At 62.8% G+C, this 114237-nt stretch carries 101 protein-coding genes, 4 pseudogenes and 1 riboswitch (2 of these 106 only partly in view); of the genes and pseudogenes, 58 read left to right on the top strand and 47 right to left on the bottom strand.

Annotated elements, in window-relative coordinates; translation table 11 throughout:
- Positions 1 to 647 carry the 3' portion of an NAD-dependent DNA ligase LigB gene (gene ligB, locus LOY34_RS02085; RefSeq protein WP_195885517.1) on the top strand. It extends 1033 nt beyond the left edge of the window, so 647 of the gene's 1680 nt are visible here — the last part of the coding sequence; its start codon lies beyond the left edge, outside the window; its stop codon occupies positions 645 to 647.
- A gap of 59 nt (positions 648 to 706) precedes the next feature.
- Complete coding sequence (locus LOY34_RS02080) at positions 707 to 1102, top strand: DUF1090 domain-containing protein (RefSeq protein WP_045193820.1); 396 nt, start codon at positions 707 to 709, stop codon at positions 1100 to 1102.
- Positions 1103 to 1148: 46 nt separating this feature from the next.
- On the opposite strand, the gene LOY34_RS02075 is transcribed toward LOY34_RS02080, so the two are convergent.
- On the bottom strand, positions 1149 to 1595 hold the full coding sequence (locus LOY34_RS02075; RefSeq protein ID WP_093387186.1) for a cytochrome c: 447 nt from the start codon (positions 1593 to 1595) through the stop codon (positions 1149 to 1151).
- Between the two features lie 130 nt (positions 1596 to 1725).
- On the opposite strand from LOY34_RS02075, the gene LOY34_RS02070 reads away from it, so the two are divergent.
- Positions 1726 to 2877 carry a murein transglycosylase A gene (locus LOY34_RS02070; RefSeq protein ID WP_195885516.1) on the top strand — a complete coding sequence of 384 codons (1152 nt, stop codon included), beginning with the start codon at positions 1726 to 1728 and terminating at the stop codon, positions 2875 to 2877.
- A gap of 6 nt (positions 2878 to 2883) precedes the next feature.
- Here the strand turns inward: LOY34_RS02070 and LOY34_RS02065 are convergent, their stop codons facing one another.
- Together LOY34_RS02065 and LOY34_RS02060 are read right to left on the bottom strand one after the other, a co-directional pair.
- The gene (locus LOY34_RS02065) at positions 2884 to 3270 is read right to left on the bottom strand and encodes an MAPEG family protein (RefSeq protein WP_093376890.1); all 387 of its coding nucleotides are present in this window, start codon (positions 3268 to 3270) and stop codon (positions 2884 to 2886) included.
- A gap of 25 nt (positions 3271 to 3295) precedes the next feature.
- Positions 3296 to 4129 carry an EamA family transporter gene (locus tag LOY34_RS02060; RefSeq protein WP_195885515.1) on the bottom strand — a complete coding sequence of 278 codons (834 nt, stop codon included), beginning with the start codon at positions 4127 to 4129 and terminating at the stop codon, positions 3296 to 3298.
- A 200-nt stretch (positions 4130 to 4329) separates the two neighbouring features.
- Between LOY34_RS02060 and LOY34_RS02055 the strand changes: the two genes are divergently transcribed.
- Positions 4330 to 5565: a sodium:proton antiporter gene (locus LOY34_RS02055; protein WP_045193825.1), complete on the top strand. Its 1236-nt coding sequence runs from the start codon at positions 4330 to 4332 to the stop codon at positions 5563 to 5565.
- 66 nt (positions 5566 to 5631) lie between these two features.
- On the opposite strand, the gene LOY34_RS02050 is transcribed toward LOY34_RS02055, so the two are convergent.
- Positions 5632 to 6030, bottom strand: a complete 399-nt coding sequence (locus LOY34_RS02050) for an acyl-CoA thioesterase (protein ID WP_195885514.1) — start codon at positions 6028 to 6030, stop codon at positions 5632 to 5634.
- Positions 6031 to 6212: 182 nt separating this feature from the next.
- Positions 6213 to 6317, top strand: a riboswitch (S-adenosyl-L-homocysteine riboswitch).
- A gap of 21 nt (positions 6318 to 6338) precedes the next feature.
- Between LOY34_RS02050 and ahcY the strand changes: the two genes are divergently transcribed.
- From ahcY to LOY34_RS02025, 5 genes are all read left to right on the top strand, one after another.
- The gene (gene ahcY, locus LOY34_RS02045) at positions 6339 to 7748 is read left to right on the top strand and encodes an adenosylhomocysteinase (RefSeq protein WP_045193826.1); all 1410 of its coding nucleotides are present in this window, start codon (positions 6339 to 6341) and stop codon (positions 7746 to 7748) included.
- 93 nt (positions 7749 to 7841) lie between these two features.
- A complete protein-coding gene (gene metF, locus LOY34_RS02040; protein WP_045193827.1) occupies positions 7842 to 8687 on the top strand; it encodes a methylenetetrahydrofolate reductase [NAD(P)H] in 846 nt (281 codons plus the stop codon).
- Positions 8688 to 8796: 109 nt separating this feature from the next.
- Positions 8797 to 9879, top strand: coding sequence for a hypothetical protein (locus tag LOY34_RS02035; RefSeq protein ID WP_195885513.1), 1083 nt, complete (start codon positions 8797 to 8799; stop codon positions 9877 to 9879).
- A gap of 65 nt (positions 9880 to 9944) precedes the next feature.
- Positions 9945 to 10730: an ABC transporter substrate-binding protein gene (locus LOY34_RS02030; protein WP_093376907.1), complete on the top strand. Its 786-nt coding sequence runs from the start codon at positions 9945 to 9947 to the stop codon at positions 10728 to 10730.
- 221 nt (positions 10731 to 10951) lie between these two features.
- Positions 10952 to 12835 carry a DEAD/DEAH box helicase gene (locus LOY34_RS02025; protein WP_045193831.1) on the top strand — a complete coding sequence of 628 codons (1884 nt, stop codon included), beginning with the start codon at positions 10952 to 10954 and terminating at the stop codon, positions 12833 to 12835.
- A gap of 64 nt (positions 12836 to 12899) precedes the next feature.
- Here LOY34_RS02025 and LOY34_RS02020 read toward each other — a convergent pair whose 3' ends face one another.
- From LOY34_RS02020 to LOY34_RS02010, 3 genes are all read right to left on the bottom strand, one after another.
- On the bottom strand, positions 12900 to 13478 hold the full coding sequence (locus tag LOY34_RS02020) for a YceI family protein (protein ID WP_093376912.1): 579 nt from the start codon (positions 13476 to 13478) through the stop codon (positions 12900 to 12902).
- A gap of 34 nt (positions 13479 to 13512) precedes the next feature.
- A complete protein-coding gene (locus LOY34_RS02015) occupies positions 13513 to 14064 on the bottom strand; it encodes a cytochrome b (RefSeq protein WP_045193834.1) in 552 nt (183 codons plus the stop codon).
- 262 nt (positions 14065 to 14326) lie between these two features.
- Complete coding sequence (locus LOY34_RS02010; protein ID WP_195885512.1) at positions 14327 to 16183, bottom strand: flavin monoamine oxidase family protein; 1857 nt, start codon at positions 16181 to 16183, stop codon at positions 14327 to 14329.
- Positions 16184 to 16373: 190 nt separating this feature from the next.
- Between LOY34_RS02010 and LOY34_RS02005 the strand changes: the two genes are divergently transcribed.
- Together LOY34_RS02005 and LOY34_RS02000 are read left to right on the top strand one after the other, a co-directional pair.
- A complete protein-coding gene (locus tag LOY34_RS02005; protein ID WP_045193839.1) occupies positions 16374 to 17780 on the top strand; it encodes an adenosylmethionine--8-amino-7-oxononanoate transaminase in 1407 nt (468 codons plus the stop codon).
- A 99-nt stretch (positions 17781 to 17879) separates the two neighbouring features.
- The gene (locus LOY34_RS02000; protein WP_195885511.1) at positions 17880 to 18599 is read left to right on the top strand and encodes a 16S rRNA (uracil(1498)-N(3))-methyltransferase; all 720 of its coding nucleotides are present in this window, start codon (positions 17880 to 17882) and stop codon (positions 18597 to 18599) included.
- On the opposite strand, the gene LOY34_RS01995 is transcribed toward LOY34_RS02000, so the two are convergent.
- The 9 genes and pseudogenes from LOY34_RS01995 to LOY34_RS01960 all read right to left on the bottom strand — a co-directional run bounded on the left by LOY34_RS01995 (position 18596) and on the right by LOY34_RS01960 (position 28814).
- Positions 18596 to 19213, bottom strand: coding sequence for a PAQR family membrane homeostasis protein TrhA (locus LOY34_RS01995; protein ID WP_045193841.1), 618 nt, complete (start codon positions 19211 to 19213; stop codon positions 18596 to 18598). The genes LOY34_RS02000 and LOY34_RS01995 overlap by 4 nt on opposite strands.
- 55 nt (positions 19214 to 19268) lie before the next feature.
- Positions 19269 to 19736, bottom strand: a complete 468-nt coding sequence (locus tag LOY34_RS01990) for a chemotaxis protein CheW (RefSeq protein WP_093376918.1) — start codon at positions 19734 to 19736, stop codon at positions 19269 to 19271.
- A pseudogene (locus LOY34_RS27405) lies at positions 19729 to 20115 on the bottom strand (PleD family two-component system response regulator); the annotation flags it as partial. The pseudogene LOY34_RS27405 and the gene LOY34_RS01990, both read right to left, overlap by 8 nt.
- 129 nt (positions 20116 to 20244) lie before the next feature.
- Positions 20245 to 24027 (bottom strand): annotated as a pseudogene (locus LOY34_RS01985) (Hpt domain-containing protein); the annotation flags it as partial.
- A gap of 1039 nt (positions 24028 to 25066) precedes the next feature.
- Entirely contained in the window at positions 25067 to 27112 is a 2046-nt protein-coding gene (locus LOY34_RS01980) for a methyl-accepting chemotaxis protein (RefSeq protein WP_195885509.1), read from the bottom strand.
- A 15-nt stretch (positions 27113 to 27127) separates the two neighbouring features.
- Positions 27128 to 27682 (bottom strand): chemotaxis protein CheW, encoded by a 555-nt coding sequence (locus LOY34_RS01975; protein WP_082075373.1) that lies wholly within the window; start codon positions 27680 to 27682, stop codon positions 27128 to 27130.
- Positions 27679 to 28044, bottom strand: a complete 366-nt coding sequence (pilH, locus tag LOY34_RS01970; protein ID WP_045193983.1) for a twitching motility response regulator PilH — start codon at positions 28042 to 28044, stop codon at positions 27679 to 27681. The genes LOY34_RS01975 and pilH overlap by 4 nt, the downstream gene beginning before the upstream one ends.
- A gap of 43 nt (positions 28045 to 28087) precedes the next feature.
- Positions 28088 to 28498 carry a twitching motility response regulator PilG gene (gene pilG, locus LOY34_RS01965; protein WP_045193849.1) on the bottom strand — a complete coding sequence of 137 codons (411 nt, stop codon included), beginning with the start codon at positions 28496 to 28498 and terminating at the stop codon, positions 28088 to 28090.
- A gap of 37 nt (positions 28499 to 28535) precedes the next feature.
- The gene (locus LOY34_RS01960) at positions 28536 to 28814 is read right to left on the bottom strand and encodes a hypothetical protein (RefSeq protein ID WP_258664222.1); all 279 of its coding nucleotides are present in this window, start codon (positions 28812 to 28814) and stop codon (positions 28536 to 28538) included.
- Between LOY34_RS01960 and gshB the strand changes: the two genes are divergently transcribed.
- The 16 genes from gshB (at position 28813) to LOY34_RS01880 (ending at position 44469) form a co-directional block, all read left to right on the top strand.
- On the top strand, positions 28813 to 29766 hold the full coding sequence (gene gshB, locus LOY34_RS01955; protein ID WP_195885507.1) for a glutathione synthase: 954 nt from the start codon (positions 28813 to 28815) through the stop codon (positions 29764 to 29766). The two genes, LOY34_RS01960 and gshB, sit on opposite strands and share 2 nt — an antisense overlap.
- Positions 29767 to 29875: 109 nt before the next feature.
- Positions 29876 to 30781: an energy transducer TonB gene (locus tag LOY34_RS01950; RefSeq protein WP_038997538.1), complete on the top strand. Its 906-nt coding sequence runs from the start codon at positions 29876 to 29878 to the stop codon at positions 30779 to 30781.
- Between the two features lie 140 nt (positions 30782 to 30921).
- On the top strand, positions 30922 to 31416 hold the full coding sequence (locus LOY34_RS01945; protein WP_195885506.1) for a hypothetical protein: 495 nt from the start codon (positions 30922 to 30924) through the stop codon (positions 31414 to 31416).
- Positions 31417 to 31577: 161 nt separating this feature from the next.
- Entirely contained in the window at positions 31578 to 32561 is a 984-nt protein-coding gene (locus LOY34_RS01940; RefSeq protein WP_093376935.1) for an ankyrin repeat domain-containing protein, read from the top strand.
- Between the two features lie 71 nt (positions 32562 to 32632).
- The gene (locus LOY34_RS01935) at positions 32633 to 33202 is read left to right on the top strand and encodes a YqgE/AlgH family protein (RefSeq protein WP_045193852.1); all 570 of its coding nucleotides are present in this window, start codon (positions 32633 to 32635) and stop codon (positions 33200 to 33202) included.
- Positions 33202 to 33633, top strand: coding sequence for a Holliday junction resolvase RuvX (gene ruvX, locus LOY34_RS01930; RefSeq protein WP_093376944.1), 432 nt, complete (start codon positions 33202 to 33204; stop codon positions 33631 to 33633). Before LOY34_RS01935 ends, ruvX begins: the two co-directional genes overlap by 1 nt.
- A 62-nt stretch (positions 33634 to 33695) precedes the next feature.
- Positions 33696 to 34214: a bifunctional pyr operon transcriptional regulator/uracil phosphoribosyltransferase PyrR gene (gene pyrR, locus LOY34_RS01925; protein WP_010221492.1), complete on the top strand. Its 519-nt coding sequence runs from the start codon at positions 33696 to 33698 to the stop codon at positions 34212 to 34214.
- A 12-nt stretch (positions 34215 to 34226) separates the two neighbouring features.
- Positions 34227 to 35231, top strand: a complete 1005-nt coding sequence (locus LOY34_RS01920; RefSeq protein ID WP_010221491.1) for an aspartate carbamoyltransferase catalytic subunit — start codon at positions 34227 to 34229, stop codon at positions 35229 to 35231.
- Complete coding sequence (locus tag LOY34_RS01915) at positions 35228 to 36499, top strand: dihydroorotase (protein WP_195885505.1); 1272 nt, start codon at positions 35228 to 35230, stop codon at positions 36497 to 36499. Before LOY34_RS01920 ends, LOY34_RS01915 begins: the two co-directional genes overlap by 4 nt.
- A 177-nt stretch (positions 36500 to 36676) precedes the next feature.
- Positions 36677 to 37207, top strand: a complete 531-nt coding sequence (gene hslV, locus LOY34_RS01910; protein ID WP_028945572.1) for an ATP-dependent protease subunit HslV — start codon at positions 36677 to 36679, stop codon at positions 37205 to 37207.
- 77 nt (positions 37208 to 37284) lie between these two features.
- Positions 37285 to 38622, top strand: coding sequence for an ATP-dependent protease ATPase subunit HslU (hslU, locus tag LOY34_RS01905; protein ID WP_045193855.1), 1338 nt, complete (start codon positions 37285 to 37287; stop codon positions 38620 to 38622).
- 97 nt (positions 38623 to 38719) lie between these two features.
- Positions 38720 to 39097, top strand: coding sequence for a gamma-butyrobetaine hydroxylase-like domain-containing protein (locus LOY34_RS01900; protein ID WP_045193856.1), 378 nt, complete (start codon positions 38720 to 38722; stop codon positions 39095 to 39097).
- A 350-nt stretch (positions 39098 to 39447) separates the two neighbouring features.
- The gene (gene phaC, locus LOY34_RS01895) at positions 39448 to 41127 is read left to right on the top strand and encodes a class II poly(R)-hydroxyalkanoic acid synthase (protein WP_195885504.1); all 1680 of its coding nucleotides are present in this window, start codon (positions 39448 to 39450) and stop codon (positions 41125 to 41127) included.
- A gap of 60 nt (positions 41128 to 41187) precedes the next feature.
- Positions 41188 to 42039 carry a poly(3-hydroxyalkanoate) depolymerase gene (phaZ, locus tag LOY34_RS01890; RefSeq protein ID WP_045193860.1) on the top strand — a complete coding sequence of 284 codons (852 nt, stop codon included), beginning with the start codon at positions 41188 to 41190 and terminating at the stop codon, positions 42037 to 42039.
- A 119-nt stretch (positions 42040 to 42158) separates the two neighbouring features.
- Positions 42159 to 43841, top strand: a complete 1683-nt coding sequence (gene phaC / locus LOY34_RS01885) for a class II poly(R)-hydroxyalkanoic acid synthase (protein ID WP_045193862.1) — start codon at positions 42159 to 42161, stop codon at positions 43839 to 43841.
- Positions 43842 to 43854: 13 nt separating this feature from the next.
- The gene (locus tag LOY34_RS01880) at positions 43855 to 44469 is read left to right on the top strand and encodes a TetR/AcrR family transcriptional regulator (protein WP_045193863.1); all 615 of its coding nucleotides are present in this window, start codon (positions 43855 to 43857) and stop codon (positions 44467 to 44469) included.
- Positions 44470 to 44586: 117 nt separating this feature from the next.
- On the opposite strand, the gene LOY34_RS01875 is transcribed toward LOY34_RS01880, so the two are convergent.
- From LOY34_RS01875 to LOY34_RS01865, 3 genes are all read right to left on the bottom strand, one after another.
- Positions 44587 to 45387 (bottom strand): phasin family protein, encoded by an 801-nt coding sequence (locus LOY34_RS01875; RefSeq protein ID WP_195885503.1) that lies wholly within the window; start codon positions 45385 to 45387, stop codon positions 44587 to 44589.
- Positions 45388 to 45397: 10 nt separating this feature from the next.
- Positions 45398 to 45817, bottom strand: coding sequence for a phasin family protein (locus LOY34_RS01870; protein ID WP_045193865.1), 420 nt, complete (start codon positions 45815 to 45817; stop codon positions 45398 to 45400).
- A gap of 227 nt (positions 45818 to 46044) precedes the next feature.
- Positions 46045 to 46320 (bottom strand): polyhydroxyalkanoic acid system family protein, encoded by a 276-nt coding sequence (locus tag LOY34_RS01865; RefSeq protein WP_045193867.1) that lies wholly within the window; start codon positions 46318 to 46320, stop codon positions 46045 to 46047.
- A 124-nt stretch (positions 46321 to 46444) separates the two neighbouring features.
- On the opposite strand from LOY34_RS01865, the gene ubiE reads away from it, so the two are divergent.
- From ubiE to LOY34_RS27395, 11 genes and pseudogenes are all read left to right on the top strand, one after another.
- Positions 46445 to 47215, top strand: coding sequence for a bifunctional demethylmenaquinone methyltransferase/2-methoxy-6-polyprenyl-1,4-benzoquinol methylase UbiE (gene ubiE / locus LOY34_RS01860; RefSeq protein ID WP_045193869.1), 771 nt, complete (start codon positions 46445 to 46447; stop codon positions 47213 to 47215).
- Complete coding sequence (locus LOY34_RS01855; protein ID WP_123564872.1) at positions 47215 to 47838, top strand: SCP2 domain-containing protein; 624 nt, start codon at positions 47215 to 47217, stop codon at positions 47836 to 47838. Before ubiE ends, LOY34_RS01855 begins: the two co-directional genes overlap by 1 nt.
- Positions 47835 to 49442 carry a ubiquinone biosynthesis regulatory protein kinase UbiB gene (ubiB, locus tag LOY34_RS01850; RefSeq protein ID WP_045193871.1) on the top strand — a complete coding sequence of 536 codons (1608 nt, stop codon included), beginning with the start codon at positions 47835 to 47837 and terminating at the stop codon, positions 49440 to 49442. Before LOY34_RS01855 ends, ubiB begins: the two co-directional genes overlap by 4 nt.
- Before the next feature lie 72 nt (positions 49443 to 49514).
- Complete coding sequence (hisI, locus tag LOY34_RS01845) at positions 49515 to 49907, top strand: phosphoribosyl-AMP cyclohydrolase (RefSeq protein WP_038997556.1); 393 nt, start codon at positions 49515 to 49517, stop codon at positions 49905 to 49907.
- A gap of 1 nt (position 49908) precedes the next feature.
- Positions 49909 to 50244, top strand: coding sequence for a phosphoribosyl-ATP diphosphatase (locus LOY34_RS01840; protein WP_010222337.1), 336 nt, complete (start codon positions 49909 to 49911; stop codon positions 50242 to 50244).
- Between the two features lie 25 nt (positions 50245 to 50269).
- Positions 50270 to 50539 carry a twin-arginine translocase TatA/TatE family subunit gene (locus tag LOY34_RS01835; RefSeq protein ID WP_045193875.1) on the top strand — a complete coding sequence of 90 codons (270 nt, stop codon included), beginning with the start codon at positions 50270 to 50272 and terminating at the stop codon, positions 50537 to 50539.
- 3 nt (positions 50540 to 50542) lie between these two features.
- Positions 50543 to 50890 carry a Sec-independent protein translocase protein TatB gene (gene tatB, locus LOY34_RS01830; protein ID WP_195885502.1) on the top strand — a complete coding sequence of 116 codons (348 nt, stop codon included), beginning with the start codon at positions 50543 to 50545 and terminating at the stop codon, positions 50888 to 50890.
- Positions 50887 to 51678 (top strand): twin-arginine translocase subunit TatC, encoded by a 792-nt coding sequence (gene tatC, locus LOY34_RS01825; protein WP_045193879.1) that lies wholly within the window; start codon positions 50887 to 50889, stop codon positions 51676 to 51678. Before tatB ends, tatC begins: the two co-directional genes overlap by 4 nt.
- Entirely contained in the window at positions 51675 to 52382 is a 708-nt protein-coding gene (locus LOY34_RS01820; protein WP_093376985.1) for a 16S rRNA (uracil(1498)-N(3))-methyltransferase, read from the top strand. The genes tatC and LOY34_RS01820 overlap by 4 nt, the downstream gene beginning before the upstream one ends.
- A gap of 24 nt (positions 52383 to 52406) precedes the next feature.
- Positions 52407 to 53522 (top strand): annotated as a pseudogene (locus tag LOY34_RS27400) (methyl-accepting chemotaxis protein); the annotation flags it as partial.
- Entirely contained in the window at positions 53505 to 54377 is an 873-nt protein-coding gene (locus LOY34_RS27395; protein WP_374045263.1) for a methyl-accepting chemotaxis protein, read from the top strand. The pseudogene LOY34_RS27400 and the gene LOY34_RS27395, both read left to right, overlap by 18 nt.
- Before the next feature lie 63 nt (positions 54378 to 54440).
- Here LOY34_RS27395 and LOY34_RS01810 read toward each other — a convergent pair whose 3' ends face one another.
- The 14 genes from LOY34_RS01810 to hutC all read right to left on the bottom strand — a co-directional run bounded on the left by LOY34_RS01810 (position 54441) and on the right by hutC (position 71773).
- Complete coding sequence (locus LOY34_RS01810) at positions 54441 to 55175, bottom strand: amino acid ABC transporter ATP-binding protein (protein ID WP_038999651.1); 735 nt, start codon at positions 55173 to 55175, stop codon at positions 54441 to 54443.
- A complete protein-coding gene (locus LOY34_RS01805; RefSeq protein WP_045193883.1) occupies positions 55168 to 56130 on the bottom strand; it encodes an amino acid ABC transporter permease in 963 nt (320 codons plus the stop codon). Before LOY34_RS01805 ends, LOY34_RS01810 begins: the two co-directional genes overlap by 8 nt.
- 76 nt (positions 56131 to 56206) lie before the next feature.
- Positions 56207 to 57007: a transporter substrate-binding domain-containing protein gene (locus tag LOY34_RS01800; protein ID WP_176794300.1), complete on the bottom strand. Its 801-nt coding sequence runs from the start codon at positions 57005 to 57007 to the stop codon at positions 56207 to 56209.
- Between the two features lie 251 nt (positions 57008 to 57258).
- Complete coding sequence (gene mdoH, locus LOY34_RS01795; RefSeq protein ID WP_045193885.1) at positions 57259 to 59832, bottom strand: glucans biosynthesis glucosyltransferase MdoH; 2574 nt, start codon at positions 59830 to 59832, stop codon at positions 57259 to 57261.
- Positions 59825 to 61540, bottom strand: coding sequence for a glucan biosynthesis protein G (locus LOY34_RS01790; RefSeq protein WP_045193985.1), 1716 nt, complete (start codon positions 61538 to 61540; stop codon positions 59825 to 59827). Before LOY34_RS01790 ends, mdoH begins: the two co-directional genes overlap by 8 nt.
- A 261-nt stretch (positions 61541 to 61801) precedes the next feature.
- On the bottom strand, positions 61802 to 62239 hold the full coding sequence (dtd, locus tag LOY34_RS01785) for a D-aminoacyl-tRNA deacylase (protein WP_045193886.1): 438 nt from the start codon (positions 62237 to 62239) through the stop codon (positions 61802 to 61804).
- The gene (gene pip, locus LOY34_RS01780; RefSeq protein ID WP_045193887.1) at positions 62236 to 63207 is read right to left on the bottom strand and encodes a prolyl aminopeptidase; all 972 of its coding nucleotides are present in this window, start codon (positions 63205 to 63207) and stop codon (positions 62236 to 62238) included. Before pip ends, dtd begins: the two co-directional genes overlap by 4 nt.
- A gap of 160 nt (positions 63208 to 63367) precedes the next feature.
- Positions 63368 to 64171 carry an N-formylglutamate deformylase gene (hutG, locus tag LOY34_RS01775; RefSeq protein ID WP_195885501.1) on the bottom strand — a complete coding sequence of 268 codons (804 nt, stop codon included), beginning with the start codon at positions 64169 to 64171 and terminating at the stop codon, positions 63368 to 63370.
- 10 nt (positions 64172 to 64181) lie between these two features.
- Positions 64182 to 65387, bottom strand: coding sequence for an imidazolonepropionase (gene hutI / locus LOY34_RS01770; protein ID WP_258664217.1), 1206 nt, complete (start codon positions 65385 to 65387; stop codon positions 64182 to 64184).
- 15 nt (positions 65388 to 65402) lie between these two features.
- The gene (locus LOY34_RS01765) at positions 65403 to 66806 is read right to left on the bottom strand and encodes an amino acid permease (RefSeq protein WP_093377005.1); all 1404 of its coding nucleotides are present in this window, start codon (positions 66804 to 66806) and stop codon (positions 65403 to 65405) included.
- Positions 66807 to 66918: 112 nt separating this feature from the next.
- A complete protein-coding gene (gene hutH, locus LOY34_RS01760) occupies positions 66919 to 68451 on the bottom strand; it encodes a histidine ammonia-lyase (RefSeq protein ID WP_195885499.1) in 1533 nt (510 codons plus the stop codon).
- Positions 68452 to 68518: 67 nt separating this feature from the next.
- Positions 68519 to 70198 (bottom strand): urocanate hydratase, encoded by a 1680-nt coding sequence (gene hutU / locus LOY34_RS01755; protein ID WP_045193892.1) that lies wholly within the window; start codon positions 70196 to 70198, stop codon positions 68519 to 68521.
- Positions 70199 to 70496: 298 nt separating this feature from the next.
- A complete protein-coding gene (locus LOY34_RS01750; RefSeq protein WP_195885498.1) occupies positions 70497 to 71066 on the bottom strand; it encodes a HutD family protein in 570 nt (189 codons plus the stop codon).
- Positions 71063 to 71773 (bottom strand): histidine utilization repressor, encoded by a 711-nt coding sequence (gene hutC, locus LOY34_RS01745; protein ID WP_195885943.1) that lies wholly within the window; start codon positions 71771 to 71773, stop codon positions 71063 to 71065. Before hutC ends, LOY34_RS01750 begins: the two co-directional genes overlap by 4 nt.
- A gap of 143 nt (positions 71774 to 71916) precedes the next feature.
- On the opposite strand from hutC, the gene LOY34_RS01740 reads away from it, so the two are divergent.
- The gene (locus LOY34_RS01740; RefSeq protein WP_195885497.1) at positions 71917 to 73281 is read left to right on the top strand and encodes a formimidoylglutamate deiminase; all 1365 of its coding nucleotides are present in this window, start codon (positions 71917 to 71919) and stop codon (positions 73279 to 73281) included.
- Positions 73282 to 73345: 64 nt separating this feature from the next.
- On the opposite strand, the gene LOY34_RS01735 is transcribed toward LOY34_RS01740, so the two are convergent.
- Both LOY34_RS01735 and LOY34_RS01730 read right to left on the bottom strand, forming a co-directional pair.
- On the bottom strand, positions 73346 to 73921 hold the full coding sequence (locus tag LOY34_RS01735; protein WP_045193896.1) for a lipocalin family protein: 576 nt from the start codon (positions 73919 to 73921) through the stop codon (positions 73346 to 73348).
- Positions 73918 to 74172: an outer membrane protein assembly factor BamE gene (locus LOY34_RS01730; protein WP_010222308.1), complete on the bottom strand. Its 255-nt coding sequence runs from the start codon at positions 74170 to 74172 to the stop codon at positions 73918 to 73920. Before LOY34_RS01730 ends, LOY34_RS01735 begins: the two co-directional genes overlap by 4 nt.
- Before the next feature lie 234 nt (positions 74173 to 74406).
- Between LOY34_RS01730 and LOY34_RS27390 the strand changes: the two are divergent.
- A pseudogene (locus LOY34_RS27390) lies at positions 74407 to 75444 on the top strand (cache domain-containing protein); the annotation flags it as partial.
- Positions 75445 to 75468: 24 nt separating this feature from the next.
- Positions 75469 to 76299, top strand: coding sequence for a methyl-accepting chemotaxis protein (locus tag LOY34_RS27385; protein ID WP_404944412.1), 831 nt, complete (start codon positions 75469 to 75471; stop codon positions 76297 to 76299).
- Between the two features lie 53 nt (positions 76300 to 76352).
- On the opposite strand, the gene LOY34_RS01720 is transcribed toward LOY34_RS27385, so the two are convergent.
- The 3 genes from LOY34_RS01720 to LOY34_RS01710 all read right to left on the bottom strand — a co-directional run bounded on the left by LOY34_RS01720 (position 76353) and on the right by LOY34_RS01710 (position 80556).
- A complete protein-coding gene (locus tag LOY34_RS01720; protein ID WP_045193897.1) occupies positions 76353 to 76949 on the bottom strand; it encodes a DUF924 family protein in 597 nt (198 codons plus the stop codon).
- 3 nt (positions 76950 to 76952) lie between these two features.
- A complete protein-coding gene (locus LOY34_RS01715) occupies positions 76953 to 77963 on the bottom strand; it encodes a class 1 fructose-bisphosphatase (RefSeq protein ID WP_045193898.1) in 1011 nt (336 codons plus the stop codon).
- 142 nt (positions 77964 to 78105) lie between these two features.
- On the bottom strand, positions 78106 to 80556 hold the full coding sequence (locus LOY34_RS01710; protein WP_045193899.1) for a glycogen/starch/alpha-glucan phosphorylase: 2451 nt from the start codon (positions 80554 to 80556) through the stop codon (positions 78106 to 78108).
- Between the two features lie 199 nt (positions 80557 to 80755).
- Between LOY34_RS01710 and LOY34_RS01705 the strand changes: the two genes are divergently transcribed.
- The 3 genes from LOY34_RS01705 to LOY34_RS01695 all read left to right on the top strand — a co-directional run bounded on the left by LOY34_RS01705 (position 80756) and on the right by LOY34_RS01695 (position 82730).
- Positions 80756 to 81166, top strand: a complete 411-nt coding sequence (locus LOY34_RS01705; RefSeq protein ID WP_230090916.1) for a YkgJ family cysteine cluster protein — start codon at positions 80756 to 80758, stop codon at positions 81164 to 81166.
- A 107-nt stretch (positions 81167 to 81273) separates the two neighbouring features.
- Entirely contained in the window at positions 81274 to 81525 is a 252-nt protein-coding gene (locus tag LOY34_RS01700; RefSeq protein ID WP_123564854.1) for a helix-turn-helix transcriptional regulator, read from the top strand.
- A complete protein-coding gene (locus LOY34_RS01695; RefSeq protein WP_230090915.1) occupies positions 81522 to 82730 on the top strand; it encodes a type II toxin-antitoxin system HipA family toxin in 1209 nt (402 codons plus the stop codon). The genes LOY34_RS01700 and LOY34_RS01695 overlap by 4 nt, the downstream gene beginning before the upstream one ends.
- 75 nt (positions 82731 to 82805) lie before the next feature.
- Here LOY34_RS01695 and typA read toward each other — a convergent pair whose 3' ends face one another.
- Both typA and thiI read right to left on the bottom strand, forming a co-directional pair.
- Positions 82806 to 84626, bottom strand: a complete 1821-nt coding sequence (gene typA / locus LOY34_RS01690) for a translational GTPase TypA (RefSeq protein ID WP_045193901.1) — start codon at positions 84624 to 84626, stop codon at positions 82806 to 82808.
- Positions 84627 to 84754: 128 nt separating this feature from the next.
- Positions 84755 to 86209 (bottom strand): tRNA uracil 4-sulfurtransferase ThiI, encoded by a 1455-nt coding sequence (thiI, locus tag LOY34_RS01685; protein ID WP_258664215.1) that lies wholly within the window; start codon positions 86207 to 86209, stop codon positions 84755 to 84757.
- Positions 86210 to 86539: 330 nt separating this feature from the next.
- On the opposite strand from thiI, the gene glnA reads away from it, so the two are divergent.
- From glnA to ntrC, 4 genes are all read left to right on the top strand, one after another.
- Complete coding sequence (gene glnA, locus LOY34_RS01680) at positions 86540 to 87946, top strand: glutamate--ammonia ligase (RefSeq protein WP_038997584.1); 1407 nt, start codon at positions 86540 to 86542, stop codon at positions 87944 to 87946.
- A gap of 151 nt (positions 87947 to 88097) precedes the next feature.
- Positions 88098 to 88649, top strand: coding sequence for a chorismate mutase (locus LOY34_RS01675; protein WP_195885496.1), 552 nt, complete (start codon positions 88098 to 88100; stop codon positions 88647 to 88649).
- Between the two features lie 256 nt (positions 88650 to 88905).
- Positions 88906 to 89991 carry a nitrogen regulation protein NR(II) gene (gene glnL, locus LOY34_RS01670; RefSeq protein WP_045193903.1) on the top strand — a complete coding sequence of 362 codons (1086 nt, stop codon included), beginning with the start codon at positions 88906 to 88908 and terminating at the stop codon, positions 89989 to 89991.
- A complete protein-coding gene (ntrC, locus tag LOY34_RS01665; protein WP_195885495.1) occupies positions 89988 to 91424 on the top strand; it encodes a nitrogen regulation protein NR(I) in 1437 nt (478 codons plus the stop codon). Before glnL ends, ntrC begins: the two co-directional genes overlap by 4 nt.
- Before the next feature lie 265 nt (positions 91425 to 91689).
- On the opposite strand, the gene LOY34_RS01660 is transcribed toward ntrC, so the two are convergent.
- Positions 91690 to 92127: a hypothetical protein gene (locus LOY34_RS01660; protein WP_195885494.1), complete on the bottom strand. Its 438-nt coding sequence runs from the start codon at positions 92125 to 92127 to the stop codon at positions 91690 to 91692.
- Here LOY34_RS01660 and LOY34_RS01655 point away from each other — a divergent pair.
- Positions 92126 to 92581, top strand: a complete 456-nt coding sequence (locus LOY34_RS01655; RefSeq protein WP_195885493.1) for a tRNA (cytidine(34)-2'-O)-methyltransferase — start codon at positions 92126 to 92128, stop codon at positions 92579 to 92581. The genes LOY34_RS01660 and LOY34_RS01655 overlap by 2 nt on opposite strands.
- Positions 92582 to 92631: 50 nt before the next feature.
- Here the strand turns inward: LOY34_RS01655 and secB are convergent, their stop codons facing one another.
- The 3 genes from secB to LOY34_RS01640 are packed head-to-tail and all read right to left on the bottom strand — an operon-like array spanning position 92632 to position 93836.
- Positions 92632 to 93123 carry a protein-export chaperone SecB gene (gene secB / locus LOY34_RS01650; RefSeq protein WP_045193907.1) on the bottom strand — a complete coding sequence of 164 codons (492 nt, stop codon included), beginning with the start codon at positions 93121 to 93123 and terminating at the stop codon, positions 92632 to 92634.
- Between the two features lie 40 nt (positions 93124 to 93163).
- Positions 93164 to 93418, bottom strand: coding sequence for a glutaredoxin 3 (gene grxC / locus LOY34_RS01645; RefSeq protein ID WP_045193908.1), 255 nt, complete (start codon positions 93416 to 93418; stop codon positions 93164 to 93166).
- A gap of 1 nt (position 93419) precedes the next feature.
- Complete coding sequence (locus LOY34_RS01640) at positions 93420 to 93836, bottom strand: rhodanese-like domain-containing protein (protein WP_195885492.1); 417 nt, start codon at positions 93834 to 93836, stop codon at positions 93420 to 93422.
- A gap of 217 nt (positions 93837 to 94053) precedes the next feature.
- On the opposite strand from LOY34_RS01640, the gene gpmI reads away from it, so the two are divergent.
- The 4 genes from gpmI (at position 94054) to LOY34_RS01620 (ending at position 99239) form a co-directional block, all read left to right on the top strand.
- Positions 94054 to 95589 carry a 2,3-bisphosphoglycerate-independent phosphoglycerate mutase gene (gpmI, locus tag LOY34_RS01635; protein ID WP_195885491.1) on the top strand — a complete coding sequence of 512 codons (1536 nt, stop codon included), beginning with the start codon at positions 94054 to 94056 and terminating at the stop codon, positions 95587 to 95589.
- 152 nt (positions 95590 to 95741) lie between these two features.
- Entirely contained in the window at positions 95742 to 97028 is a 1287-nt protein-coding gene (locus LOY34_RS01630) for a murein hydrolase activator EnvC (RefSeq protein WP_213602693.1), read from the top strand.
- 87 nt (positions 97029 to 97115) lie between these two features.
- The gene (locus LOY34_RS01625) at positions 97116 to 98444 is read left to right on the top strand and encodes a S41 family peptidase (protein WP_045193911.1); all 1329 of its coding nucleotides are present in this window, start codon (positions 97116 to 97118) and stop codon (positions 98442 to 98444) included.
- 9 nt (positions 98445 to 98453) lie between these two features.
- Positions 98454 to 99239, top strand: a complete 786-nt coding sequence (locus LOY34_RS01620) for a divergent polysaccharide deacetylase family protein (protein WP_195885490.1) — start codon at positions 98454 to 98456, stop codon at positions 99237 to 99239.
- Positions 99240 to 99246: 7 nt separating this feature from the next.
- Here LOY34_RS01620 and LOY34_RS01615 read toward each other — a convergent pair whose 3' ends face one another.
- Positions 99247 to 103986: a dermonecrotic toxin domain-containing protein gene (locus LOY34_RS01615; protein ID WP_258664211.1), complete on the bottom strand. Its 4740-nt coding sequence runs from the start codon at positions 103984 to 103986 to the stop codon at positions 99247 to 99249.
- A gap of 79 nt (positions 103987 to 104065) precedes the next feature.
- Complete coding sequence (locus LOY34_RS01610; RefSeq protein ID WP_195885488.1) at positions 104066 to 104806, bottom strand: ABC transporter substrate-binding protein; 741 nt, start codon at positions 104804 to 104806, stop codon at positions 104066 to 104068.
- A 139-nt stretch (positions 104807 to 104945) separates the two neighbouring features.
- Between LOY34_RS01610 and LOY34_RS01605 the strand changes: the two genes are divergently transcribed.
- Positions 104946 to 105629, top strand: coding sequence for a hypothetical protein (locus tag LOY34_RS01605; RefSeq protein WP_195885487.1), 684 nt, complete (start codon positions 104946 to 104948; stop codon positions 105627 to 105629).
- 171 nt (positions 105630 to 105800) lie between these two features.
- Here the strand turns inward: LOY34_RS01605 and betT are convergent, their stop codons facing one another.
- Positions 105801 to 107804 carry a choline BCCT transporter BetT gene (betT, locus tag LOY34_RS01600; protein ID WP_045193915.1) on the bottom strand — a complete coding sequence of 668 codons (2004 nt, stop codon included), beginning with the start codon at positions 107802 to 107804 and terminating at the stop codon, positions 105801 to 105803.
- A 422-nt stretch (positions 107805 to 108226) separates the two neighbouring features.
- On the opposite strand from betT, the gene betI reads away from it, so the two are divergent.
- From betI to LOY34_RS01580, 4 genes are all read left to right on the top strand, one after another.
- Positions 108227 to 108892, top strand: a complete 666-nt coding sequence (gene betI, locus LOY34_RS01595) for a transcriptional regulator BetI (protein WP_093377074.1) — start codon at positions 108227 to 108229, stop codon at positions 108890 to 108892.
- 31 nt (positions 108893 to 108923) lie between these two features.
- A complete protein-coding gene (betB, locus tag LOY34_RS01590) occupies positions 108924 to 110396 on the top strand; it encodes a betaine-aldehyde dehydrogenase (RefSeq protein WP_045193917.1) in 1473 nt (490 codons plus the stop codon).
- Between the two features lie 176 nt (positions 110397 to 110572).
- A complete protein-coding gene (betA, locus tag LOY34_RS01585) occupies positions 110573 to 112264 on the top strand; it encodes a choline dehydrogenase (protein ID WP_093377077.1) in 1692 nt (563 codons plus the stop codon).
- Positions 112265 to 112506: 242 nt separating this feature from the next.
- A protein-coding gene (locus LOY34_RS01580) for a potassium/proton antiporter (protein ID WP_045193919.1) crosses the window boundary here: on the top strand, positions 112507 to 114237 show its 5' portion. It continues 12 nt past the right edge of the window; only the first 1731 of its 1743 coding nucleotides appear in the window; it begins with the start codon at positions 112507 to 112509; the stop codon falls past the right edge of the window.

The raw sequence follows: 114237 nt of genomic DNA, 5'->3' as shown, positions 1-114237 counted from the left end.
AGATCCGCCAGGTCAGCCTCGGCTCCTTCCAACGCTGGCAGCAGCTGGACATCCGCCCCGGCGACCAGGTGGCCATCAGCCTCGCCGGGCTGACCATTCCACGCCTGGATGAGGTGGTGCACCGCAGTGTTCAACGCATGGACATCGCAACCCCTGACCCTGCCCACTACCACTCACTAAGTTGCTGGCAACCCGACGATGGCTGCCGTAGCCAATTCGTCGCCCGCCTCAATTGGCTCAGCTCCAAGCAAGGCCTGAACATGCCCCGTTTGGGCCCAGGCACCTGGGAAAAACTCATCGACAGTGGCCATGTGCAAGGCCTGGGCGACTGGCTCGACCTGAAGGATGAAGACTTGCAATCGGTGCCAGGGCTTGGCGAACGCAGCCGCCAGCAGTTACTGCAAGCCTTCGACCAGGCCCGCCGGCAACCCTTTGTTCGCTGGCTCAGTGCCCTCGGCGTTCCAGCCGCGACGCCGTTGGCAGCGGGCACCACCTGGGCAGACCTGCGCCAGCGCGATGCCGGGCAATGGCTGGCCGAGCCGGGTGTTGGCCCGGGCCGCAGCGCGCAATTGCTGGCATTTTTCCGCTCACCGCAGGTGCAGATAGTGGCCGAACAATTGCGCAGACACACAATCGAGGGTTTCTAATTTTGTCGGATCAGGGCAGCATCATGGATTCTGCCAAGCCCGCGACAACGGAGCCCCTAATGAAACTGCTTTCCCCGCTTGCCCTGTTCACCGTCTGTTCACTCCTGGCCACGCCCCTGCTGGCTGCCGAACAACAGCCAGGCCTGACCGGTTGCGCAGCCAAGAAGCAAGCCATCAGCGAACAGATCGAACAGGCTCGCGCCCATGGCAACAGCAATCAGCAAGCCGGCCTGGAAAAAGCCCTCAGCGAAGTGACCGAGCATTGCACCGATGCCAGCCTGCGCAAAGAGCGCGAACAGAAAGTCCTCGATGCCCGTCACGAAGTGAACCAGCGCACCAAGGACCTGGACAAGGCCATGAAAAAAGGTGACGCCGAGAAGATCAACAAGCGCAAGGACAAGCTGGCAGAGTCCAAGCAGGAGCTGCAAGACGCGCTGAAAGAGCTGGAGAAGTAACTGACAGCGTTATTGTCGGAGCGGATTTATCCGCTCCCACAGCCACTCAGTGATTTCGAAACTCGGTATGACAGGCTTTGCACGCCGCCTCGACCTTGTCCATCGGCGCAGCCAGGTCAGCCGCCTTGAGCGGCTGGGTGCGGGTCACCGCGACCAGTTCGGCGGTACTGGCCTCCATCTGCCGAGCCAGGTCCTGGAAGCGTGCCTGCTTCTCCCAGACATCGGCGCGGGCGCTGGTATCATCCTCTTCGCGAACCTGTGGAAAGTGCTTCCAGGGCTCGCGGGACAGGTTGTCGAGCTTGACCGCGCCATCGGCGAACTTCTGCCCATCGAAGGCCAGGCGCCCACGCAGCATGCCGCCAAGGTCTTCACTGGTCTTGAGCATTTGCTTGAAGATCGTCTTGCGCTGGCCCAGTGGCGAGTTGGGATCGACCCCGCCACAGGCACTCAGGGTCAAACACGCCAGCAGTACAACAGAAAGTCGCTTGAGCATCTTGATCACTTCGGCTCACGGAAAAAGGCGGCCAGTATCCTCGCCTCACCGGCAAAGACCAATACCCTTATTAAAACTACGGTTTGCGAAAACGGCTGCAAGCCACGCCAACCGTCGAGGAACCCCGTTGATGAAACTTCCTTTGCGCCACCTCGGCTGGACCCTGTCGGTGCTGGCCCTGCTGGCCGGCTGCAACGGCAGCGCGCCGGAAAAACCCAAGCCACACCCGCTGGCTACCTACGTCGGCGCCACCTGGGAAGACCTGCCACAGGTCAGCGACAGCGACCTGGTCGCCGGTTTCGAGTCCTGGCGCAGTGCCTGCGAGCGGCTCAAGCGTGATGCGATCTGGGCCAACACCTGCAGCGCAGCGGCAGCCATTGCTGCCAGCCCGGCTGAAGTACGCAGCTTTCTTCAGGCGCAGCTGGACGTCTACAGCATGCGTTCGGCCGAGAACAACGCCAACGGCTTGATCACTGGTTACTACGAGCCGGTCTACCCCGGTAGCCTGACCCAGACCGACAGCGCCACTGTGCCGGTCTATGGCGTACCGGACGACATGATCGTGGTGGCGCTGGACAGCGTCTATCCCGAACTCAAGGGCAAGCGTCTGCGTGGCCGCCTCGAAGGCCGGGCACTCAAACCCTACGACACCGCAGAGACCATCAATGCCCAGGGCGCCAAGGCACCGGTACTGGCCTGGCTGACCGACCCGATGGACCTGCAGTTCCTGCAGATCCAGGGTTCTGGCCGCATCCAGCTGGAAGACGGCCGCCAACTGCGCATCGGCTATGCCGACCAGAATGGCCACCCCTATCGCCCGATCGGCCGCTGGCTGGTGGAACAAGGGCAATTGAAGAAAGAAGAAGTGACCATGGGCAGCATCCATGCCTGGGCCCAGAGCAATCCGGCGCGGGTTCCGGAACTGCTGGCGAGCAACCCCAGCTACGTGTTCTTCAGCACCCGCCCGGACAGCAACGAAGGCCCGCGCGGCTCGCTCAATGTGCCATTGACCGCCGGCTACAGCGTGGCCATCGACCGCAAGGTGATTCCGCTGGGCAGCCTGCTGTGGCTCTCGACCACGCGCCCTGATGGCGCGCCGGTGGTGCGTCCGGTGGCCGCCCAGGATACCGGCGGGGCGATCACCGGCGAAGTGCGCGCCGACCTGTTCTGGGGCACTGGCACTGAAGCCGGCAAACTGGCCGGCGACATGAAGCAGCAAGGCCAGATCTGGCTGCTGTGGCCCAAGGGCGCAGCCTTGCCGGCCGTGCCCCAGGTGCCGTGACGCGGCTCAGATCGAGACGAAGAAGAACGACGCGATCAGGCCCAGGCCGACGAACCACACCAGCGAACGCAGGGCGGCCCAGTCGGCCAGGTAGCAGATGATGTAGAGCAGGCGGCTGGTGATGTACAGCACCGCCAGCACGTCCTGGGTCACCTGCTCGGCGTTGCCGACGATGTCGGCGATGATCACTGCCGCGGCGAACGCCGGGAAAGCTTCGAAGCTGTTCAATTGCGCCGCGTGGGCCCTGCGCGGCAAGCCTTCGAGTTTGTCGAGGAACGCCCGCGGGTCGTGGTTCTGGCGCAGGTTGAAGCGCCCGCTGGCAACCTTGGCGATGCTGGTACAGACAATGGGCAAAAACAACGCAATCAGTACACACCAGAAGGCAACGGTCATGGCCAAGTCCTTGTCAGTAGAATTATCAGAGTTTCATGATCAGCATGCCGATCAGCACCAGGGCACAGGCTAAGAGCCTCGGCCCGCCAAAAGGTTCTTTGAGGTAGCGCATGCCGAACAGCACCACCAGAATCACGCTGACCTCGCGCAGCGCCGCCGCCTCGGCCACCGACCCCAGTTGCATGGCCCAGAGCACCAGGGCATAGCTGAACAACACGCAAAAACCCACCGCCAGGCCCAGGCGCCACTGCAGCCGCCAGAACAGTATGAACGGCGCGCGCCGGGCCACCCCTGCCAGCAGCGGAAACGGCCAGGCACTGATCAGCGTCAGCCATACAAGATAGTCCAGCGGCTGCGACCACAGGCGGATCGCCTGGCCGTCGAGCCAGGTGTAGCAACCGATGCACAGGCCGATCAAGGCCACCACCGGCAGCATCGACCAGGGCAGCCGGTCACCGCCGCCGCCCTGCCAGAGCAGGCAGGCCATGCCACAGGGAATGAGCAGGATGCCGATGATCTGCTGGCTGCTCAGGGCTTCGCCGGCAAAGGTCAGGGTCAGCGCCAGCACCACCAGCGGCGACAGGCCGCGCATCAACGGATAGACCAGCCCCAGGTCACCGACCCGATAGGCCTGTATCAGCAGGAACCGGTAGAAGAGTTCAAACACTGCCGAGGCCAGCATCCACGGCCAGACCTCGGCCGGCGGCACCTGGACGAACGCGACCATGGCGAGGGCAAATACCAGCGCCACCACGTCCATGCTGGCAATCACCAGCAGGCGTTCGCCGCTGAATTTGATCAGGGTGTTCCAGGTCGCGTGCAGCAGCGCCGCGACCAATACCAATGAGGTGGCTAACACGCAATGGTCCTTGGCAAGGCAGGTGAGGTCATCAATGGCCAGGCGCTATATAACCACTTCAGCACAGGCGGCTGGAAACGAAATCGAAAGAACGCGGTCAACGAAACCAGTCAAAAGTGTGTCCCGAAGCCCTCGGCAGGTCATCAAAGAAATGCCCGAGGCTATCGGGTGTCGACTTGGAAGCCACTACAGGACCTAGGATGCTTGAGCTCGTTGCTGCGTTTATCTGTTTGACCACCCTCCTCACCTATGTAAATTACCGTTTCATCGGCCTGCCCCCAACCATCGGCGTGATGGTCACCGCCTTGCTGTTCTCGCTGCTGCTGCAAGGCTTGAGCGTGATCGGCTACCCCGGCCTGGAAGAGCGCGTGCAGGGTTTGATGAACCAGATCGACTTCAACGATCTGCTGATGCACTGGATGCTGTCGTTCCTGCTGTTCGCCGGCGCCTTGCACGTAAACCTTGCCGACCTGCGCAGCTACCGCTGGCCGATCGGGCTGCTGGCGACCGTCGGCGTGCTGATTGCCACCGTGGTCATCGGCTTTCTCGCCCACTGGATTTTCGCCCTGTTCGGCTGGCATGTGAGCCTGCTCTACTGCCTGCTGTTCGGTGCCTTGATCTCGCCGACCGACCCGATCGCGGTTCTCGGCGCACTGCGTACCGCCAATGCCTCCAAGCCACTGAAGACCACCATCGTTGGCGAGTCGCTGTTCAACGACGGCACTGCAGTCGTGGTGTTCACCGTATTGCTGGGCATCGCCCAGCTTGGCGAAACACCGACGGTGGCCGACACCGCGATCCTGTTCGCCCGCGAAGCCATTGGCGGCATTCTGTTCGGCGGCCTGGTGGGCTACATCACCTACCGCATGATCAAAAGCATCGAGCAGTACCAGGTCGAGGTCATGCTGACCCTGGCACTGGTGATCGGCGGTTCGGCCATGGCCTATGAGCTGCACGTATCGGCGCCGATCGCCATGGTCGTGGCCGGCCTGATCATCGGCAACCTGGGCCGCAACCTGGCAATGAACGACATGACCCGCCGCTACCTGGACGGTTTCTGGGAACTGATCGACGACATGCTCAACGCCCTGCTGTTCGCCCTGATCGGCCTGGAGCTGTTGCTGCTGCCATTCTCGTGGATGCACCTGGCGGCGGCCGGCGTGCTGGCGGTGGCGATCCTGCTGTCGCGCCTGCTGACCGTGGCACCGGCCATCCTGATGCTGCGCCGTTGGCGCACCGTTCCGCGCGGCACCGTGCGGGTGCTGACCTGGGGTGGCTTGCGTGGCGGGGTGTCGGTGGCCCTGGCGCTGTCGCTGCCATCGGGCACCGAGCGTGACCTGCTGTTGAGCATCACCTACATCGTGGTGCTGTCGTCGATCCTGTTGCAGGGCCTGACGATCGGGCGGGTGGTGCGCGGGGTTACCGAGCAGCCTTGAGACCGCTAGCGCCGGCAAACCGGCTCGCACTGGGATATGTGTGAGCCGGCTTGCCGGCGGCGTCAATCACTCCACTGCGGTATCGAACTGATCCTTGATGTACTTGATCTCGGTCCGCCCGTGCGCTGCCGGCAAGCCGTCTTCACCGAGGTTGACGAAGACCATGCGGTCGACGGTGAGGATGCTCTTGCGGGTAATCTTGTTGCGCACTTCGCACTTGAGGGTGATCGAGGTGCGACCGAATTCGGTGGCGGTGATGCCCAGCTCGATGATATCGCCCTGGCGCGAAGCGCTGACGAAGTTGATCTCCGAGATGTACTTGGTCACCACGCGCTGGTTGCCCAGCTGGACGATCGCATAGATCGCCGCCTCTTCGTCGATCCAGCGCAGCAGGCTGCCGCCGAACAGGGTGCCGTTGGGGTTGAGGTCTTCGGGTTTTACCCATTTGCGGGTGTGGAAATTCATATCTGCTCCTGACCGTCTTGCCAATCGATGTGGGTAATGATGGCAGAGCCTGACCCCCTCCTCCATTTAACATCGACTATGGTCTCGATTAATCGACAGAAAACCTTGGGCAGTTGCGCTGGCGCAGCTATAATCGCCAACGCTTCAATACGGTCATCGTCATCCGCGACCGTTCCCGCCACCTGTCCGAGGGGCGCTGCAGCAGGTTCAACCTGTCAGGCTCGGATGGGGCGTTGTCCCGCCAGGCCTGCCTGCGGACACTAAACGCACAACGGCGCCCATTCGCACACTACGAATGGAGGCTCTCAATGAGCGCTGTAAACACGCCTGCTGGTTTTACCGATTACAAAGTCGCCGACATCTCCCTGGCTGCCTGGGGCCGTCGCGAGACCATCATTGCCGAATCGGAAATGCCAGCGCTGATGGGCCTGCGCCGCAAGTACCTTGAAGAGCAACCGCTCAAGGGTGCGAAAATCCTCGGCTGCATCCACATGACCATTCAGACCGCCGTGCTGATCGAAACCCTGGTCGCCCTGGGTGCCGAAGTACGCTGGTCGTCCTGCAACATCTTCTCGACCCAGGACCAGGCCGCTGCCTCCATTGCCGCTGCCGGCATCCCTGTGTTCGCCTGGAAAGGCGAGACCGAGCAAGAGTACGAGTGGTGCCTGGAGCAGACCATCCTCAAGGATGGCCAGCCATGGGACGCCAACATGATCCTCGACGATGGCGGCGACCTCACCGAGCTGCTGCACAAGAAATACCCGGCGGTACTGGAGCGCGTCCACGGCGTCACCGAAGAGACCACCACCGGTGTGCACCGCCTGCTCGACATGCTGGCCAAGGGCGAGCTGAAAGTCCCGGCGATCAACGTCAACGACTCGGTCACCAAGAGCAAGAACGACAACAAGTACGGCTGCCGTCACAGCCTCAACGATGCCATCAAGCGCGGCACCGACCACCTGCTGTCGGGCAAGCAGGCGCTGGTCATCGGTTACGGTGACGTGGGCAAGGGCTCGGCCCAGTCGCTGCGTCAGGAAGGCATGATCGTCAAGGTTTCCGAAGTTGACCCGATCTGCGCCATGCAGGCCTGCATGGACGGCTTCGAGCTGGTCTCGCCGTTCATCGACGGTATCAACAACGGCACCGAAGCGAGCATCGACAAGGCCCTGCTGGGCAAGATCGACCTGATCGTGACCACCACCGGTAACGTCAACGTTTGCGATGCCAACATGCTCAAGGCCCTGAAAAAGCGCGCCGTGGTCTGCAACATCGGCCACTTCGACAATGAAATCGACACCGCTTTCATGCGCAAGAACTGGGCCTGGGAAGAAGTCAAACCACAGGTACACAAGATCCACCGTACCGGCCACGGCGACTTCGACCCACAGAACGACGACTACCTGATCCTGCTGGCCGAAGGCCGCCTGGTGAACCTGGGTAACGCTACCGGCCACCCAAGCCGGATCATGGACGGCTCGTTCGCCAACCAGGTCCTGGCACAGATCTTCCTGTTCGAACAGAAGTACGCCGACCTGCCAGCCGCTCAGAAAGCCGAGCGCCTGACCGTTGAAGTGCTGCCGAAGAAACTCGACGAAGAAGTGGCCCTGGAAATGGTCCGCGGCTTCGGTGGTGTAGTGACCCAACTGACCCCGCAACAGGCCGAATACATCGGCGTGACTGTTGAAGGGCCATTCAAGCCACACGCCTACCGTTACTGAAAGTTGGTAGCTGCAAGCTGCAAGCTGCAAGCGGTTCGCGCCGCTTCTGCTTGTCGCTTGCGGCTTGTAGCTTGCCGCTGAAGAGAACCTTCTATGTCTCAGGAACGTCGTTACAGCTTCGAGTTCTTCCCGACCAAGACCGATGCTGGACATGAAAAACTGCTCGCCACTGCCCGCCAGCTGGCCAGCTACAACCCGGATTTCTTCTCCTGCACCTACGGTGCCGGTGGCTCGACCCGCGACCGCACGCTGAACACCGTGCTGCAACTGGAAAGCGAAGTGAAAGTCCCCGCCGCCCCGCACCTGTCGTGCGTCGGCGACAGCAAGGACGACCTGCGCTCGCTGCTGACCCAGTACAAGGCAGCCGGCATCCAGCGCATCGTCGCCTTGCGCGGCGACCTGCCGTCGGGCATGGGCATGGCCAGCGGTGAGCTGCGCTACGCCAACGAACTGGTGGAGTTCATCCGCCAGGAAAGCGGCGATCACTTCCATATCGAAATCGCCGCCTACCCGGAGATGCATCCCCAGGCGCGCAACTTCGAGGACGACCTGAAGAACTTCGTGCGCAAGGCCAACGCCGGCGCCGACAGCGCCATCACCCAGTACTTCTTCAACGCCGACAGCTACTTCTATTTCGTCGAGCGCGTGCAGCAGCTGGGTGTGGATATTCCGGTAGTACCGGGGATCATGCCGATCACCAACTACAGCAAGCTGGCGCGCTTCTCTGACGCTTGCGGCGCCGAGATCCCACGCTGGATCCGCAAGCAGCTGGAAGCCTACGGCGACGATGTGAAGAGCATCCAGGCCTTCGGTGAAGACGTCATCACCCGCATGTGCGAGCAACTGCTGCAAGGCGGCGCTCCAGGGTTGCACTTCTACACCTTGAACCAGGCCGACCCGAGCCTGGCGATCTGGAACAACCTCAAGTTGCCCCGCTGATCGAACCGCTACACCGCAGGTAACAATTGCGTCAGAATACTGAAAAGGCCTTTAGCTTACGCTAAGGGCCTTTCTGCATTCCTGCCCCCAGACGGATTTTCGTGCCTTCATGCGCCAAGGACTTACCCCTGCTCGACCGCAACTCGTTTACCTGGTCTTCGGGCCGCCCACCTACCACCAGGAAGCCCAGTTCAGCATCGTCAGCGCCCTGGCCAACCTGCGCAAGACACCCGGGGAAGCACTTGATATCCAGGTCTACAGCGACAATCCCGAACCCTACCGGCACCTGCCGGTAACTGTTCATCCACTCGACGCCGCCACCCGTGAAGCCTGGAACCAGCCCTACGGCTACCACTTTCGCAGCAAGCACGTGGTGCTGCGTCAGGTGCTTGCCAGCGCGCCCATGGCCGTGCTGATCGATACCGACACGTTCTTCCATCAGTCGCCCATCGAGCTGTTCCGCCGGGTCAAGCCAGGCACCCTGCTGTGCAATGCCATCGGCAGTACCTATGGCAATGATCCTCAGTGCCCGCTGTTCCAGAGCCTGGCAGCAATGCTCGAAGAACGCGGGCTGGCCGACCGGCACATGCCGCTGCTGAACTCCGGGGTGATTGGCCTGATGCAGGAAGATGCGCCATTGCTGGACCGCTCCATCGCCTTGATGGACGAGTACTACCCCCACGCCAACGGCGCCTACACCCTGGAGGAGTTCTGCCTGGGCGTGGCCGCCTACCGGCAGATGCAGGTTAACCAGTGCACCGACCTGATCCATCACTACTGGAGCCGCAAGCAGCTGTTCCGGGCCAAGGTCCAGGCCTGGCTGGCCAAGCACCAGCACGCACCCCTGAGCGAAGAGGCACTGGCCGACGTCACCCGCGTCAATGCCCAGTTGCCCAAGCCGCCAACCTTGCAACGCCTGGGCTACAAGGCGCTGAGCCTGGCCCTGCCGAGCGAACAGCGCCAGTTCATGCGCGAGTTGCTCAATGGCTGCTTCGACTACCCCAACGAGTTCGACCGCGCCTGCGCTACGGCCTGGTGGGACAAGGCCCTGGACAATGCCAGGGCCCGCCATCCGCGGCCGATCTGCGCCGATACCCTGCAGCGATGGTTCGAGCACCCAGGCATGCGCCTGTCGCTGGGCCGCAAGCACCGCACGGTGCGTGATTCACTGTTAAAGCGATCACAGCGCTGACAGCCAGGCTGGCTCGACATGCACGGCTACTAGCCATAGCCGTGCACACGTCGTAATCTCCAGCCATGCCCGATTTCACCCGCCTGTTGACCGCGCTGATTCTCACTTGCCTGAGTGCCTTTGCCCACGGCGAGAAGCTGCGTATCGTCACCGAACCCTGGGCCCCCTACGTCTATCTCGAAGACGGCCAGGCCAAAGGCATCGACTATGAGGTCACCGCCGAGGTATTCAAGCGCCTGGGGGTCGAGGTGGAATGGCAGTTCCTGCCCTGGAAGCGCTGCCTGGCGATGATCGAGCAGGGCCTGGCCGATGGCGTGCTGGACATCTTCCAGACCGAACAACGCGACAGCCAGTTGTTCTACCCCAGCGAGCCGCTGTCCGACGTCGAATTCACTCTGTTCTATGCCAACGCCCGCCCGCACAAGGTCAAGCGCCTGGAAGACCTGCGCGGCCTTACCGTCGGCACTTCGCCCGGTTACAGCTATGGTGGCGCGTTTATCGACTCACCGCTGTTCACCCGCGAGCCGGCCCCCACTCACGAGGCCAACTTCGGCAAGCTCCAGCGCGGACGTATCGACCTGTTGATCACCGACCGCCGTGTGGGCCGCTATATGATCAAGACATTGGGCCTGGAACAGCAAATCAGCGAACTGCCTCTGGTGATCAGCCGCCACAGCCAGTACCTGGCGGTGCGCCGCAATGTCGGCATGGACCTGCTGGCCCAGCGCTTTGCCGCCGAGCTGCGGCGCTTCAAGCGCGAGCCGGCCTATGCCGCGCTGCATGCACGCTACGCCGGCACTGCGGAAAACTTTCCAACCGCCGTTGAGCAGCAGGAAAGCAGCATGCGCTGAATGCTCTGTTATACTCGGGCCTTCCCGCCAGGCTTACGCCCGGACGCTCGGCCTTGCAAAAGGCATCCCGACCGGCAGGACAGCGCGGCCCAGAGCCCGCCCGCCGCCCCGGATGCGCATTGAAGACCCTGCTGGACCGGACGCGATAGCATCAGCTGATGCCCGTCGCGCCAGGCAAGATTATCCCATCGGGCTCAGCCCCCATTAAAACAGGATTACTCATGTCCTTTGCTTCCCTCGGTCTCTCCGAGGCTCTAGTTCGCGCCATCGAGGCTGCGGGCTACACCCAGCCCACTCCGGTGCAACAGCGGGCCATTCCCGCCGTGTTGCAAGGCCGCGACCTGATGGTTGCCGCCCAGACAGGTACTGGTAAAACCGGCGGTTTCGCCCTGCCGATCCTTGAACGCCTGTTCCCCGGTGGTCACCCGGACAAATCCCAGCGCCATGGCCCACGCCAGCCGCGGGTACTGGTGCTGACCCCGACGCGCGAACTGGCCGCCCAGGTTCACGACAGCTTCAAGGTCTACGCCCGCGACCTCAAATTCGTCAGCGCCTGCATCTTTGGTGGCGTCGGCATGAACCCACAGGTTCAGGCCATGGCCAAGGGTGTCGACGTGCTGGTGGCCTGCCCCGGCCGTCTGCTGGATCTCGCCGGCCAGGGCAGCGTTGACCTGTCCCACGTCGAGACCCTGGTGCTCGACGAAGCCGACCGCATGCTCGACATGGGCTTCATCCATGATGTGAAGAAGGTCCTTGCCCGCCTGCCGGCCAAGCGTCAGAACCTGCTGTTCTCGGCGACCTTCTCCAAAGACATTACTGACCTTGCCGACAAGCTGCTGCACAACCCCGAGCGCATCGAGGTCACGCCGCCGAACACCACGGTCGAGCGTATCGAGCAGCGCGTCTACCGCCTGCCGGCCAGCCACAAGCGCGCCTTGCTGGCACACCTGATCACCACCGGTGCGTGGGAACAGGTGCTGGTGTTCACCCGTACCAAGCATGGCGCCAACCGCCTGGCCGAGTACCTGGAAAAACACGGCCTGACCGCCGCCGCGATCCACGGCAACAAGAGCCAGAACGCGCGCACCAAGGCCCTGGCCGACTTCAAGGCCGGCAGCGTGCGCATCATGGTTGCCACCGATATCGCCGCCCGTGGCCTGGACATCGACCAGTTGCCGCACGTGGTCAACTTCGAACTGCCCAACGTTGAAGAAGACTACGTTCACCGTATCGGCCGTACCGGTCGTGCCGGTCGTTCGGGCGAGGCCATCTCGCTGGTCGCGCCGGATGAAGAAAAGCTGCTCAAGAGCATCGAGCGCGTTACCCGCCAGAAGATCCCGGATGGCGACCTGATGGGCTTTGATGCCTCCAAGGTCGAAGCCGAGAAACCCGAGACCCGTGAGCGTCCGCAAAACAATCCGCGTGGTGGCCGTGGCCAGCGCGCCGATGGCAGCAATGCCGGTAGCGGCGGTCGCAAGGACAAGGGTAAGGACCAGGGCAAAGACAAAGGCCGCGACAAGGACAAGGAAAAAACCGCGGAGAAATCCGCCGGTGGTCGCCAGGAGCGCAAGCCCCGCGACAACAAACCGCGTCAGGCCCAGTCGGGCCAGCCAGGTGTTCCGCAAGTTCCGGCCAATCGTGATCCGGAAGAGTTCCTGGATGACGAAGTCGACAACTTCGGCAACCGCGCCGACTACGTCAGCCCTTACCAGAACAAGGGCAACCAGGGCCGTAACCGTCGTCCGGGCGCACCTGCCCAGACCGGCACCGGCGCCAGCACCGGTGGCCAGCCACGTGGCGGCCAGCCGCGCAGCAACAACGGTCCGCGCAGCGGTGGTGGTGCTTCGGCCAATGGCGAGAAGCGCGGCGGCGGTGCCCGTAATGGTGGCGGCAGCCGCGACGGTGGCGGTCGCAATCGCCGCCCGGCGCGCGACGATCAAGCGAGCAAAGAGCCGGCCGTGCGCAATCCGCGTGAGGGCCAGCCGCAGCCGAAGATCGTCCACAAGGAGTCGAAGGTCGACCGCTTCCCGACTGCCGAACAGCTCGAGCAGCTGCCAAGCCGTCCACGTGGCGAGAAGCCTGCGCTGCTGACGCGTAACCGCTGATTCAGCGACCGCGCCAACAAAAACGCCGCCCCTAGGGGCGGCGTTTTCGTTTATGCAGCAAGCATTACTTCTGCTTGATACCTTCGATCGAGATGTCCAGATCCAGGGTCTGCGAAGACGGGCCTGGGCCTTTGATGCCGAAGTCGTTCAGGTTCAGCGTGGTCTTGGCGTTGAAACCGGCGCGCTCGCCACCCCATGGATCCTTGCCTTCACCGTTGAAGGTGGCCTTGAAGATGACTGGCTTGGTGACGCCGTGCAGGGTCAGGTCGCCAGTCACGTCAGCAGTTTTCTCGCCGGTCGATTTGACAGCGGTGGAGACGAACTTGGCCTCTGGGAACTTGCTCACATCGAGGAAATCTTTGCTGGCGATGTGCTTGTCACGCTCGGCGTGGTTGGACCACAGGCTGGCGGTTTTCAGGTCGACGGCGATCTTGCTGGCTTCAGGCTTGGCGGCGTCCCAGCTGAAGGAGCCATCGAAGTCCTTGAAGGTGCCGTGGATGAAGCTGTAGCCCAGGTGGCTGATCTTCCAGTCAACGAAGGCGTGCTGGCCTTCCTTGTCGATCTTGTAGTCTGCTGCCATTGCCTGACCGGCCGAGAACAGTGCGGTACCGAGCGCCAGAGCGGCAAAAGTCTTTTTCAACATGCGTCTATATCCCTTTTGGAGTTGAGGTTGAACATCAAGCTTTGCGGCCCAGCATGCGGATCAGGGTCGCGTCACGGTCGATAAAGTGGTGTTTCAGGGCTGCCAGGCCGTGCAGCCCGGCAAAGATCACCAGGCCCCAGGCCAGGTAGAAATGGATCTCGCCGGCGACATCGGCCTGATCGGGCAGGTTGCTGACCAGCGCCGGCACTTCAAACAGGCCGAACACCGGGATGCCAACGCCGTCGGCGGTAGAAATCATGTAGCCGGCGAACATCACCGCGAACAGCCCCAGGTACAGCAGGCCATGGCCGGCCTTGGAGGCGAGGCGGGTGAGTTTGCCGTGGTTGGGCAGCGCTGGCGGCGGTGGGCTGAGAAAGCGCCAGAGCACGCGCAGGAGCATCACACCAAGCAGCACCAGGCCGATACTTTTGTGCAGGTCGGGGGCGTCTTTGCGCCATGGGCTGTAGTAGTCCAGGCCCATCATCCACAGGCCCAGGCCGAACAGGCCGAATACAGCCAGTGCAACACCCCAGTGCAGGACGATGCTGACAAAGCCATAACGAGAAGGTGAGTTGCGCAGTTGCATTGCCGTGTTTCCCTGTAAGAACTGTGCTCAGACTAACGATTTATTAATCGAATAAAAGCAGAAAAACTTGCTCTGAAATATCGAGAAATATGATCTTTAGTATGAAACGAAGCTATTAAGGAAACATTAACTACGTGGGAAGGGAAGACCCTGCGGGCCTTGGGGCCGCTGCGCGGCCCATCGCCGGCAAGGCTGGCTCCCACAGGTTCGGTGTGTACTTGCCCCTGTAGGAGCCGGCGTTGCCGGCGATGAAGTTAGCGCATTACTGCGCCTTGGCCTGGGTATTGGCTACCGGCTTTTTCACTGGTTCCGCCTTGGCGGCGGCTTTTTTCGCAGGCGCAGCCTTGGCTGCGGTTTTCTTCGGCTGTTGCGCCTTGGCTGCCGGCTTTTTCGCCGGTGCCTGCTTGGCCGCTGGTTTGGCCGGAGCGGCTTTCACCGGCGCCTTGGCTGGCTCTTCCTTGGCAACCGGGGCGACCGCAGGTGCTGGCGCCGGCGCCGGCGCAGGGGCCGGAGCCACCTCGGCCTGCTTGGCCGCTGGCTGCTCGGCAGGCTTGTCATCGCTACCGAACATGCGCTTGAAGAAGCCAGGCTTGCCCTCTTCCTTCTTCACCGGCTCTTCGGCCTTGGCCGGTTTGTCGGGCGAGCCGCCAAACAGGTTGCTGAAGAAATTACCTTTGCTCGCCGCGGCAGCTGCGGTGCCGGCAGCGGCCGTGGCGGCAACCGCCTTGACCGGCTCGAACGACTTGCCCGCGGCCAGGTCCTGGACCTGGCTGGCAGCGCGCTGGCCGCTGCGCAGGGCGCCTTCGAGGGTGCCCGGGTACATCGCATCGGTGTGCTCGCCAGCAAAGGCAACCCGCTGCACCGGGCGCTCCCACAGGCGCCAGTACTTGCTGATCTGCCCAGGGCCATAGGCCAGGTAGGCGCCACCGGTACCCACGTCAGTGCTGTAACGGCGTACTTCGTAGCCAGTGAAGGCGCCACGGGCTTGCGGGTAGAAGGCGTGCAGGCGGATCAACACCTGGTCGACCATCTGCTTGTCGCCAAAGGCCTGCAGCAGGCGCGCGTTGTCACCGGAGAGGTTGATCACCACGTTAGCGCCGCCCTTGAGCGCAGGCTCGATCCAGAGCATGCCCAGGCCGGTGTTGCTGTAGATCTCGCCAGACATCCGCGCGCGGCTTTCCCACACCGGGGTCTTGAACTTGAGCATCAGCTGGTCGCGCCAGCCGTAGTTGGTGCCCTTGAGGGCGGCCAGGTGCTTGGTGTCCAGGCCCGGAGTCATCTGGATCTTCGACAGCGCGCGCAGCGGTACGGCCAGCACGACGTAGTCGGCCTGGTAACCGACGCTGCCAACCTTGACGGTGACGCCGTCCTTGTCCTGGATGATGGCGCTGACCGGCGACTGGGTCTTGATGGTTTTCAATTGCTTGACGAAGGCCTGGGCCAGCACCGGGCTACCGCCTGGCAGGCGTGCGGCGCGCAGGTCACGGTCGCTGACGCCGCGGTAGACGCGGGTCTGCTGGGCGAAATAGAGCAGCGACAGGCGCGACGGCTCGTCATAGCGGGTACGGATCTGCTGGTTGACCAGCTGGCGCGCGGTGGCCGGCAGTTGCAGCTTGTCGAGCCAGCCGGAAACGTTGAGCTGGTCGAGGGCGAACAGGGTGCTGTTGGCCGCCGGGTTCAGCGGATCGTCGATCGAGCGTGCGAGGTCGTCGAGGGTCTTCTCGTAACGCTTGAGCGCTTCGGCGGTGGCCGGTTGCTTGGTGCTGAGGTCGGCGGCGCTGAAATACTCGCCATCGATCAGGTAACCCGGGGTACGCACGAACTCAGGTGCCGGCAAGGTGCTGAGCTTGAAGGCATCCAGGTACTGGTTGAGCACCGGCTGGGCCTTGCTGTTGCCGATCCATTCACTGGTGGCCAGGCCCGAGCGCCCGCCCATACCGGTCTTGGCTTCCAGCAGGGTCACCTGCCAGCCCTTGTTCTGCAACTCATAGGCGGCTGTCAGGCCGGCCAGACCGCCACCGACGACGATTGCCGTCGGGGCCTTGTCCTTGGCCAGCGCAGTGCCGCTGAACAGTCCTATCATTACCAGCGCACAGGCGCGCAGCCAACCAGCAGACATTCGGCGAACTCCGGATCAAAGCAGAAGTGTTTGGGGGGATCCCCCAGAAAGAGTAGCCGAAGGATACGCCACGCCAAGCGCCCCCGCCAGCAACGCCAGCACCCTGATTGCAGCGCACGGGTTGTTCTCGACCGGCGCATTGCATAGGCTTGCGCGGCATGTCCGAGCCGCCGTCGCCAGGAGAATCGAAATGGGCCTCAACCAACAGTGGATGCAACGTGACCTCAAGGTCCTGTGGCACCCCTGCACCCAGATGAAAGATCACGAACAACTGCCGCTGATTCCGATCAAGCGCGGCGAAGGCGTGTGGCTGGAAGACTTCGAAGGCAAGCGCTACCTCGACGCCGTCAGCTCCTGGTGGGTCAACGCCTTCGGCCATGCGAACCCGCGCATCAACCAGCGCATCAAGGACCAGGTCGACCAGCTTGAGCACGTGATTCTCGCAGGCTTCAGCCACCAGCCGGTGATCGAGCTGTCCGAGCGCCTGGTGCAGATCACCCCCGAAGGCCTGGACCGGGTGTTCTACGCCGATAATGGTTCGTCCTGTATCGAAGTGGCGCTGAAAATGAGCTTTCACTACTGGCTGAACAAAGGCCAGCCAGAGAAGAAGCGCTTCGTCACCCTGAGCAACAGCTATCACGGCGAGACCATCGCGGCGATGTCGGTCGGCGACGTGCCGTTGTTCACCGAGACCTACAAGGCGCTGCTGCTCGACACCATCAAGGTGCCAAGCCCCGATTGCTACCTGCGCCCCGAGGGCATGGGCTGGGAAGAGCACTCGCGCAACATGTTCGCGGCCATGGAGCAGACCCTGGCTGAACACCACGCCACGGTCGCCGCGGTGATCGTCGAACCGCTGATCCAGGGCGCCGGTGGCATGCGCATGTACCACCCGGTATACCTCAAGCTGCTGCGCGAGGCCTGTGACCGCTATGGCGTGCACCTGATCCACGACGAGATCGCCGTGGGCTTTGGCCGCACCGGGACGATGTTCGCCTGCGAACAGGCCGGCATCCGCCCGGATTTCCTGTGCCTGTCCAAGGCCCTGACTGGCGGCTACCTGCCGCTGGCCGCGTGCCTGACCACCAACGAGGTGTACAGCGCCTTCTACGACGATTACCCGACCCTGCGCGCCTTCCTCCACTCGCACAGCTACACCGGCAACCCGCTGGCCTGTGCCGCGGCGCTGGCGACCCTGGATATCTTCGCGCAGGACAACGTCATCGAGGCCAACAAGGCCCTGGCCCAGCGCATGGCCAGCGCCACCGAGCACCTGGTCGACCACCCGCAAGTTGGCGAAGTGCGCCAGACCGGCATGGCCCTGGCCATCGAGATGGTCCAGGACAAGGCCAGCAAGACCGCCTACCCGTGGCAGGAACGCCGTGGCCTGAAGGTCTTCGAACATGCCCTGAGCCGTGGCGCCCTGCTGCGCCCGCTGGGCAGCGTGGTGTACTTCCTGCCGCCATACGTGATCACCCCGGAGCAGATCGACTTCCTCGCCGAGGTGGCCACCGAGGGTATCGACATCGCCACCAGCAGCCGCGTCAGCGTGGCAGTGCCGGCTGATTTTCACCCTGATTTCCGCGATCCGGGCTAACAGCATCGCGGGGCAAGCCCGCTCCTGCAAAGATCCCTGTAGGAGCGGGCTTGCCCCGCGATGAAGCCCGCACTGCCAACACATTTTTAGAGTTAGTACATGAGACTGTCCCGCTTTTTCATCGACGCCCCCCTGAGCCTCGGCGCCCACGACCTGCCCGAAGCCCAGGCCCACTACATTGGCCGCGTGCTGCGCATGGCGGTTGGCGATGCCGTGCAACTGTTCGACGGTAGCGGCCAGGAGTTTCGCGGCCAATTGCTGGAAGTCGGCAAGAAAACCGTCCGCGTGCAGCTCGACGAAGCCTTCGCCGGGCAAGCCGACTCCAGCCTGCAGATTCACCTCGGCCAGGGCCTGTCGCGCGGCGAGCGCATGGACTGGGCAATCCAGAAGGCCACCGAACTGGGCGTCAGCGCTATCACCCCGATCGTCAGCGAGCGCTGCGAAGTACGCCTCAAGGATGAACGCGCCGACAAGCGCATGGCTCATTGGCGCCAGGTGGCGATCAGCGCCTGCGAGCAATGCGGGCGCTCCAGCGTACCGGTCATCCATCCACCACAGCCGCTGGCAGACTGGCTCAAGGCCTGCGACCAGGACCTCAAGCTGGTCCTGCACCCGGTCGCCGAACCCATGGTCAGCCATCAGCAGCCCGCCAGCCTGGCGTTTTTGATCGGCCCAGAAGGCGGCCTCAGCGAGGCCGAAGTCGAGCAGGCCAAGGCCACCGGCTTCCATGCCGCACGCCTGGGCCCGCGCGTATTGCGCACCGAAACCGCGCCAGTCGTGGCCCTGGCCGTGGCCCAGCAGCTGTGGGGCGACTTCTAGAGCACGTAGAAGAACACCGCGATGAAGTGCAGCAGGCTGCCGGCGATCACGAACAGGTGCCAGATGCCATGCCAATGGCGAAAGCGGCTGTCGTAGGCAAAGAAGATGATGCCGATGGTGTAGAACGCGCCACCGGCCGCTAGCCAGGCAAAGCCTGCGGCGCCGAGGCTGGCGAGCAGCGGCTTGACCGCCACCAGCACGATCCAGCCCATCAGCGCATAGATGATGATCGACATGACCCGCGCTTCGGAGCGCGGCTTGATCTCTTGCAGCATGCCGATCACCGCCAGCCCCCAGACCACCCCGAACAGGCTCCAGCCCCAGGGCCCGCGCAGGCTGACCAGGCAGAACGGCGTATAGCTGCCGGCGATCAACAGGTAGATCGACAGGTGATCGAGCTTGCGCATGATCACTTTGGCCTTGCCGCGCACGCTGTGATAAAGGGTCGAGATGCTGTAGAGCAACAGCAGGGTAAAGCCATAGATCGCCAGGCTGACGATCTTCCAGGGGTCGCCCTGCAGGCTCGCCACCACCAGCAGCCAGATGGCGCCGATGCAGGCCAGAACGGCACCGACCAGATGGGTCCAGGCGTTGAAACGTTCACCGTGATACATGCAACAGGATCCTCCTGACTTAAAACAGGTCTCCCATCCTACACAGGCAAATGCTTCAAACCACCCCTGCGTCTACCAACAGTTGCTCCAGCGCGGGCAGGTCCGGCACCCGTGCCACCTGTTCGCCCACCTGTACCGCCGCCAGCTCCAGGCCGGCCAGCGGCACATCGACGTAGTTGAGCTGGCTGTCGAGCTTGCACGAGCGCGGAATACCCTGCACCAGCAAGGCGACAAAGCGCAGCGGGCTGTCGCCCAGGGCATTGAGCACGACGATCCGCGCCCGCTCGCCAACCTGCAACTGGCCGTCGCAGGCCGACTCGAAGCTCAGCAGCGGCAGGCGCTGGCCCCGCCAGTCGATCCAGCCAAGCATCCACTCGGGCGCGTCCAGCGCCGGGCTGCCGGCCTGAAAGCCGATCAGTTCGGCCACGGCCACGTTGGGCAGTACCAGGCAGCGATCGCTCAAGGGCAGCAGCAGGCCGGTGAGGCTGCTGCGCCGGTTTTGCCGGGCCGGTTGTTCAAGCATCGCGGCGACTCCATTGGGCGATGCTCTGCAGCAGCACCGACTCCTGATAGGGCTTGCCCAGGTAGTCATTGACGCCGATGGCCATGGCCCGGTCGCGGTGTTTCTGGCCGGTACGCGAAGTGATCATGATGATCGGCAGGTCCTTGAGCTTGGGGTCGTGGCGGATCTGCGTGGCGACTTCAAAGCCGTCCATGCGCGGCATCTCGATATCCAGCAGGAGAATGTCCGGGCGATGCTCCTGCAGCAGGGCCATGGCATCGACCCCGTCCTTGGCGGTCAGTACGTTCATGCCGTGGCGTTCGAGCAGGCGGCCGGTAACCTTGCGCACCGTCACCGAGTCATCCACCACCATTACCAGCAGCGGTCGTTGCGGCAAGCTGCCATGGCTGTCCCGGCGCAGGCCTTCGCTGCTGTGCTGGTGCAGCGCCAACTGCTGCTGCAAACCGCGCAACTGGCCGAGCAGATCGAGAATCAGCACCACCCGGCCATCGCCCAGCAAGGTCGCCCCGGACAAGCCCTGGACCGCGGCAAACTGCGGCCCCAGGCTTTTGACCACGATCTCGCGGCTGGCCGCCAGGCCATCGACCTGCACAGCGTATTGCTGGTCGTGGGAGTGCACCAGCAGCACCGGCAGCGGCAGGCTCTGGCCCAACAGTTTCGGCTGCGCCGCCCCCTGCAGCAGCTCGCCCAGGTAGCGCAGCTCGTAGCGATGCCCGGCGTACTGGTAATGCGGCGGATCAAGCTGATAGCACGCCTCGAGTTCGGCCGGCGGCACGCGGACGATGCCTTCGATGGTATTGAGCGGAATCGCGTACTGCTCTTCGCCGTAGTGCACCATCAAGCCACGGTTGATCGACACCGTGAATGGCAGGCGAATCAAAAAGCGCGCGCCCTTGCCCGGCTTCGACTCGATCACCATCGAACCTCCGAGCTGCTTGACCTCTTCATGGACCACGTCCATGCCCAGGCCGCGGCCGGAAATCTGGGTGATCTTCTCGGCGGTGGAAAACCCTGGCTGGAGGATGAACTGCATGATCTCGTGGTCACTGAGCACCGCTGCAGGGTCGAGCAAACCACGCTTGATCGCCTTGCGCCGCACGGCTTCCAGCGGCACCCCAGCACCGTCGTCGGTCATTTCGATGACGATGTCGGCGCCTTCATGCAGCAGGTTCAGCGAGATCAGCCCGTGCGCAGGCTTACCCGCTGCCAGGCGCGCCTCGCGCGACTCCAGGCCATGGTCGACGGCGTTGCGCAGCATGTGCTCCAGCGGCGCCATCATGCGTTCCAGAACGCTGCGGTCCATCTCGCCCTCGGCATTGCCGACCACCAGTTCGACCTGCTTGCCCAGCTCGCTGGAGACCTGCCGCACCACCCGCTGCAAGCGCGGCACCAGGCGCTCGAACGGCACCATGCGGGTGCGCATCAGGCCTTCCTGCAGGTCGCTGTTGACCCGCGCCTGTTGCTGCAACAGGCTGTGCGCGTCATGGGCGCGCACGCTCAGGGTTTCCTTGAGGTCGAGCAGGTCGGAGGCCGATTCGAACAACGCCCGCGACAGTTGCTGCAGCTGCGAATGGCGGTCCATTTCCAGCGGGTCGAAATCGTCGTAGGCCTGGCCGTCGCCATCGGCCTGGCGGCTGAGGATGCGCCCCTGGGTTTCGGTATCCAGGCGGCGCAACTGGTCGCGCATGCGCTCCAGGGTGGTTTCCATCTCGTTCAGGGCCACTTGGGCGTCATTGACCTGCTGCTCAATGCGGCCACGGATGATCGAATTCTCTCCGGCCAGGTTGCCCAGGTCATCAAGCAGCTCCGAGGCCACCTTGACCATATCCCCGGCGCCACGCTCAGGGGCGGTCACCGGCAGCTCTGGCGGCGCCGTATCCGGGTGCGCCTGACCGGCAGCGGTATCGGCCAATGCGGCGCTGCTGAAGTTGCGGATGTAGTCGATCAGCGCCGTGGCCGCGTGCAACGGTTGCTGCAGGCGCACCGCATCGAGCATGTGCGCCAGGCGGTCGTGGCAATTCTGCAGCAGGCTGAACAGCGCCGGGCTCGGTTGCAACTGGCCGGCGGCGAGCAGTTCGTAGAGAAACTCCAGTTCATGGGCCAGGTCGCCGATCGGCCCGATCTCGACCATCCGCGCACCGCCCTTGAGGGTGTGCAGGTCGCGCAGCAGGTTCTCCACCTCAACGCCATTACGCGGCTCGGCCTGCCAGCGCAGCAAGGCCGCGCTGGAGCTTTCGACCAGGTCCAGGCTTTCTTCGAGGAAGATCTCCAGCAGCTCTTTGTCGCCGGCATCCTGCTGCGCTTCGACGGGTTTATCCACAGGCACCGGCGGCGGCGCCTCATGACGAAACTCGCGCAGCGCCGCCAGCAGCTCTACCTGGGCAGCCGGCACCTGGCCTTGCTGCAGTTGTTCGAGCATCTGCGCCAGTTGCTGGTGGCTGCGCTTGAGCAGGGCAAACAGCTCGGCGCCAGGGCTGAAGCGCCGGTCCACCAAACCTTCGTAAAGCAGCTCAAGCTCTTGTGCCAGCACCTCGAACGCGCCCATGGCGGCCATCTGCGCGCCACCCTTGAGGGTTTGCAGGTCGCGGGCCAGCGACGACAGCGCCGAGGCGTTGTCGGTATCCAGCAGCCAGCGCGCCAGGGCCTGGTCGGCGCTGTCGAGAATGTCGCTGGCTTCATCGAGAAACAGTTCGAGCATGGCCGGGTCCGGCGCTTGGGCCGCAAGTTCGGCGGTGGCACTGGCAAGCTCGGTGATTGTCCCGCCCTGGCTATTGACCAGGCCCATGGCCGCTGGGTCGAGGCCTTCGTCAAGCAGCTCGCGCAAGGCCTGCAGGCGTTCCGGACGCGGGTCGACTTCCTGGCCGGCGGCGATCTGGTCGAGCATGTCAATCAGCGCTTCATGGGCGCTTTGCGCCTCGCTGAAGAACCGCGGGCTGACCGCGAGGCTGCTCTCCTCCACGGCGCCATAGAGGTCGAGCAAGGCTTCACACAGCTCATCCACCTGCCACAGGTCGGCCAGGTGTGCGCTCTGGCCGAGGGTGGTCAGTTCATCAAGCAGGGCATTGAGTTCCTGGCGCTCGCCCGGGTGCTCCTGCCAGCGCAAAAGCAACGATTCGGCGTCGAGCAGGATGTCCATGCCCTGGGCCAGGAAGCTGGCAATCAGTTGCGGGTCGCGCTTGACCCGCAGGCCCTGGCTTGGCGCCTCGAGCAAAGCTTGCAGGCGCGCATCGACCACCTGGTGAATATCGGCGATCAGCGTCGCGGCCCCGGCAATCGGCGCCAGAGGCGCGCTGGAGAGCTGCTGCACGCCACGGCGCAGCAGCGGCTCGGCAGTTTCCAGCAGGTAGATTTCTTCCAGGTCGAAGGCCAGCTGATGGGCCTTGAACTCCCGCGCCAGCAAGTCCAGGGCGCCGGCCAGCTCGGCAATCGGTACTACCCCGGCCATCGCCGCACTGCCCTTGAGGGTGTGCAGGGCGCGCTGCAGGTTATCGCTGACCGCCAGCGGCAACTGCTTGTCGGCCTCGTGCAGGAAGGCTTCGAGACTGTCCAGGTGACCCAGGGCTTCGTTGCGAAAGATCTCCAGCAATTGCGGGTCGATGGCTTCGCCGGCCTCGGCCTCGCTGCGCGGGTCGTTCATGGCCAGGGCGTGCAGGTGCGCGGCCAGTTGTTCAACCTGCGGATGCGCCGACGCCAGTGCCTGGGCAAACTCGCCGAGCAAGCCAGGCAGTGTGTCCAGCGCTTGCTGCAAGGCGGCCAGGGGCGCTGCACCGATATCTACCCGGCCCTCGAGCACGCGATTGAGCAGGTGCTCCGCCGCCCAGGCCAGTTCCCCCAGCACCTGGGCGCGGACCATCCGCCCGCTACCCTTGAGGGTGTGCAGACCGCGGCGCAGTTCGATCAGGGCGTCACGATCGGCGCCGTCGGCTTGCCAGCGCGTCCACATCTGATTGAGCAAAGGCAGAAGTTCGTGGGCCTCTTCGAGGAAAATTTCCCGCAGATCGTCGTCGATTGGTGCTTCTTCATCCGCCGCAACAACAGTCGCTTCCACCAACGCCGGTTCCGGCTCGGGCCGATAACCCAAAGCAGCCAGGCTGTGCTGCGCCGCCTCGAGGAACCGCGAAGGGTTGGCCTGGGGATCGGCAATCAGCCATTGCAGGTAGCATTCACAGGCACTCACGGCCTCGGCCAGATGGCTCAGGGCTGCAGTATCCGCCAGGGTCTCGCTGCCCAGCAGCTGTGCATGCACGTAGTCGCCGCACTGCCCGATCAACGCCGCTGCGCGCGGCAGCATCAGCATCGCCAGCGCGCCACGCACCTGTTGCAGCAAGCCCGGCACTGGCTGCAGACGCTGCGGCTGCCAGCCGGCGTCGAGGCAATCGCCGATCAGGTCCTTGACCTGCTGCAGCACGGCGAAGGCTTCCTCCAGCACCAGCTGGCGAATCTCCGCCAGGTCGGTGCCCGGCAGCGGGCTCTGGCTGTTCTGCTCCAGCGGCCCGACCATGCCGGCCAGGGTGGCCTCGACATACAGCAGCGCGCCAGCGATATCCATCAGCAGCGCATCGGCAGGCTCGCGCTGACCCTGGGCCAGGCTTTGCAGCACCAGCACCTGGTCGATGATCACCCGCCGCGGCTGGCCAAAGCCGAGGACCGCCAGGGTGTCGGCGATCTGGCGCAGCGGCGCCAGTAACGGTTCCAGTTCCTCCAGATGCTGGCGGTCGCCGCGCACGAACTGGTCGAGGCGCTCCTTGACCCGCTTGAGGTCTTCGCACAGGGCGGCGACCACCGAACGCAAGGCATCACGATCGGGCCCGGCCTGCAGGCGATCGCGCCAGGTGCCCAGGTACAGGTCGAGGTTGGCCAGCTCTTCGGCGTCGGCCGGGCTGCTGCTCAGCAGGCTGTCCTGGGCCAGGGCCTGGGCACCGCGCTCGGCACGCAATTGGTTGAGCACTGGCAACACCACCAGCGGCAAGTCGCGGCGGGCGCTGCGCAGGCGCTCCAGGTACAGCGGCAATTGCTCAAGGCCGCGAAACAACGCGCCCAGCGCTTCACCGCGCTGGCTGGCGCGGCCCTGGCGCAAGGCCAGGCCCAGTTGTTCCATTTCTTCGGCGAGCAGCGCCGCGCCGTGCAGTTCGAGCATCAGCAGGCAGCCGCGCACCTGGTGCAGCTGTTCGACGAAACCGTCGAGCACCGCTTCATCGCCGGGCTCGGCGGCAAAGTGTTCAAGGGTCAGGCGCGCCTGGCCCAGGCAGTCGGCGATCGCCCCTCTGACCCAGGCCAGCGCCACCGTATCGTGCCGATCCGCCATAACTGCTCCCATCACCATGATGCCCTCAACGCGGTGGCGTCGGCGGCAGGGTAAAACCGGACACCGAGCGGCGCATTTCACTGGCCATGCGCGCCAGGTTACCGATGCTCTCGGCGGTGGCGGTGGAGCCGGCCGAAGTTTGCGAGGTGATCTGCTGGATCACCGACATGGTATGCGAGATCTGCCCGGCCGAAGAGGTCTGCAGCTGGGCGGCGTCGGAGATGCTGTGAATCAGGTCGGCGAGGGTCTGCGACACGCCTTCGATTTCGGCCAGGGCGACCCCGGCATCCTGGGCCAGGCGCGCACCGCGCACCACTTCGGCGGTGGTCTGCTCCATGGAGATCACCGCTTCGTTGGTGTCGGCCTGAATGGTACGCACCAGCGCTTCGATCTGCCGCGTGGCCGACGATGAGCGTTCGGCCAGGCGCTGTACTTCGTCGGCAACCACGGCAAAACCGCGCCCGGCTTCACCGGCCAGCGAAGCCTGGATTGCCGCGTTGAGGGCGAGGATGTTGGTCTGGTCGGCAATGTCGTCGATCAGGCTGACGATATCGCCGATCTCCTGGGACGACTCGCCCAGGCGCTTGATCCGCTTGGCGGTGTCCTGGATCTGCTCGCGGATGTTGTCCATGCCGTTGATGGTGTTGTGCACCACCTCGTTGCCCTTGTTGGCGATAGCCACCGAACGCTCGGCCACCTTGGCCGATTCGTAGGCGTGGGTGGAAACGCGGTCGATGGATTCAGCCATGTCGCCCACCGCCACCGAGGCATCGCTGATCTGCTGGGCCTGGTGCTCGGAGGCCTTGGCCAGTTGGCGCGCGGTGTTCTGGGTGTCTTGCACGGCGGCGGCAACTTCCTCGGCGCTGAGGTTGATGGTCGCCACCAGGTCGCGCAGCTGGTCGATGGAGTAATTGATCGAATCGGCAATGGCGCCGGTGAAGTCTTCGGTCACCGACACGGTTACGGTCAGGTCGCCGTCAGCAAGGTCTTCAATTTCGTCGAGCAGGCGCATGATCGCCTGCTGGTTGCGCTCGTTCTTCTCGGCAGTTTCGTGCAACTGGCGGTGGGTGGTGCGAACCATCACCAGGCCGATGAGAATGATCGACGCCAGCGCCAGCAAACCCAGTACATAGCCGCCGACGGTATCCAGGGTTCGGCCGCCAGCCAGGTTTTCAAACCCGGTGGCCAGGCGCGAGGCTTCATCGAGCAGGGTTTGCGAAAGGCCGAAGATGCTCCCGGCGGCTTCGCGCACACGGAACAGCTCGGGCGAGGTTTCGAGGATTTCGTCGACGGAGCCTGCGACAAACTGGAACAGCTCGGCGATCTCGCCCAGGCGCGCACGGGCGTCCGGGTCTTGCACGCGAGTCACCTGGATGGTGTCGTTACCGCCGAGCATGGCCTCGAGCACCTGGCCGAAACGGCTGGCGTCGCGGCCGAAGGCATCGGCGGCCTGCACAGCGGTGTCGTCGCCGGCCAGTACGGTATTCACCGAGCCAAGAATACGCTCGGCCAGCAACGACTGGCGCTGGGCCACGGCCACCTGGCTGGCCGGCGCACCGCTTTGCAGGAGGATCTCGACGACCTTCTCGTACTCCACCTGCAACTGCGGCACGGTTTCAGCCAGGGTCGCGGCAACCTGGTGCAACGACAGCACGGTCTGCTCGCTGGCCAGGATGGTGTCGGTGTTCTTGCGCAGGTTTTCCCAGTCACGCAGCACTGCGTCCATTTCCTTGCGCACCGCCGGCGGCGCAGCGGGCAGGCCGGTGCTGGCATCGCCCTTTTTCAGGTAGCCCCAGCGCTGTTCGAAGTCGTTGCGCGCCTCGCTCAACAGGCGGAAGGCCACGGCCTTGCCGGCCGCCGCTTCAGTGGCGTTCTTGGCGATGCGCTGGGACAGCACCCGCAGTTCGCCGGCATGGCCGATGTACTGCTTGTCGTAGTTGGCCTGGGTGTTGAGGTAGGCGAAGTTGGCGAACAGCAGGATGATCGACAGGATCAGCACCACGAACAGCGCGGCGATCTGCGCGCTGCTGCGGGAACCCTGGGGCGATGGAGCCGTCTTGGTCGTGGTCACGGAGGTGGCGTTCCTTTACAGCGCGACATCAAGGAAACCCGGCGCCTGGGCCAGGGCGAAGGGGCTGAAGATCGCCCAGCTGCGCTCACGCTGGAAATGCCCCTGGACGAAAGGCGCGGCCGCACTGAGCAACGGCGTTGGCGGCGACAGATCGAGGCTGTGCAGCGGGAAATGCTGCAAACCCAGCACTTCATCGACCAGCAAGCCGGCAAACAACTCGTCATGGTCGAGCACCAGCACTCGTCGCTGCTTGCGCGGTGCCGACAGGCCCAGGGCGAAGAAACCGCAGAGGTCCATCACCGGCAGCAGCCGGCCACGCAGGTTGGCGACACCGCTGACCCAGGGCTTGACCCCGGGGATGCGGCTCAGGCGCGGCTCGTGCAGCACTTCGGCGACTTCGCCCATGGGCGCGACGAACCACTGTTCGGCAATGCGAAAGCCGATGCCGCTCCAGCTCTGCAGGCGGGTTTCCTGCAACGGCAGGTCGGCGGCCAGCAGCCGGCAGCGCCGGTCGATGTCCAGCAGCAGCTCGAAGGCCGTCAGCGACTCGCCCATGGGCTGGGTGGTCAACCTTTGAGCACGTCGTTGAGCTTTTTGATCAGGGTGTCTTCGTCCACCGGCTTGGTCAGGTAGTCCTTGGCGCCCTGGCGCTGGCCCCAGACCTTGTCGGTCTCCTGGTCCTTGGTGGTGACGATGATCACCGGGATATGCGCGGTTTCCGGGTCTTTGCTCAACTGGCGGGTGGCCTGGAAGCCGTTGACCCCGGGCATGACGATGTCCATCAGTACCGCATCGGGCTTTTCGTGGCGGGCCAGGGCTACGCCATCGGCGCCGTTTTCGGCCTTGAGCACTTCATGCCCGTGCTTTTCGAGCATACCGGTCAGTTTGTACATTTCGGTCGGCGAATCGTCGACGATCAGAACTCGGGCCATGCTGTTCCCCATAAGGAATAGACGCCTGCGCGGCGGCGCAACGTCAGGGTGCGTGTTGTTCTTCTGCGGCGAATCCGGGCACATGGGCCTTGATTGCGTCCAGCAGCTCTTCCTTGCTGAAAGGTTTGGTCAAAAATTGATCAGAGCCGACGACACGGCCACGGGCCTTGTCGAACAGGCCATCGCGGGACGACAGGAGAATCACCGGCGTGTCCTTGAAGGTGCTGTTCTGCTTGATCAGGGCGCAGGTCTGGTAGCCGTCCAGACGCGGCATCAGCACGTCGACGAAAATGATCTGCGGCTGGTGGTCGATGATCTTGGCCAGGGCATCAAAACCGTCGATGGCCGTGATGACCTCACATCCTGCTTCACCGAGCAATATCTGGGCGGTGCGGCGAATCGTCTTGGAGTCGTCGATCACCATCACCTTCAATGCCGCGCCGGGCTGTTCCATAATTGCTCTACCATCGCTGCTCGCTATGAGCGGCAAGCTACAAGTTTCTGGCGGCAAGAAAAAGCAGGGTGAACGCGGCGTGCTTTTTCTTGTGGCTTATGGCTTGTGGCTTGCAGCTGGAGAGGGCCGTGCAGGCCACGTGCCAGGCCTTTTTAGCACACTCTGGGGGGTGCATTCCATCGGCCCGCGCCGACGCCCGGCGCAGCGCCGCCCAGGATGCGTTTTTCCCTTGACCGCCAGCGTTGCGAGCGCCACCCTGACGCCACTTTTCATTCGAGCCAATGCGGCCCATTGCCGCTGAGAGGATTTTGCCCATGAGCGTTCGCCTCGGGATTGTCATGGACCCCATTGCGCGCATTTCCTATAAAAAGGACAGCTCGCTGGCCATGTTGCTGGCCGCCCAGGAGCGCGGCTGGTCGCTGTTCTACATGGAGCAGCAGGACCTCTACCAGGGCGCCGGCCAGGCCCGCGCACGCATGCGCCCGCTGAAAGTGTTCGCCGACCCGGGGCACTGGTTCGAGCTCGACGCCGAGCAAGACAGTGCCCTGAGCGAGCTGGACGTGATCCTGATGCGCAAGGATCCACCGTTCGACATGGAGTTCGTCTACAGCACCTACCTGCTGGAACAGGCCGAAGCCGCCGGCGTGCTGGTGGTCAACCGCCCGCAGAGCCTGCGCGACTGCAACGAAAAGCTGTTCGCCACGCTGTTCCCGCAGTGCACGCCACCGACCCTGGTCAGCCGCCGCGCCGATATCCTGCGCGAATTCGTCAACCAGCAGGGCGACACCATCCTCAAGCCGCTGGACGGCATGGGCGGCACCTCGATCTTCCGCCATCGCCCGGGCGACCCGAACCTCTCGGTAATCCTCGAGACCCTGACCGGCAACGGCACCCAGCAAATCATGGCGCAAGGCTACCTGCCGGCCATCAAGGACGGCGACAAGCGCATCCTGATGATCGACGGCGAGCCGGTGCCCTATTGCCTGGCGCGCATTCCGGCCTCGGGCGAAACCCGTGGCAACCTCGCCGCCGGCGGCCGTGGCGAAGCCCGCCCGCTGACCGACCGCGACCGCTGGATCGCTGAACAGGTCGGCCCGACCCTGCGCGAGAAGGGCCTGCTGTTCGTCGGCCTGGACGTGATCGGCGAGCACCTGACCGAAATCAACGTCACCAGCCCGACCTGCATCCGCGAGATCGACAACGCCTTCGGCACCCAGATCGGCGTGCAGTTGATGGATGCCATTGATCGCAAGCTCAAGGCGCGCTGACAGCCGACGCGGAGCAACCGCGCAGAGTGGGGTATCATGCCGGTCGTTTTTATGACCTGGGCACCTGCTCTGCCGGTTTCCCCCGGTCTTTGCAGCTGCTGGATACCTGATGACGCTTCCTGCTGACATCCCTGCCGACTTCTCTCCACCCCGCGTACGCCCGGTGGATCGCCTGGGTTTTACCTTGTTCCTGGCAGCGCTGCTGCACCTGGCGCTGATTCTCGGTGTCGGCTTCACCTTCGCCAAGCCCGAAGAAATCCGCCGGACCATGGAAATCACCCTGGCCACCTTCAAAAGCGAGAAAGCGCCGCAGAAGGCCGATTACCTGGCCCAGGACAATCAGCAAGGCAGCGGCACCCTGGACAAGAAGGCGGTGCCGAAAACCACCGAAGTAGCGCCCTTCCAGGACAGCAAGATCAACAAGGTCACCCCGCCGCCGGCCGCCAAGCCCGAAGTGCAACCGCAACCGACGCCGCCCAAGGCAGTAGTGGCGACCAAGGCGCCGAAGCCGGAAAAGGTCGAAACCCGACCCAAGGAAGCCAAGCCGCAGCCCAAACCCAAGGCTGCGACCCCGGACTTCGACAGCTCGCAGCTGTCCAGCCAGATCGCCAGCCTCGAAGCCGAACTGTCCAACGAGCAGCAACTGTACGCCAAGCGCCCGCGCATCCACAGGCTTAATGCCGCCTCGACCATGCGCGACAAGGGTGCCTGGTACAAGGACGAGTGGCGCAAGAAGGTCGAGCGTATCGGCAACCTCAACTACCCCGACGAAGCCCGGCGCCAGCAGATCTACGGCAGCCTGCGGCTGATGGTGTCGATCAACCGCGACGGTTCGCTGTATGAAGTGCTGGTGCTGGAGTCCTCCGGCCAGCCGCTGCTCGACCAGGCCGCCCAGCGCATCGTGCGCCTGGCCGCACCGTTCGCGCCGTTCACCGGCGACCTGGCCGATATCGACCGGCTGGAGATCATCCGTACCTGGCGTTTCGCCCGCGGCGACCGGCTGCAGAGCAATTGATTTGCCCGACCGGGCATGTATTAAAAAACACTCAAGAATAACGCAGACACAAGCCGCTGTTACCTGATAAAACTGCCAGTTTCGCCAACGCTCACAGACGCTCAATATCGCCAGGTAAATCACCAGGCAGGGCGTTTACCATGAGCACTATTGGCAAATCTGATAGCAAAAAACCCACGCACTGGGTCAAGCATGCCTCTGGTCATTTCACCGTCACCCTGAAAGACGGCGTAAATGAAACAGTGTACAAGAACAGTAACGTCCACTTTTTACGCACCGGCCCTTTGAGCCTTATTTACTGCATTTTCAATGACTGGCCATTTGATCCAGGCGCGACCTATCCTGCAATCTGGATCTCGACAAGCGCACCACTGGAAATACGTGAATATGCAATAAAACCTGAGCCAAGCGCAGATGAGTTCTTTGGTTTATTTGCAACTTACTCAAATGGTAGTGTGGGGGGCGACAACGCGGGTACAGGAGCATTGAAAATCAAAGCGCTTTACGACGCCCAGAACTTTATTCATATAGAAGGCGAGGCCGAGTTTGACTATGAACTTTCCGACGGCCGTACGATAAACATTTTCATCAATGAATTTACTGCTCAGTATCATCCGCCCATTATTAGATCCTGAACACGCCGAGACTCACCCCCTGGGCACTGGCTGCTGACTACCCCACCCGGCAGTCAGCACCGACTACTACAATCGATCTAAGGTTAAGCCTGATGGCAAAACAATAGCCATTTTGCGATGATGCGCGCCCGTATATCCCCCCTCAAGAAAGGATTCTGTTGATGTCGCGCATCAATTTCGCCCGCAAAACAGCCGCCCTCGGCCTGGCCCTGGCGGCCTGCGTCCTGCCTGCTACTGCCTTCGCCGACGCCGCCGAGCTGTCGCAGAAGCTGTACAACGAAGTTGGCGAGTACAAGTACGACGAAACCCCGGCGCGCCTGGCCAAGATCCAGGCCCTGCTCGACCAGGGTGCCGATCCGAAAGGCCAGCCGATGTTCCTGGCCGCCTCCTACAAGATCGTCGCGCCGTTCGAGCTGTTCCTGCCAAAGATCGGTGACGTCAACACACCGATCCAGGAAAACGGTGAAACCCTGCTGCTGTTCGTCCTCAACCAGGCCGAGCAATCGAAGGCCTCCGAGGCCGACCTGCGCATGGTCAAGGGCCTGATCAAGGCCGGCGCCGACGTCAACGTGCTGGCCCAGGGCGATTCCGCTACGCCGCTGAACACCGCGGCAGGCAAGGGCTCAGCCGAACTGATCAAGCTGCTGCTGGCTTCTGGCGCCGATGCCAAGGCCGTCCGGCCGAACGGCTTTACTCCATTGACCGGACCGGGTGCCTCGAACCTGGAGGTGATCAAGCTGCTGGTCGCTGCCGGCGCCAATCCCTACCAGGTAACCCTGACCGGCACGACGCCGCTGCACCATGTTTGCGAACGCGCCTTTGAGATGAACGGCCAGCCTGACCCACAAGCGGCCGAGCGCATTGCCCTGCTGCTGAAAAAAGGCAGCTCGATCGATGCCTACCACGAGCAGCACGGCACCTTCCCGGTCGGTACGCCGCTGGAAGAAGCCGCCCGCACGGACAACCCGGACTGCGTCGCCGCGCTGATCAAGGCCGGCTCCAGCCTCAAGGCCCCGGCGTTCCCGGAGAGCTACCTGGCCAAGTACCCGCAGGCCAAGCAGCAAACCGTCCAGGAGTACGTGCTGTCGGCCGCTGAAGAGTCGCCAACCCTGTACACCGAAGAAGTGGTCAAGCTGTTCAAGTAACCCCGCAGTAAAGCTGACAAGGTGACGCCAGCACCTTGTCAGCGTGGCCACTCACCGCCACACTATCAGGCATGAAGAACCTCAGCCCGGATTACCTCAAGCATCAGTTCCTGATTGCCATGCCACACATGGCCGACCCGAACTTCGCGCAGACCTTGACCTACATCGTCGAGCACAACGCCAATGGGGCGATGGGGCTGGTGGTCAATCGGCCACAAGACCTCAACCTGGCCGATATCCTCGAACAGCTGCGCCCGGACGTCGAACCGCCGGCCAGTTGCATTCATGTACCAATCTATATGGGCGGCCCGGTGCAAACCGACCGCGGCTTCGTCCTGCACACCAGCGAGCGCAGCTTCCAGGCCACCGTCGAACTCGACGGCCTGTCGCTGACCACCTCCCAGGACGTGCTGTTCGCCATCGCCGACGGCCTGGGCCCGAAACAGAGCCTGATTACCCTCGGCTATGCCGGCTGGGAAGCCGGGCAGCTGGAAGCGGAGCTGGCCGACAACGCCTGGCTGAACTGCCCGTTCGACCCCGAGATCATCTTCGGCATGGCCTGTGAGCAGCGCCTGGCCGCTGCGGCGGCAAGCCTGGGGATCAACCTCAGCCTGCTGACCAGCCAGGCGGGGCACGCCTGATGGCCGAAGTACGTCTACTGCTGGGCTTTGACTACGGCAGCCGCCAGATCGGCGTCGCCGTCGGCCAGGTGATCACCGGCCAGGCCCGCGAGCTGTGCACCCTCAAGGCGCAGAACGGCACGCCGGACTGGGCCCAGGTGGAAAAACTGATCAAAGAGTGGAAACCCGACGCCCTGGTGGTCGGCCTGCCCTTGAACATGGATGGCAGCCCCAGCGAGATGAGCGAGCGCGCAGAAAAATTCGCCCGCCGCCTTAATGGTCGATACAACCTGCCGGTCCACACCCACGATGAACGCCTGACCACTTTCGAAGCCAAGGGCGAGCGCATGGCCCGTGGCGGCCAGCGCGGCAGTTACCGCGACAATCCGGTGGATGCCATTGCCGCCGCCTTGCTGCTGCAGGGCTGGCTGGAGGCCAATACCGGGGCCTGAGACCCGATCATCGCATTCAAGCCGGGCCAGCGCACCGCTCCCCGGCCTCTTGAGGAGCAAGCATGAGCCTACCCAATCCCGCCGAACTGATCCGGCAGATGGCCGTCGACCTTCGCGCCCATCTGGCCCGCCGCGCCATTGCCGAGCCGCGTTTCATCGGCATCCGCACCGGGGGTGTCTGGGTCGCCCAGGCCCTGCTCGAAGAGCTGGGCAGCGACGCCGCCCTGGGCACGCTCGACGTTTCCTTCTACCGCGACGACTTCAGCCAGAACGGCCTGCACCCGCAGGTGCGCCCGTCCGACCTGCCGTTCGAGATCGAAGGCCAGCACCTGGTGCTGATCGACGACGTACTGATGAGCGGGCGTACCATCCGCGCCGCCCTCAACGAGCTGTTCGACTATGGCCGCCCGGCCAGCGTGACCCTGGTCTGCCTGCTCGACCTGGATGCCGGCGAATTGCCGATCCGGCCGAATGTGGTCGGCGCCACCCTGTCGCTGGCTGCCCATGAACGGGTAAAATTGACCGGACCCGCACCGCTCGCCCTCGAGCGCCAGGACCTCGCCTCCGCTTCCGCCCTTTAAGAGTCCCCCGCGATGACGCCAATCGACGCCAAGCGCCCGCTGCAGCTCAATGATCAGGGCCAGCTGCGCCACTTTCTCTCGCTCGACGGTTTGCCCCGCGAACTGCTGACCGAAATCCTCGACACCGCCGACTCGTTCCTCGAAGTCGGCGCCCGGGCCGTGAAGAAGGTCCCGTTGCTGCGCGGCAAGACCGTCTGCAACGTGTTCTTCGAGAACTCCACGCGCACCCGCACCACCTTCGAACTGGCCGCCCAGCGGCTGTCGGCCGACGTCATCACCCTGAACGTGTCGACCTCTTCGACCAGCAAGGGTGAAACCCTGTTCGACACCCTGCGCAACCTCGAAGCCATGGCCGCCGACATGTTCGTCGTGCGTCATGCCGACTCGGGCGCCGCGCACTTCATCGCCGAGCACGTGTGCCCGGAGGTGGCGATCATCAACGGCGGCGACGGCCGCCACGCCCACCCGACCCAGGGCATGCTCGACATGCTCACCATTCGTCGGCACAAGGGCGGCTTCGAGAACCTCTCGGTGGCCATCGTCGGCGACATCCTGCACTCGCGGGTGGCGCGCTCGAACATGCTCGCGCTGAAAACCCTGGGCTGCCCGGACATCCGCGTGATCGGCCCGAAAACCCTGCTGCCGATCGGTATCGAGCAGTATGGGGTGAAGGTCTACACCGACCTCGAGCAAGGCCTCAAGGACGTCGACGTGGTGATCATGCTGCGCCTGCAGCGTGAGCGCATGGCCGGCGGCCTGCTGCCCAGCGAAGGCGAGTTCTACCGCCTGTTCGGCCTGACCACCGCGCGCCTGGCCGGGGCCAAGCCGGATGCCATCGTCATGCACCCGGGCCCGATCAACCGCGGCGTCGAGATTGAATCAGCGGTGGCCGACGGCGCCCACTCGGTGATCCTCAACCAGGTCACCTACGGCATCGCCGTGCGCATGGCGGTGCTGTCCATGGCCATGAGCGGGCAGACCGCGCAACGTCAATTCGAGCAGGAGAACGCCCAGTGACCCTCAGTATTCTCGGCGCCCGGGTCATCGACCCGCTGAGCGGCCTGGACCAGACCACTGACCTGCACATCGATGCCGGCAAGATCATCGCCATCGGCGCCGCCCCGGCAGGCTTCAAGCCGGCGCGCAGCATCGACGCCCAAGGCCTGGTAGCCGCCCCCGGCCTGGTCGACCTCAACGTCGCCCTGCGCGAGCCCGGCTACAGCCGCAAGGGCAGCATCGCCAGCGAAACCCGCGCTGCCGCTGCCGGTGGCGTCACCAGCCTGTGCTGCCCGCCGCAGACCAAGCCGGTGCTGGACACCTCGGCAGTGGCCGAGCTGATTCTCGACCGCGCCCGCGAAGCCGGGCACAGCAAGGTCTACCCGATCGGCGCCCTGAGCAAAGGCCTGGAAGGCGAGCAGCTTGCCGAGCTGATTGCCCTGCGCGACGCCGGCTGCGTGGCCTTTGGCAACGGCCTCAATGCCTTTACCAACAACCGCACCCTGGCCCGCGCCCTGGAATACGCCGCGACCTTCGACCTGACGGTGATCTTCCACTCCCAGGACCGCGACCTGGCCCAGGGTGGCCTGGCCCACGAAGGCGCCATGGCCAGCTTCCTCGGCCTTCCGGGCATCCCGGAAACCGCCGAGACCGTGGCCCTGGCGCGCAACCTGCTGCTGGTCGAACAGACCGGCGTGCGTGCGCACTTCAGCCAGCTGACCAGCGCCCGCGGCGCGCGGCTGATCGCCCAGGCCCAGGAACTGGGCCTGCCGGTGACCGCCGACGTGGCCCTGTACCAGCTGATCCTCACCGATGAAGCGCTGCGCGACTTCTCCAGCCTCTACCACGTGCAACCGCCGCTGCGCACCCGCGCCGACCGCGACGGCCTGCGCGAGGCGGTGAAGTCCGGGGTGATCCAGGCGATTTCCAGCCATCACCAGCCCCACGAGCGGGATGCCAAACTGGCACCGTTCGGCGCCACCGAGCCGGGCATCAGCAGTGTCGAACTGTTGCTGCCGCTGGCCATGACCCTGGTGGAAGACGGCCTGCTCGATTTGCCAACTTTGTTGCAACGTTTGTCTGCAGGCCCTGCAGCAGCGCTGCGCCTGCCAGCGGGCGAGCTGAAGGTAGGCAGTGCCGCAGACCTGGTGCTGTTCGACGCCAAGGCCTCGACCCTGGCCGGCGAGCAATGGCGCTCGAAGGGCGACAACTGCCCGTTCATCGGCCACTGCCTGCCGAGTGCGGTGCGTTATACCTTGGTCGATGGACATATCAGTCACGAAGCCTGAGTTTGCGCTGCTACATCGCGGGTCAAGCCCGCTCCCACAGGATTTCACCCATCTCTGTGGGAGCGGGCTCGACCCGCGATAGCCATTACCACTCATCCTGCAAGGTTGAAATCCTTCCCACCACCCCCATATGAGTCTGCATCAGGCATTTTCGCCCCGCTGCGTGGAGACTCTCCCTTGACCACCATCGTTTCAGTTCGCCGCCACGGCAAAGTCGTCATGGGCGGCGACGGCCAGGTTTCTCTCGGCAACACCGTGATGAAAGGCAACGCCAAGAAAGTCCGCCGCCTGTACCACGGCCAGGTCATCGCCGGTTTCGCCGGTGCCACCGCCGACGCCTTCACCCTGTTCGAACGCTTCGAAGGGCAACTGGAAAAACACCAGGGCCATCTGATCCGCGCCGCCGTGGAGCTGGCCAAGGAGTGGCGTACCGACCGTTCCCTGAGCCGCCTGGAAGCCATGCTGGCGGTAGCCAACAAGGACGCATCGCTGATCATCACCGGCAACGGTGACGTGGTCGAGCCCGAAGACGGCCTGATCGCCATGGGCTCCGGTGGCGCCTACGCCCAGGCCGCCGCCCGCGCGCTGCTGCAAAAGACCGACCTCTCGGCCCGCGAAATCGCCGAGACCGCGCTGAACATCGCCGGTGACATCTGTGTGTTCACCAACCACAACCTGACCATCGAGGAGCAGGACCTGGCCGAGTAATTCAGCTGTTCTGGCGCCCGGCCCCGGTGGCCGGGCTTTTCCACGCTGACTTATCGAGCCCAAGGACCATCACTATCATGTCCATGACCCCCCGCGAGATCGTCCACGAACTCAACCGCCATATCATCGGCCAGGACGACGCCAAGCGCGCCGTCGCCATCGCCCTGCGCAACCGCTGGCGGCGCATGCAACTGCCGGCCGAGCTGCGCGTTGAAGTGACGCCGAAGAACATCCTGATGATCGGCCCGACCGGCGTCGGCAAGACCGAAATCGCCCGGCGCCTGGCAAAGCTTGCCAACGCCCCGTTCATCAAGGTCGAAGCGACCAAGTTCACCGAGGTCGGCTATGTCGGCCGTGACGTCGAGTCGATCATCCGCGACCTCGCCGATGCCGCGATCAAGATGCTCCGCGAGCAGGAAATCATCCGCGTCGGCCACCGCGCCGAAGATGCTGCCGAAGAGCGCATCCTCGACGCCCTGCTGCCACCGGCGCGCACCGGCTTCAACGAAGACCAGGTCGCCAGCCAGGACTCCAACACCCGCCAGCTGTTCCGCAAGCGCTTGCGCGAAGGCCAGCTGGACGACAAGGAAATCGAGATCGAAGTGGCCGAGGCCGTGGGTGTCGATATTTCCGCGCCGCCGGGCATGGAGGAGATGACCAACCAGTTGCAGAACCTGTTCGCCAACATGGGCAAGGGCAAGCGCAAGAGCCGCAAGCTCAAGGTCAAGGAAGCGCTCAAGCTGGTGCGCGACGAAGAAGCCGGGCGCCTGGTCAACGAAGACGAGCTCAAGGCCAAGGCCCTGGAAGCGGTCGAGCAGCACGGCATCGTGTTCATCGACGAAATCGACAAGGTTGCCAAGCGCGGTAACGTTGGCGGCGCCGACGTCTCCCGTGAAGGCGTGCAGCGCGACCTGCTGCCACTGATCGAAGGCTGCACGGTGAACACCAAGCTGGGCATGGTCAAGACCGACCACATCCTGTTCATCGCCTCCGGTGCCTTCCACCTGAGCAAGCCGAGCGACCTGGTGCCCGAGCTGCAAGGTCGCCTGCCGATTCGCGTCGAACTCAAGGCCCTGAGCCCGGAAGACTTCGAGCGTATCCTCAGCGAACCGCACGCCTCGCTCACCGAGCAATACCGCGAGCTGTTGAAAACCGAAGGCTTGAACATCGAGTTCGCCGCCGACGGCATCAAGCGCCTGGCCGAGATCGCCTGGCAGGTCAACGAGAAAACCGAGAACATCGGTGCCCGTCGCCTGCACACCTTGCTCGAGCGCCTGCTCGAAGAGGTGTCGTTCAGCGCCGGCGACCTGGCCAGCGCCCACAGCGAAGCGCCGATCCGCATCGACGCCGACTACGTCAACAGCCACCTGGGCGAATTGGCGCAGAACGAAGACCTGTCTCGCTACATTCTCTAAAGCGGCAAGCTTCAAGCGGCAAGCTGCAAGTCAAGTGCGCTGGACGCCTTCTCTTGTAGCTTGTAGCTTGCAGCTTGTAGCCCAAGAGCCCTTATCCATGACCAGAATCCCCACCGGCATCAACCTGCACAAAGCCTCCAAGACCCTTACCCTGACCTACGGGCCAGGCGAGGTGTACAACCTGCCCGCCGAATTCCTGCGCGTGCACTCCCCTTCCGCCGAGGTCCAGGGCCACGGCAATCCGATCCTTCAGTACGGCAAGCTCGGCGTTGGCTTGAGCGGGCTGGAACCTGCCGGCCAGTACGCACTGAAACTGACCTTCGACGACGGCCACGACAGCGGCCTGTTCACCTGGGAATACCTTGAGCAGCTGTGCCTGCGCCAGCAGGAACTCTGGGATGACTACCTTGGCGAGCTGAAAAAAGCCGGCAAATCCCGCGACCCCAACGAGTCGATCGTCAAGCTGATGCTCTAGCTCGGCCCCCTCAGGGTTTAGAGCGCATTTTCTAATTCTATTTGCTTGAATGCCTGCACCACGGCCAATGAGTGGCCGTCTTGCGCTATACCAAAAAGTCGGGTAACCAATGGATCTGGCAAGTTCCCTGCATCGGATTTAATGCAGGGTCGGGCTGGTATGTAGAGGTCGCGAGCGAAAGCAGGCAGTCTTCTCACGCAGAAAAAACCCGCATGGCTCATCGTCGTTTGCATCCGGCCGCAGGACCGCAGTTCGTTATCACTGGTCACCCGAGCAGCAGTACCGGGCGTTCGTCTGTGTAACGCGCACAGTCAAACCGGTACTCGTCTCAGGACAACGGAGCGTCGTAGATGAGTAACAAGAATAACGATGACCTGCAGCGCCAAGCCTCGGAAAACACCCTGGGTCTGAACCCGGTGATCGGCTTGCGCCGCAAGGATTTGCTGACATCTGCTCGAATGGTCCTGCGTCAGGCCATTCGTCAACCGCTGCACAGTGCCAAGCATGTCGCCCATTTCGGCATGGAGCTGAAAGATGTGATCTTCGGCAAGTCGAGCTTGCAGCCCGAGGGCGACGACCGCCGTTTTCACGACCCGGCCTGGAGCCAGAACCCGCTGTATCGCCGCTACCTGCAGACCTACCTGGCCTGGCGCAAGGAACTGCACGACTGGATCGATACCAGCAACCTCTCCGACCAGGACATCAGCCGCGGCCACTTCGTCATCAACCTGATGACCGAGGCCATGGCGCCGACCAACACCGCAGCCAACCCGGCGGCGGTCAAGCGCTTCTTCGAAACCGGTGGCAAGAGCCTGCTCGACGGCCTGTCGAACCTGGCCAAGGACATGGTCAACAATGGCGGCATGCCCAGCCAGGTGAACATGGACGCCTTCGAGGTCGGCAAGAACCTCGGCACCAGCGAAGGCGCGGTGGTGTTTCGCAATGACGTGCTGGAACTGATCCAGTACCGGCCGATCACCGAGCAGGTGCTGGAAAAGCCGCTGCTGGTGGTGCCGCCGCAGATCAACAAGTTCTACGTCTTCGACCTCAGCCCGGAAAAGAGCCTGGCGCGTTTCTGCCTGCGCTCCAACGTGCAGACCTTCATCGTCAGTTGGCGCAACCCGACCAAGTCCCAGCGCGAATGGGGCCTGTCGACCTACATCGACGCGCTCAAGGAAGCGGTCGACGTGATCCTGGCGATCACCGGCAGCAAGGACCTGAACATGCTCGGCGCCTGCTCCGGCGGTATCACCTGCACTGCGCTGGTGGGGCACTACGCGGCGCTGGGCGAAAAGAAGGTCAACGCCCTGACCCTGCTGGTCAGCGTGCTCGATACCACCCTCGATACCCAGGTGGCGCTGTTCGTCGACGAGCAGACCCTCGAGGCCGCCAAGCGCCATTCCTATCAGGCCGGTGTGCTCGAAGGCCGCGACATGGCCAAGGTATTCGCCTGGATGCGCCCCAACGACCTGATCTGGAACTACTGGGTCAACAACTACCTGCTGGGCAACGAGCCGCCGGTGTTCGACATCCTGTTCTGGAACAACGACACCACGCGCCTGCCGGCCGCCTTCCACGGCGACCTGATCGAAATGTTCAAAAACAATCCACTGCTGCGCCCCGATGCACTGGAAGTGTGCGGTACGCCGATCGACCTCAAGCAGGTGACCACCGACATCTTCAGCGTCGCCGGTACAGCCGATCACATCACGCCGTGGCAGTCATGCTACAAGTCGGCGCAGCTGTTCGGTGGCAAGGTCGAGTTCCTGCTGTCCAACAGCGGCCATATCCAGAGCATCCTCAACCCGCCGGGCAACCCCAAGGCGCGCTACATGACCAACAGTGAAATGCCCGCCAGCGCCCTCGACTGGCAAGAGAACTCGACCAAGCACACCGATTCCTGGTGGCTGTACTGGCACACCTGGCTGGCCGAGCGTTCCGGCAAGCTGAAAAAAGCCCCGGTCAACCTTGGCAACAAGGCCCATGTGGCCGGTGCCGCAGCGCCAGGGACCTACGTTCACGAGCGTTGATAGCGAACACCGCCGCAGCTCGCGAGGGCTGCGGCGTTTATCCAACACAGGGCTTCGCGCATGCCGCAACCGTATATTTTCAGGACCGTCGACCTGGATGGCCAGACCATCCGCACCGCCGTCCGACCCGGCAAGCCGCACTTGACGCCCTTGCTGATCTTCAATGGCATCGGCGCCAACCTGGAGCTGGTGTTCCCGTTCATCCAGGCCCTGGACCCGGACCTTGAGGTAATTGCCTTCGACGTGCCGGGGGTCGGCGGTTCATCGACCCCGCGCCACCCCTACCGTTTTCCGGGCCTGGCCAAGCTTACCGCGCGCATGCTCGACTACCTCGACTATGGCCAGGTCAATGTCATCGGCGTGTCCTGGGGCGGGGCGCTGGCCCAGCAGTTCGCCCATGACTACCCCGAGCGCTGCAAGAAACTGGTGCTGGCTGCCACCGCCGCTGGCGCGGTGATGGTGCCGGGCAAGCCCAAGGTGTTGTGGTTGATGGCCAGCCCCCGGCGCTACGTGCAACCGTCCCATGTGATCCGCATCGCCCCGCAGATCTACGGCGGCGCCTTTCGCCGGGACCCGGACCTGGCCCTGTCGCACGCGGCCAAGGTGCGCTCAGGCGGCAAGCTCGGTTACTACTGGCAACTGTTCGCCGGGCTTGGCTGGACCAGCATTCACTGGCTGCACAAGATCCAGCAGCCGACCCTGGTGCTGGCCGGTGACGATGACCCGTTGATTCCCTTGATCAACATGCGCCTGCTGGCCTGGCGAATTCCCAATGCCCAGCTACACATAATCGACGACGGCCACTTGTTCCTGATCACCCGGGCCGAGGCCGTCGCCCCGATCATCATGAAGTTTCTCCAGCAAGAGCGCCAACGCGCCGTCATGCACCCTCGGCCCGCCCCCAGCAGCTGAGACGCCTGCCACACCCGAGCCCATGGCAGGATGCCAGGCACCCCGGGTGCGCGGCGTGAGGTTGGTGTCGCTCTTGCATTGATGTGTTTGTTGATGGCCTGACGACGGAGTGTTGCCTGATGAAAGACAAACCCGCTAAGGGATCGCCACCGGTCCCCGCCACCTATATGAACGTGCAGAGTGCAATCAGCGGTCTGCGCGGCCGCGACCTGCTCTCGACCTTGCGCAGCGTCAGCCGTCATGGCTTGCGCCATCCGCTGCATACCGCCAAGCACATGCTCGCCCTGGGCGGTCAGCTGGGCAAGGTGCTGCTGGGTGAAACGCCCTACCAGCCCGGCCCTCGCGACAACCGCTTCAAAGACCCCGCCTGGAGCCAGAACCCGCTCTACAGTCGCGGCCTGCAGGCCTACCTGGCGTGGCAGAAGCAGACCCGCCTGTGGATCGACGAAAGCCAGCTGGCGCCGGATGATCGCGCCCGCGCACACTTTCTGTTCACCCTGCTCAACGATGCCGTGGCGCCGAGCAACTCGCTGCTCAACCCGCTGGCGGTCAAGGAGCTGTTCAACTCCGGCGGCCTGAGCCTGGTGCGCGGCATCAACCACCTGCTCGATGATTTGCGCCACAACGACGGTCTGCCGCGCCAGGTCAATCCGCAGGCCTTCGAAGTCGGCCGTAACCTGGCCACCACGCCGGGCTCGGTGGTGTTTCGCAACGAGCTGCTGGAACTGATCCAGTACAAGCCGATGAGCGAAAAACAGTACGCCAGGCCCTTGCTGATCGTGCCGCCGCAGATCAACAAGTTCTACATCTTCGACCTCAGCCCGGCCAACAGCTTCGTCCAGTACATGCTCAAGAACGGCCTGCAGACCTTTATGATCAGCTGGCGCAATCCTGACCCGCGCCACCGTGAGTGGGGCCTGTCGAGTTATGTCGAGGCGCTGGAGGAAGCACTCAACGTGTGCCGGGCGATCACCGGCAGCCGCGAGGTCAACCTCATGGGCGCCTGTGCCGGTGGCCTGACCATGGCGGCGCTGCAAGGCCATTTGCAAGCCAAGCGCCAACTGCGCCGGGTCAGCAGCGCCACCTACCTGGTCAGCCTGCTCGACAGCCAGATCGACAGCCCGGCAAGCCTGTTCGCCGACGAGCAGACCCTCGAAGCGGCCAAGCGCCGTTCCTACCAGCAAGGCGTGCTCGATGGCCGCGAGATCGCCCGGGTGTTCGCCTGGATGCGCCCCAACGACCTGATCTGGAACTACTGGGTCAACAACTACCTGCTGGGCAAGGCGCCACCGGCGTTCGACATCCTTTACTGGAACAACGACAACACCCGCCTGCCGGCGGCGCTGCACGGCGACCTGCTGGACTTCTTCAAGCACAACCCGCTGGCCCGCGCCGCAGGCCTTGAGGTATGCGGCACGCCGATCGACCTGCAGAAGGTCAACGTCGACAGCTTCAGCGTCGCCGGCAGCAACGACCACATCACCCCCTGGGATGCGGTGTACCGCTCGGCGGCACTGCTCGGCGGCGACAAGCGCTTCATCCTTGCCAACAGCGGCCATGTGCAAAGCATCATCAACCCGCCGGGCAACCCCAAGGCGCACTACGTCGACAACCCGCGCCTGAGCAGCGACCCGCGGGCCTGGCTCTACGATGGCAAGCAGGTCGACGGCAGCTGGTGGCCGCAGTGGCTGGAGTGGATTCAGGCACGCTCCGGCGTGCAGCGCGAAACCCTGATGGCCCTCGGCAACCAGAACTACCCTCCCATGGACCCCGCGCCCGGCAGCTACGTGCAGGCGCGCTGAACAAGAAGAACGGATGAAAACCCGCGACCGTATCCTCGAATGTGCCCTGCAACTGTTCAACCGCCAGGGCGAGCCGAATGTCTCGACCCTGGAGATTGCCAACGAAATGGGCATCAGCCCGGGCAACCTCTACTACCACTTCCACGGCAAGGAGCCGCTGGTGCTGGGGTTGTTCGAACGCTTCGAGGACGAGCTCACGCCGCTGCTCGACCCGCCGCTGGAAGTGCGCCTGGATGCTGAGGACTACTGGCTGTTCCTGCACTTGATCGTCGAGCGCATGGCCCAGTACCGGTTTCTGTTCCAGGACCTGTCGAACCTGACCGGGCGCCTGCCCAAGCTGGCCCGCGGCATGCGCAACCTGCTCAACGCGCTCAAGCGCACCCTGGCGGCGCTGCTGGCCAGCCTCAAGGCCCAGGGCCAGGTGCTCAGCGATACGCGGGCGCTGGGGCAACTGGTGGAACAGATCACCCTGACCCTGCTGTTCTCGCTCGATTACCAACGGGTGCTGGCTCGCGAAGGTGAAGTCGGAGTGGTGGTCTACCAGGTGATGATGCTGGTGGCGCCGCACCTGGAGGCGGGGTCGCGGTATGCGGCAGAGCAGCTGGCCTTGAGGTATCTGGATGGCTGACCCTAGGACTGCTTCGCAGCCCGTTCGCCGGCAAGGCCGGCTCCCACAAACCCGGTACAACACCCATAATGAAAACGCCCGGCACAAGGCCGGGCGTAGACTGACAGCCGCCTGAAATCAGGCCTGGCTGGTCGGGCTTGCCGATGGCGACGACGCCGGTGCGACCGCTGCAGCACTGGCTGCTGGCGCCGGGCTTGGCGACGGTGCAGCGCTGGCCGCAGGGGCCGCCGGCTTCGCCGCTGCAGGTTTAGCTGCTGGCTTGGCCGCTGGCTTTTTCACTGCCGGCTTCTTCGCCGCAGCCGGTTTGGCTACTGGCTTGGCTGCTACCGGCTTGGCTGCTGGCTTGGCCGCAGGTTTTGCCGCTGCGGTTTTCGCCGCTGGCTTGGCTGCAGGTTTTGCCGCTGCAGTTTTCGCCGCAGGCTTGGCTGCAGGCTTGGCCGCAGGTTTCGCTGCAGCCTTGGCCAATGGCTTGGCTGCGGTCTTGCTCGCTGCCGGTTTCTTCGAGATAGGCGTAACCGATGCACCGGTCAGCTTCTCGATCTGCTTGGTCAGCGTATCGACCTTCGAGTGCAGCGCCTTGACCTCACTGCGGCTCGGCACGCCAAGGCGCGAGATCGCACTGTTAAGGCGCTTGTCGAAAGCACCTTCGAGCTCGTCCCACTTGCCCAGTGCGCGGTCCTTGACGTCGCTGATGCGCGAGGTCGCCGACTTGGCGGTTGCCTTGGCGGAGTCGACAGAGCCCTTGGCGAGTTTTTCAGCTTTCTCACCCTCCTTGACCAGGTTGTCAAACACCTTGCTGCCATCCTGATCGATCTTGGAGTAGATACCCAAACCAGCCAGCCAGATCTTGCGGGAATACTTCTCGATCCCCCCGACCCAGGAGCTGCCTTCTTTTTCAGTATTCTTCTTGCCAGCCATCCCGCTCTCCTTATTGTTTACGTGCGACACGTTCAAGCAATGCCGTGAGTTCATCGAGCTTGACAGAGAGTGTCTCCACGTCATGTTTAGACGGAATGCCGATGCGATTCAAGGCGCTCGCGACCCGTGTGTCGAAAGCCTTTTCGATTTTGTCGAGTTGAACCTCGACCTTGCCCTTCACGCTGCTCAGTTCGCCCTTCACCGAATCGATCTCGGAGTTGGCGGCATCGACCTTGGCATCGAGCTTTTTCTTGCCGCGTTTTTCTACCGATTCACCGGCCTTGACCAGCTCTTTCAGGTAGTCGGCACCTTCCTGGCCGACCCGGGTGTAAGCCCCGAGGCCTGCCAGCCAGATCTTGCGCGCGTAGCTGCGCACTTCACCCAACGTGCGCTGGGCGTCGTCTTTTTTCTTCAGGATAACTTTGGCCATGCTCTGCACCTCACGCTCTGAACGGAAATGGAGGAACTGCCCAGCGAAGTTGGGCTTGAGCACAAGGTAGGGGGAAAAATTAGAATTGGCACACTAATAAAAGGGGCAGAGACAAGCTTCAAGCTTCAAGCGGCAAGAAAGGCAGCGGTGATCTTGAAACTGTCGTGCCCCTCCCACTCACCGCGAACCACTTGCAGCTTAAAGCTTGCAGCTCCCCCCTTGAGCCGCTAGGCGAGCGCCTTATCCAGCGCCCGCTCGATCTCGCTTTTGATGGTCCCGCTCATCATCGACAGCATCATGCCCAGCTTCAGCTCGACCTTGATGCTGTCCTCGCCAATCTGCACGCTGCCGTTGGCGCCACTGCGCTTGACCTCGACCCTGTCGCCGTTCCAGCTGGCCTTGAGGTCGTATTCGCGGGCCAGCTTGTCGACCAGGGCCTCGGCCTTTTGCCGGGCCGCGTCGCGGCCCAGGCTGTGTTTGCGTTCAACGCTGATCTGGGTCATTCATTCAATCCTGGGTTCGAAGGCATACTTATATTATGCCCGCGCCCCACCTGCGACACACCCCGCCAAGACAAATCCGACCGTACGCCCTAGAATGGCCAGTAATTTTTTCCGGTGAAGCGATATGAACGATCAGCGCAAAGGCGACCACGCCGAACCCACCACCCACTTCGGCTACAAAGACGTGCCGGAAAGCCAGAAGGCCGAGAAAGTCGCCGAGGTGTTCCACTCGGTGGCGGCCAAGTACGACCTGATGAACGATGTGCTCTCCGGCGGCATGCACCGCCTGTGGAAGCGCTTCACCATCGAGCTGTCGGGCGTGCGTCCGGGTAACCGGGTGCTCGACATCGCGGGCGGCACCGGCGACCTGGCGGCCAAGTTCTCGCAACTGGTCGGCCCCACCGGCCAGGTGGTACTGGCCGACATCAACGAGTCGATGCTCAAGGTTGGCCGCGACCGCCTGCTCGACCGCGGCGTGGCCGGCAACATCGAGTTCGTCCAGGCCGACGCTGAAAAGCTGCCGTTCCCGGACAACCATTTCGACTGCGTGACCATCGCCTTCGGCCTGCGCAACGTCACCCACAAGGAAGACGCCATCCGCTCCATGCTGCGGGTGCTCAAGCCCGGCGGCCGCCTGCTGGTGCTGGAATTTTCCAAGCCGACCAACAAGCTGATGTCCAAGGTCTACGATGCCTATTCGTTCGCCTTCATGCCGCTGGCCGGCAAGCTGATCACCAACGACTCGGAAAGCTATCGCTACCTGGCCGAATCGATCCGCATGCACCCTGACCAGGAAACCCTCAAGGCGATGATGGTCGAGGCCGGTTTCGACCGCGTCACCTACCACAACATGACCAGCGGCATCGTCGCGCTGCACCGCGGAATCAAGCCCTGATGCTCCTGGCCGGCCTGCTCGCCAGCGTCGAACACGGCCTCAACCGTGTTTTGCGCCTGGACAGCACAGCGCTGCCGCGCCTGCGCCCGCTCGACGGCAAGGTGATTGCCATCGACTGCCGCCAGCCGGCCCTGCAGCTGTTCATCCTGCCCAGTGACGAAGGCCTGATGCTTGCCACGCACTGGGCCAATGAGGCCGACTGCACCTTGCGCGCGCCGGCCAGCAGCCTGCTGCGCCTGGCCCTCAGCCAGGACAAGAGCGCCGTGTTGCACAGCCCGCAGGTCGAGCTTGAAGGCGACAGTGCGGTGCTGCTCGACCTGGTGGCGGTACTGCAGGACCTGGAGCTCGACTGGGAGTACGAAGTCTCGCGCTGGCTCGGCCCGGTCGCCACGCAACTGCTCAGCGGCCACTTGCGCAGCCGCGCCAACTGGACCCGCCAGGGCCTGGCGGCGCTCAACCAGAACCTTTCCGAGTACCTCGCCGAAGAGGCCCGGACCCTGGTCGGCCAGCGCGAAGCCGAAGCCCGTTTCAGCGAACTCGACACGCTCAAAGTCGATATTGAACGCCTTGAGGCGCGCATCGAGCGCCTTGCCCGATCCCTTGATACCAGCGATAACGCATGAAGCTGCTTGCCGTCCGCCGTCTGTTGCGCATCCAGCGCGTCGTGATCCGTTACCGTCTCGATGACCTGCTGTTCGCCCTGCCCCTGCCCTGGTGGCTGATGGGCCTGCGCTATGCCATGCCCTGGCGCTGGCTACCGCGCAAGGAGCTGCAGCTTAGCCGTGGCGCGCGCCTGCGCCTGGCGCTGCAGGACCTGGGGCCGATCTTCATCAAGTTCGGCCAGTTGCTGTCGACCCGCCGCGACCTGCTGCCCGAAGACATCGCCGACGAGCTGATGCTGCTGCAAGACCGGGTTCCGCCATTCGATCCGCAAAAAGCCATCGCCCTGATCGAAGAACAGCTCGGTGCGAAGATCAGCGAAGTGTTCAGCCGCTTCGACGTCGAGCCGCTGGCTTCGGCGTCGGTAGCCCAGGTCCACGCGGCCAAGCTCAAGAGCGGTGAAGAGGTGGTGGTCAAGGTCGTGCGCCCGGGCCTCAAGCCGATCATTGCCCAGGACCTCGCCTGGCTGTTCCTGATCGCCCGCGGTGCCGAACGGGTTTCGGCCGATGCGCGCCTGCTGCACCCGGTGGAAGTGGTCAACGACTACGAAAAGACCATCTACGACGAACTCGACCTGTTGCGCGAGGCGGCCAACGCCAGCCAGCTCAAGCGCAACTTCGAAGGCTCGGAGATGATGTACGTGCCCCAGGTCTACTGGGACTGGTGCCGGCCGAAAGTGCTGGTGATGGAGCGCATCTACGGTATTCAGGTCACTGACCTTGCGACCCTGGCCGACCAGCGCACCGACATGAAGATGCTCGCCGAGCGCGGCGTGGAGATCTTCTTCACCCAGGTGTTTCGTGACAGCTTCTTCCACGCCGACATGCACCCTGGCAACATCTTCGTCAGCACGGTCAAGCCGTGGAGCCCGCAGTACATTGCCATCGACTGCGGCATCGTCGGCAGCCTGACCCCCGAGGACCAGGACTACCTGGCGCGCAACCTGTTTGCCTTCTTCAAGCGCGACTACCGCCGTGTGGCGCAGTTGCACATCGATTCGGGCTGGGTACCGGCGCAGACCAAGCTCAACGAATTCGAAGCGGCGATCCGCACCGTGTGCGAGCCGATCTTCGAAAAACCGTTAAAGGATATTTCCTTCGGCCAGGTGCTGATGCGTCTGTTCCAGACCGCGCGGCGCTTCAACATGGAAGTCCAGCCGCAGCTGGTGCTGCTGCAGAAAACCCTGCTCAACATCGAAGGCCTGGGCCGCCAGCTGTACCCCGACCTCGACCTGTGGAGCACCGCCCAGCCGTTCCTCGAACGTTGGATGCGCGAGCGCGTCAGCCCCAAGACCCTGCTGCAGAACCTGCATGGCCAGGTCGAGCAGATCCCGCACCTGGCCGGCATGACCCGCGACCTGCTCGAACGCATGTCGCAACCGCACCTGGCCGACCCGCCAGCGCCCTGGCAGCACAAGAGCGATCACTGGGCCCTGCGCCTGCTCGGTGCCGGCCTGCTTGGCGGCGGCGCCACTCTGGCAGCCGGCGCGGTGAGCCTCAGCGCCCCTGCTGCCTGGCCGGCCTGGCTGATGCTGGCCGCCGGCCTCTACCTGATCGTGCGTCGATAGCCAGCCGGGCCGCTGGCTGGCACACTAGCGCAAGGGTTCGGCGAAGGATCGAACCCGGTTTTGGAGTCGAAGATGAAAGACTGGCTGGACGAGATCAACTGGAACAGCGATGGCCTGGTACCGGCTATCGCCCAGGACCACAAGACCGGGCGCGTGCTGATGATGGCCTGGATGAACCGCGAATCGCTGGCGCTGACCGCCGCTGAGCAGCGGGCCATCTACTGGTCACGTTCGCGTGGCAAACTGTGGCGCAAGGGCGAAGAGTCCGGCCACGTGCAAAAACTGCACGAAATGCGCCTGGACTGCGACGCCGACGTGATCATCCTGATGGTTGAGCAACTGGGTCATATCGCCTGCCATACCGGCCGCGAAAGCTGCTTCTACCGGGTCTTCGAGCACGGTGAGTGGAAAACCGTCGACCCCGTCCTCAAGGACCCGAATGCCATCTACAGCGCAGGACACTGACATGAGCGACACCCTGACCCGCCTGGCCGAAGTGCTGGAAGCGCGCAAAGGCGCCGAGCCCGACAGCTCGTACGTGGCCAGCCTGTATCACAAGGGCCTGAACAAGATTCTGGAAAAGCTCGGCGAAGAGTCGGTCGAGACCATCATCGCCGCCAAGGACGCCGCCCACAGTGGCGACTGCAGCGATGTCATCTACGAGACCGCCGATCTGTGGTTCCATAGCCTGGTCATGCTCGCCCAACTGGGCCAGCACCCGCAGGCGGTGCTGGACGAACTGGACCGCCGCTTCGGCCTGTCCGGGCACGCCGAGAAAGCAGCGCGTCAGCCGTCGGCCTAACTGAATTATTTCGAGGGATTGCACCATGGGTATTTTTGACTGGAAACACTGGATCGTCCTGCTGGTGGTGGTGGTACTGGTGTTCGGTACCAAGAAGCTGAAGAACTTCGGCAGCGACCTGGGCGAGTCGATCAAGGGCTTCAAGAAAGCCATGAACGAAGAAGAGTCCAAGCCGGCCGAGCAGACGCCACCGCCAGTGCAACCGGTCCAGCCCCAGGCCGCTTCGCCGCTGAACCAGCCGCAGACCATCGACGGCCAGGCCCACAAGGTCGAAGAGCCGATCAGGAAAGATTGATCAATGTTCGGGATCAGCTTCAGCGAACTGTTGCTCGTGGGCCTGGTGGCCCTGCTGGTGCTCGGCCCCGAGCGCCTGCCGGGTGCCGCGCGCACCGCCGGGCTGTGGATCGGCCGGCTCAAGCGCAGCTTCAATGCGATCAAGCAGGAGGTCGAGCGCGAAATCGGCGCCGATGACATCCGTCGTCAGTTGCACAACGAGCACATCCTCTCCATGGAGCAGGAAGCGCGCAAGATCCTCAACCCCAACAGCGTCACGCCCGAGCCGCCGGCAACCCCGGTCAGCAGCGAACCCACGCCGCCAGCCACCAGCGCGCCCACCGAACCGACACAGCCACCGCGAGCCCCATGAGCGATATTCCGGAAAACGACCAGCCGATGCCGCTGGTTTCGCACCTCACCGAGTTGCGTACACGCCTGCTGCGCTGCGTCGCGGCCATCTTCCTGATCTTCGCCGGGCTGTTTTCCTTCGCGCAGCAGATCTACACCCTGGTCTCGGCGCCATTGCGCGCGCACTTGCCGGCCAACGCGACGATGATCGCCACCGACGTCGCCTCGCCGTTCCTGACGCCGTTCAAGCTGACCATGATCGTTTCGCTGTTCCTGGCCATTCCGCTGATCCTGCAGCAGATCTGGGGCTTCATCGCGCCGGGCCTGTACCGCCATGAAAAGCGCATCGCCATTCCGTTGCTGGTGTCGAGCATCATCCTGTTCTACGCCGGCATGGCCTTCGCCTATTTCCTGGTGTTCCCGCTGATCTTCGGCTTCTTCGCCAGCGCCACCCCGGAAGGGGTGTCGATGATGACGGACATTTCCAGCTACCTGGATTTCGTCATGACCCTGTTCTTCGCCTTCGGCGTGGCCTTCGAGATCCCGGTGGCCGTAGTGCTGCTGGTGTGGATCGGCGTGGTCGACGTGAAGTACCTGAGAAAGATCCGCCCGTACGTGATCATCGGCTGCTTCGTGGTCGGCATGATCCTCACCCCGCCGGACATCTTCTCGCAGACCCTGCTGGCGGTGCCGATGTGGCTGCTGTTCGAGATCGGCGTGCTGTTTGGCGGGCTGATCCGCAAGCGCAGCGAGCACCCGCAAGACGCTGCCGACGACCATAACGACCAACCGCCAGCGACCCAGCCGTGAACCTGCTGTTACTCGAAGAAGCCGATTTCATCGCGGCCGACCGTGTGGTGCTGGCTGACCGGCGCTTCACCCACATGCAGGAAATCCACCGTGTGGCAGTGGGCGACAGCCTGCGGGTCGGGCGTATCGGCGGGCTGATGGGCCAGGCCGAAGTCCTGCGCCTGGAAGGCCATGAAGCAGAACTCAAGGTCAGTTTCGACCAGCCGCCTCCGGCCAAACTGCCGCTGACCCTGGTGCTGGCGCTGCCACGGCCGAAGATGCTCCGCCGGGTGTTCCAGACCGTTGCCACCATGGGCGTGCCGAAGGTCATCCTGGTCAACAGCTACCGGGTCGAAAAGAGCTTCTGGCAAACACCGTTCCTCGAACCCGAGGCGATCCGCGAACAGCTGATCCTCGGCCTTGAGCAGACCCGCGACACGGTGCTGCCCGAGGTCATCATCGAGAAGCGCTTCAAGCCGTTTGTCGAAGACCGCCTGCCAGCCATCAGCGAGGGCACCCTCGGCCTGGTTGGCCATCCTGGCCAGTACCCGCCGTGCCCACGCGGGTTGAACGAGCCCGTTACCCTAGCCATCGGCCCGGAAGGCGGCTGGATTCCCTACGAGATTGACCTGCTGGGCAAGGCTGGCCTTGCCCCGGTACAGCTTGGCGAACGCATCCTGCGCGTCGAGACCGCGGTCACCGCGCTATTGGCACGCTTGTTCTGACTTCAGTTTTGCCGCTCCAGGCCGATGCATTGGCACCAGAACAATAATCGCCTCTGCCGATCGCAATGGAGTCCCACCATGTACCGTTGGTTAGCCCAGCACCTGGGTAACGTGAGCGTCAATCTCAAACTCGGCATCGGCTTCGGCCTGGTCCTGTTGCTGACCCTGGCCATTACCCTGACCGGCTGGCAGGGCCTGAACGGCATTACCGAGCGTGGCGACACCCTGGGCGGCATCTCCCAGGTGCACCAGGCCACCCTGGAGCTGCGCATTGCCCGCCAGGGCTTCCAGCTCAAGGGCGACGAGGCTGCAGCGCAGGGTCTGAGCAACGCCCTGGCGGCGCTTGAGCGCCAGCTGCAAGCGGTCGACCAACGTATTGTCCTGCCCGAGAACCGCCGCCGTATCGAGCAGCAGCACGACGCCGTGCGCCAGTACCACCAGGCCCTGACCAGTGCCGACAAAGCCGCCCAGCAGCGCGAAGCCGCTCGCGCCGTGCTCGGCAGCAGCGCCGACGAGGCCGCAGCGCTGATCGCCCAGGTCGAGCAACAACTGCTCGGCGGTAGCGACCTGAACCTGTTCAACAGCGTGGTCGGCGCCAGCAAGCTGCTGCAACAGGCGCGCTTCCAGGTGCGTGGCTATACCTACAGCGGCAAGCCCGAGTTCCAGCAAACCGCGCTTGAAGCCATCGACCAGGCCACCTCGCAGCTCAAGACCCTGGCCGAAGTGCTGCCGGCCAGTTACACCAGCAACTTCAACCAGGCCGCCCGCGCCCTGGGCAACTACCGTGGCGCGGTGGTCGAGTTCGGCAATGCGCAAAGCGCCTCCGAGCAGGCCGCGCAGCACATGATCGTGCTCGGCCAGAGCCTGATCGAGCAAAGCCAGCAACTGACCACCACCCTCACCGGCCTGCGCGATGCCGAGTCGCAGCATGCCAAGTCGATGCTGGCCCTGGCCACCGTGCTGGCCCTGTTGTTCGGCCTGCTGGCCGCCTGGGCGATTACCCGGCAGATCGTCATCCCCCTGCGCCAGACCCTCAACGCCGCCGACCGCGTCGCCAGTGGCGACCTGCGCCACGACCTCAAGGTCGATCGCCGTGACGAGCTGGGCCAATTACAGCGCAGCATGCAGCGCATGACTGTGAGCCTGCGCGAACTGATCGGTGGCATCGGCGACGGCGTCACCCAGATTGCCAGCGCCGCCGAAGAGCTGTCGGCAGTCACCGAGCAGACCAGCGCCGGGGTCAACAATCAAAAGGTCGAGACCGACCAGGTCGCCACCGCCATGAACGAAATGGCCGCCACTGTGCAGGAAGTCGCGCGCAACGCCGAGGAAGCCTCCGAGGCGGCGGTGATGGCCGACCAGCAGGCCCGCGAAGGCGATCGGGTGGTCGGCGAAGCCATCGCCCAGATCGAGCGCCTGGCCAGCGAGGTCAACCACTCCAGCGAAGCCATGGGCCAGCTCAAGGCCGAAAGCGACAAGATCGGCAGTGTGCTCGATGTGATCAAGTCGGTGGCCCAGCAGACCAACCTGCTGGCCCTCAACGCCGCCATCGAAGCTGCCCGCGCCGGTGAAGCCGGGCGTGGCTTTGCCGTGGTCGCCGATGAAGTGCGCAGCCTGGCCCAGCGCACCCAGCAGTCCACCGAAGAGATCGAACAGCTGATCGCCGGCCTGCAAAACGGCACCCAGCAGGTTGCCACGGTCATGGACGCCAGCCGCGGCCTGACCGACAGCAGCGTCGAGCTGACCCGCCGCGCCGGCACCTCGCTGGAAACCATCACCCGCACCGTGTCGTCGATCCAGGCGATGAACCAGCAGATCGCCGCTGCTGCCGAGCAGCAGAGCGCGGTGGCCGAAGAGATCAACCGGAGCGTGATGAATGTGCGCGACGTGTCGGACCAGACCTCGGCCGCCAGTGAAGAGACCGCGGCGTCTAGCGTCGAGCTGGCGCGGTTGGGGACGCATCTGCAGACGCTGGTCGGCAAGTTCCAGCTGTAGAAAGCATCGCGGGTCAAGCCCGCTCCCACATAAGTGGGAGCGGGCTTGCCCCGCGATAAGGCCCTAGAGCACCTGACGCAAAAACGCCTGGGCGCGCAGGTCCTTGGGTGAAGTGAAGAACGCCTCCGGCGGTGAATCTTCCAGCAGCTTGCCGTGATCGAAGAACAGTACCCGATCCGCCACTTCCCGGGCGAAGCCCATTTCGTGGGTGACGCAGACCATGGTCATGCCTTCCAGGGCCAGGGTCTTCATCACATCGAGCACTTCGCCGACCATTTCCGGGTCGAGCGCCGAGGTCGGCTCATCGAACAGCATCACCTTGGGGTCCATGGCCAGGGCGCGGGCGATCGCCACCCGCTGTTGCTGGCCACCGGACAAGCGTGATGGGTACTCGTTGGCCTTCTGGGCGATACCAACCTTCTCCAGCAGCGCACGGGCCTTGGCTTCGCGCTCGGCCTTGCCGCGCTTGCGCACGACTTTTTGCGCCAGGCACAGGTTCTCCAGCACGGTCATGTGCGGGAACAGGTTGAAATGCTGGAACACCATGCCGACTTCGCGGCGGTAGGCGTTGACGTCGGTCTTCGGGTCGGCCAACTGCAGGCCGTCGATGGCCACGGTGCCTTCATCGAACGACTCCAGGCCGTTCAGGCAGCGCAGGAAGGTCGACTTGCCCGAACCCGAAGGGCCAAGCACTACCAGCACTTCGCCCTTGGCGACGTCGGTGCTGACGTGATCGACCGCGCGCACCACCTGCCCACGGGTATCGAAGACTTTTACCAGGTCACGGACTTCAATCACTTTGCGCAAGCCTCCGCTCAAGCCGGCTGGCCATGTGCGACAGCGGCAGGTTGATCAACAGGTACAGGCCGGCGACGCAGAACCAGATCTCGAAGGTCGAGAACGAAGTGGTGATCGCCTCGCGACCGCTTTTGGTCAGTTCGGTGATGGCGATCACCGAGACCAGCGAGGTGTCCTTGACCAGGCTGATGAACTGCCCGGCCAGCGGCGGCAGCACGCGCTTGAAGGCTTGCGGCAGCACCACATGACGCATCGACTGGCCAGCGCTCAAGCCCAGCGAACGGGCCGCTTCACCCTGGCCCCTGGCAATCGACTGCACCCCGGCACGGACGATCTCGGCGACGTAGGCGCCGGTAAACAGCGCCAGCGCCGCCACCCCGGCAAACTCCCGGGACAGGTTGAGCACGGTGCCGATGAAGAAGTAGAAGATAAAGATCTGCACCAGCAGCGGCGTGCCGCGCACCAGCTCGACATAGACCGTCGACAGGTCGCGCAATGTCGGGTTGTTCGACAGCCGGCAGAGCCCGGCAAACAGTCCGATCAACAGCCCCAGCACACCGGAGGCGACCGAGATCCATACCGTGGTCCACAGGCCCCAGGCCAGCGGGCCCGCGGCCCAGTGGTGGGTAACGCCGATCAGGTCGCCTTCGGCCACATCGTCGCCGCGCGACAGCTGTACGCTGGCCTGCTCGACCTCGAAGACCTGCTCGCCACCGCTCTCGTCACGTACGGTGACGCTGGCCATGTCGCCCTTGCTGACGATGGCTTCGATGGTGCCGTTTTCACTCACGCGCTGGGCGACTTCGGCCTGGTAGGCGAAATACTGCGGCACCCGGTTCCAGCGCCACTCGTAGGACATCAGCGAGGTCGCGTAATACAGGCTGATCGCCAGGCCGATCAGGACCAGCGCGGTCAGCCCGTGCCAGGGCCACTGGGCTTTGTTGTGTTTGATCACGAGGGTACTTCCGTAAAAGCGAACGCGCAGGACCAGCCTGCGCGTCGGGTTTCAAGCCAGGCGTGGGGCCTTGGCCTTATTCCATGTCCTTGAGCCAGGCGGTGTCCTTGAACCACTTGTCGTGGATTCGATCGTAGGTACCGTCGTGCTTGATCTGGTGCAGGAAGTTGTTGATGAAGTTGAGGCTGTCGTAGTCGCCCTTCTTCAGGCCGAAGGCCAGCGGTTCGAAGGTGAACGGCTTGTCGAGGAACAGCAGCTTGCCAGCGCCAGCCTTGTTCACCGCCACGACGTTGTACGGCGCGTCATAGACGAAGGCGTCGGCCTTGCCGTTGACCACGTCCATCACCGCTTCCTGCTCGTTGTCATAGCCGTGGTACTTGGCTTTGCCGATCAGCTTCTTGGCGACCATTTCGCCGGTGGTACCGAGCTTGGAGGTCAGGCGGTACTTGTCGTTGTTCAGGTCTTTGTAGGACTTGATCTCGTCTGCCAGTTCCTTGCGGATCAGCAGGGTCTGGCCAACCACGATGAAGGGTTCGCTGAAGTTCAGCTTGAGGTTGCGTTCCTGGGTCAGGGTCATGCCGCTGCCGATCATGTCGAACTTGTCGGTCATCAGCGCCGGGATGATGCCGTCATAGGCGGTGGAAACCATCTCCAGCTTGACGCCCATGGACTTGGCCATGGCCTTGAGGATATCGACCTCGAAGCCGATGATCTCGCCGCGCTTGTTGGTCATCTGGAACGGCATGTAGGTAGGGTCCATGCCGACACGCAGGGTGCCGCGCTTGACCGCGTCATCGATGGCACCAGCCGCCTGCGCGGCACTTACCGCAACCAGCGCCGTGACGCCGACCAGCAGCATCGACAGATACTTCTTAATCATCACCAGATCCCCTAGCAGGAAAGCTCGAATTTTATTTTTGGCGCGAACCGTCCTACAGCGACGGGTGCGAGATATTCGGGGTGGGATGCTAACGCATGAACGGCACGGTACATATAGCCGAAGATGACTTTGTTACTCATTGATACCAGAAAAAGCATCGCCGGCAATACCGGCTCCCCCAAGGTCAGTGGTGCATACAACCCTGTGAGAGCCGGCGTTGCCGGCGATTGCTTGAGCCTGTCAGACGATCAGGCGCTGGCCATCGAAGGCTGCGCCGCAGGCTCTGGATGCAGCGGCAGCAGCGGCGAGTGCGGATCGTTGGCGATCGACTGGCGCCAGACGCCCAGCCAGGCCTCGTTCTGCCCATCCCAGACTGCTGTGTGCAGGCGCGCCAGGGCGACCGGGTCGCTGAGCAGGGCCAGGCGGGTGTTGCCGTCCAGGCCGTTCGGGCCGACCTCCAGGGCTTTGGCGATACGCTCGGCACGCAGTGCCTCGATCGGCGCCGCGACACCGTGGCGAGCAGTGGCCAGGGCACAAGCCAGGGCGTTCTGCTGCGGATCGACCACGGCACGTACGAAACCGTCGTGCATGGCATGCCAGCGGTTCTCGTGGGTGTACTGGTCGGTGGCCAGCAGCTCCTGCGGCGTGGCGTATTCCTCAGGGATCAGGAACAGGCTTTCGTCCTTGGCACGCAGGCCCAGGTGCACGCGGCTGGAGATCACCGAGACCGGGATCGACAGCATCAGCGAACCGACGATCGGCACCAGCCACCACAAAAAGCTCGGGTTGAGCCAGGCCACCAGCAGTGCCCAGGCCACGCCCAGCAGGGTTTGCGGACCATGACGACGTACCGCTTCGCTCCAAGGAGTGGAGTCGTCGTCACGCTGCGGCGAGTTCCAGGTCGCGGCCCAGCCGAGGAACGCGGCGAGCACGAAGCGGGTGTGGAAAATCATCCGCACCGGCGCCAGGAGCATGGAGAAGAGCATCTCCAGCAGCATCGACACGGTGACCTTGAAGCGCCCGCCGAACTCTTTCGCGCCCTTGGCCCAGATCAGGATGACGCTGAGCAGCTTGGGCAGGAACAACAGCACGATGGTGGTGGAGAACAGCGCGATGGCTTTCTCCGGGTGCCACTGCGGCCACAACGGGTAGAGCTGGCGCGGTTCGAGGAAGTACTGCGGCTCCATCAGGGTGTTGGTCGCCAGCAACGCGGTCGACAACACCAGGAAGAAGAACCACAACGGCGCCGACAGGTACGACATCACCCCGGTGAGGAACACCGCACGGTGTACAGGGTGCATGCCCTTGACCAGGAACAGACGGAAGTTCATCAGGTTACCGTGACACCAGCGCCGGTCGCGCTTGAGCTCATCGAGCAGGTTCGGCGGCAGTTCTTCATAGCTGCCCGGCAGGTCGTAAGCAATCCACACGCCCCAACCGGCACGACGCATCAGCGCCGCTTCAACGAAGTCGTGGGAGAGGATCGCACCGGCAAACGCGCCCTTGCCCGGCAATGGCGCCAGGGCGCAGTGCTCGATGAAGGGCTTCATGCGGATGATCGCGTTGTGGCCCCAATAGTGCGACTCGCCGAGCTGCCAGAAGTGCAGGCCGGCGGTGAACAGCGGGCCGTAGACGCGGGTGGCGAACTGCTGCATGCGCGCATACAGGGTGTCCATGCCCGAGGCTTTCGGCGCGGTCTGGATGATCCCGGCGTCCGGATTGGCCTCCATCAGGCGCACCAGGCTGGTCAGGCATTCGCCACTCATCACGCTGTCGGCATCGAGCACGACCATATAGCGGTAGTCGCCGCCCCAGCGCCGGCAGAAGTCGTCGAGGTTGCCGCTCTTGCGTTTGACCCGGCGACGCCGGCGACGGTAGAAGATCCGCCCGAAACCTTTGGACTCGCGGCAGACTTCCAGCCAGGCCTGTTGCTCGGCCACGGCGATGTCGGTGTCGTTGGTGTCGCTGAGCACGAAGAAGTCGAAACGGTCGAGGTCACCGGTGGCGGCCACCGACTCGAAGGTCGCCCGCAGGCCGGCGAACACCCGTGGCACGTCTTCGTTGCAGATCGGCATGACGATCGCGGTGCGGGCACCGGCCTCGATCGGCTCATTGCCGGCACTGCTGCCGGAGATGCGGTATTTGTCCCGCCCGGTGAGCAGCTCGAGGAAGCCCATCAGCGCGGTCCAGAAACCCGCCGAGACCCAGCAAAAGAGGATCCCGAAGAGGATCAGAATGCTGGTCTGCAGGGCATACGGCCAGACTTGCGTGGCGGTTTGCAGCAGCGGCTGGTGCATGACCTCGTCGAGGTCGACGAACGACCAGCCCTGGTACGGCAGGATGCCCTTCATGTACCAACCGGCGACGATGGTCTGGCCGAGCATCAGCGCCAGCAGGATGTAGCGGCGCATCGAACCGACCCAGCGCCAGCGTGCCTTGGGCAGCTCGCGTTTTTCCGGGGCCGGGGCGTTGGTGCGGCCGGTCAGGCGGCGCCAGGCGCGGATCAGGATGTTGGTCCGCCACGGCTCGGGGATTACCCGGGTGCGCCGGATCGGCGGCGTGGCCTTCAGGCACACCCGGCCGCTGCCGTCCACCGCGAGCATCTCGGCGTCTTGCAGCTCTTCGGCGCAGGTCACGTGCAGGCGCTCGCCCACCGAGGCCTGGACGGCCTCGGCAGCGTCGGCGCCCGGCTGGGCAGACAGGCGTTGATGCAGCTCGCTGAACGAGGAGCAGCGGGCGAGTTCCGCGCGCTGCTCGTCGCTCAGGGGCAGGTGGGCCAGGTATTCGCTGAGCGATTCTGGCCGGGTATGGGCATTACTCATCGGCAGGCAACTGATAGCTCCAGGTCTCGGTCAGCACCTGTTCGGTGGTGGCCGGTGCCCCGGTGGTGGACGCCGCGTCGGCGGCAGGTTGCTCGGCAGGCTTGTCGGCCTTGGCGTGTTTGGCCGCGGCTTTGTCCTGCTTGCTTGGTTTGGCAGGCTTGGCCGGCTCGACCGGAACGTCACGCAGCAGGGCGGCGCGCATTTCCACGGACTTGCCCGGATCCTTGATCTTCAACCGCAGGGTCAGGCGCCAGCCTTTGATTTCCGGGTTGTAGCGCAGGTTGTTCTCGACCACTTCGGCATTGTCGCCAACGCTGACCTGGCTGCGCACGGCGGTGTCTTCCGGCAGTTTAGCCAATACCGGACCTTCGAAGTCGACCAGGAAGGCCACGCTGCCATCGGGCTGGCGGATCAGGTTCGACTGCTTGACGTCACCGGTCGAGCGCAGGGTCTGCTTGACCCAGCCCAGGTTCGGCGAATGCAGGTTGGACTCGTCGATGGTCCAGTGCAGGCGGTAGGCGTATTCGAACGGGGTACCTGGCTCCGGCAGTTTCTCCGGGCTCCAGAAGGCCACGATGTTGTCGTTGGTTTCGTCGGCAGTCGGGATCTCGACCAGATCGACAGTACCCTTGCCCCAGTCACCGACCGGCTCGATCCAGGCGCTTGGACGCTTCTGGTAGTTGTCGTCGAGGTCTTCGAACTGGCTGAACTCACGCTGGCGTTGCAGCAGGCCGAAACCACGCGGGTTCTCGACGCTGAAGTTGCTCACGGCCAGGTGTTTCGGGTTGTTCAGCGGGCGCCACAGCCACTCGCCGTTGCCGGCATGGATCGACAGGCCTTCGGAGTCGTGCAGGGCCGGACGGTAGTTGAGTACCTTGGACGGCTGGTTGCCGCCGAACAGGAACATGCTGGTCAGCGGGGCGATGCCCAGGCGGCTGACGTGGTCACGCAGGAACACCTTGGACTGCACGTCGACAATGGTGTCGCTGCCCGGACGCAGGGTCAGGCGGTAGGCACCGGTGGAACGCGGCGAATCGAGCAGCGCGTAGATCACCAGTTGTTTGTCGGCAGGTTTCGGGCGCTCGACCCAGAACTCGGTGAAGCGCGGGAACTCTTCACCCGATGGCAGCGCGGTATCGATCGCCAGGCCACGGGCGGACAGGCCATACACATGGCCCTTGCCGACCACGCGGAAATAGCTGGCGCCCAGCAGGGTCATGATTTCATCCTGCTTGTCGGCCTTGTTGATCGGGTAAAGAACGCGGAAACCCGCGTACCCCAGCTTCTCGGTGGCCTTGGCGTCGAACTGCAGGTCGCCGAAATCGAAACGACTCGGGTCGTACTTGATCTCTTTCACCGCCTTGGTGGTGATTTCGTTGATCTTGACCGGCGTGTCGAAATGCATGCCCTGGTGGTAGAAGGACAGCTTGAACGGCGTCTTGTCCTTGGCCCACTCGGCTTTTTCGTTGAGGAAGCGGATTTTCTGGTAGTCCGCGTACTTCATGTCACGGAACACCGCCGGCAGATTGCTTTTCGGCGCTTCGTACTTTTGTCCGGCAAGATCCTTCGCCTTGGCCGCGACATCGTCAAGGTTGAACGCCCAGAGCTGGCCTGCGCCGAGCAGGCTTACCAGCGTTGCGCCTGCCAACAGCGCCGTGCGCAGCCGATTGCCAGGAGTTCTTGGTGCATTACAGGGACTTACAATCACGAGCAACCCTCGCCGAAAACAGATCATAAAACCAACGGCCAGCGACATATGCCAGGTTGGCGAGCACTGTTCGGACTCCGAAAGGGCGCAATGATTCCCCAAACGGTTCCGGACAGTCTCAAGTCAGAGTGAAACGAACCCACGAACGCAGGCCCACATGGCGCGCGATTATCCAGCAGGCTGCGTTACAACGCATCAGGCTGATCAAACTATTTATGCTACAAAACCCCTTGTTTTCCCGCAAACAGGGGTTTTTTGCCATCAGATTTGTAACATAAATGTTACGGGGCCATCATTGACCAGGTGCACTTGCATGTCAGCACCGAACTGACCACTGGCAACCGTTGCATGTTGCGCCTGCGCCTGGGCCAGCAAATAGTCGAAAAGCTCGGCCCCTAGCGCTGGCGGCGCAGCCGTCGAAAAGCTCGGGCGCAGGCCGCTCTGGGTATCGGCGGCCAGGGTGAACTGCGACACCAGCAGCAGGCCGCCGCCGATATCCTTGAGCGACAGGTTCATCTTGCCCTGTGGGTCGCTGAACACCCGGTAGTTGAGCAGCTTGTGCAGCAGCTTGTCGGCATGGCCGCGGGTATCGCCCGGCTCGACCGCGACCAGCACCAGCAGGCCCTGGTCGATCGCGCCAACGGTTTTGCCCTCGACATCCACCCGCGCGCCACGCACGCGTTGCAGCAAGCCCTTCATGCTTCTTCCAGGGGCAGGTCGAGCAGGCGCCGGGCCATCTGGTCGGCGGCGCGCACCAGGGCGTCGGTGATGCCGGGCTCCGAGGCCGCGTGGCCAGCGTCGCGAATCACCTTAAGCTCACTGTTCGGCCAGGCCTGGTGCAGCTCCCAAGCGTTGTCCAGCGGGCAGATCACGTCGTAGCGACCATGCACGATCACCGCCGGCAGGTGGGCGATCTTCGGCATGTCACGGATCAGCTGGTCCGGTTCAAGGAAGGCATTGTTGGTGAAGTAGTGGCATTCAATCCGGGCGATCGACAGCGCGCGCTGTGGCTCGGAGAAGCGATCGACCACCAGCGGGTTGGGCCGCAGGGTCGCGGTGCGCCCTTCCCAGGTCGACCAGGCCTTGGCTGCGTGCATCTGGGCGATCTGGTCGTTGCCGGTGAGGCGCTTGTGGAAAGCCTTGACCAGGTCGCCGCGCTCTTCGGCCGGGATCGGCGCGATGTAGTCCTGCCAGTAATCGGGAAACAGGCGGCTGGCGCCGGCCTGGTAGAACCACTCGATCTCTTGCGGGCGGCACAGAAAGATGCCGCGCAAAATCAGCCCATGCACGCGCTCGGGGTGGGTCTGGGCGTAGGCCAGGGCCAGGGTCGAGCCCCAGGAGCCGCCGAACAGTACCCACTTGTCGATACCCAGGTGCTTGCGAATGCGCTCCAGGTCTTCGACCAGGTGCCAGGTGGTGTTGTTTTCCAGGCTGGCATGCGGGGTCGAACGGCCGCAGCCGCGCTGGTCGAAGGTAATGATGCGGTACAGGTTGGGGTCGAAGTAGCAGCGGCTCTGGGCATCGCAGCCGGCACCCGGGCCACCATGGATGAACACCACCGGCAGACCTTCCGGCGAACCGCTTTCATCGACATACAGCACATGCGGTGCTTCCACGGCCAGATCGTGCCGGGCGTAGGGTTTGATCTGCGGGTACAAGGTCTGCATTACGCACTCCGTGTGGGAATTATTCTGCCGTTGGGCATCATAAACCTGAATTGCGCTTTGAGCATGTACCTGTGATGGCTTTGGGGCCTCATCGCGGGGCAAGCCCGCTCCAACGAGAACTGTGGGAGCAGGCTTGCCCCGCGATGCAGGCGCCGCGCAATCAGCGCGAATAGCGCTCCTTGCCCCACGCCAGCAAGGTCTGGAGCAACTGCTTCAACACCACCTGGGTCGGCGCCGCCAGGTCCTCGCGGTACTTGAACGGCTCGACCTCTTCCATGTAGGTGCTCTGCGCCAGCTCCAGCTGCACCGCATGAATGTTGTTGGCCGGGTCGCCATAGTGGCGGGTGATATGCCCACCCTTGAAGCGGCCATTGAGCACGTGACTGTACTGCTCAAATTTTGCACAAACACCTTGCAGCCGTTCGGCCAGTTGCGGATCACAACTGGCGCCATTGAAGGTGCCGAGGTTGAAGTCCGGCAGCTTGCCGTCGAACAGGTGCGGGATGTGTGAACGAATCGAGTGGGCATCCCACAGCAAGGCATAGCCGAACTGCTCGCGCAGGCGCGCCAGCTCGCTGCGAAGGGTGTCGTGGTAAGGCCGCCAGATGGCTTCCAGGTACCCCGCCCGCTCCTGTGCCGACGGCGCCTGGCCGTCCTTGAACAACGGCTCGCCCTCAAACAGCGTGGCCGGGTACAGGCCGGTGGTGGCGCCAACGTACAGCGGCTTGTCGTCGTCCGGGCGGTTCAGGTCGATGACGAAACGCGAGTACTCGGCGGCGACCACGCTCACGCCCAGGCCTTGGGCAAACTCATATAGCTGCGGAATGTGCCAGTCGGTGTCCGGCAAGCTTTGCGCCTGCCCGACCAGGCCGTCCTGCACCGCTGGGGTCAGCTTCAAACCGGCGTGGGGCATGCTGATCAGCAGCGGCAGCGCGCCCTGGTGAAATTTCAGTACCTTGTCCATACGCCCTCTCTCAATTGGAAATTTCATCGCCCAGGCGCACCACCCGCTTGGGCAGGTCGCCGCCGAGCCAGTAGGCCAGGTCGGCCGGTCGCTCGATTTGCCAGGCGACAAAGTCGGCAACCTTGCCCACTTCCAGCGAACCGTGGCTATCGCCCAGGCCCAAAGCGGTTGCCGCATGCAGGGTGACACCGGCCAGGGCTTCTTCCGGGGTCATGCGGAACAGGGTACAGGCCATGTTCAACATCAGCCGCAGCGACAGCGCCGGCGAAGTGCCGGGGTTGAGGTCGCTGGCAATGGCAATTTTCACCCCATGCTTGCGCAGGGCCTCCATCGGTGGCAACTGGGTTTCGCGCAGGAAGTAGAACGCACCGGGCAGCAACACCGCTACGGTCCCGGCCGCCGCCATGGCGATGGCGTCGTCTTCGGTCATGAATTCCAGGTGATCGGCCGACAGCGCCTGGTAGCTTGCCGCCAGGCTGGAGCCTGCCAGCGACGACAGTTGCTCGGCATGCAGCTTGACCGGCAGGCCCAGTTCGCGAGCCTTGATGAACACCCGCTCGACCTGGGCCGGCGAAAACGCCAGGTACTCGCAGAAGGCATCCACTGCATCCACCAAACCCTCGGCCGCCAGGGCCGGGAGCATTTCGTCACAGATATGGCTGATGTAGTCGTCAGCCCGATCCTTGTATTCCGGTGGCAAGGCGTGGGCTGCCAGGCAGGTGCTGCGCACGGTAAGCGGCAGCTCCTCGCCAAGGCGGCGGATAACCTTGAGCAGCTTGCGCTCGCTGGCCAGGTCAAGGCCGTAGCCGGACTTGATCTCCAGGGTGGTGACGCCATCATGCATCAGCGCCTGCACGCGCTGGCGGGCACTGGCGAACAGCTCGTCTTCGCTGGCCGCGCGGGTCGCCCGCACGGTACTGGCGATGCCGCCGCCCTGGGCGGCGATCTCGGCATAGCTGACGCCTTGCAGGCGTTGCTCGAACTCGCCGCTGCGGTTGCCGCCAAACACCGCGTGGGTGTGGCAGTCGATCAACCCCGGAGTGACCCAGGCGCCGCCCAGGTCCACGGTTCTGTCAGCGACCAGGGCCGGCAGCTGCTGGCGCGGCCCGATCCATTCGATATGGCCGGCGCTGGTGACAATCGCCGCATCCTCGATGATCGAGTAAGTACCTTGCGCCATGCTTGCCACATGGCAATGCTGCCAGAGGGTTTTCATCCAGAGTCTCCTTGATCAGAGTTGAGAAGGTTCCTGCACCAGCGGCTGCTCGGCGGCAACCACCTGCGGCTTGCACCAGAGCTTGTAGGCCACCACCAGGAACAATACCCAGACCACGCCGACCAGCAGCGCGGCTTGAGTATCAGGGAAGTACCCGAGTACGCCAAAGACGAACAGCATGAAGGCAATCGCTGCCGCCGGGCCATAAGGCCAGAACGGTACCGGGAATTTCAGCTGGGCAACTTCTTCACGGCTCATGCTGCGGCGCATGGCAACCTGGGTTACCAGGATCATCAGCCACACCCAGACGGTCGCGAAGGTGGCGATCGAGGCAATCAGCAGGAACACGTTTTCCGGGATCAGGTAGTTGAGCACCACACCGCCGAGCAACGCTGCGCCCATGACCAGCACGGTCATCCATGGCACGCCATGCCGGGAGATCTTGGCAAAGCCTTTGGGCGCCTGACCTTGCTGGGCCAGGCCGTACATCATGCGCCCGGCGCCGAAGATGTCGCTGTTGATCGCCGAGACCGCGGCGGAAATCACCACGATGTTCAGCACGGTCGCCGCCGAGCCAATCCCCAGGTTACTGAAGATCTGCACGAACGGGCTGCCCTGGCTGCCGATCTGCGGCCATGGGTACAGGCACATCAACACGAACAACGTCAGCACATAGAACAGCAGGATGCGCATCGGCACGGCGTTGATTGCCTTGGGGATGACGCGCTGCGGGTCCTTGGCTTCACCGGCGGTGATACCGATGATTTCGATACCGCCAAAGGCAAACATCACCACGGCAAACGAGGCGATCAGGCCACCAATGCCGTTGGGCATGAAGCCGCCATGCTCGAACAGGTTGCTGATGCCCACGGCGTTATCGGCAGCGGCATTGCTCAGGCCGAAGGCCATGATGCCGAAACCGGCGAGGATCATCGCGACGATGGCGCCGACCTTGAGCAGCGACAGCCAGAATTCCATCTCGCCGAACACCTTGACGTTGCACAAGTTCAGGCCGCCGATCAGGAAGACGATGCCCAGCACCCAGATCCAGCGCGCCACTTCCGGAAACCAGAAGCCCATATAGATGCCGAAGGCGGTGACGTCGGCGAGGCAGACGATGATCATTTCAAAGGCATAGGTCCAGCCGAGGATAAACCCCGACATCGGCCCCAGGTAGGTACTGGCGTAGTGGCCGAAGGAACCGGACACCGGGTTGTGCACAGCCATTTCGCCCAGCGCGCGCATGACCATGAAGACCGCTGCACCACCGATCAGGTAGGCCAGCAGTACTGCAGGGCCGGCCATCTGGATGGCCGAGGCGGAACCGTAGAACAGCCCGGTACCGATCGCCGAGCCCAGCGCCATGAAACGAATGTGTCGCGCGGTCAGCCCGCGCTTGAGTCCTTGAGCTTCTTGCATGTCACGTCCTTATTCTTGTTCTGGTCGTGAGAATGAACGGGCGCGCCAATCCCGGCGCAAGCCCGCCCCCGAAGTGGGAGCGGGCTTGCCCCGCGAAGGGCCCCGGGAGCAATTACAGGCTAGGCAGGACCTTGGCCGGCAGCAGGCCGGTCAGGCGCCCTTCGGCCAGCAGGGCGATGGCCGCCTCGATGTCCGGGGCGAAGAAGCGGTCTTTGTCGTAGTAGGCAACCTTGCTGCGCAGGGTTTGACGCGCCTGTTCCAGCTTCGGCGAGGTCTTCAGGCCTTCGCGCAGGTCCAGGCCCTGGCAGGCAGCCAGCCATTCGATGGCAAGGATACCGCGCACGTTGTCGCTCATTTCCCACAGGCGCTTGCCGGCAGCCGGGGCCATCGACACGTGGTCTTCCTGGTTGGCAGACGTTGGCAGGCTGTCGACACTGTGCGGGTGCGCCAGGGCCTTGTTCTCGCTGGCCAGGGCCGCGGCGGTAACCTGGGCGATCATGAAGCCGGAGTTGACCCCGCCATTGGCAACCAGGAACGGCGGCAGCTGGGACATGTGCTTGTCCATCATCAGCGAGATGCGGCGCTCGCTCAGCGAACCGATTTCGGCGATGGCCAGGGCCATGTTGTCGGCGGCCATGGCCACCGGCTCCGCGTGGAAGTTACCACCGGAGATCACGTCGCCTTCGACGGCAAATACCAGCGGGTTGTCGGACACGGCGTTGGCTTCGATCACCAGCACTTCGGCGGCCTGGCGGAACTGGGTCAGGCAGGCGCCCATGACCTGTGGCTGGCAACGCAGCGAGTACGGGTCTTGGACTTTGCCGCAGTTCTCGTGGGAGGCGGAAACTTCGCTGCCATCACCTAGCAGGTCGCGGTAGCACGCGGCTGCATCGATCTGGCCGCGCTGGCCACGGGCTTCGTGGATGCGCGCATCGAACGGCGAACGCGAACCGAGCACGGCTTCGACGGTCAGGCCACCGACCGACATGGCCGCGGCGAACAGGTCTTCACCTTCGAACAGGCCGCGCAGGGCAAAGGCGGTGGATGCCTGAGTGCCATTGAGCAGTGCCAGGCCTTCTTTGGCCGCCAGGGTCAGCGGCTCAAGGCCAGCAACCGCCAGGGCTTCGGTGGCCGACAGCCATTGGCCGTTGTGACGCGCCTTGCCTTCACCCAACAGTACCAGCGACATGTGCGCCAGCGGGGCGAGGTCGCCGGACGCGCCGACCGAACCCTTGAGCGGGATGTGTGGATAGACTTCGGCGTTGATCAGCGCGATCAGGGCGTTGATCACCTTGCGGCGGATGCCGGAGAAACCACGGCTCAGGCTGTTGACCTTGAGCACCATGATCAGGCGCACCAGGGCGTCGTCGATCGGTTGGCCGACGCCAGCGGCGTGGGACAGCACCAGCGAACGCTGGAGGTTTTCCAGGTCGTGGCTGGCGATACGGGTCGAGGCCAGCAGGCCGAAACCGGTGTTGATGCCGTAGGCGGTGCGGTTTTCCGCGAGAATCTGCTCGACGCAGGCGACGCTGGCGTCGATCTGCTGGTCAGCGCTGGAATCCAGCTTGAGTTTTACCGGCTGCTGGTAGATCGCACGCAGCTGAGCCAGGGTCAGGGTGCCAGGCTTCAGGGTCAATTCAGTCACGTTAATGCTCCGTACTCGTGAGGCGTAGGCGCCTGCATAGATATCAGTATCAACCATTTAGCGCAGATCAGCGCGTGATCATCGGCAGGTTCAAGCCTTGTTCCTTGGCGCAGTCGATGGCGATCTGATAACCGGCATCGGCGTGACGCATGACACCGGTAGCCGGGTCGTTGGTCAGTACCCGGGCGATCCGCTCGGCAGCTTCGTCGGTACCGTCGCAGACGATGACCATGCCCGAGTGCTGGGAGAAGCCCATGCCTACGCCACCACCGTGGTGCAGGGACACCCAGGTCGCACCGCTGGCGGTGTTGAGCAGGGCGTTGAGCAGCGGCCAGTCGGAGACGGCGTCGGAGCCATCCTGCATCGATTCGGTTTCACGGTTGGGGCTGGATACCGAGCCGGAGTCCAGGTGGTCGCGGCCGATTACGATCGGCGCCGACAACTCGCCGCGGCGGACCATTTCGTTGAACGCCAGGCCCAGCTTGGCGCGCTGGCCCAGACCAACCCAGCAGATACGCGCCGGCAGGCCCTGGAAGCTGATGCGCTCGCGGGCCATGTCCAGCCAGTTGTGCAGGTGGTCGTCGTCCGGGATCAGTTCCTTGACCTTGGCGTCGGTCTTGTAGATGTCTTCGGCATTACCCGACAGCGCCGCCCAGCGGAACGGACCGATACCACGGCAGAACAGCGGACGAATGTAGGCCGGTACGAAGCCCGGGAAGTCGAAGGCATTGGCAACGCCCTCTTCCTTGGCCATTTGACGGATGTTGTTACCGTAGTCGAAAGTCGGCACGCCCTGCTTCTGGAACTCGAGCATGGCTTGAACGTGGACAGCCATCGATTGCTTGGCGGCCTTGACCACCGCAGCCGGTTCGGTCTGCGCACGGTCGCGGTATTGCTCCCAGGTCCAGCCGGCTGGCAGGTAGCCGTTGAGCGGGTCGTGGGCGCTGGTCTGGTCGGTAACCATGTCCGGGCGCACGCCACGCTTGATCAGTTCAGGCAGGATTTCGGCGGCGTTGCCCAGCAGGGCAATGGAGATGGCCTTGCCTTCGGCGGTGTATTTGGCGATACGCGCCAGGGCGTCGTCCAGGTCCTTGGCTTGCTCGTCGACATAACGGCTGCTCAGGCGGAAGTCGATGCGGCTCTGCTGGCATTCGATGTTCAGCGAGCAGGCGCCGGCCAGGGTCGCCGCCAGTGGCTGGGCGCCGCCCATGCCGCCCAGGCCCGCGGTCAGTACCCACTTGCCCTTGAGGCTGCCGTTGTAGTGCTGGCGGCCGGCTTCGACGAAGGTTTCGTAGGTGCCCTGGACGATGCCCTGGCTGCCGATGTAGATCCAGCTGCCGGCGGTCATCTGGCCGTACATGGCCAGGCCCTTGGCATCCAGTTCGTTAAAGTGTTCCCAGTTGGCCCAGTGCGGTACCAGGTTGGAGTTGGCGATCAGTACGCGTGGGGCGTTGCTGTGGGTCTTGAACACGCCGACCGGCTTGCCCGACTGCACCAGCAGGGTTTCGTCGTCGTTCAGGTTGGTCAGGCTCTCGACGATCTTGTCGTAGCACTCCCAGTTACGCGCGGCACGGCCAATACCGCCATACACCACCAGCTCTTTCGGGTTCTCGGCGACTTCCGGGTCGAGGTTGTTCATCAGCATGCGCAACGGTGCTTCAGTCAGCCAGCTTTTGGCGGTCAGCTTGTTGCCGCGCGCTGCGCGGATTTCGACGTCACGGAATTTCTTGAAGTTGTTGTCAGTCACGGAAATGGCTCCTAAGCGATCGGTCCAGAGCAACCCAGGCATTGGGTGGGTCATGGCACTTATACAAACACATCTTTACTTGTATGTACAAGCATAGGCAATTGAAGTGCCAACTTCTGATCAGTGCGCTTTTCCCGGCGCCAACGCAGGTGCTAGAGCCCCGCGATGCGCGGGCTGTGGCGAATTAAAATTTTTTCCAGGAGATGAGCGGTCGAACCAAGGGGATCAGTGGCGTTGCACCACTTTGGGTCAATCGGTAACAGCCTCGGCCGCGCTGAACGGCCGAGGCGTAACACACTCAGCGCGGGCTGAGCTCGATCAGGCAGCAACGCCCCTGAATGTTCAAGGTCTGCAGGCCCTGACTCGCCTCCAGGTGCAAGCAGTCATAGCGCCCAAGCAGCTGCACACCGCTGTCCAGCGTCACCTCGACCTGGCAAGCCACGGCAAACAGCAGCACGGTCGTGGCCGAACTGAACAGCCGCTGGCTGCCATCGAGCCACTGCAGGCGCGCGTTGTAGCGCTCGGGAGAATAGATCAGGTTGAAATCGCGAATTGCACCACCGAGCAGCGTGCAACTGACCTGGCTCTGGCCGCTGAAGGCAAAGGCGTCGAACGGCAGCAACGGCCGCGTCGGCTGGCCATCGACCTGCAGGCGCATGCCCTCGCCCTCGAGCACGGTGATGATCCGCTGATACCCGGCAAAGCTGGAAAAGCCACCGGACTCGCTGATATCGGCAATCGACAGGCGCCAGCCGAAGCCGTCCAGGCCGACGCCGGCATCGCGGGCAATCTCTTCGGTGCTGCCGCCGCCGTTCTTCCATGGCATGCGGGGGTAGTCTTTGGCGCGTAATACCTGCAACTGGCTCATTTGCTGAAGCGTCCTTCCAAGCGATGACGGGATCCGGGATGAATCAGACGAGCGGCAGTCACTGGCTGGCGCCCAGACCAGGTGCGGCGGCGGATCAGCAGGCACGGCTCGCCCGGTTCGATTTGCAGCAGGCGGCATTCATCCGGGTCGGCAAGAATCGCCTCGACCACGTGTTCGCCCTCGGTCAAGGGTGCGACTTGGGACAGGTAGGCGTAGGGCGTTTTCCGGGTGAAGTCCTGCTGGAGGTATTCGGGCGCTACCGCAGCATTAACGAAGCGGTCTTCGATCTGCACGGCGACGCCGTTCTCGTAATGCACGATCAGCGAGTGGAACACCCGCTGGCCTTCACGCATGTCCAGGGCCAGGGCGCGCTCGGAACCGGCGGCCTCTTCGGCGAGGATGATCACCTTGCAGCTGTGCTCGTGGCCACGGGCGGCGATCTCGTCGGCAATGTTGTTGACCTCGAACAGCGCCGAACGGCTCTTGGGCTCGGCCACAAAGGTGCCGACGCCCTGCATGCGCACCAGCAAGCCTTCGGCAGTGAGCTCGCGCAAGGCGCGGTTGATGGTCATGCGGCTGAAGCCCAACTGGTTGACCAGTTCGCTCTCGGACGGCACCCGGTGATGCGGCGGCCAGCTGCCATTCTGGATCTGCTGGGCGATCATCTGTTTGACCCGGGCGTACAGCGGCGCCGGACCCTCGCCCATCTGGGCAACCAGCGCGGAGACAGGAGGTGTCGGCACGGAAGATATCCTTGTTCGGTTGAATGAACGGTAGCTTGCCGGAGTTTACCCAGCAGGCAAACGTCTGTATATGTATATACAAATAATCACAATGAGGTGCCGTGCCGATGTCCGTCTTCTTTGCCGAACGTGCTTTGCTGCCTACAGGCTGGGCCGAAAACGTCCGAATCGAGGTCGGCGCCGACGGCCTGCTGACCCGCATCGAGGCCAACGCCTCGGCCGAAGGCGCCGAGCACCTGGCCGGCCCGCTGCTGCCGGGCATGCCCAACCTGCACTCGCACGCCTTCCAGCGCGCCATGGCCGGGCTTGCGGAAGTGGCCGGCAACCCCAATGACAGTTTCTGGACCTGGCGCGAGCTGATGTATCGCCTGGTCGGCAAGATCAGCCCTGAGCAGCTGCAGGTCATTGCCCGCCAGCTGTACATCGAGATGCTCAAGGCCGGCTATACCTCGGTCGCCGAATTCCACTACGTTCACCACGACACCCAGGGCCAGGCCTACGCCGACCCGGCGGAGCTGTCGCTGCGCATCAGCGCTGCGGCGCGCGCCAGCGGCATCGGCCTGACCCTGTTGCCGGTGCTGTACAGCCACTCCGGCTTTGGCGGGCAAGCACCGAACGAAGGCCAGCGGCGCTTTATCAACAGCACCGAACAGTACCTGAACCTGCAAGCACGCCTGGCGCCGCTGCTCGCCGAGCAGCCGGCGCAGGCCCTGGGCCTGTGTTTCCATTCGTTGCGCGCGGTGACTCCGGAGCAGATCGCCGAGGTCATGGCTGCCAGCGACAAGGCCTGTCCGGTGCACATCCATATCGCCGAGCAACAGAAAGAAGTCGACGACTGCCTGGCCTGGAGCGGGCGCCGGCCGTTGCAGTGGCTCTACGAGAACACCGAGGTGGATCAGCGCTGGTGCCTGGTGCATGCCACCCATGCCGAGCCCGACGAAGTCGAGTTGATGGCCCGCAGCGGCGCGATCGCCGGCTTGTGCCTGACCACCGAGGCGAACCTGGGCGACGGCATCTTCCCGGCCGTGGATTACCTGGCCCGCGGCGGGCGCCTGGGGATTGGTTCGGACAGCCATGTGTCATTGAGCGTGGTAGAGGAATTGCGCTGGCTGGAATATGGCCAGCGTTTGCGTGACCAGCGCCGTAACCGCCTGTACCGCGGCGATCAGCCGATGGTCGGGCGCACCCTGTACGACGCCGCCCTGAGTGGCGGCGCCCAGGCCATGGGCCAGCCGATTGGCGAACTGGCGGTGGGCAAGCGCGCGGACTGGCTGGTGCTCGATGGCAACGACCCGTACCTGGCGACAGCCAGTGAAGACGGCATTCTCAACCGCTGGCTGTTTGCCGGCGGTGACCGTCAGGTGCGCGATGTGATGGTCAACGGCCAGTGGGTCGTGCGCCAGGGTCGCCATGCCCAGGAAGAAGACAGCGCACGGGAATTTGCCGGGGTACTGCGCAGCCTGTTGGGCTGATTACGCCATCGCGGGGCAAGCCCGCTCCTACACTGTCGGAGTTGGCTTGCCAGCGATTTGGGTATCAAGGCTTGTGCGCCGCCATGTCCTTGTCCGTCACCCGCCAGATCAGCCGCTGGGTGTCGTAGCCCTGCTGGCGCGCCTTGGCCAGCAGGCTTTCGCGCTGCAACGCCGGAATGGTCGGGGTGCGCGAAAGTATCCACAGGTACTTGCGATCCGGATTGCCGACCAGCGCAGTCTGGTACTTGTCGTCGACGTAAAGGATCCAGTAGTTGCCCTTGGCGACCCCAGGCAGCAAGGTCGAGAACCAGTTGTCGAACTCCACCCAGAGCTTGTCGGTCTTGCCCGGCACCTGCGCAGTGGCCGTGCCGCTGGCCTCCTGCCATTCACCTTGCAGGGTCTGGCAGCGGTTGAGCACTCCGACATTACCGTCCGGCTTGAGGTTGTAATGAGCCTCGGACTGGGCGCAGTCGCGCTGGAAGAACATCGGCAGCCGCGCCAGTTCATACCACTTGCCCTGGTAGCGTTTGAGGTCGACGCTGCCGGCAGTCTTGGGCTCCAGCGAGCCTGCGCCGGTGCTGGCACAGCCGCCGAGGATCAACCCGGCGCACAGCGCCAGCAGCAGATGCAACCGCTTCATTTGAGGCCCTGCCCGGAATACATCAGCACTTTGTCACCGGCGTACTGGACACTGATAAAGGTCTTCTCGTCGCCCCAGGTGCAGCTGGACATGCCCAGGGCGCCCGAGCAATCGGTCGGCGCGCCGAGCAGTTTTTCGACCTCGGCCTTGGCCATCCCGGACTTGAGCTGTGAATAGTTTTCCTGGTTGATCTTGTTGCACGCAGTGAGGAACACGCACAAGGACAGCAGGGCGAGGGAACGCAACGACATGAAGGGTCACTCCTGGACATGAGGGTGCAGGCGCGGTGGCCTACCGACAGCTTAGAAGGGAAAAAGCTCATCCGGTTCCCGAGCGCCCTGGTTTTGTTGGCGTCAAAGCCCCGCCATTGGTCGACTGGTGAGTTCTGCGATTAATCTTTTGCCCATAACGGACGACACAGGAAGGCGCTGCGACCGATTGCCGCGCCCCACCCGTTGACCCGCCTTGTGCAGACAGACCTCGCAATGACAAAAAACCTGAAGTTCAGCCACAAGATTCTGCTCGCCGCCGCCCTGGTGGTCGCTGTCGCCTTCACCTGTTTCATCCTGTTCAACGATTACCGCCAGCGCCAGACCCTGCGCAGCAACACCGAAGCCTCGATGCAGGAGCTCGGCAGCCTGACCAGCAGCAATATCCAGACCTGGCTGCAAAGCCGCATGCAACTGCTGCAGTCGCTGTCCCAGCAAGTCGCCATCGATGGCGCCAGCAAGGACAGCCTGACCCGCAGCCTGAGCTTGCCGGTGTACGGCAGCAACTTTCTGCTGACCTACTTCGGTGGCCAGGACGGCTACATGCAGTCGGTGCCGCTGGGCAATCGCGCCGCCGACTACGACCCGCGGGTGCGCGGCTGGTACAAGGCCGCCACCAGCGCCGGCCAGACCATCATTACCGAGCCGTACATTTCCGCTTCGGCCAACAAGCTGGTGATCACCCTGGCCACCCCGGTGCAGCACCAGGGCCGGCTGATCGGCGTCAACGGCGTCGACACCGACCTGGACAGCATCAGCGCGATCATCAACGCGCTGAACTTCGACGGCCACGGCCAGGCCTTCATCGTCAACGGCGCGGGCAAGATCCTCGTCCACCCGAAAGCCGACCTGGTGCTGAAGGACCTCAGCGACGCCTACCCGCAAGACACCCCGCAGGTCGGCAGCGGCCTGAAAGAAGCCGAGCTCAACGGCCACAAGCAGTTCATCACCTTCACCAAGGTCAACGGCGTGGCGTCGGCGGACTGGTACGTGGCGCTGGAGCTCGACCAGGATTTCGCCTTCGCCATGCTCAGCGAACTGCGCACTTCTGCAGTGGTGGCCACGGTGATTGCCGTGCTGATCATCATCGCCCTGCTCGGCGTGCTGATTCGTGTGCTGATGGAGCCGCTGCACGTGATGGGCCGGGCCATGCACGACATCGCCGAAGGCGAAGGCGACCTGACCCGGCGCCTGCGCATTCATGGCCAGGACGAATTCGGTAGCCTCGGCCAATCGTTCAACCGCTTTGTCGAGCGTATTCACGAGTCGATCCGCGAAGTGGCCTCGGCCACCGGCCAGGTCAACGAAGTGGCGCTGCGCGTGGTCAGTGCCTCGAACGCCTCGATCCACAATGCCGACCAGCAGTCGAGCCGCACCAGCAGCGTCGCTGCGGCGATCAACCAGCTTGGCGCCGCCGCCCAGGAAATCGCCCAGAACGCCGCCCTCGCCTCGCAACACTCCAGCGACGCGCGCAACCTGGCGGCGCAGGGCCAGCAGGTGGTCGAGCAGACCATCGAAGTGATGAACCAACTGTCGGCGAAAATCAGCGACTCGTGCGGCAACATCGAGACGCTCAATGCCAACACGGTGAACATCGGCCAGATTCTCGAGGTGATCAGCGGCATTTCCCAGCAGACCAACCTGCTGGCGCTCAACGCCGCCATCGAAGCGGCCCGTGCCGGCGAGGCCGGACGCGGCTTTGCCGTGGTGGCCGACGAGGTCCGCAACCTCGCCCACCGCACCCAGGATTCGGCGCAGCAGGTTCAGCGCATCATCGAAGAGCTGCAGGCTGGTGCTCAGGTGGCGGTCAGCACCATGACCGAAAGCCAGAGCCACAGCCAGCACAGCGTCGGCATCGCCAACCAGGCCGGCGAGCGGCTGGGCAGCGTAACCCTGCGTATCGGCGAGATCGACGGCATGAACCAGTCGGTAGCCACCGCCACCGAAGAGCAGACGGCCGTGGTCGAGTCGATCAATGTCGATATCACCGAAATCAATACGCTGAATCAGGAAGGGGTAGAGAACCTGCAGGCAACCTTGCGCGCCTGCAATGACCTGGAGAATCAGGCCAATCGTTTGAAGCAATTGGTGGGGAGTTTCAGGATCTGATGTGAAGCTGATCGCGGGGCGACGACTCGACTTGCCCCGCGATTGAGCTCAACTCAAAACCTTGAGCCCGGCTCCAGCAGAAAATCCATCTCTTCATCGGTACTCGGCCGATTCAGCAACAGATTGCGATGCGGGAAGCGGCCAAAGCGGGCAATCACCCGCTGGTGCTGCTCGGCGTAGTCAAGGAACCCTTCGAACAAGCGCCGATCGGCATCCGGCTGGGCATCGAGCAGCAACTGGTAACGCTCGACGCTGATGTTCTGCCAGTCCAGTACCTCGGCATGCTCCAGCACCAACAGGATGAACACCCGCTGGATCGGCAGCAACTGGTAATCCCAGGCCTTGTCCAGCCCCTGCATCACCAGCACCTGGGCACGTCGGTCGCCATCGAAGGCGCGCGGCGTGTCGCGGTGGATCATGCGCGGCAACTGGTCGAGCAGCAACACCAGGCCAAGCCAGCCCTGCGGGCTTTGCAGCCACTCATCGAGGCCGCCGGCCAGCGCTTGCTCGACCAGCTCGCCGAAGCGCTCACGCGCTTCGTCGTCGTGGTGCTTGCCGAACCACAAGGTGCTCTTCTCGTCAGCCACATCCTGGGGGCTGGTGCCCCAGCCAAACCACCACTCCAGCAAAGGCTGCCAAGGTGCGAGCATGATTTACTCCTTGTGATAACCGGTAACGCGCTCGACTTCCTGCTTGGAGCCGAGGAACACTGCCACGCGCTGGTGCAGGCTCTCTGGCTGGATGTCGAGGATGCGCTGGCGACCGTCAGTGGAAGCACCGCCGGCCTGTTCGATGATGAAGGACATCGGGTTGGCTTCGTACATCAGACGCAGCTTGCCCGGCTTGGATGGCTCACGGGCGTCGCGCGGGTACATGAACAGGCCGCCACGGGTCAGGATGCGGTGCACATCGGCAACCATCGAGGCGATCCAGCGCATGTTGTAGTTCTTTTTCAGCGGACCGGTTTCACCGGCCAGCAGCTCGCCCACGTAGCGGGTCACCGGCTCTTCCCAGTGGCGCTGGTTGGACATGTTGATGGCGAATTCGGCGGTGGTTTCCGGCACCTGGATGTTCTCGTGGGTCAGTACGAAACTGCCCAGTTCGCGGTCCAGGGTGAAGCCCTTGACGCCGTTGCCCAGGGTCAGGATCAGCATGGTTTGCGGGCCGTAGATCGCGTAACCGGCGGCAACCTGCTTGGTGCCTGGCTGCAGGAAGGCCTGCTCGTTGAGGCTCTCGTTCTGGCTCAGGTATTCGTTCGGGCAGCGCAGTACCGAGAAGATGGTGCCGACCGAGACGTTGACGTCGATGTTCGACGAACCGTCCAGCGGGTCGAAGACCAGCAGGTAGGCGCCTTTCGGGTATTTGCCCGGGATCTGGTAGGCGTTGTCCATCTCTTCGGAAGCCATGCCGGCCAGGTGACCGCCCCACTCGTTGGCTTCGAGGAGGATGTCGTTGGAGATCACGTCGAGTTTCTTCTGGACTTCACCCTGCACGTTCTCGGTGCCCATGCTGCCCAGGACACCGCCCAGCGCGCCTTTGGAGACGTTGTGGCTGATTTCCTTGCACGCACGCGCCACCACTTCGATCAGGAAGCGCAGATCGGCAGGGGTACTGTTGCTGCGGGTCTGCTCAATCAAATAGCGACTCAGGGTAACGCGGGACATGTAAGGCTCCGAAGGAAGGGGGTAATAAAAACCCACGCAGTTTACAGGGAGAGTGAAGCGCTAGCGAGCAATCAGACACGCTTGGCCGATCAGACGGCACATCGGCCCGAGAGTTCAGCGCTCCCGGGCCGGCCTTTGCAGCTTAGTCGAGGGCTTTCCAGATATCCGTGGCGTACTCGCGGATGGTCCGGTCCGAAGAGAACCAGCCCATGCGCGCGCTGTTGAGCACTGCCATGCGCCACCACTGCCTGGGCTCGCGCCAGAGCGCTTCGACGCGCAATTGCGCTTCCCAGTAGGCATCGAAATCGGCGCACACCAGGAAGCGGTCATAAGCCACCAGCGAGTCGACCAAACCGACATAGCGGGCCGGGTCATCCGGTGAAAACACCCCGCCACGAATGGCCTGGAGCACGTCGTTGAGCCGATGGGAGGCACCGATCGCGGCACTGGCGCCAAAGTCGCCGCTGCGCTTGCGCGCCTCCACCTGCTGGGAGGTCAGGCCGAAGATGAACATGTTCTCGGCACCGACCTGCTCGCACATTTCGACATTGGCGCCGTCCAGGGTGCCAATGGTCAGCGCGCCATTGAGGCCGAATTTCATGTTGCTGGTGCCAGACGCCTCGTAACCGGCGGTGGAAATCTGCTCAGACAGATCGGCCGCCGGAATGATGCTCTCGGCCAGGCTGACGTTGTAGTTGGGCAGGAACACCACCTTGAGCAAGCCGCGCACGGTCGGGTCGTTGTTGACCACCTTGGCGATGTCGTTGCTCAGTTTGATGATCAGCTTGGCCTGGTGATAGCTGGCGGCGGCCTTGCCGGCGAAGATCTTCACCCGCGGCGCCCAGCCGCTGCCAGGTTCGGCGCGGATGGCCTGGTACAGGGCCACGGTGTGCAGCAGGTTGAGCAACTGGCGTTTGTACTCATGGATGCGCTTTACCTGCACATCGAACATCGCCTCGGGGTTGAGGGTAATGCCCAGGCGCTCCTGGACCAGGCTGGCCAGGGCCTTTTTGCTGTGCAGGCGCTGGGCGGCGAACTGCTTGCAGAACGACGCCTTGTCGGCAAACGGCTCAAGGTCGCGCAGGCGTCCCTGCGGGTCATCGAGCAGGTCGGCGCCGAGGGCCTCGACCAGCATGCCGGTCAGTTGCGGGTTGGCCTGGAACAGCCAACGACGGAAGGTGATGCCGTTGGTCTTGTTGTTGATTCGCTCGGGGTAGAGCTTGTGCAGTTCGGCGAACACCGTGCTGCGCATCAGCTTTGTGTGCAGCGCCGACACACCGTTGACGCTGTGCGAACCGAGGAACGCCAGGTTGCCCATGCGCACCCGGCGGCCGTTGTCTTCCTCGATCAGCGACACCGCGCGCAGCACGTCGAAGTCGTGGATGCCCTTGGCGCGCAAGGCGTCGATATGAAAGGCGTTGATCAGGTAGATGATCTGCATGTGCCGCGGCAGCATGCGCTCCATCAAACCCACCGGCCAGGTTTCCAGGGCTTCGGGCAGCAAAGTATGGTTGGTGTAGGCCAGGGTCTCGACGGTCAGCTGCCAGGCGGTGTCCCAGGGCACTTCGTGCTGGTCGACCAGCAGGCGCATCAGCTCGGCGACCGCGATCGAGGGGTGGGTGTCGTTGAGCTGGATCGCCGCCTGCTGCGGCAGGTTGAGCAGGCTGTCATGCATGTTCAGGTGCCGGCGCAGCAGGTCCTGCAGCGAGGCGGAAACAAAGAAGTACTCCTGCCGCAGGCGCAGCTCCTGGCCGGCCTCGGTACTGTCGGCCGGGTACAGCACCCGCGAGATACTCTCGGCGCGCGCCACTTCGGCGACAGCGCCAAGGTGATCGCCGGCATTGAAGCGCTCCAGGTGTAGTTCTTCCAATGCCCGCGCCCGCCACAGGCGCAAGGTGTTGACGCTGGCACCGCGCCAGCCGACCACCGGCGTGTCGTAGGCCACCGCACGCACCGTCTCGGCCGGCCACCACACCTGGCGCTGCTGGCCACTGGCATCGTGCACGGTCTCGACACTGCCACCAAAGCTGATCGGGTAGATCACCTCGGCCCGCTCGAACTCCCAGGGGTTGCCGAAATCCAGCCAGTTCTCGGTCTGCTCCTGCTGCCAGCCATCGACTACCGCCTGGCGGAACAGGCCGTGCTCGTAACGAATGCCGTAACCGTGGGCGGCGATGCCAAGGGTCGACATGCTCTCCATGAAACACGCCGCCAGACGCCCCAGGCCGCCGTTACCCAGCGCCGCATCGGGCTCCAGCAGGCGAATGCGCTCAAGGTCGACGTTAAGCCCATCCAGCGCTTCACGGGCAACATCGAGCAGGCCGAGATTGCTCAGGCTGTCGTACAGCAGACGGCCGATCAGGAACTCCAGCGACAGGTAATACACCCGCTTCTGGCTCTTGCGGTAGATCTGCCGGGTATGGTCCATCCAGTGGTCGACCATGTGATCGCGGGCAGCCAGGGCAATGGCTTCGAACCAGTCGTGATCGAAGGCATGCTCCGGGTCCTTGCCGACCGCGTAAGTCAATTTATCCAGCACAGCGGTGCGAAAAGCGGCCACCTCTGCGTCACGAGCGAGCGGTTCCTGAGACATGCGACGTCCTCGGGCAAGTTGACGAATGCGGATGGAGATTTCTCAGCCTAGACCGTTCGACACAGAGGGGAAGCTCTGGTTCGCGACTTTCTTGCGGCCAGCGGCAAACAAACCCGGAATAAAGCGGCAAATGGTTGTTCACAATTTGATCAACTCCGGTATCATCGCGCGCCCACAAGACTCTTCTAGCCTGAGCCCGATGAAACCGACCCTGATTGCCGCCGCCGAAGTCGACCGACTGGAAACCTGGCAGAAGTACCAAAGCCATATGTGCGGAGGCTGCAACTCGACCTGCTGCACCTTGCCGACGGAAGTGAAAATCAAAGACCTGATCCGCATGGGCGTGGTGGATGAGTTCGAGGTGGGCGAGCCGCCGAAGAACATTGCCAAGCGCTTGCAGAAGGACGGGATCATCCAGCGCTTCAACCAGAAGTCGGGGATTTTCACCCTGGCGCAGATGAGCAACGACGATTGCCTGTACCTGGACCGTAAAAGTCGCATGTGCACCATTTACGACAAGCGCCCGGACACCTGCCGCAACCATCCGCGGATCGGCCCGCGGCCGGGATACTGCGCGTATATCCCCAAGCCTGCGGTGCGCTCGCGCTAAGCGACCACCACTTGTCGGAACGCCCGACCGAAGCGAGCTGGGCGCTTGACGATGACACCATGTTATGTTTACCTGACATTAACCAGTTAATGTTATGAATACGTAACATGCAGACCACGCTAATTTCCCAGCGCATCGGGCACAGCATCGAGCAGATGAGAAAGCGCCGCGGCCTGACCAAAGTGCAACTGGCGGAACGTATCGGCATCACTCGGCAGAAGCTCAGTGAGATCGAGCAGGGCTCAAGCACCGTCGCCATCTCGTTTTACAGCAGAGCATTGAATGCCCTCGGCTGCGACGTCGAGGTCGTGGCGAAGTCCCTGCCGACCCTGGATGAGCTTGAGGACGTGTTCCGGTGAGCGCGGCAGACGAGCTGCTGGTGTCAACGCCTCAAGGCGTCAGCGGCAAGATTTACCAGCAGCCAAACGGCGACTACGTCTTTCGCTATAGCGACTCATCCTCGGCCTCGATTGCGGTGAGCATGACCATGCCCCCTCGCCGCGACGACTTCGTATCCAGGGACCTTCATCCGATTTTCCAGATGAACCTGCCCGAAGGCTATGTACTGGAGCAACTGCGCAATCGCCTGGCCAAGGTAGCAACCGTCAACCCGATGCTGCTGCTGGCGATCTCCGGCAGCAACTCGCCTATCGGCCGCGTATTCGTCACCGCACCAGAAGTGCAGCGCCTGATCGAGCAGCAAGACAACCCGGGCAAAGGCGAACGCCTCAGCGAGATTCTTGCCTGGGACGGTACCGAGGATATTTTCAATGAACTGGTCCAACGCTACATCTTGCGCTCCGGTATTTCTGGCGTGCAGCCCAAAGTGCTGGTGCCGGAACTGGCCGAAGCCCCTTACAAGGCGACCGCCACCACCGCTGACCTGATTGTAAAAAGCGGCAAGGGTGAATTCCCCCACCTGGCGATCAACGAGTACCTGTGCATGTCGATTGCCAGCGCAGCCGGAATAACCACACCAGAGTTCTACTTGTCCAAGGACAAGCGCATGTTCGTCATGCGCCGCTTCGACCGTGATGCACAGCTGAATCCGCTTGGCTTCGAAGACATGGCGGTGTTGATGGGCCTGGGTACTGCTGGCAAATACAGTAAAAGCTACGAGCACATCGCCAAAGCCATAGAGGTGTTTGCCGCACCGATGAAACAGCTGGAGAACCTTCAGGCACTGTTCGACATGGTCGCCTTGAGTTGCATCGTCGGCAACGGCGATGCGCACCTGAAGAACTTCGGCCTGCTGTACAGCACGCCTTACGCCAATGATGCCGTGCTCGCGCCGGCCTATGACATCGTCAATACCACCGCCTACCTTCCGCGAGACACACTGGCGCTGGACCTCAATGGGCAGAAGTCGCTTTTTGCCTCACGCCTGGCCATTCTCGACTTCGCCAAACGCTGCCGTGTCAGTGACCCCAAAAGCCGCATCCAGGCAATCCTGCAAGCCGTCGAAGGCACACTGCTGCATCATCAGGAGCTGACGGAACAAGCACCGGACATAGCTGCTGCCATCCGCGCCAGCGCCGCGCCGTTCGAACAGTCCTTCGGCTGATTCACACTTTCCGCGCACAAAAAAACGCCCCCGGCCTTGCGACCGGGGGCGTTTTCATTCAGCCGGAACTAAGACTCAGTTCTTGGCTTTCTTGGCAGCGCGGGTACGCTCGCCTTCGTCGAGGATCTTCTTGCGCAGACGGATCGACTTAGGGGTCACTTCGCACAGCTCGTCGTCCTGGATGAATTCCAGAGCCTGTTCCAGGGTGAAGCGAACAGGTGGAACCAGGGCGATGGTTTCGTCTTTACCCGAAGCACGCATGTTGTCGAGCTTCTTGCCCTTGGTAGGGTTGACGCCCAGGTCGTTGTCACGGCTGTTCAGACCAACGATCTGACCGTTGTAGATCTCCTGGCCGTGCTCGACGAACAGCTTGCCGCGCGCCTGCAGGGTTTCCAGGGAGTAGGTCAGGGCCTTGCCGGTTTCAACCGAAACCAGTACGCCGTTCTGACGGCCGGACATGTGGCCGGACTTCATCGGAGCGTAACGGTCGAAGATCGAGGTCAGGATGCCTGCACCGTTGGTCAGGGTCAGGAACTGGTTACGGAAACCGATCAGACCACGGGCTGGAATGTTGTATTCCAGGCGTACACGGCCCTTGCCATCCGGAACCATGTTGGTCAGGTCGCCTTTACGCAGACCCATTTCTTCCATGACCTTGCCCTGGGAGTCTTCAGGGATGTCGATGGTGACGTTTTCGAACGGCTCGTGCTTGGCACCGTCGACTTCACGGATGATCACTTCCGGACGACCAACACCCATTTCGAAGCCTTCGCGACGCATGGTTTCGATCAGAACCGAGAGGTGCAGCTCACCACGGCCGGAGACCTTGAACTTGTCAGCCGAGTCGCCTTCTTCAACGCGCAGTGCAACGTTGTACAGCAGCTCTTTGTCCAGACGTTCCTTGATGTTGCGGGAAGTCACGAACTTGCCTTCTTTACCGCAGAACGGCGAGTCGTTGACCTGGAAGGTCATCGAAACGGTTGGCTCGTCAACGGTCAGCGGCTTCATCGCTTCAACTGCGTCCGGGGAGCACAGAGTGTCGGAGATGAACAGCTCGTCGAAACCGCTGATGCAGACGATGTCGCCAGCCTGGGCTTCTTCGACGTCAACGCGGTGCAGGCCGTGGTGACCCATCAGCTTGAGGATACGACCGTTGCGCTTCTTGCCATCGACGTCGATAGCCACCACCGGGGTGTTCGGCTTGACGCGACCGCGGGCGATACGGCCAACACCGATAACACCGAGGAAGCTGTTGTAGTCCAGTGCCGAGATCTGCATCTGGAACGGGCCGTCACGGTCAACAGCAGGGGCCGGCACGTTGTCGACGATCGACTGGTACAGCGGGGTCATGTCTTCGGCCATTTCGGTGTGGTCCAGACCGGCAATGCCGTTCAGGGCCGAGGCGTAGACGACTTTGAAGTCCAGCTGTTCGTCGGTGGCACCGAGGTTGTCGAACAGATCGAAGATCTGGTCCAGAACCCAGTCAGGACGCGCGCCCGGACGGTCGACCTTGTTGATCACCACGATTGGACGCAGGCCGGCTTCGAAAGCCTTCTTGGTCACGAAACGGGTTTGCGGCATAGGGCCGTCTTGAGCGTCGACCAGCAGCAGTACGGAGTCGACCATCGACATTACACGTTCAACCTCGCCACCGAAGTCGGCGTGGCCGGGGGTGTCGACGATGTTGATGTGGTAGCCGTTCCAGTTGATGGCGGTGTTTTTCGCCAGAATGGTAATACCGCGCTCTTTTTCCTGGTCGTTGGAGTCCATGACGCGCTCGTCGTTGAGCTCGTTACGCTCCAGAGTGCCGGACTGACGCAGGAGTTTGTCGACCAGGGTGGTTTTACCATGGTCAACGTGGGCGATGATGGCGATGTTACGCAGATTTTCGATCACGTGTGTATCTCGATCAGAGGATTCGGGTTGCCGCCCAGTCTAGGCGGCGAATATGAATGAATGGCGCTCAAACGGCCCGGTGGTCGGGAGGGCGATGGCGGATGCTCCCGCCATATAGCCCCGGCGTCTTATGTCGGACGATAAACGCGCACATTGGCATGTCCCTCACTGAGCAGATGATGGGCATGCAGGCGACTCATTACTCCCTTGTCGCAATACAGCAGGTACTGGCGCGTGGCATCCAGCTCCTTGAAGCGACTGTTCAGGGCGTAGAACGGCAAGGCCTGGACCTCGATGCCGTCCAGTTCCAGGGGCTGGTCTTCCTGGGCATCAGGGTGGCGAATGTCGATCACCACCTGCCCGGCCAGCGCCTGGCTGACTTCTTCGATCTGGATATCCTGGCTGAGTTCATCGATCACGTGGTCGATGGAGATCAGCCGAGCGCGCTCCAGGGCACGCTCGAGCACCGCCATGTCGAACTGCTTCTCTTCATGCTCGAGGCGATGACGCTTGGCGCAAGTGGTCGGGTTCACCGAAATCACGCCGCAGTATTCAGGCATGTGCTTGGCGAACTCGGCGGTGCCGATCTGCTGGGCCTGGTCGATGATGTCCTGCTTGTGGCTGGCCAGCAGCGGGCGCAGCACCAGCTTCTCGGTGGCCGAGTCGATCACCGCAAGGTTCGGCAGGGTCTGGCTCGAGACCTGGGAAATGGCTTCACCGGTTACCAGGGCATCGATCTGCAGGCGGTCGGCGATGTTGGTCGCCGCGCGCAGCATCATGCGCTTGAGGGTCACGCCCATGTAGCTGTTGTCGACCTTGCCGAGGATCTCGCCGACCACTTCTTCGAACGGCACGCTGACGAACAGCACGCGCTGGCTGCTGCCGTACTTTTTCCACAGGAAGTGGGCGACTTCCATCACCCCCAGTTCGTGGGCGCGGCCGCCAAGGTTGAAGAAGCAGAAGTGGGTCATCAGGCCGCGACGCATCATCTGGTAGGCGGCGACGGTGGAGTCGAAACCACCGGACATCAGCACCAGGGTCTGCTCCAGCGCGCCCAGCGGGTAACCGCCGATGCCTTTGTGCTGGTTGTGGATGACGTACAGGCGCTTGTCGCGCACCTCGATGCGCACCTCGACTTCAGGCGTGCGCAGATCGATACCGGCGGCGCCGCACTGCTGGCGCAGCTGGCTGCCGACGTAGCGGTCGACGTCCATCGAGGTGAAATCGTGGTGACCGCCGCGCTTGCAGCGTACGGCGAAGCGCTTGCCCGCCAGCAGGTGACCGAAGTGCTGCTTGCACTTGGCGACGATGTCGTCGAAATCACCCAGCGGGTATTCGTCGACCTGCAGGAAATGGACAATGCCCGGCGTGCAGCTCAGACGCTCGGTCATCTCGCGCAGGACCTTCTCGTCCTCGATGTGAGTGATCACTTCGAGGTTATCCCAGACACCGTTAACCGCGAGCGCAGGATCGAGGTCCTTGAGCACGTTGCGGATGTTGCGGGCCAGTTGACGGATGAAGCGCTTGCGAACCGGCCGGCTCTTGATGGTGATCTCTGGGAAGACTTTTACGATTAGTTTCATGAAAAACAGCGCGCGAGGTGCCGACTAAAAAAGTGGGGCGCGGATTATAGCGGAAATTGCTCAAGCTTTGAGCAACTTTTGTACAGAAGGTTTTTCTCGCACCGTTATGGTGCATCATGGCTGTTTAGCGCATCGTAAGGGTGCAGAAAAAACCGCTGATTTCAGCGAATCGGGCGAAAACGCTTGGGTTTGGGGCAAAAATCCCAACTCGGGGCACTGGCATGCAATTTGCTCCCTTGTGAGGCAGGTTGCCTTGGCCGACTATTCGCGCCCGGCATCACCCAAATTAAAGGGCTGCACAGGCAAGCTCTACCCCACCCGGAGGACACTATGTCGAAGTCGGTTCAACTCATCAAAGATCATGACGTTAAATGGATTGATCTGCGCTTCACTGACACCAAAGGCACTCAGCACCACGTGACCATGCCAGCTCGTGATGCGCTGGATGAAGATTTCTTCGAAGCCGGCAAGATGTTCGACGGTTCCTCCATCGCTGGCTGGAAAGGCATCGAAGCCTCCGACATGATCCTGATGCCGGACGACTCCTCCGCCGTGCTCGACCCGTTCACCGAAGAGCCGACCCTGATCCTGGTCTGCGACATCATCGAACCTTCGACCATGCAAGGCTACGACCGCGACCCACGCGCCATCGCCCGCCGCGCCGAAGAGTACCTGAAGACCACCGGTATCGGTGACACCGTGTTCGTCGGCCCAGAGCCTGAGTTCTTCATCTTCGACGAAGTGAAGTTCAAGTCCGACATCTCCGGCTCGATGTTCAAGATCTACTCCGAGCAAGGCTCGTGGATGTCCGACCAGGACGTCGAAGGCGGCAACAAAGGCCACCGTCCAGGCGTCAAAGGCGGCTACTTCCCGGTACCACCGTTCGACCACGACCACGAAATCCGTACTGCCATGTGCAACGCCATGGAAGAAATGGGCCTGGTCATCGAAGTCCACCACCACGAAGTGGCCACTGCCGGCCAGAACGAAATCGGCGTGCAGTTCAACACCCTGGTGAAGAAGGCTGACGAAGTTCAGACCCTCAAATACTGCGTGCACAACGTTGCCGACGCCTACGGCCGCACCGCTACCTTCATGCCTAAGCCACTGTACGGTGACAACGGCTCGGGTATGCACGTGCACATGTCCATCTCCAAAGATGGCAAGAACACCTTCTCCGGCGAAGGCTATGCCGGCCTGTCCGACACCGCCCTGTACTTCATCGGCGGTATCATCAAGCACGGTAAGGCCCTGAACGGCTTCACCAACCCGGCTACCAACTCCTACAAGCGTCTGGTACCAGGCTTCGAAGCACCGGTCATGCTGGCCTACTCGGCGCGCAACCGTTCCGCCTCGATCCGCATCCCGTACGTTTCCAGCCCGAAAGCCCGCCGCATCGAAGCGCGCTTCCCGGACCCGGCTGCCAACCCGTACCTGTGCTTCGCAGCACTGATGATGGCCGGCCTGGACGGTATCCAGAACAAGATCCACCCAGGCGATGCCGCCGACAAGAACCTGTACGACCTGCCGCCTGAAGAGGCGAAAGAGATCCCACAGGTTTGCGGCAGCCTGAAAGAAGCCCTGGAAGAGCTGGACAAAGGCCGTGCGTTCCTGACCAAGGGCGGCGTGTTCTCCGACGACTTCATCGATGCCTACATCGCGCTGAAAAGCGAAGAAGAAATCAAGGTCCGCACCTTCGTACACCCACTGGAATACGAGCTGTACTACAGCTGCTAAGCCAGTGACGCTCGCGCAAGCGGCGTAGCTTGAAAAAAGGCCTCCTTCGGGAGGCCTTTTTGCTTTTCTGACAGGTCTATACGTATTGGCCGACAGGAAAAAAAGGCGAGAATCTGCACACTGCTCGCTTTGCCGCTATCGGAACCCCACCATGCGTACACCATCGCTGCTTGCCTTGCTGTTGGCGCCCACCTTGCTCCTGCAGGGATGCACCTCGACAGCCACACCGCCAACCGCCCTTTCGCACCTGCTTGAGAGCGTCAATCAGCGTCTGGACATGGCCGAAGATGTCGCCCTGAACAAATGGGACTCGGGCCAACCAGTAGAAGCGCCTGAACGCGAGCAGCAGGTGATTGCCAATGCCCAGTCCCAGGCCCTGCGCTTTGGTGTCGACGGGCAACGGGCAGCGCTGTTCTTCGCCGATCAGATCGAAGCCAACAAGCTGCTGCAGTACAGCGCGCTGTCGCGCTGGCATGCCGTCGGCAGCGCACCGCAAACCCCGCGGGTCGATCTGGGCAGCCAGCTGCGCCCGCAGCTGGATCGCCTGCAGCGCACCCTGCTCAGCCAGTTGGCCGAGTTTGATCGCAACCGCCCGGCCCATTGCCCGGCAACCCTTGCCCAGGCCATCGCGCAACGAGCCCGAGACCCGCAGCAATCCGTGGCGCTGATCCGCGCCACCACGCATTTGTGCTCGCCGCAGTAATCCTTCCTCTATGCTCTATATTGGTGCACGCATCTGCCTGCACCTGAGCAACTCAGCCCATTTTGGTTCACAAGAAGCGTGACCTCAGGACTTTGTAGGCATTTTTCGCGCAAATACAGGTCTTAATCCGGAAATTCCGCTTCTTTTCGGAGCCTTGGTTTGCTTTTTGCATTTTCTTTGTACCAGCGGATTACCAGCGACCGCGACTTGGGCCCAGGCCGAGGTTGTATGAGCCAAAAGAGGTCAACGACGCCCCATGACCATCAGCGATGCACTGCACCGACTGCTACTGGACAACCTGACCACCGCCACCATCCTGCTCGATGCCGAACTGCGCCTTGAGTACATGAACCCGGCAGCGGAGATGCTCCTGGCCATCAGCGGCCAGCGCAGCCATGGTCAGTTCATCAGCGAGCTGTTCACCGAATCGCCCGAGGCGCTGAACTCCCTGCGCCAGGCAGTGGAGCAGGCGCACCCCTTCACCAAGCGCGAAGCGCAACTGACCTCGCTGACCGGCCAGACCCAGACCGTCGACTACGCGGTAACGCCGATCCTCAGCAAGGGCGCGACCCTGCTGCTGCTCGAAGTGCACCCGCGTGACCGCCTGCTGCGCATCACTAAGGAAGAGGCCCAGCTGTCCAAGCAGGAAACCACCAAGATGCTGGTGCGCGGCCTGGCCCACGAGATCAAGAACCCGCTCGGTGGCATTCGCGGCGCCGCCCAGTTGTTGGCCCGCGAACTGCCCGAGGAAGGCCTGAAGGACTACACCAATGTAATCATTGAAGAGGCCGACCGCCTGCGCAACCTGGTCGACCGCATGCTCGGCTCGAACAAGCTGCCGTCGCTGGCCCTGACCAATATTCATGAGGTGCTGGAGCGGGTCTGCAGCCTGGTCGAGGCCGAAAGCCAGGGTGGCATCACCCTGGTGCGCGATTACGACCCGAGCCTGCCGGACGTGCTGATCGACCGCGAACAGATGATCCAGGCGGTGCTCAACATCGTGCGCAACGCCATGCAGGCCATCAGCGGCCAGAACGAGCTGCGCCTGGGCCGCATCAGCCTGCGCACCCGGGCCATGCGCCAGTTCACCATCGGCCACACCCGTCACCGCCTGGTGGCCCGCATCGAGATCATCGACAACGGCCCGGGCATCCCTGCCGAGCTGCAGGAAACCATCTTCTACCCCATGGTCAGCGGCCGCCCGGACGGTACCGGGCTGGGCCTGGCCATTACCCAGAACATCATCAGCCAGCACCAGGGCCTGATCGAATGTGACAGTCACCCTGGCCACACCACCTTCTCGATCTTCCTGCCGCTGGAACAAGGAGCCACCGCCTCATGAGCCGAAGTGAAACTGTCTGGATCGTCGACGATGATCGTTCCATCCGCTGGGTGCTGGAAAAGGCCCTGCAACAGGAAGGCATGACCACCCAGAGCTTCGACAGCGCCGACGGGGTCATGAGCCGCCTGGCCCGGCAACAGCCGGACGTGATCATTTCCGACATCCGCATGCCCGGCGCCAGCGGCCTGGACTTGCTCGCGCAGATCCGCGAGCAGCACCCGCGCCTGCCGGTGATCATCATGACCGCCCATTCCGACCTCGACAGCGCGGTGGCGTCCTATCAGGGCGGCGCCTTCGAATACCTGCCCAAGCCATTCGATGTCGACGAGGCGGTATCGCTGGTCAAGCGCGCCAACCAGCACGCCCAGGAGCAACAGGGCCTGGACGTCGCCCCGAGCATGACCCGCACCCCGGAGATCATCGGCGAAGCGCCGGCAATGCAGGAGGTGTTCCGCGCCATCGGCCGCCTGAGCCACTCCAACATCACCGTGCTGATCAACGGCGAGTCCGGTACCGGTAAAGAACTGGTCGCCCACGCCCTGCACCGTCACAGCCCGCGGGCGGCGTCGCCGTTCATCGCCTTGAACATGGCGGCGATCCCCAAGGACCTGATGGAATCGGAACTGTTCGGCCACGAGAAAGGCGCCTTCACCGGCGCTGCCAACCTGCGCCGCGGACGCTTCGAGCAGGCCGATGGCGGCACGCTGTTCCTCGACGAGATCGGCGACATGCCGGCCGATACCCAGACCCGCCTGCTGCGGGTGCTGGCCGATGGTGAGTTCTACCGGGTAGGCGGCCATGTGCCGGTCAAGGTTGATGTGCGAATCATCGCCGCCACCCACCAGAACCTGGAAACCCTGGTGCAGGCCGGCAAATTCCGCGAAGACCTGTTCCACCGCCTGAACGTGATCCGCATCCACATCCCGCGCCTGGCCGATCGTCGCGAAGACATCCCGACCCTGGCCCGCCACTTCCTCGGCCGCGCCGCCCAGGAACTGGCGGTGGAGCCCAAGCTGCTCAAGGCCGAAACCGAGGAGTTCATCCGCAACCTGCCGTGGCCGGGCAATGTGCGTCAGCTGGAGAACACCTGCCGCTGGATCACGGTGATGGCCTCGGGACGCGAAGTGCATATCGGCGACCTGCCGCCCGAGCTGCTCAACCTGCCGCAAGATTCAGCGCCGGTGACCAACTGGGAACAGGCCCTGCGCCAGTGGGCAGACCAGGCCTTGGCCCGCGGCCAGTCGAGCCTGCTCGACAGCGCCGTGCCGAGTTTTGAGCGGATCATGATCGAGACCGCCCTCAAGCACACCGCCGGCCGCCGCCGCGATGCCGCAGTGCTGCTGGGCTGGGGCCGCAACACCCTGACGCGCAAGATCAAGGAGTTGGGGATGAAGGTCGATGGCGGCGACGAGGACGGTGACGACGAGGCCTGAGCGTTAACCTGATCGCGGGGCAAGCCCGCTCCTACCAATTGGTGTGGGAGCGGCGGTGCGGCGATCCGACCTGCCCCGCGATGCTTTTGCACCGAACCTGTGCCCTGCGCACCGCAGCAAAGCACAAATCCCCCGCCTAACCCCGCCTAACCCCTTAAAACCCGCCATTTCCCGCACTGCAACAAAACTGGCACACACCCTGCATTAGTATCAGTACTTCCAGTTTTGGGGACCTTGGTACAGGCAGGCCGGGGAATCCCCTCTTTTATTCGCGCAGTTTCACCTGCACCCGCCAGCGTCCGCCCTCCTCTGCACCGGCCCATTCGCCATGCAGAGGGCGGGCCGCGACCAGGGTCACAAGCAAGCCGCCGTCACTGTGCTGCACCCGCCAGCTCACCGGTTTGCCCTGCAACTGCAACTGACCCCGCGCAACCTTGCCCTCGGCCTCGAACAGCAGCGCCAGGGTACCTTCGACTTCTTCGCCGTGCAGTTGGGGTTCTTCGTTGAACCACAGGTTCAACCCCGCCTCGACCACCTCGACCTGCTCCAGCACCCGTGGCTCTGGCGCAGTCAGGCGACCGATCATCAGCCCCACCAGCATGCCGAACAGCGCCAGGGAAAACAGCACGCGCGGCCATAGCTGCGAACGCGGGTCCGGTTCAGGAGTAGAATGCTCGACATCTTTATGTTCGGAGCCGTGCATGTTTCACGTCATCCTCTTTCAACCAGAGATTCCGCCGAATACCGGCAACATCATCAGACTGTGCGCCAACAGCGGCTGCCACCTGCACCTGATCGAGCCGATCGGCTTCGAGCTGGACGACAAGCGCTTGCGCCGGGCCGGTCTGGACTACCACGAGTATGCCACGCTCAAGCGCCACCCAGACCTGCCCAGTTGCCTGGAAAGCCTTGGCCAGCCGCGGCTGTTTGCCTTCACCACGAAGGCCTCGCACCCTTACCACGAAACCGCCTTCCAGCCGGGCGACGCCTTCCTGTTCGGCCCCGAAAGCCGTGGCCTGCCGGCCGAGGTGCTGGACAGCCTGCCCGCCGAGCAGCGCCTGCGCCTGCCGATGCGCCCGGGCTGCCGCAGCCTGAACCTGTCCAACACGGTGGCGGTGACGGTGTACGAAGCCTGGCGCCAGCAAGGGTTTGCCTGAGCCAAGAAAAAAGCGCCCCGAGGGGCGCTTTTTGCTTCATCGCAACAGGCTTATTGCAGCGAAGGGGCTTCGCCAGCTTCCTGCATGCGTTGCATTTCCTGAGCGTACAGGGCGTCGAAGTTGACCGGCGAGAGCATCAGCGCCGGGAACGAACCACGGGTCACCAGGCTGTCCAGCGCTTCACGGGCGTACGGGAACAGGATGTTCGGGCAGAACGCGCCCAGGGTGTGGCTCATCGACGCCGGGTCGAGGTTCTTGATCAGGAAGATACCGGCTTGTTGCACTTCAGCGATGAAGGCCACTTCGTCGCCGTTCTTCACGGTCACCGACAGGGTCAGCACGACTTCGTGGAAGTCGCCTTCCAGGCCTTTCTGCTTGGTGTTCAGGTCCAGGGCAACGCTTGGCTCCCACTGCTGACGGAAGATCGCCGGGCTTTTTGGCGCTTCGAACGACAGGTCGCGCACGTAGATGCGCTGCAGGGAGAATTGCGGAGCGTTGTCGTCGGCTGCGGCTGCGGCGTCGTTGTTCTGTTGATCAGTCATGACAGATCCTTCTTTCCAGAGTCTTTAATGGGTTTCTGATTCAGGCCTTGAGCAGCGCATCGAGCTTGCCGGCGCGCTCCAGGGCATACAGGTCGTCGCAACCGCCGACGTGGGTGGAGCCGATCCAGATCTGCGGCACCGAGGTACGACCGGCCTTCTGGCTCATTTCGGCGCGCACCTGAGGCTTGCCATCGACCTTGATCTCTTCGAAGGCCACGCCTTTGCTTTCAAGCAGGTATTTTGCCCGCGAGCAGTAAGGGCAGTAATCGCTGGAGTAGACGATGACGTTGCTCATGTCACTTCACCAACGGCAGGTTATCGGCCTTCCAGTTCGACACGCCGCCCGACAGCTTGGCAGCGGTGAAGCCGGCCTTGAGCAGTTCGCGCGCGGTGGTGCCGGCGTGCTGGCCCATGGCGTCGACGATGATCAGGGTCTTGTTGGCCTTGTGCTTTTCCAGCTCGCCGATGCGCGCGGCGACCTTGTCCTGGGGAATGTTCACGGCGCCCACGATGTGACCGGCGGCGTAGTCCTTGCTCGAACGGATGTCGATCACCAGGCCCTTGTCGGCGTTGACCAGCGCGGTCAGTTCGCCAGTGCTGAGGCTGCGGCCGCCCTTGCGTGCTTCGGTGACGATCAGCAAAACCAGCAGAACGACGAAGATACCGACCAGCAGATAGTGATTTGTTGCGAATTCAATCAGGTGAGCAACCATCGGAGGGTGTTCCAGGCCATTAAAAATGTTGGCCAGTATACACAGCCCCCAAGGTCGGCCAAAGCCCGCCGGGCAGGGTTATCGCCAGTAATTCTCATTGCCGGGCTACAGCCCGTCGGCCCGCGCCGTCGGGCCTGCAAGGTTAATTCGTCATTCGTGGCCAATTTGCCCTAAAATGCGTGTCTTTATCATCTGAACAACCGTGAGTGTGGGATTGATGACGAGCACGCCAAAACCCTTGGTCCTGATCATCCTCGATGGTTTCGGTCACAGCGAAAGCCACGAATACAACGCCATCTATTCGGCCAACACGCCAGTCTACGATCGCCTGCGCGCCACCCAGCCGCACGGCTTGATCTCTGGCTCCGGCATGGATGTCGGCCTGCCGGACGGGCAGATGGGCAACTCCGAGGTCGGTCACATGAACCTCGGCGCTGGCCGCGTGGTTTACCAGGACTTCACCCGGGTGACCAAGGCGATCAAGGACGGCGAGTTCTTCGCAAACCCCGTGCTGTGCGGCGCGGTCGACAAGGCCGTCGGCGCCGGCAAGGCGGTGCACATCCTTGGCCTGCTGTCCGATGGCGGCGTGCACAGCCACCAGGACCATCTGGTGGCCATGGCCGAGCTTGCCGCCAAACGCGGTGCCGAGAAAATCTACCTGCACGCCTTCCTCGACGGCCGCGACACCCCGCCGAAAAGCGCGCAATCCTCGATCGAACTGCTCGACGCCGCCTTCGCCAAACTGGGCAAGGGCCGCATCGCCAGCCTGATCGGCCGCTACTACGCCATGGACCGCGACAACCGCTGGGACCGCGTATCGGCTGCCTACAACCTGATCGTCGACAGCAGCGCCGAATTCACCGCTGACACCGCCCTGGCCGGCCTTGAAGCCGCCTACGCCCGCGACGAGAGCGACGAATTCATCAAGGCCACGCGCATTGGCGAAGCGGTAAAGGTCGAAGACGGCGACGCGGTAATCTTCATGAACTTCCGTGCCGACCGCGCCCGCGAGCTGTCGCGGGTGTTCGTCGAGCCGGACTTCAACGAATTCCCACGGGCACGCCTGCCAAAACTGGCCGCCTACATCGGCCTGACCCAGTATTCGGCAAAAATCCCCGCCCCGGCCGCCTTTGCCCCGGGCAGCCTGAACAATGTGCTCGGCGAGTACCTGGCGAAAAACGGCAAGACCCAGTTGCGCATCGCCGAAACCGAGAAGTACGCCCACGTTACCTTCTTCTTCTCCGGTGGTCGCGAAGAGCCGTTTGAAGGCGAAGAGCGCATCCTCATCCCGTCGCCGAAGGTCGCCACCTATGACCTGCAGCCGGAAATGAGCGCACCGGAAGTCACCGACCGCATTGTCGAAGCCATCGAGCAGCAGCGTTACGACGTGATCGTGGTCAACTACGCCAACGGCGACATGGTCGGCCACAGCGGCGTGTTCGAGGCCGCAGTCAAGGCCGTCGAGGCCCTGGACCTGTGCGTCGGGCGCATCGTCGAGGCGCTGGACAAGGTCGGCGGCGAAGCGCTGATCACCGCCGACCACGGCAACGTCGAGCAGATGGAAGACGAATGCACCGGCCAGGCGCACACTGCGCACACCACCGAGCCGGTACCGTTCATCTATGTCGGCAAGCGCAAGGTGCAGGTCCGCGAAGGCGGCGTGCTGGCCGACGTGGCGCCGACCATGCTCAAGCTGCTGGGCCTGGAAAAACCGGCAGAAATGACTGGCACCTCGATTCTGATCGACGGCTAAAGCCGTTAGCGACAAGCTGCAAGCCGCAAGAAAGAGCCCATTGACCCGCTTTTCTTGCCGCTTGTGGCTTGCCGCTTGTAGTTAAAGCCGTTTTTTTTGCCGCCTATGGCGGGCATACTAGGCCAGTCTCTATGCCTGGTGCCGCCCACCCCATGTTTCGCGCCCTGATCGTACTCGCCCTGTCTTGCCTGCTCAGTCCGGCTTTTGCCGATGAGCGCGCGCAAACCCAGCAGCAACTGGACGCTACGCGCCAGGACATTGCCGAGCTGAAAAAGATGCTTGGCAAGCTGCAGGAAGAAAAATCCGGCGTGCAGAAAGACCTGCGCTCAACCGAAACCGACATCGGCAAGCTGGAAAAGCAGGTGGAGGCCCTGCAACTCGAACTAAAAAAGACCGAAGGCGAACTGGAGCGCCTTGATACCGAGAAAAAAAAACTCCAGAGCGCCCGCATTGAACAGCAACGACTGATCGCCATCCAGGCCCGTTCGGCCTACCAGAATGGCCGCGAGGAGTACCTGAAGCTGCTGCTCAACCAGCAGAATCCGGAAAAATTCGCCCGCACCCTGACTTATTACGATTACCTGAGCCAGGCGCGCCTGACCCAGCTGCGTAATTTCAACGAGACCTTGCGCCAATTGGCCAACGTCGAAAAAGACATCAACCTGCAGCAGGCCCAGTTGCTGGCCCAGCAAGGCACCCTCGACAGCCAGCGCCAGGAGCTGGAAAAAGTCCGCACCGAGCGTAAAGAGGTGCTGGCCAAGCTCAACAACGACGTCAAGGCCCGCGACCAGAAGCTGCAGGCCCGTGAGCAGGACCAGGCCGACCTGAGCAAGGTGCTCAAGACCATCGAGGAAACCCTCGCCCGTCAAGCCCGCGAGGCCGAAGAAGCACGGCAAAAAGCCCTGCTCGCAGCACAGGAAGCGGAAAAACAACGCCAGCGCGAAGCCCTCGCCGCCAACAGCAGCGACGCGCCGAAAAAGCCCAAGGCGCTTCCCGGCCCGCTGGTGTCCAGCAGCGGCGAAACCTTCGGCGGGGCTTTTTCTGCTGCACGGGGAAAACTTCCATGGCCCGTCAATGGTCGATTGCTGGCACGCTTTGGCGAAACCCGCGGCGATGACTCACGGGCCAAGTGGGACGGGGTAATGATCAGCGCCTCCCAAGGCAGCCAGGTGCGCGCCGTGCATGGCGGCCGGGTAGTGTTTGCCGACTGGTTGCGCGGCGCTGGACTTCTGGTCATTCTCGACCATGGTAATGGTTACCTGAGCCTGTACGGCCATAACCAGAGCCTGCTCAAGAGCGCCGGCGATGTGGTCAAGGCCGGTGAGGCCATCTCCACCGTCGGCAACAGCGGTGGTCAGGACAGCTCGGGGCTGTATTTCGCCATCCGCCAGCAGGGCCGCCCCAGCGACCCCGCACAATGGTGCCGTGCCCAGGGATAGGCAACACCCCTTATTTGACGGCGTAGCGCAACTTCGGGCTGCGCCGATGCTCTACGGAGCGCTACCAGGATCAGGAGTTCGTTCGACATGCTGCAATCGCCTCGCCTCACCTCGCTGGCCCTGACCATCGCCATGGTCCTCGGCGCGCCCCTGGCCCGCGCGGCCGAGCCGGCCAAGCCCGCCGCGATTCCAGCGACGACGGTCTCGGCACCCTCGGCCAAGGCACCGCTGCCGCTGGAAGAGCTGCGCACCTTCGCCGAGGTCATGGACCGCATCAAGGCTGCCTATGTCGAACCGGTAGACGACAAGACCCTGCTGGAAAACGCCATCAAGGGCATGCTCAGCAACCTTGATCCGCACTCGGCCTACCTCGGCCCGGAGGACTTCCTCGAACTGCAGGAGAGCACCAGCGGCGAGTTCGGCGGACTGGGCATCGAAGTGGGCATGGAAGACGGCTTCATCAAGGTGGTCTCGCCGATCGACGAGACCCCGGCCTCGCGCGCCGGCATCGAAGCTGGCGACCTGATCGTCAAGATCAACGGCCAGCCGACCCGTGGCCAGACCATGACCGAAGCGGTCGACAAGATGCGTGGCAAGGTCGGCGAGAAAATTACCCTGACTTTGGTGCGCGACGGCGGCAACCCGTTCGATGTCACCCTTGCCCGTGCGGTCATCCAGGTCAAGAGCGTCAAGAGCCAGATGCTCGAAGACGGCTACGGCTACATCCGCATCACCCAGTTCCAGGTCAAGACCGGCGAAGAAGTCGGCAAAGCCCTGGCCAAGCTGCGCAAGGACAACGGCAAGAAGCTGCGCGGCCTGGTCCTGGACCTGCGCAACAACCCAGGCGGCGTGCTGCAATCGGCCGTGGAAGTGGCCGACCACTTCCTCACCAAGGGCCTGATCGTCTACACCAAGGGCCGCATCGCCAACTCCGAGCTGCGCTTCTCCGCCGACCCGGCCGATGCCAGCGAAGGCGTGCCATTGGTGGTGCTGATCAACGGCGGCAGCGCTTCGGCCTCGGAAATTGTCGCCGGCGCCCTGCAAGACCAGAAACGCGGCGTGCTGATGGGCACCGACAGTTTCGGCAAGGGCTCGGTGCAAACCGTACTGCCGCTGAACAACGACCGCGCACTGAAGATCACTACCGCGCTGTACTTCACCCCCAACGGCCGCTCGATCCAGGCCCAGGGCATCGTCCCGGACATCGAGGTGCGCCGCGCCAAGATCACTGCCGAGCAGGACAGCGAGAACTTCAAGGAAGCCGACCTGCAAGGTCACCTGGGCAACGGTAACGGCGGCGCTGACCGTCCGTCGGGCAAGGCCGGCAGTGCCAAGCCACGCCCACAGGACGATGATTACCAGCTGAGCCAGGCCCTGAGCCTGCTCAAGGGCCTGAGCATCACCCAGGGTAAATAAGGCCAGTCGATGCGTTACCTGCTGTTGGCCCTGTTGTACCTGATGAGCGGCGTCGCCCTGGCGGCGCCGGCTCATGCGGGCAAGGCCTACCTGACACTGATCATCGACGACCTGGGGCAGAACCCTGCGCGCGACTCACGCACCCTGGCCCTGCCCGGCCCGGTGACCCTGGCGATCATGCCCGATACCCCGCATGCAACTGACTTCGCCCGCCAGGCCCATCGCGCCGGCAAGACGGTGATCCTGCACATGCCCATGGACCCGGCGACCGGCCCCTACGCCTGGCACCCCGGCACGCCGCTGCCGGAGCTGGAACGACGGCTGAACGCGGCGCTCGACAAAGTCCCCTATGCCGTCGGCATCAACAACCACATGGGCAGCCGCATGACCGCCGAGCCTGCGGCTATGGCCTGGTTGATGGGAGAATTGCAGCGCCGCGGCCTGTTCTTCGTCGACAGCCGCACCAGCGCCGCCACGGTAGCCGCCAAATCCGCGCAGGACATCAGCCTGGCCAGCGTCTCGCGGGATGTCTTTCTCGATGACGTGCGCACCACCGACGCCATTGCCGGCCAACTGCAACAGGGCATCGCCCTGGCGCGCAAGCAGGGCACAGCAGTGCTGATCGGCCATCCTTATCCACAGACCCTGGAAGTGCTCGAGCGCGAACTGCCCAAGCTCAAGGCCCAGGGCATCGAATGGATCGAAATTGCGCAGATGATCGCCGAGCGCGGCAACCGGGCGATGCCGGCTCACGGCAAGCAGGGCCTTTACAGCCCTGCTCGTGCGGCCCAGTGAGCCTTCGTCAATCCCAGGGAAGGATTCGTTCGAGCTGACTGGCCTTCAGGTCTGCCCGATAGATCTCCAGGAACTGCTGGTTAGTCTTCGCCGCCTGCAACTGTGTCTCGCGTCCCCACGTGCGCTCGGCCCAGAGTTTCAGATGGCCTTTGCTGAACTGACGCCGGTTGGCGGCCTGGGAGCTGTAGTGCAGATGCACTTCCCATAAACCGCTGTCCCGCACAGGCCCTTGCGCCTTGCGCACCTCATAGACATCCAGGTAATCGTCAGCTGCCAGCCTTTTGCGTTCAACGGTCCTGGCGATGGTGATCTGCCCTTCAGCGTGAAGGTAGGCAAGACTTTCACCCGTCGGTCGACTGCTGGCCAGATGCAGCGTCTTCAGCAGAGTGCGCTTGCGCTCATTCAAGTGGCTGATGCTCTGCTCCACAGTTGCTCGCAATGCACTGTCATTGGCTGCGGCGTCTGTGCCTTCAAGCATTTTGGCTACGCGCTGCAGTTTCTCGACATGACGTTCGATGACAAAAGACAAGCTGTGTGGTTCGTTCGAGGCGATGTAGCGCTTTGCCAGGGCGATTACACCGGCAACCTCGTTGTTCAGGCGCGATGCCTGAGTACGTGCCTGCGCCCGCTCACTGGCGGTCACGGGCGCGGACTCAACCGGGAGCGTAGCCTCCACCACTTCGACCCAGACGTCACCCTGCTGGTGGTAGGTGCCAAGCACCTTTTTGCTCACGGGGTCACGCTGCTCGACCACTGGCTCGCCGAGCAGTTGCGTCTCTTCGCCGACCAGTGTTTTGCCTCCTCGCAAATGAACCACTCGACGCATGCCGGTCCGTGGCTTGTACGGCAAACGCTTGAACGGTAGCGGGGTCTTCCATTGCTGCTCGCGAACGGCCGCCTCCAGCTCAAGCTCCGCCGTCGCTTTAACCAGCCGCACCTGCTCCTTGTAATAATTGAGTGCCTGCTTGTTTACCGCCACACCACCAAAGCGTTCCAGATAGTCGACCATGGTCAAGGCATTGGCATACTCACGCTGCACGCTTTGCAGACCGCTGATGGTTTCTTCTGAGGTAAAGTTGCCGCTGATCAATTCATCCAGGGTACTGCCAGCACCGCTGACGGACTTGCCAATCAGGTAATCATTGGTGGAAACAAGTGTCTGCTCATCGGCGCCCGATAGTCGTTCAAGCGAGAGTTCGGCAAGATCTGCGATCTGGCCGATTCTCAGTTGCAGGGTTGTCACTGCGCGCTGGCCAACAATACTGTGAACCTGCTCCTGCTTGCCGTCATAGGTAATAGTGCCGTCGGTCAATGTATCAATCAGCAGCACGTCGAGTTTTTCCATGACCTCGAGTAGACGCAACTGCAATGGCACCACCGCCATGTGCCTTGCTCGGTAGGTGTTGTACGCCGCAGTCTGTTCCGGGGTAGCCGGCAAGGTTACAACCTGGTTGCGAAGTGCAGTTACCTCATCGAACCTGGCCAGCAGTAGCAGTTCATCATGGAGTAACACATAGTTCCTGAGGATCTGCCTACGTACCGTACCCCGCCGCTGTTTCATCGGCAATGCCGTGGCTTCGGGCATGAATTTGGCGAACTTCGGAGTCAGCAGCTCTTTCATGCTGACCTCCACTTTCAGGTCAATATTGATTGACTGTTCCAACGTGTCGATCAGCGCCCTGCGTGTCGTGTCCAGCAGGCTCTTCTTATCAGCAATCTTCATACTTGTACTGTCGACCAATGCGCCCAGGCCTACAGCGCCATCGCCTTGATCAATACGCGCCTGCAAGCTATCGCGCAGGTTCAGCAACTTCTGCAACGCACTCGAATGCTCCGCCATCGATGCCCACTGCGGTGTCAGTTGGGCAGCCAGCGCATTGTTCTTCAAGTCCAGTTCACCGATTTCGGACTGCAGCTTGCGGAGCGCTTCCTGGTTGACGTCCTGTTGTCCAGCCACTCGCCGCTTGGGCCCCCCTCCTCTGAGCCGCAGCCTCAGGTCAAACTGCCATGAATTGTTGTCCAGGGTCAGCCAGGGGCCAGTCTGGCCTTGCTCGTCGACCACCTGCTCCCCTTGGGCGTCCGCCCTGACGGCATAAACATGACCTTCAATCGACGCGTAGTATCGTTCCCCAAGCAGGTAAAGCCCCCGGTACGGCCCTTGGCTCAACGGCGAATGATTCTCCAGTGAAGTCGCTGAGCGGTAACTGGAGAGCGGTCGAGGATAATCCATCGAGCTCGACTTGAGCCCCCGTGGCCCATACCAGGAAAAGTCCAGCTCCAGGTCCGCTTTCCCCCGCAGAGCAGCGCGCGGAAAGGTTTTGCCCTGGACAGCATTGACCCGGGGGAGGGAGGGAATGACCCGGCGACCCGGACCAAAGACCGCGATCTCACGCTTGTCTGCGGCAACTGGCGGCTCGACCTTCGGCAGGCTGGCGTGAAACAACACCATGACCAGGTTGAGCAGCAGATCGACCACTGCCGTTGATTTTTCGAACTCATTGCCATTTTTCAATGCACCTGCATCAGCATGCACCGTCAGCGCGCCCTGAACGAGCCAGGCAACCACAGCCACTGGACCCCGTAAAAACGGCGTCGCCACGCTGAACAGCAGGTTGAACAACAAGCCTGTACCCTCGAGCAGCATCGCCCAGCGGTCTTCGGCATTGGAGATCGTCTCGCGCTCGGCCAGCTCCACCAACATCTGCGTATTGGCCATGTACAAGTTGGTGTCCGCTCCCGGTTGCCAGCCCTGCAACTCCAGCTGTGCCGGCTGAACGGGCTCCAGCTCCAGTTGAGTATCGAGAACAGGCCGACGCAGATGCGGCTCCTGGAAACCGCCATTGGCATATACCCGCTGAGCGTCGCTGCTCATCCAGGCCAAAATGCCTTGCTGCAGACCCTCGTCTGCCAGGATCTGTTCAAGCAACGCCTGCTGGTTGGCAAACTCCTGGAAAGGTTTTTCAGCGCTCATTGGCCGGTAGAGCACGACTTTTCCCGCAGCGTGCGCCGAGATAAACACAAAAGTGTTGGTCACTCGATCGGCTTCGCTGGCAGCCTCCTCACGCTTGAACGCCAAAGGCGCCAACAGGCTTTGACCCTCACCGCTGTCCGCTCGAAAGAACGCGACAACACGCTGGTAACCGGTTTCAGACAGCGCCCCATCGATTTTGGCCTTGAGCGCAAGGAGCGGCAACTGGCTTGCCTGCTCCATGGCAAACAGGCTTATCCGCTCAACGTTCTGGTCCGTATCCTGAAGTTTTTTGCTCAGGTACTGGGGGTAGGTGCGACCGATATCTGCACGCTGCACCAATGCTTTGAGGTAATCGGTTGTCAGCCAGGACCACAGCTGCTGGTCGGTTTTATGCGTGATTTTTTCCAACCTGGCGCCCTTGGCCGAGCCCAGATTGCCAATGGCAAATTCAGTCAGGGACAACCGCTTGATCTCAACGCTCCCTGACGATGTACCCGCAACCCCACGCGCCAACCAGAACTCCAGCACCAGGTCGTCGGCATCATAATTGGCCTCAGTCAGATGGTCAGCGCGCATCAGTTCAAGCAGGGACTTGCGCGTAAAGGCGCGTAGATCAAGGATGCCATCAAGGGAGGATTTGCCGTTGGAGCTGGCTTGCGCGACCAGCAGATCCAGCACCCGCGCACGGTACTCCAGTCGATCAGCCAGGGAAGCTTGACGCAACCATTGCGGCAGTTCGGATTCGCCCTGCCGTAACTGCAAAAGCCGGTAAGGATGTGCGCTAAAGAAAGACGCTGGATCGGTCAAGGCAGCGTACCCCTGCTCCAGCTCGACTACGGTGCTGAAATGCCGCCCGCTCACAGGCTCCAGACCTTCAAGCAGCAGGTTCAGGAGCACTGCCCCCTGCATCGCGAACATGTCGGTTGTGATGGGGTATCGATCCCAACCGAATGAATCAAGCCGATACTGAAGGGCCAGCCCATCACTCAGGCTCTGGGCCATGCTGTCCAGCGAATCAAAGGCATCGATACGCCCACTGGGCTTGCACAACAGGACGATGGTGCGATTTGCCAATGTCAGTGTCACTAACAGGTCCGGCTGCAACAACTGGTAACGGGCCTCGCCACTAGCCACCGAGACATCAAGCAAAAATACCTCAGGCACCCCGCTGGGGTTATGCCACGCGGTGCTGTTACTCGCCGCCAACAGCGTATAGATGCAGTCGCGTTGCTCTTCATCCAGGCCTTGTGCTTCAACCCCGCTGGCCAAGGCGGCCTTGAGCATGTGACCCACCTCCTGCAGAGGCGTACTACCCGAACGGCTTCGCGTCTGCCAGAAATCTACCTGGGCCCGTTGAAGAAACGGCTCGATATTGGCCAGCAGCTCGTTGAGCGCATCCGTGACCAAGGTCAGATCATGAAGCTTTACCAAGCCAGTGGCCGGATCTCGGTCATAAATGGGTCGTGGCGTGGGAGTAAAGCTCAGAAAACAATTGATCAGTGCAACCCCGGTGAAATCGAATGTTGTTTGCGAGATGAGCTTTTCGAGAAAGACTTCGGCCAGGGCCTTTATCGTCCAGGTGCCGGGAGCTTCTGGCTCTCGCCTACAGAGATAAATCTCTTGTGACTCGCGCAGCTGCGGGTAGTTTTTGTCGATTTCGGGGTATTGCCTGGCCAGCCGCTGCACCAGTTGCTGATGCACTACAGCGCGCAGCGTTGGCCGGGAAGCAAACGCCAGACCGACGGTTTGCTCAAAGGAGTCCAATGCGATGGTCATTGTCGTTGTCTCTGGGTAAGGGACCCGTGACGATAACGACACCTAGCGCATTGCCTGCGTTAACTATTGCTCAGGACTTTTACAGGTAACGTGCGAACACCTGCTCGACAAAGCCGTCGCGGCGCATCTGCTCAAGGGCCTGCTGCAGCTTGTTCACCACCTCGTCCGGCACTTCGCGGTTGAGCGCCAGGTACAGCTCGGCACCGTGAAAACGCAGCACCGTCTTGAGCTTGCTCACACCTACCTGACGCGCCAGGTAGCGACCAGCCGGATCGCCACTGGCCCACAGGTCGATTTCGCCGTTCAGCAGTTTTTTCGCGTTGTCACGGTCGCGCAGCACCAGTACCGGGTTAAGGCCTTGCGCGGCCAGGTACTCGGCGATCGCATCACCCTTGTAGGCCCCGATGCGGTAGCGCTTGGCCTCCTGGAGGTTGCTGACGGCAATCGGACTGCCTTCGGGGGCCAGCAAAATCCAGTCATCCGGCCCCAACGGCCCGACCCACTTGAACAGCTTTTCCCGCTCGGGCTGGCGGGCCATGACGAACACGCCGTAGCCGGGCGTTTGCAGGGCCTGCTCGTAGATGCGCTGCCAGGGGAAGCGCAGGGTCATGCTATAGGGCACCTCGGCGCGCTTGAACATCTCGCGCACCAGGTCCGCGGCAATGCCGTTGATGCCATCGTCACGGGCGAAGCTCTTGCCGTTGATGGCCATGTTGTAGGGCGGGAAGTTTTCGGTGAGCAGCACCACAGGCTCGCTGGCGCGGGCGAGATGGCTGAACGACAGGCAACTGCACAACAACAGGACAAGACGCTTGAACATGATGGCACCGGGCTCCTTGGCAACGCCAAGAGTGCCGGGGCCTGGTGCGCCTGTCCAGCATGGCGCTCACTATCTATATACCCCGCGCCACCAGCGCGCCCTGTGAACACTTGCGCAGGCATATACAAGGAGGTTCACCATGCGCACGTTTTCCCGTCACTACCTGGGCGCCGTACTGGCGTGTTTCATTCTGCCAGCAAGCGCTAATAGCTATGGGCAGGCCCTGGCCATTTACACTAGCCCTGCCCCCCTCGACATCACCGGCAAGCAGAACGCTCACTGGAACGGTGTAGACCGGATATCCACTGGTAACATTGCTGTTGACAAGCCAAGCTTGGTGAGCGGAGAACCAAACGCCCGCGGATTTGGTCTGCGCTTGAGCAGTTGCACCCTGCAAAAAAGCGACGATTTTGTTCTGCTGCCTATGTTATGGCGCACTACCCTGTGCGAGCAATGCGTGAGTATGTATGACGGTGCCTCTGGCAGTCCTGACCTCAGCCGACCCAGCGAAATTAACGCCGGCTTGATAACTGGCTTGTCCTTCGGTTCCGGTTGTGCGCCAGCATTCACCGGACAACATTATGGCTTGGCAGTTGAACGCCTGTTCCGCTGCGATCAGGGAGAGCGGCCGGACACGGTACTGGAAGGATTAAACCTGCTCCCAGGCTTCACTGTTGAACAACAACCATCTCTCGCATTTCTACCAGTAGACAAAAAAATCGCTACTCCTGAAGACGATGATACAAAACTATCCTTATGGGATTATCAGTTCGTCATCGATGTGCCCATCTACCGCTACAAACCCAAGGGTAATGCACTGTAGTTAGGGTTTGTACGATAAGTCGCCGAGCGGCGATCAGGCAAGGCGAAAGCATGATCGTCGCGCAGGCACTTTTCGTACTAAGCCTTGAGAAACCTTTCCGTCGACTGATCAACGCCCACAAAAAAGGGCCCTGTTCCTGCGAACAGAGCCCTTGCGGTGCATCAGCCGTTGTCAGCTATACACCCGCCCCAGCAACTGGCGGTGGCTTTCGAACTGATCGAGCACATCACGGGTGATCTGCTCCGGGGTGAAGCCCATCAGGTCGTACTCCTGGCTGCCATTGTGCAGGTACACCTCGGCGCGGTAGAAGCGCTGGCGCACTTCCGTCTCGCCTTCCACCGGTGCCTCGCTCGGCGCGGCCAGGTAACCGTCCAGGCTCACTTCATAAACGAACGGATTGCCTTCTTCCATGTCGATGCGCAGGCCCATGGCCGAACGCGACTGGCCGACCCGGGTCTGCACCTGGAAGCCCAGGGTCTGCAACTGCGCAGCCGCTTCCTTGAGCGCCGGGCTGACGCGCTTGTCCATGAAGCGCTGAACGATGGCCTGGGTTGGCTGCAGGTCCAGCTGGCTCAGGCGTTCGCTGAAACCGCGACGACCACGGGCAGCCAGTTCGGCCTGCTCCTGCTCGACCTGGCTGTCCTGCTTCATGGCCTTGTACAGGCCGAACATGAACAGCACCAGCACCACCGAGAACGGCAGCCCCGCCAGTACCACCATGGTCTGCATGGCCTGGAAGTTACCGGCCAGGAGCAAACCGATGGTGACCACGGTAATGATTGCCGACCAGAGGATACGCAGCCAGTTCGGTGCATCTTCGTCGACATGGCCGCCTTTGCAGGAAAGGTTGGCCATCATCACCGCGCCGGAGTCGGCCGGGGTCAGGAACAGTACGAAGCCAACGAAAATCGCGACACCGACCACGATCTTGGCGAACGGATAGTGCTCGAGCAGCTGGTAGATCGACATCGCCGGCTGCTCCAGCGCTGTTCGCCCAAGCTCCACCGCGCCCTGGTTCATGACCAGGTCCAGCGCCGAGTTGCCGAAGATCGACAGCCAGGCCAGGGTGAAGCCCAGCGGGATCAGCAGTACGCCGGCGACCAGCTCGCGCACGGTACGACCGCGCGAAATGCGGGCAATGAACATACCGACGAACGGGCCCCAGGAAATCCACCAGGCCCAATAGAACACGGTCCACAGCCCCAGCCAGCGCTCGGACTTGTCACTGTCGCCTTCATAGACGTACAGGTCGAAGGTCTTGAGCACCACGCCGTTGAGGTAGTCGCCGATGTTCTGCACGAAGCTGTTGAGCAGGTGCAGGGTCGGGCCGTTGAGCAGCACGAACAGCAGCAGGCCGCTGAACAAGATGATGTTGAGGTTGGACAGGCGGCGGATGCCGTTCTCCACGCCCGACACGGCGGCGATGGTCGCCACGGTGCTCATCACCAGGATCACGATCAGCAGGTTGGTGTCGCTGTGCTGCATGCCGAACAGGTACTCAAGACCCGAGGACACCTGCATCGAACCGATGCCCAGGTTGGTCACCAGGCCCAGCAGGGTCACGAACATGCCGAAGATATCGACAGTGTGGCCTGCGGCGCCCTTGACCCAACGCTCGCCGACCAGCGGGTACAGCGCCGAGCGCAGGGCCAGCGGCTGGTTGTGGCGGTAAGCGAAGTAGGCAACGGACAGGCCGACCAGGGCGTAGATCGCCCAGCCATGCAGGCCCCAGTGCAGGAAGGTCAACTGCAGGCCTTCACGGGCCGACTGCAGGCTGGCCGGTGCGCCTTCAGGCGGGTTGAAGTAGTGATCCAGCGGTTCGGACGCGCCGAAGTACAGCAGCGAGATACCGATACCGGAGGAGAACAGCATCCCGGCCCAGGCGCCGTAGCTGAAGTCCGGCTTGTCATCCTTGCCGCCAAGCTTGAGCTTGCCGAAATTGGAGAAGGCCAGAACGATGACGAACAGCAGGTAGCCGCCAATCACCAGCATGTAGTACCAGCCGAAGCTGCGCGACAACCAGGCCTGAGCCTCGTTCAGCACGCGGCCGGCGGTTTCGGGAACTGCGATCAGCAAGGCAGTCAACAACAGGATCAGCAACGTCGAGGTGAAGAACACCACGCTGTTGACCCGGACCCTCTCGGCAGGGGTCTTGATTAGGGAGGCAGAACTCATTGCACATATGCTCCGGGCAGTGCGAGAGAAACACGAAACAATCGTTACCCGAGCAAATGGTGCAATAGCCCCACAGCTGCAGGTGTTATAAAAGCACCTTGAAAAAACCGTGATCCCGAATCGATTGCGTTGAAAAAAACAGGCCGAAAACCCCGTCCCGAGGGTTGGCCGCGCGGTGCTATACCGCTCGGCAGATCTGTTCAACGCGCCGTTTACACCCGTCAACACCTTGTATTCCGGGGGTTCCACGTCTTTTTGGGGTGCCAATTTGTGCAAACCGCAGGTAGGAAAAACCTGTCAATTGCACAGATTGTCGCAGAGCTTATTCTTTGTTGATTGAACGTTCAATCAAAACAAAATAGACTGGCCTTCGCCGAGGCAGCCGCTCGTCGACTGCTCGCAGGCCTGAGGAGATTTGCAAGATGCCCAAGGTCGGTATGCAACCCATCCGCCGTCAGCAGTTGATCGAAGCCACGTTGCTGGCCATCGACCAGGTCGGCATGGGTGACGCCAGCATTGCGCTGATCGCCCGTTTGGCCGGTGTGTCGAATGGCATCATCAGTCACTACTTTCAGGACAAGAACGGCCTGATCGCAGCGACCATGCGGTACTTGATGAGCGTGCTGAACGAGAACGTCGTCGCCAACCGGCAGGCGCTCAAGGACAACAGCCCGCGCGCCCACCTGCAGGTGATCATCGAAGGCAACTTCGACGCCAGCCAGGTCAACGGCCCGGCAATGAAAACCTGGTTGGCCTTCTGGGCTTCCAGCATGCACCAGCCGTCTTTGCACAGGTTGCAGCGGATCAACGATCACCGCTTGTATTCCAACCTGTGCTGCCAGTTCCGCCGCGCCCTGCCGTTGCCAGAAGCACGCAGCGCGGCCCGCGGGCTGGCAGCCTTGATCGACGGTCTGTGGCTGCGCGGTGCGCTGTCCGGAGACGCTTTCGACACCGACCAGGCGAAACAAATCGCTTACGAATACATGGATTTACAACTGGCGAAACAGACGAGCCCGGACACGCAAAACCAGGCCTCTGAACCACCGCGCGTCGCGATTGCCAAACAAGCAGGAGCGCTGCACGGATAGCCAAACACACATATGCACTTGCGAGGACACTATGGCCCGTTTCGAACTGCAAAAACTCTACATTGATGGTGGTTATGTCGACGCTTCCAGCGACGCTACCTTCGACGCCATCAACCCGGCCAACGGCGAAGTCCTCGCCCAGGTGCAACGCGCTACCGAAGCCGATGTCGAGCGCGCGGTAGAAAGCGCCGAACGTGGCCAGAAAGTCTGGGCAGCGATGACCGCCATGCAGCGTTCGCGCATCCTGCGCCGCGCCGTCGACATCCTGCGCGAGCGCAACGATGAACTGGCCGCCCTGGAAACCCTGGACACCGGCAAGTCGTACTCCGAAACCCGCTACGTCGACATCGTCACCGGCGCCGACGTGCTGGAATACTACGCAGGCCTGGTACCGGCCATCGAAGGCGAGCAGATCCCGCTGCGCGACAGCTCGTTCGTCTACACCCGCCGCGAGCCGCTGGGCGTGACCGTCGGTATCGGCGCCTGGAACTACCCGATCCAGATCGCCCTGTGGAAATCCGCACCAGCCCTGGCGGCCGGTAACGCGATGATCTTCAAGCCGAGCGAAGTCACCTCGCTGACCACCCTGAAACTGGCCGAGATCTACACCGAAGCCGGCCTGCCGGACGGCGTGTTCAACGTCCTGACCGGCAGCGGCCGCGAAGTCGGCACCTGGCTGACCGAGCACCCGCGCATCGAGAAAATCTCCTTCACCGGCGGCACCACCACCGGCAAGAAGGTCATGGCCAGCGCCTCGAGCTCGACGCTCAAGGAAGTCACCATGGAACTGGGCGGCAAGTCGCCACTGATCATCTGCGACGACGCCGATCTGGATCGCGCCGCTGACATCGCCATGATGGCCAACTTCTACAGCTCGGGCCAGGTCTGCACCAACGGCACCCGCGTGTTCGTCCCGGCCTCGATGAAAGCGGCTTTCGAAGCCAAGATCGCCGAGCGCGTTGCACGCATCCGCGTTGGCAACCCTGAAGACGAAAACACCAACTTCGGCCCGCTGGTCAGCTTCGCCCACATGGAAAGCGTGCTGGGCTACATCGCCAAGGGCAAGGAAGAAGGCGCACGCGTTCTGTGCGGCGGCCAGCGTCTGACCGAAGGCGAATTCGCCAAGGGCGCATTCGTGGCACCGACCGTGTTCACCGACTGCCGCGACGACATGACCATCGTCAAGGAAGAAATCTTCGGCCCAGTAATGAGCATCCTCTCCTACGAGACCGAAGAAGAAGTCATCCGCCGTGCCAACGACACCGAATACGGCCTGGCCGCGGGCGTCTGCACCAACGACATCAGCCGCGCCCACCGCATCATCCACCAGCTGGAAGCCGGTATCTGCTGGATCAACGCCTGGGGCGAGTCGCCAGCCGAAATGCCGGTTGGCGGTTACAAGCAATCCGGTGTTGGCCGCGAAAACGGCGTGAGCTCGCTGGCTCAGTACACTCGTATTAAATCGGTGCAGGTGGAACTGGGTGCGTACAACTCGGTTTTCTGAGGTGACACGTAGCCAGATGCTCTGAAGCCTCAAGCTTCGAGCTGCAAGCTGCAAGTAAAAGCCGGTGCGCGTTATGCCAACCGGCACTTGCAGCGCCCACTAAATCGCGAGCCTTGCACGACCGCTTTTTCTTGCGGCTTGTAGCTTGAGGCTTGCAGCTGCTTTCGGAGAAAGCCATGGAATATGACTACATCATCGTCGGTGCCGGCTCTGCCGGTAACACCCTGGCGACCCGCCTGACCGAAGACGAAGGCGTTACCGTCCTGCTGCTCGAGGCCGGTGGCCCAGACTACCGCATGGACTTTCGCACCCAGATGCCAGCCGCGCTGGCTTTCCCGCTGCAAGGCCGTCGCTACAATTGGGCCTACGAGACCGACCCGGAGCCGCACATGGACGGCCGCCGGATGGAATGCGGTCGCGGCAAGGGCCTGGGTGGCTCGTCGCTGATCAACGGCATGTGCTACATCCGCGGCAACGCCATGGACTTCGACGGCTGGGCAAAATTGCCAGGCCTGGAAGACTGGAGCTACCTGGACTGCCTGCCGTATTTCCGCAAGGCGGAAACCCGCGACATCGGCGCCAACGATTATCACGGTGGCGAAGGCCCGGTCAGCGTCACCACGCCTAAAGCCGGCAACAACCCGCTGTTCCACGCCATGGTCGAAGCCGGCGTACAAGCCGGTTACCCGCGCACCGAAGACCTCAACGGCTACCAGCAGGAAGGTTTCGGCCCAATGGACCGTACCGTCACGCCTAAAGGCCGTCGCTCCAGCACCGCCCGCGGCTACCTGGACACTGCCAAAAAGCGTTCGACCCTGACCATCGTCACCCACGCCCTGAGCGATCGCGTGCTGTTCGACGGCAAGCGCGCTGTTGGCGTGAGCTACCTGGTCGGCGCCAGCGAAGAGCGCGTCGAAGCCCGTGCACGCAAGGAAGTGATCGTCTGCTCCGGCGCCATCGCTTCGCCGCAACTGCTGCAGCGCTCCGGCGTTGGCCCGCGCGCTCTGCTCGAAAGCCTCAACGTGCCTGTGGTTCACGACCTGCCGGGCGTGGGCGAAAACCTGCAGGACCACCTTGAGCTGTACCTGCAGTACGCCTGCACTCAGCCGGTATCGCTGTACCCGTCGCTGCTCTGGTACAACCAGCCGGCCATCGGTGCCGAGTGGCTGTTCAAGGGCACCGGTATCGGCGCCAGCAACCAGTTCGAAGCGGGCGGTTTCATCCGTACGCGCGAAGAGTTCGAATGGCCGAACATCCAGTACCACTTCCTGCCAGTAGCGATCAACTACAACGGCAGCAATGGCGTACAGGAACACGGCTTCCAGGCCCACATGGGGTCGATGCGCTCGCCTAGCCGCGGCCGTATCCAGCTGAAGTCGAAAGACCCGCGCCAGCACCCGAGCATCCTCTTCAACTACATGGCCACCGAGCAGGACTGGCAGGAATTCCGTGACGGCATCCGCCTGACCCGCGAAATCATGGCCCAGCCTGCACTGGACGCCTACCGTGGCCGCGAAATCAGCCCGGGCGCCGACGTGCAGACTGACGAAGAACTGGACAAGTTCATCCGCGAGCACGCCGAAACCGCGTTCCACCCGTCCTGCTCGTGCAAGATGGGCGACGACGACATGGCCGTGGTCGACGGCCAGGGCCGCGTGCATGGCATGCAGGGCCTGCGGGTGGTCGATGCCTCGATCATGCCGATCATCATCACTGGCAACCTCAATGCCACCACGATCATGATCGCCGAGAAAATCGCCGACAAGATCCGCAACCGCCAGCCGCTGCCACGCAGCACCGCCAAGTACTACGTCGCCAACGGCGCGCCGGTCAAAGGCAAGGCGATGCGTGAGGTCAAGCAGGCCTAAGCCTTTTTCGCGGGGCAAGCCCGCTCCCACAGGTGATGAGCAATCCGTGTGGGAGCGGGCTTGACCCGCGATGAGGCCCGCAAGTAGCAACACAATAAGGCACTCCAAGGAGTGCTTTTTTTGTCCCCGCGATTAACCCTTTACAGCCCGCCAACCCCTCAGGTTAGAATCCTTGGCACGCGACCTGCTTGATATTCAAAGCAAACCGCCCCTCCTTCCTGCTTTTCCCCGGAGTACTGCCTTTGGATGCGTCCACCATCAATAGCCTGTTCTTGATCGGCGCATTGCTGGTAGGTGCAAGTATTCTGGTCAGCTCACTGTCATCGCGCCTGGGCATCCCGATCCTGGTCATCATCCTTGCGGTCGGCATGATTGCCGGGGTCGACGGTGGCGGCATCATCTTCAACAATTACCCGACCGCCTACCTGGTGGGCAACCTGGCGCTGGCGGTGATCCTCCTCGACGGCGGCTTGCGCACGCGGGTGGCGAGTTTCCGCGTGGCCCTGTGGCCGGCGCTGTCACTGGCCACCGTCGGCGTGCTGATCACCACCGGCCTGACCGGCATGGTCGCCGCCTGGCTGTTCGACCTGAGCCTGATCCAGGGCTTGCTGATCGGCGCTATCGTCGGCTCCACCGACGCCGCAGCGGTATTCTCGCTGCTCGGCGGCAAAGGCCTGAACGAGCGGGTGACGGCAACCCTGGAGATTGAATCGGGCAGCAACGACCCGATGGCGGTGTTCCTCACCGTGACCCTGATCGAGATGATCGCCAGTGGCCAGACCGGCCTGCACTGGAGCCTGCTCACCCACCTGCTGCGCGAGTTCGGCATCGGCGGCCTGCTGGGCCTGGGTGGCGGCTGGCTGCTGCTGCAACTGGTCAACCGCATCAACCTCGCCGGCGGCCTCTATCCGATCCTGGTAGTGGCCGGCGGCCTGGTGGTGTTCTCGCTGACCAACGCCCTGCACGGCAGCGGCTTCCTCGCCGTGTACCTGTGCGGCCTGGTGCTCGGCAACCGGCCGATCCGTAGCCGCCATGGCATCTTGCACATGCTCGACGGCATGGCCTGGCTCGCGCAGATCGGCATGTTCCTGGTCCTCGGCCTGCTGGTCACACCGCACGACCTGCTGCCCATCGCCCTGCCGGCACTGGGCCTGGCGCTGTGGATGATCATCTTCGCCCGGCCACTGTCGGTAATCGCCGCCCTGCTGCCGTTCAAGGCTTTCCATGGCCGCGAAAAAGCCTTTATTTCCTGGGTCGGCCTGCGCGGCGCGGTACCGATCATTCTCGCGGTGTTCCCGCTGATGGCCGGGCTGCCCGATGCGCAGCTGTTCTTCAACCTGGCGTTCTTCATCGTGTTGGTCTCGCTGCTGGTGCAGGGCACCAGCCTGCCGTGGGTGGCCAAGCTGCTGAAAGTGACAGTACCGCCAGACCCGGCGCCGATCTCCCGCTCGGCCCTGGAAGTGCACATCACCAGCGAGTGGGAGCTGTTCGTCTATCGCCTGGGCGCCGAAAAATGGTGCATCGGCGCCGCCCTGCGCGAGCTGAAAATGCCCGAAGGCACCCGCATCGCCGCACTGTTTCGCGGCCAGCAACTGCTCCATCCGTCGGGAAGTACCACCCTGGAAGTCGACGACCTGCTCTGCGTGATCGGCCACGAACACAACCTGCCGGCCCTCGGCAAGCTGTTCAGCCAGGCACCGCAGCGAGGCCTGGACCTGCGCTTCTTTGGTGACTTCGTGCTCGAAGGGGACGCAGAACTGGGGGCTGTAGCGGCGTTGTACGGTTTGCAGCTCGACGGTCAGGACCCGCACACGCCACTCAGCCGCTTCATCGCGCAGAAGGTTGGCGGCGCGCCGGTGGTCGGCGACCAGATCGAATGGAACAGCACCTTGTGGACGGTTGCAGTGATGGAAGGGAACAAGATCCTCAAAGTGGGCGTCAAATTCCCCGAAGGTACTCGACCCGGCCCAGGG

This window comes from Pseudomonas sp. B21-009, assembly GCF_024749345.1.
In the GTDB taxonomy this organism is placed as follows: domain Bacteria; phylum Pseudomonadota; class Gammaproteobacteria; order Pseudomonadales; family Pseudomonadaceae; genus Aquipseudomonas.
Note: the sequence above shows the minus strand (reverse complement) of the source record. Positions and strands in the feature narration are given on the sequence as shown.

Excerpts from the sequence above, each read along its gene's own strand:
- gshB (WP_195885507.1), top strand. The coding sequence starts at position 28,813 with ATGAGCGTTCGCCTCGGGATTGTCATGGACCCCATTGCGCGCATTTCC.
- LOY34_RS01870 (WP_045193865.1), bottom strand. The coding sequence starts at position 45,817 with ATGGCCAAAGTTATCCTGAAGAAAAAAGACGACGCCCAGCGCACGTTG.
- hslU (WP_045193855.1), top strand. The coding sequence starts at position 37,285 with ATGTCCATGACCCCCCGCGAGATCGTCCACGAACTCAACCGCCATATC.
- LOY34_RS01630 (WP_213602693.1), top strand. The coding sequence starts at position 95,742 with ATGTTTCGCGCCCTGATCGTACTCGCCCTGTCTTGCCTGCTCAGTCCG.
- betI (WP_093377074.1), top strand. The coding sequence starts at position 108,227 with ATGCCCAAGGTCGGTATGCAACCCATCCGCCGTCAGCAGTTGATCGAA.
- phaC (WP_195885504.1), top strand. The coding sequence starts at position 39,448 with ATGAGTAACAAGAATAACGATGACCTGCAGCGCCAAGCCTCGGAAAAC.
- LOY34_RS02055 (WP_045193825.1), top strand. The coding sequence starts at position 4,330 with ATGCTTGAGCTCGTTGCTGCGTTTATCTGTTTGACCACCCTCCTCACC.
- phaZ (WP_045193860.1), top strand. The coding sequence starts at position 41,188 with ATGCCGCAACCGTATATTTTCAGGACCGTCGACCTGGATGGCCAGACC.
- pilH (WP_045193983.1), bottom strand. The coding sequence starts at position 28,044 with ATGGCCCGAGTTCTGATCGTCGACGATTCGCCGACCGAAATGTACAAA.
- dtd (WP_045193886.1), bottom strand. The coding sequence starts at position 62,239 with ATGAAGGGCTTGCTGCAACGCGTGCGTGGCGCGCGGGTGGATGTCGAG.
- LOY34_RS01960 (WP_258664222.1), bottom strand. The coding sequence starts at position 28,814 with ATGGGCAAAATCCTCTCAGCGGCAATGGGCCGCATTGGCTCGAATGAA.
- LOY34_RS01950 (WP_038997538.1), top strand. The coding sequence starts at position 29,876 with ATGACGCTTCCTGCTGACATCCCTGCCGACTTCTCTCCACCCCGCGTA.
- thiI (WP_258664215.1), bottom strand. The coding sequence starts at position 86,209 with ATGAAACTAATCGTAAAAGTCTTCCCAGAGATCACCATCAAGAGCCGG.
- LOY34_RS01610 (WP_195885488.1), bottom strand. The coding sequence starts at position 104,806 with ATGTTCAAGCGTCTTGTCCTGTTGTTGTGCAGTTGCCTGTCGTTCAGC.
- LOY34_RS02080 (WP_045193820.1), top strand. The coding sequence starts at position 707 with ATGAAACTGCTTTCCCCGCTTGCCCTGTTCACCGTCTGTTCACTCCTG.
- betA (WP_093377077.1), top strand. The coding sequence starts at position 110,573 with ATGGAATATGACTACATCATCGTCGGTGCCGGCTCTGCCGGTAACACC.
- LOY34_RS02015 (WP_045193834.1), bottom strand. The coding sequence starts at position 14,064 with ATGCAACTGCGCAACTCACCTTCTCGTTATGGCTTTGTCAGCATCGTC.
- LOY34_RS02070 (WP_195885516.1), top strand. The coding sequence starts at position 1,726 with ATGAAACTTCCTTTGCGCCACCTCGGCTGGACCCTGTCGGTGCTGGCC.
- phaC (WP_045193862.1), top strand. The coding sequence starts at position 42,159 with ATGAAAGACAAACCCGCTAAGGGATCGCCACCGGTCCCCGCCACCTAT.
- metF (WP_045193827.1), top strand. The coding sequence starts at position 7,842 with ATGTCTCAGGAACGTCGTTACAGCTTCGAGTTCTTCCCGACCAAGACC.
- LOY34_RS01990 (WP_093376918.1), bottom strand. The coding sequence starts at position 19,736 with ATGCTTGAACAACCGGCCCGGCAAAACCGGCGCAGCAGCCTCACCGGC.
- hutI (WP_258664217.1), bottom strand. The coding sequence starts at position 65,387 with ATGAAAACCCTCTGGCAGCATTGCCATGTGGCAAGCATGGCGCAAGGT.
- LOY34_RS01700 (WP_123564854.1), top strand. The coding sequence starts at position 81,274 with ATGCAGACCACGCTAATTTCCCAGCGCATCGGGCACAGCATCGAGCAG.
- pilG (WP_045193849.1), bottom strand. The coding sequence starts at position 28,498 with ATGGAACAGCCCGGCGCGGCATTGAAGGTGATGGTGATCGACGACTCC.
- hutC (WP_195885943.1), bottom strand. The coding sequence starts at position 71,773 with ATGGGCGAGGGTCCGGCGCCGCTGTACGCCCGGGTCAAACAGATGATC.
- LOY34_RS02050 (WP_195885514.1), bottom strand. The coding sequence starts at position 6,030 with ATGAATTTCCACACCCGCAAATGGGTAAAACCCGAAGACCTCAACCCC.
- LOY34_RS01840 (WP_010222337.1), top strand. The coding sequence starts at position 49,909 with ATGAGCGACACCCTGACCCGCCTGGCCGAAGTGCTGGAAGCGCGCAAA.
- LOY34_RS01740 (WP_195885497.1), top strand. The coding sequence starts at position 71,917 with ATGTCCGTCTTCTTTGCCGAACGTGCTTTGCTGCCTACAGGCTGGGCC.
- hisI (WP_038997556.1), top strand. The coding sequence starts at position 49,515 with ATGAAAGACTGGCTGGACGAGATCAACTGGAACAGCGATGGCCTGGTA.
- LOY34_RS01730 (WP_010222308.1), bottom strand. The coding sequence starts at position 74,172 with ATGTCGTTGCGTTCCCTCGCCCTGCTGTCCTTGTGCGTGTTCCTCACT.
- LOY34_RS02030 (WP_093376907.1), top strand. The coding sequence starts at position 9,945 with ATGCCCGATTTCACCCGCCTGTTGACCGCGCTGATTCTCACTTGCCTG.
- LOY34_RS01715 (WP_045193898.1), bottom strand. The coding sequence starts at position 77,963 with ATGTCCCGCGTTACCCTGAGTCGCTATTTGATTGAGCAGACCCGCAGC.
- ahcY (WP_045193826.1), top strand. The coding sequence starts at position 6,339 with ATGAGCGCTGTAAACACGCCTGCTGGTTTTACCGATTACAAAGTCGCC.
- LOY34_RS01865 (WP_045193867.1), bottom strand. The coding sequence starts at position 46,320 with ATGACCCAGATCAGCGTTGAACGCAAACACAGCCTGGGCCGCGACGCG.
- LOY34_RS01855 (WP_123564872.1), top strand. The coding sequence starts at position 47,215 with ATGCTCCTGGCCGGCCTGCTCGCCAGCGTCGAACACGGCCTCAACCGT.
- mdoH (WP_045193885.1), bottom strand. The coding sequence starts at position 59,832 with ATGAGTAATGCCCATACCCGGCCAGAATCGCTCAGCGAATACCTGGCC.
- LOY34_RS01920 (WP_010221491.1), top strand. The coding sequence starts at position 34,227 with ATGACGCCAATCGACGCCAAGCGCCCGCTGCAGCTCAATGATCAGGGC.
- LOY34_RS01900 (WP_045193856.1), top strand. The coding sequence starts at position 38,720 with ATGACCAGAATCCCCACCGGCATCAACCTGCACAAAGCCTCCAAGACC.
- ubiB (WP_045193871.1), top strand. The coding sequence starts at position 47,835 with ATGAAGCTGCTTGCCGTCCGCCGTCTGTTGCGCATCCAGCGCGTCGTG.
- LOY34_RS01835 (WP_045193875.1), top strand. The coding sequence starts at position 50,270 with ATGGGTATTTTTGACTGGAAACACTGGATCGTCCTGCTGGTGGTGGTG.
- secB (WP_045193907.1), bottom strand. The coding sequence starts at position 93,123 with ATGACTGATCAACAGAACAACGACGCCGCAGCCGCAGCCGACGACAAC.
- glnA (WP_038997584.1), top strand. The coding sequence starts at position 86,540 with ATGTCGAAGTCGGTTCAACTCATCAAAGATCATGACGTTAAATGGATT.
- LOY34_RS01720 (WP_045193897.1), bottom strand. The coding sequence starts at position 76,949 with ATGCTCGCACCTTGGCAGCCTTTGCTGGAGTGGTGGTTTGGCTGGGGC.
- LOY34_RS01945 (WP_195885506.1), top strand. The coding sequence starts at position 30,922 with ATGAGCACTATTGGCAAATCTGATAGCAAAAAACCCACGCACTGGGTC.
- LOY34_RS01935 (WP_045193852.1), top strand. The coding sequence starts at position 32,633 with ATGAAGAACCTCAGCCCGGATTACCTCAAGCATCAGTTCCTGATTGCC.
- ntrC (WP_195885495.1), top strand. The coding sequence starts at position 89,988 with ATGAGCCGAAGTGAAACTGTCTGGATCGTCGACGATGATCGTTCCATC.
- LOY34_RS02005 (WP_045193839.1), top strand. The coding sequence starts at position 16,374 with ATGGGCCTCAACCAACAGTGGATGCAACGTGACCTCAAGGTCCTGTGG.
- LOY34_RS01620 (WP_195885490.1), top strand. The coding sequence starts at position 98,454 with ATGCGTTACCTGCTGTTGGCCCTGTTGTACCTGATGAGCGGCGTCGCC.
- LOY34_RS01640 (WP_195885492.1), bottom strand. The coding sequence starts at position 93,836 with ATGGTTGCTCACCTGATTGAATTCGCAACAAATCACTATCTGCTGGTC.
- LOY34_RS02075 (WP_093387186.1), bottom strand. The coding sequence starts at position 1,595 with ATGCTCAAGCGACTTTCTGTTGTACTGCTGGCGTGTTTGACCCTGAGT.
- LOY34_RS01880 (WP_045193863.1), top strand. The coding sequence starts at position 43,855 with ATGAAAACCCGCGACCGTATCCTCGAATGTGCCCTGCAACTGTTCAAC.
- gpmI (WP_195885491.1), top strand. The coding sequence starts at position 94,054 with ATGACGAGCACGCCAAAACCCTTGGTCCTGATCATCCTCGATGGTTTC.
- LOY34_RS01655 (WP_195885493.1), top strand. The coding sequence starts at position 92,126 with ATGTTTCACGTCATCCTCTTTCAACCAGAGATTCCGCCGAATACCGGC.
- LOY34_RS01615 (WP_258664211.1), bottom strand. The coding sequence starts at position 103,986 with ATGACCATCGCATTGGACTCCTTTGAGCAAACCGTCGGTCTGGCGTTT.
- LOY34_RS02065 (WP_093376890.1), bottom strand. The coding sequence starts at position 3,270 with ATGACCGTTGCCTTCTGGTGTGTACTGATTGCGTTGTTTTTGCCCATT.
- LOY34_RS01735 (WP_045193896.1), bottom strand. The coding sequence starts at position 73,921 with ATGAAGCGGTTGCATCTGCTGCTGGCGCTGTGCGCCGGGTTGATCCTC.
- tatB (WP_195885502.1), top strand. The coding sequence starts at position 50,543 with ATGTTCGGGATCAGCTTCAGCGAACTGTTGCTCGTGGGCCTGGTGGCC.
- ruvX (WP_093376944.1), top strand. The coding sequence starts at position 33,202 with ATGGCCGAAGTACGTCTACTGCTGGGCTTTGACTACGGCAGCCGCCAG.
- LOY34_RS27395 (WP_374045263.1), top strand. The coding sequence starts at position 53,505 with ATGCAGCGCATGACTGTGAGCCTGCGCGAACTGATCGGTGGCATCGGC.
- LOY34_RS01660 (WP_195885494.1), bottom strand. The coding sequence starts at position 92,127 with ATGCACGGCTCCGAACATAAAGATGTCGAGCATTCTACTCCTGAACCG.
- betT (WP_045193915.1), bottom strand. The coding sequence starts at position 107,804 with ATGAGTTCTGCCTCCCTAATCAAGACCCCTGCCGAGAGGGTCCGGGTC.
- LOY34_RS02025 (WP_045193831.1), top strand. The coding sequence starts at position 10,952 with ATGTCCTTTGCTTCCCTCGGTCTCTCCGAGGCTCTAGTTCGCGCCATC.
- hutG (WP_195885501.1), bottom strand. The coding sequence starts at position 64,171 with ATGGACAAGGTACTGAAATTTCACCAGGGCGCGCTGCCGCTGCTGATC.
- LOY34_RS01995 (WP_045193841.1), bottom strand. The coding sequence starts at position 19,213 with ATGTATCACGGTGAACGTTTCAACGCCTGGACCCATCTGGTCGGTGCC.
- grxC (WP_045193908.1), bottom strand. The coding sequence starts at position 93,418 with ATGAGCAACGTCATCGTCTACTCCAGCGATTACTGCCCTTACTGCTCG.
- LOY34_RS01875 (WP_195885503.1), bottom strand. The coding sequence starts at position 45,387 with ATGGCTGGCAAGAAGAATACTGAAAAAGAAGGCAGCTCCTGGGTCGGG.
- ubiE (WP_045193869.1), top strand. The coding sequence starts at position 46,445 with ATGAACGATCAGCGCAAAGGCGACCACGCCGAACCCACCACCCACTTC.
- LOY34_RS01675 (WP_195885496.1), top strand. The coding sequence starts at position 88,098 with ATGCGTACACCATCGCTGCTTGCCTTGCTGTTGGCGCCCACCTTGCTC.
- LOY34_RS01750 (WP_195885498.1), bottom strand. The coding sequence starts at position 71,066 with ATGAGCCAGTTGCAGGTATTACGCGCCAAAGACTACCCCCGCATGCCA.
- LOY34_RS01705 (WP_230090916.1), top strand. The coding sequence starts at position 80,756 with ATGAAACCGACCCTGATTGCCGCCGCCGAAGTCGACCGACTGGAAACC.
- LOY34_RS01940 (WP_093376935.1), top strand. The coding sequence starts at position 31,578 with ATGTCGCGCATCAATTTCGCCCGCAAAACAGCCGCCCTCGGCCTGGCC.
- LOY34_RS02020 (WP_093376912.1), bottom strand. The coding sequence starts at position 13,478 with ATGTTGAAAAAGACTTTTGCCGCTCTGGCGCTCGGTACCGCACTGTTC.
- pip (WP_045193887.1), bottom strand. The coding sequence starts at position 63,207 with ATGCAGACCTTGTACCCGCAGATCAAACCCTACGCCCGGCACGATCTG.
- LOY34_RS02000 (WP_195885511.1), top strand. The coding sequence starts at position 17,880 with ATGAGACTGTCCCGCTTTTTCATCGACGCCCCCCTGAGCCTCGGCGCC.
- LOY34_RS02035 (WP_195885513.1), top strand. The coding sequence starts at position 8,797 with ATGCGCCAAGGACTTACCCCTGCTCGACCGCAACTCGTTTACCTGGTC.
- glnL (WP_045193903.1), top strand. The coding sequence starts at position 88,906 with ATGACCATCAGCGATGCACTGCACCGACTGCTACTGGACAACCTGACC.
- tatC (WP_045193879.1), top strand. The coding sequence starts at position 50,887 with ATGAGCGATATTCCGGAAAACGACCAGCCGATGCCGCTGGTTTCGCAC.
- LOY34_RS01625 (WP_045193911.1), top strand. The coding sequence starts at position 97,116 with ATGCTGCAATCGCCTCGCCTCACCTCGCTGGCCCTGACCATCGCCATG.
- LOY34_RS02010 (WP_195885512.1), bottom strand. The coding sequence starts at position 16,183 with ATGTCTGCTGGTTGGCTGCGCGCCTGTGCGCTGGTAATGATAGGACTG.
- betB (WP_045193917.1), top strand. The coding sequence starts at position 108,924 with ATGGCCCGTTTCGAACTGCAAAAACTCTACATTGATGGTGGTTATGTC.
- LOY34_RS01765 (WP_093377005.1), bottom strand. The coding sequence starts at position 66,806 with ATGCAAGAAGCTCAAGGACTCAAGCGCGGGCTGACCGCGCGACACATT.
- pyrR (WP_010221492.1), top strand. The coding sequence starts at position 33,696 with ATGAGCCTACCCAATCCCGCCGAACTGATCCGGCAGATGGCCGTCGAC.
- LOY34_RS01710 (WP_045193899.1), bottom strand. The coding sequence starts at position 80,556 with ATGTCTCAGGAACCGCTCGCTCGTGACGCAGAGGTGGCCGCTTTTCGC.
- LOY34_RS01605 (WP_195885487.1), top strand. The coding sequence starts at position 104,946 with ATGCGCACGTTTTCCCGTCACTACCTGGGCGCCGTACTGGCGTGTTTC.